This window comes from Allobranchiibius sp. CTAmp26 (assembly GCF_017565405.1).
GTDB lineage: Bacteria > Actinomycetota > Actinomycetes > Actinomycetales > Dermatophilaceae > Allobranchiibius.
Genome location: NZ_JAGEKR010000001.1, coordinates 1 through 113,707, shown reverse-complemented (window position 1 = coordinate 113,707; position 113,707 = coordinate 1). Strand labels below are relative to the sequence as shown.

Here is a 113,707-nt window from a genome sequence, read left to right as displayed (position 1 = left end):
ACGAGCTGACCACCGCGGTGCGCGGTGGGGCGCGATACCGTGCACCGCCCAGCCCACCGCCCATGCACAGGGAGTCCCCATGCCGTACGACCGGCTGCTCGCGCCGATCACGATCGGCGGCGTCACCCTGCCCAACCGGGTGGTGATGGGCTCCATGCACACCGGCATGGAGGACCGGTCCAAGCACTTCGGTGAGCTCGCGGAGTACTTCGCCGAACGCGCCCGCGGCGGGACCGCTCTGATGATCACCGGCGGGTTCGCGCCCGACGCCACGGGCTGGTTGTTGCCGGCCGGGTCGCAGCTGACCTCTTCGCGGGCGGCGGACAAGCACCAGGTCATCACCGATGCCGTTCACGAGGCGGGTGGGCGGATCGCGTTGCAGATCCTGCACGCCGGCCGGTACGGCTACCACCCGCTCGTGAAGTCGGCCAGCGCCGGTAAGTCCCCGATCAGCAAGTTCGCGGCACGCGCCATGTCGGGCAAAGACGTGGAGCGCACCATCGGGCACTACGCCCGCGCGGCCCGTCTGGCGATGCAGGCGGGGTACGACGGCGTGGAGATCATGGGGTCCGAGGGCTACCTGATCAACCAGTTCCTCACCGCCCGCACCAATCAGCGCACCGACCAGTGGGGCGGCAGCGCGAGCAACCGGATGCGCTTTCCCGAGCAGGTCGTACGCCGGGTGCGCGAGTCCGTGGGCGAGGGCTTCCTGCTGATCTACCGCCAGTCGCTGCTGGACCTGGTGCCGGACGGCCAGTCGTGGGAGGAGACGGTCGAGTTGGCCCAGCGCGTCGAGCAGGCAGGCGCCTCGGTCATCAACACCGGCATCGGCTGGCACGAGGCACGCATCCCCACGATCGTGACCTCCGTGCCGCGCGGGGCGTTCGCGTCGGTGACCGGGAAACTGCGTTCGCACGTTCAGGTGCCGGTGATGGCCTCCAACCGCATCAACACCCCCGAGGTGGCCGAACAGATCCTGGCCGACGGTCAGGCCGACCTCGTCTCGATGGCGCGGCCGCTGCTCGCCGACCCGGAGTTCGTGCGCAAGGCCGAGCAGGACCGCGCCGACGAGATCAACACCTGCATCGCGTGCAACCAGGCCTGCCTGGACCACACCTTCAAGAACCAGCGCGCCAGCTGCCTGGTCAACCCCCGCGCCGGTCGCGAGACGACGCTGCGCCTGGTGCCGGTGGGCCCGCACGCCGCCCGCAGCGTGGCGGTCGTCGGCGCCGGGCCGGCCGGTCTCGCCGCCGCCGTGGCCAGTGCCGAACGCGGACACCGGGTCACGCTCTTCGAGGAGCAGGACGAGATCGGCGGCCAGTTCCGCTACGCCATGCGGATCCCCGGCAAGGAGGAGTTCGCCGAGACGCTGCGCTACTACACGCGGCGGCTGCAGGTGCTCGGCGTCGAGGTGCGCACCGGCACCCGCCCGGCGGAGGCCGAGTTGGCGGCGTACGACCACACCGTCGTCGCGACCGGCGTCACCCCGCGGATCCCACCGATACCGGGCATCGAACACCCCAAAGTCGTGATGTACGACGACCTGCTGAGCGGTCGCGCCACCGCAGGTGCCCGGGTCGCCGTGATCGGCGCGGGTGGTATCGGTTTCGACGTCAGCGAATACCTGCTGCATGACGGCGACGAGACGCTGCAGCACTGGAAGGCGCGCTGGGGCGTGATGGATCCGGAGCAGACCCGTGCCGGTCTCGGGCCCAAGCACGACGAAGCCCCGAAGCGCACCGTGCACCTCCTGCAGCGCCGACCGGCGCCGCTCGGCAAGGGCCTGGGCAAGACGAGCGGCTGGGTGCACCGCCAGACCCTGAAGGACAGCGGTGTCGAGTTCATCGGCGGCGTCACCTACGACCTGATCGACGACGAGGGACTGCACATCACCGTCCGTACCGGCGACGGCAGGGACAGCAAGGAACCCGACGCCGAGGCAAGGTCCGACCAACGGCTGCTCGAGGTCGACACCATCGTGATCTGCGCGGGCCAGGAGTCCGTGCGCGAGATGGCCAGCCCCGACGACCCGTCCTGGCACCTGGTGGGCGGCGCCGACGTGGCCGCCGAGGTCGACGCCAAGCGGGCGATCCGGCAGGCAACGGAGCTCGCGGCGCGGCTGTGAACCTCAGGGCGTGAAGGTCGCCATCACCTCATGCTCGACCGCGGCGTACGCGCCGCTGGCCCGGCCGAGTGCCACGCTGATGTCCTCGAGGGTGGCGCGCACCCGCTCCTGCGCCACCTCCCACTCGTGGTGCAGCTGCACGTACTGGCCGGCCGCCGCGCCCTTCCAGGTGCCTTGCAGCGACTCGAGCTTGACGCGCATGGCGCCCATCGAGTCGTGGATCTGACCGGCGATCATCGCCACGTCCGCGCCGTGCTGCGACAACTGTCCGCTGTCGACGGCGAACGCCCCGCCGTCTCCCTGCTGATACATGGTCCCTCCCGGGTGTCCGGTGGTCCGCCCGTACGGCGGCCCGCTGCAGCGGACGCTACGCACGTCGGGCGGGTCGCCGCAGAAGTTGTGCACAGGGGCCCCGACACGACGCAGGAGGCTCCTACCGCATCGGCAGGAACCTCCCCGTCGGGCCCGGCCCCGTCACTGGCCGGGCCCACCCCGTCAGGGTCACCGCGTGGAGGAAGGGAGGCTCCACGCCGCGGCCCCGTCACGACACTCAGCTCGAGGAAGCCTCCCCGAGGGTGACCGTGACGTTCTGCTGCTTCCCACCGCGCACGATGGTCAGCACGACCTTCTGCCCCACGTTGCGAGCCCGCACGAAGCCGACCAGCGAGTCGCTGCTCGCGACCTGCTGCCCGTCGACGTCGATGATGTAGTCGCCCGCCTTCAGGCCGGCCCGGCCGGCGGCGCTGCCGCTGTTGACCGTCTTGACCTGAGCGGCGGCCTCGGTCGCGCCGTTCAGGGTGGCAGTGCCGTCAGCGGCCATCACCCCCAGCTGTGCGTGGGTGGCCTTGCCGCTCTTGAGCAGCTGCCCGGTGATGTTCTTCACGACATCCACGGGGATAGCGAACCCGATCCCGATGTTCCCCGACTGGGAGGAGCTGGAGGATTGCCCGAGAGTGGCGATCGAGGAGTTGATCCCGATCAGCTTGCCGCTGGCGCTGACCAGCGCGCCGCCGGAGTTGCCGGGGTTGATCGCCGCGCTGGTCTGGATCGCGTTGGTGACCACCGGGGGCGTGTTGGACTGCGCTGAGTCGGACTCGGAGGTGTTCACCGGCCGGTTGAGCGCGCTGACGATGCCGGTGGTGACCGTGCCCGCCAGGCCGAGGGGGTTGCCGACCGCCATCACCGGCTGGCCGACGACCAGCGCGCCGGCGCTGCCGAGCGGCATGGGCGTGAGGGTGTTCGGCGCGTTCTTGAGCCGGATGACGGCCAGGTCGGTGCTGGCGTCGGTGCCGACGATGCTGGCCGCGTACGTCTTGTTGTTGCTGAGCGTCACCTGCACCGTGCCCGAGGTCGCGGCGGCGGACACCACGTGGTTGTTCGTCACGATGTCACCGCTCTTGTCGAGCACCACGCCGGAGCCCTGGTCGCCGCCGCTGCCGGCGCGCACCGTGATGGACACGACGGACGGGCTCACCTTGCTGGCGGTGCTGGTCCAGTTCACGGCGTCGTTGTTCTGGTAGTCGGTCGGGTTCAGCTTCACCGTGGTCGTGCTGGTGCCGGACGCCGACGTGCTGGCGTTGTGGTCGGTCAGTGCGTACGTCGTCCCCGAAGCGAGCGCCGCGGCGAGGATCGCCGCGATCGGCACGGCGTACAGGGCAGACCGGGAGCGTCGCCGAGGGGTGGGGGCGACCGCACTCCCTCCCTGGCCTCCCTGGTATGCGTAGGGCGACCCCTGACCGGGTGCGGCGTACGGCGAACCCTGACCCGCCCGGTAGGGCTGAGCGGGCGCGCCGTACGGACCCTGCTGCGGGCCCTGACCCTGCGGATTCGGCTGCTGCCCGTAGGGCTGCTGCTGGTGGATCGGCTGGGTGTAGGAGGGGCCGCTCGCGGAACTGCCGCCCGACGGGGCGGAGTCGCCCCGTGCCGGGGTGCCGGGGTCGGTGCGATCCCGGTCATCGTGGGAGTTGTCGCTGTTTCCTGGGAACTGGTCCTGCGGCATGCGTGCTGCTCCTCAATCGGCGCGGATTCGATCTACACCGCAGTCTTCGGTGGTCGACTGGGCCGGACCTTCGTCGTCACTGTGTGCCTGCTGTGCGATCGACGGTATCTGGACAGTGAACGTCGCGCCGCCCCCCGATGTTTCCGACAGCTCGACCGTCCCCCGGTGAGCGGCGACGATGGCCGACACGATCGCCAGCCCGAGCCCGCTGCCACCGTGCGCGCTGTTGCGCGCGGCGTCGGCACGGAAGAAGCGCTCGAAGACCCGTTCTCGCAGTTCGGCGTCGACACCCGGTCCGTGATCGCGCACCACGACGTACGCCGCGCCGCCGCGCTGCCCCACGAGGACCTCGACGGCGGTGCCCGCGGGGGTGTAGCGCACCGCGTTGGCGAGCAGGTTCGTCAGTACCTGGCGCATGCCCGCCTCGTCTCCGGAGACCATCGTGCTGCGCAGCGGCCCGCGCAGGCCGGTCATCCGGACGGTGCGTTCTGGCTCACGGGCGCGGGTGTCCTGCACGGCGTCGGCGGCGAGCACCATCAGGTCGACCGGTGCGAAGGGACGCGGCGGATCGTCCGGGCCGATCGGGTGCTTGTCCAGCCGGGTGAGCAGCAGCAGCTCGTCGACCATCAGTCCGAGTCGGGTCGCCTCCTCCTCGATGCGGCGCATCGCCGAGGCCACGTCGTCCGGGCTGGTCACCGCGCCCATCCGGTAGAGCTCCGCGTAGCCGCGCACCGACGCCAACGGCGTGCGCAACTCGTGCGAGGCGTCGGCCACGAATCGGCGCATCCGCTCCTCCGAGGCGCGCCGGGCCGCGAACGACTCCTCGATCCGGGTCAGCATGCGGTTGAGCGATTGCGCCAGCCCGGCGACCTCGTCCCGGGTGTTCTGCAGCGGGATGCGCTGGGTCAGGTCGCCCGCGGCGATGTCGCGGGCGGTGTCCTGGATGCGACGTAGTGGGCGCAGGGCCCGTCGAACGGCGAACCAGCCGAGCACCGCGCAGGCCAGCAGCGCGATCAGCCCCGCCAGCGCGACGATCGCGGCGAGCCGGTCGACGGTGTCGTGCACCCGGTCCTGGGACAGCGCCACGGCGTACGGGACGGCGCGCCCCTGCACGGTGGTCGTCCCGGCCACCACACGCCACTGGGTGCCGGACTGCAGGGATCCCACGGTGAACGGTCGTCCGGTCCGCACCGCCGGAGACCCGACGGTCAGTACGGGAAATCGCGGGCGGTCGGTGCCGCTGCGGAAGTAGTCCTCCGACGTGGTCGGGGTCCACTGCAGACGTACGACGTATCCGTTGCGGGACGCGACCGTCGGGCGCACCGGAGCCGCCGACTGCTGGTGTCGGGCGACGGACGCGGCGACCAGGTTCTTGGCGGTGACCTGGAGCTCGGTGTCCTGTTGCTGTTGCAGGAACGAGCGCAGCTGGTAGGTGGCGGCCGCGCCCGTGACCAGCAGCGCCGCCATCAGGAGCCCGACCAGCAGCGCCGCGAGGCGCAGCCGCAGCGGCAGCTCGTGCAGCTCGCGCACCGCCCGTCGGGTCAGTGAAGGGTGGCCGGACGTCACGCGTCGCTCACCCCGTGACTCATTCGCGCGGGGCGCGCAGTACGTAGCCGATGCCGCGCTTGGTGTGGATCAGGGGCGCTGCGTCGACGTCGATCTTGCGACGCAGGTAGGAGATGTAGCTCTCCACGATGCCCGGTTCGCCGCGGAAGTCGTAGTCCCACACGTGATCGAGGATCTGAGCCTTGGACAACACCCGTCCATTGTTCAGCATCAGGTAGCGCAGCAGCTTGAACTCGGTGGGGGAGACGTCGATGATCCGCCCGGCCCGGTTGACCTCGTGGGAGTCGTCGTCCAGTTCGAGATCCGCCACGCGTAGGGCGGGGTTCTCCCGCTGCTCGACGCTGGTACGCCGCAGCACCGCGCGGATCCGCGCCACGACCTCCTCGAGGCTGAAGGGCTTGGTGACGTAGTCGTCGCCGCCGACCGTGAGCCCCTTGACCTTGTCCTCGGTCGCGTCCCGGGCCGTGAGGAAGACGATGGGCATCTGCTTGCCGTGGTCGCGCAGCTGGCGCGTGACGCTGAACCCGTCGAAGTCCGGCAGCATCACGTCGAGCACGGCCAGATCGACCTGCTGGGTGGTGGCCACCTCGATGGCCTCGGCGCCGTTCGCGGCGGGGAAGACCTCGAACCCGGCGAAACGCAGGCTCGTGCACAGCAACTCGCGGATGTTGAGCTCGTCCTCGGCAACGAGGAGGCGGGCTTCGGCAGTCGTCATATGCGCAGTATCAGGACCATCCCTGGACGTTACCTGAAAGTCGCTCGTGTGCGAGGTCCACGGCCGCTCACGACGAAATAGTTAGCACAAGTAATGAGTTAACCTAAGTACATGAAGCAACAGGACCGCCGCCGTCTGGCGGGCGAGTTGCGCTCCGTGTGCATGCGGATCAGCAGGCGTGCCCGTTTCGAGAATGTCGCAACCATCGCGCCCCACCAGTTCTCGGTCCTGGCCAAGCTGGACTCCGGCAGTTCGACACCGCGCACGCTCGCCGAGCTCGAATGCGTGAGCGCCCCGTCGATGACCCGCACGCTCACCGGACTGCAGGAGCGCGGAGCGCTCACCCGCGCGACCGACCCGCAGGACCGCCGGCGCGTCGTCGTGACGATCACCGACGCCGGGCGACGGATGCTGCGGGAGGGTCGTCGGTCCCGTGACGAGTGGATGTTCGAACGCATCAGAAGTCTGAGCGACGAGGAGTGTGCAGTGCTGCGCGAGGCTCAGCGGATCCTGGAAGGGGTGGTCGCTCGATGAGCCCCACCTTCGCCTCCCTGCGGATCCGCAACTACCGGGTGTACGCCGCAGGCGCCCTGGTCTCGAACATCGGCACCTGGATGGGCCGGGTCGCCCAGGACTGGCTCGTGCTGACCCAGCTCACCCCGCACGACTCCACGGATCTGGGCATCGTGACCGCCCTGCAGTTCGCGCCCGTGGTGCTGCTCGCGCCGTTCGCGGGAGCGGTGAGCGACCGCTTCCACAAGCGCAAGGTGCTGTTCGCGACCCAGACGGCGCTCGCGGTGACGTCGGCCCTGCTCGCGGCGCTGGTGCTCGGTAACGTCGTACAGCTTTGGCACGTCTACGTGTTGGCGCTCCTGCAGGGAGTGGCGACCGCGTTCGATAACCCGACGCGACAGGCGTTCGTCTCCGAGATGGTGCCGCGCGAGCGGCTGGCCAATGCGGTGGGCCTGAACAGTGCCTCGTTCAACGGCGCCCGGCTCATCGGCCCCGGTGTCGCGGGCCTGCTGATCGCGGCGGTCGGCACCGGCTACACCCTCGTCTTCAACACGGGGTCCTTCGTGGCGGTGCTGGTCGCCCTGGGGCTGCTGCGCACCAGCGAGCTGCGGCCCTCGCCACGCAGCTCCGGCAAGGGCCGGATCCGCGAGGGACTGGCCTACGTGCGGCACCGGCCCGACATCGTCCTGGTGATGGTCATGGTGTTCATGCTCGGCACCTTCGGGATGAACTTCCAGCTCACCATCGCGCTGATGTCGACCTCGGAATTCCACCAGGGGGCAGAGCAGTACGGACTGCTCGGGTCCGTCATGGCGATCGGGTCGCTGTCTGCGGCCCTGATGTCGGCCCGCCGTCCCCGTCCTCGGCTGCGGATCCTGCTCATCTCCCTGACGGGCTTCACGGTGGCGTCCACCGCGGCTGCGCTCGCGCCGTCGTTCTGGCTCTTCGGCCTCTTCCTGATCCCGACGGGCCTGTGCGCGCTGACCGTGCTCACGACCGCCAACGCCACAGTGCAGCTGGGCGTGAGCCCCGCGATGCGCGGACGGGTGATGGCGCTCTACATGGCCATCTTCATGGGTGGCACGCCGCTCGGTTCTCCGCTCATCGGCTGGATCGGGGGAGCGTGGGGCCCCCGCTGGACCATCCTGGTCGGCAGCATCGCCACCGGTCTGACAGTGGTCGGTGCGATGGTCTACCTCATGCGCAACCAACAGCTGCGACTGCGGATCGAGCGGCAGCCGCTGCCGCACCTGCCGTTGGTGCAGGTGACCCCGCGCGAGGTCGCCCGCGAGATCATCCCCGAACAGGTCGCCTGATGTCGCCGCGCTTCCGCCGGCTGATCGTCCTGGTGGCCCTCGTGATCTTCGTGGGCATCGCGGTCGTGGCCGCGCTCGTGCACTGAGGCGACCCGAGCCGGGCCAGGCCGCCGCGGGCCTGCTCAGTGCGCCGCGCGTACCCGCAGCGTGCGCTCGACATCGTCGAGTCCCTCGATCACGCCTCGGCGCAGCGCCGCGGGTGCGTCCTCGTGCCGGCGTAGCCAGTCACGCGCCATGATGACCACCGGTTCCTCGTCGGCCGCCACGCCCTCGCCACCGCGATGCGGTGCCGGGAACATGCCGCTGACGAACCGGGTGGCCATGGTCTGGGACTGCTCGGCCCACACGCTGGTGAGCACCTCGAAGTACGGCTCGGCGTACTCGTGGGTCAGATCGCCGCTGACCGGCTGGCCGAAGCCGACGATCAGGGCGCGTTGGCGGTCGTTGGTCAGACCCGAGCCGGCGGCGTCGGCGAGTGAGTGCCACGCCTCCGCCTTCGCCTCGGAGGTCGGAAGGCTCGCCAGCGCCAGGTCGTACGCGGTCTGCCCGCTCATCGTGAAGTCCCGCCGCAGGTCCTGCGCCAGCAACGGTCGGGGGCGTGCGCCGATGGCGCTCAGCGCGGTCACGAACGACCATCGCAACTCCGGGTCGACCTGGAGCCGGAGCGGCTGCTGGTCCTCGGTCACCAGCGGCTCGATCAGCGGCGCGGCATCCGGGGCGAGCGCACCGAACCAGGCCAGCGCACGCGCCCAGACCAGTTGGGTGTCGCCGCTGGTCTGGGTCATCCGGCTGTGGGCGAGACGAGCGAGATCGGTGGCCGTCCGCCGCTGGTCGTCGCCCACCAGGAAGTGGTGCACCGCCGAGCGCGCCATCGCGAGCACGGAGCGCAGCAGGACCGAGCTGCGCTCGTAGAGCAGTTGGCCCTGAACCGTCTCCAGGAAGCGCACCGGGCACAGCTGGGCGTCCCGCGTGTGATTCCACAACGCCGACCAGATGAGCGCCCGGGAGACCTCGGACGGCACCGTCGACAGGAGCCGCAGGGCCGTCTCCTGCGACCCCGGATCGAGGCGGCCGATGGCGTAGGTGGAGTCCTCGTCGTTCGGCAGGACCAGCGCGAGCGCCTCGCTCCCGCTCTCGGCAAGCGGCACCCGTGCGGACGGACCGTCGAGACCGACCGGGATCAGCTGAGTGCGCTCCAGCGCGGCGTCGCGCTCGGTGTAGATGCCGACCGAGAAGACATGGGGCCGCGGGTCCACGGTGAGCGTGGGTGAGGGCGGCGCCTGCTGCACGACCAGGCCGTCATCGGTCTCCGCGACGCTGATCTCGCAGGGGCCGGACGTGCGCAGCCAGGCATCGGCCCAGGCGTGCAGGTCGCGCCCGCTCGCCACGGACAGCGGCTCCAGGAAGTCCTCGAGTTCGGTCGAGCCGTAGGCGTGTTCGGCGAAGTAGCGACGTACGCCGTCGTCGAAACGGTCGCGTCCGACGTACGCCTGCAACTGCTTGAGCACGGCCGCACCCTTGGCGTAGGTGATGCCGTCGAAGTTCTGTGCCGCGGCCTCGACGTCGGGGATGTCGGCGGCGATCGGGTGCGTGGTCGGCAGCTGGTCCTGGGTGTAGGCCCACTGCTTGCGCCCGATCGCGAACGACGTCCAGCCGGAGGTGTAGCGGGTGGCCTCGACGCCGGCCTGGTAGCCCATCAGGTCGGCGAACGACTCCTTCAGCCACAGGCCGTCCCACCAGCGCATCGTGGCCAGGTTGCCGAACCACATGTGCGCCATCTCGTGCAGGATCACCTCGGCGCGGCTCGCGAGCTCCGGAAGGGTCGGCTGCCCGCGGTGCACGAAGCTCTCCACGAAGGTCACGAGGCCGGGGTTCTCCATCGCGCCGATGTTGTACTCGGGCACGAAGATCTGGTCGTACTTACCCCACGGGTAAGGGAATCCGAAGAGCTCGTCGAAGTAGTGCAGCCCCTGCTTGGTGACCTGCAGGATGTCGTCGGCATCCAGGTGCGCGGCCATCGACGCGCGGCACATCACCCCGAGCGGCACCTCCAGCCGGGTGCCGCCCTCCCGTTCGATCGACCACAGGTCGGTGACCAGGTGGTACGGGCCGGCCGCGACGGCCGTGACGTACGACGACTGCGGCGGGGTGGGTGCGAACCTCACCTCAGCGACGCCGTCGTACACCCGCCGCGACACCTCCGGCTGGCCGGAGCGGATCAGCCACTGCTCGTCGGCGACCACCTCGAAGGTGAAGCGGGTCTTCAGATCCGGCTGTTCGAAGACCGCGAACACCCTTCTGCTGTCGGTGGGTTCGAAGTGGGTGTAGAGGTACGTCGCACCGTCCGAGGGGTCGGTGAACCGGTGCAGCCCCTCTCCGGTGCGGCTGTAGCGGCAGTGCGCGTGGACGACCAGTTCGTTCTCCGCCGCGAGATCGGGCAGCGGCAACCGGGCACCGTCGTAGTCGCCCACGTCGAGGAGCACGCCGTTGAGGGTCGCCGAGACGATGTCCTGGGCCACGATGTCGACCCAGCTGGCAGCACCGGTCGCGGAGAACCGCAGCGTGGTGCGCGACTCGTAGGTCGTCTGCTCGGGATCGGCGGCATGGCGCAGGTCGAGCCGCACGTGGCACTCCTGCGGGCGCACCCGCTCGGCGCGCCGAGCGCACTCCTCCCGGGTGAGATTCAGGTCCGGCACGGTCGTCAACCCCGCTCGTTCCCGGCCGCGACGCACGCGGTGCCCACGCGTGTGTACCCGACCGATTCGTAGACGGACACCGCGGATTGCGTGGCGGCCGAGAGGAAGGGCGCGTGACCCTCTCGCAACGCAGTCCCGGTGAGGGCGCTGGTGATCGCCGTGCCGATGCCCCGGCCCCGGTGGGACGGCAACGTGCCGATCCCGGTCACCTCGCTGAGGTCGCCTCGGGGGTTGTGCATCCCGCCGCCGACGGGTCGCCCCAGGGTGTCGAAGGCACCCACGAGCACGAGCAGGCGGCTGCGCATCCGCGGCTTCTGCAGGCTGGAGTCCGGCGGGCCTATCTGATCGGAGTCGCGGAAACTCGCGTCGATCGCGGCGAGCACGGCACCGGTCTGCGGATCGTCAGCCTTCATCTCGTGCACGCGGTATCCGGTGGGCGCTGCTGCCGGTGCGTAGTCCGCGAGGCGCAGCAGCGCACACTCCTGCACGCCCATGCCCGCCTCCCGTGCGGACGACAGCAGGGTCGGGGTGGTCTCGTGCACCCACTCCAGTGCGCGCGGGACGCCGATCGCACGCTGGAAGTCGAGCATCCGGCGTACCTCGACGGTGGAGATGGGGTGCGCGTAGCCGAGGCGCGGTCGGGCGTAGAGAGGGTGCCCCCGAGGGTTGTCGCGCACGAAGACGGTGAACGGCCCGCACTCCCGGGACACCGCGACCGCCCGAGGCGCGACGTCGAGATAGCGCTCGAGCTTCTCCAGCACGCCGTCGTGGCTGCCCGTGTCCGTCATGGTCTCCCCTCGGCTCCGGTCAAACCTACCCACGACAGATACCCCCATGGGGTATAAACTGCGGGAGTGAGCAACGGACCCCTCCCGGCGGTCGTGGACGCCCTGCGCATGGCCGGGGTGATGACCTGGCAGATCCTGTGGTCGCTCATCCTCGGTTTCGCCATCTCCGCGGTGGTGCAGGCCGTGGTGCGGCGCGCGACGATCATCGCCGCCCTCGGCGACGACCGCCCGGTCACGCTGGCGCGTGCCGCCGGCTTCGGGATCGCCAGCTCGTCCTGCTCGTACGCGGCCGTCGCGCTGGCCCGCTCCCTCTTCCGCAAGGGTGCGAGCTTCACCGCCGCGATGGTCTTCGAGATCGCCAGCACCAACCTCGTCGTCGAGCTCGGGGTGATCCTTGCGCTGCTGCTCGGCTGGCAGTTCACCCTGGCCGAGTTCGTCGGCGGCCCATTGATGATCGTGGTCGTCGCGGTGTGCTTCCGGCTCTTCCTGCGATCGCGCGTGGTGCAGGCCGCGAGGGAGCAGGCCGATCGGGGTGCCGCGGGCTCCATGGAGGGGCACGCGGCCATGGACATGACGGTCGGCGGGGAAGGGTCGTTCGCCCGACGGCTGCTCTCGCCGGCCGGCGCGACCAGCGTGAGCCACATCTTCGTGATGGAGTGGCTGGCCGTCCTGCGCGACATCGTGATCGGTCTCCTGATCGCGGGCGCGGTGGCCGCGTGGGTGCCCGACAGCTTCTGGGGGCACCTGTTCCTCGCCGGCGACGGCGGGTGGTCGAAGGTCTGGGGGCCCCTGATCGGACCCGTCATCGCGGTGGCCAGTTTCGTGTGCTCGATCGGCAACGTCCCGCTCGCGGCGGTCCTGTGGAACGGGGGCATCAGTTTCGGCGGGGTCGTGTCGTTCATGTTCGCCGACCTGCTGATCGTGCCGATCCTCATCATCTACCGCAAGTACTACGGCACTCGGATGACGCTCCTCATCGCCGGTGTCTTCTACCTGGCGATGGTCGTCGCGGGGTACGTCGTGGAGCTGGTCTTCGGCGTCCTGCACCTGGTACCCGCGGCTGGTCACGCCTTCACCGGCGACGGTGGGATCAGCTGGAACTACACGACCTGGCTCAACCTGGTCTTCCTCGTGGTGGCGGCTGCGCTCGTCGTGCGGTTCGTGCGCACCGGCGGGGTGGGGATGCTGGCGCACATGAACGGCGACCCGGTCGACGAACCGGCCCACGCCCACCACCACTGAGGATCGAGGCCTCCCACACTGACGGCGTTTGCGTTCGTTGACGGCGTCCGAACGCCGTCAACGAACGGGAACACTGTCAACGTACGGGTGAAAGGGTCAGGCGATACGCGGCACGACGTACTCGATGCACGCGATGAGGGCGCTCACGTCGTCCGGATCGACGGAGGGGTACATGCCGATCCGCAGCTGGTTGCGCTTCAGAGCGCGGTACGGCTCGGTGTCGACCACCCCGTTCTCGCGCAGTGTGCGGGCGAGGACGGCGGCGTCGATCTTCTCGTCGAAGTCGATGGTTGCCACCACCCGCGAGCGCGCGGCCGGGTCGGTGACGAACGGGCTCGCGTACGACGTCCGCTCGACCCACTCGTAGAGCCGCCGGCTGCTCTCGGCGCTGCGCGCGACGGCGAAGTCGAGTCCGCCGCCGGCCTGCAGCCAACGCAGCTGGCTCACCATGAGCGCGAGCGTCACCACAGCCGGAGTGTTGTAGGTCTGCTCGAGGCGCGAATTATCCACTGCCGTCTGCAGATTCAGACTCGGCGGGATCCACCTGTCACTCCCGGCGATCGCAGCCGTGCGGTCCAGCGCGGCCGGGGACATCGCCGCCAGCCATAGTCCGCCGTCGGACGCGAAGGACTTCTGCGGGGCGAAGTAGTACACGTCGGCCTCACCCAGGTCGACCGGCAGACCACCGGCACCGGAGGTGGCGTCGACCAGCATCAGCGCTCCCGGGTCGGCGCCCGCGACCCGGCGTACCGGTTGCATCGCGCCCGTCGAGGTCTCGTTCTGCGCGTACGCGTAGGTGTCCGCACCGGGCAGCGCGACGAGTGGGTCGACCTCACCGGGCGTGGACCGGGTGACGATGGGCTCGGCGAGGAAGGGGGCCTTCGCGACCGCCGCCGCGAACTTCGAGCTGAATTCGCCGCACACGCCGTGCGCGGACCGCTCCTGGATGAGGGAGAACGTCGCCACGTCCCAGAAGAGGGTCGACCCGCCGTTGCCCAGCACGATCTCGTACCCGTCCGGCGCACCGAGGAAATCGTGCAGGGACGTGCGGATCTCGCGTACGAGCGCACGTACCGGTTCCTGCCGGTGGGACGTGCCGAGGACGTCGGTGCCGAGCTCGGTCAGGAGGTCCAGCTGCTCGGGTCGCACCTTGCTCGGCCCGGAGCCGAACCGCCCGTCGGCCGGTCGCAGTTCCTGCGGGATGACGATGCTCACGGGCGAAAGTGTGCCAGCGCCTACCCTGGCCCGATGAGCGAGATCACCCGGTGGGACTACGACGGCCGCGGCCTCGAGGAGGGCGAGGTGCCGGACGCGCCGTGGCCGATCATCGAGGAGTGGGTGCGTCAGGCGCGTGAGGCCGCAGCGGACGACGACCAGCCGGGCGTGCACGAGCCGGACGCGATCAGCGTCGCCACCGTCGACGCCTCGGGTGCGCCCACGGTGCGCACCGTGCTGATGCGCTACCTCACCCCTGCCGGTCCCGGTTTCTACACCAATCTGGAGTCCCGCAAGGGCGCCGACCTGGCCGCCGATCCGCGGATCGCCGCGTCGTTGACCTGGCCCGCGCTCTACCACGCGATCCGCTTCACGGGCCGCGCCGAGCAGCTCCCGCGGGACGTGGTCACGGAGTACTTCGACTCCCGGCCGTGGGGCTCTCGGATCAGCGCGTGGGCCTCGGACCAGAGCCGCCCGGTCGCCGAGCGCGCCGACCTCGAGGCCGCCGAACGACGGTACGCCGAGCAGTATCCCGACCGCGGTCGCGCCGACGACGTGCCCGTCCCGCCGTTCTGGGGCGGATACCTGATCCACGTCGACGAGGTGGAGTTCTGGGTGGGCCAGCGCAGCCGCCTGCACGACCGGGTGCGCTTCACGCGTACCGGCGAGGGCGCCCTGGACGACCCGTCGGTCTGGACCCGGGAGCGCCTGCAGCCCTGACCTGCCGAGTGGCATAGAAACCGCTCGAGTGCACCGCCTAGGAGTGCGCCACTCGATACATAGGTATGCCACTCGGGGAAGGTGGGCGTGAAACAGCCCGCGGGGCCCGGCCGGACGGCCGGTGCGCGATGGACGGGTCGCGCCCCCACGGGCTGCGGTGGTGCGTGGTCTTCACCAACGCCGTCCGTTGACTGGTCGGTCACCGAGACGGAGGCCGACGAACGGGTGCGCTAGCGCGCAACCACCTCACGCGTCCTAGATGAATGCACTCTCGGACCACCTCCTCTCTCGTGTACCCAGCACGGTAGACACGCGCCGGCACGCCCGCAACGGGGTTTCGGCAGAGATGTGGACGATGAAGAGGGCGACCGCCATACAGGGGGGAGATGGCGGCCGCCCGAGCCGGGCTCGGCGGCCCGCTCGCCCCGGACGCGGTCCGGGACCTTCGGTGACAGCGGACGAGGGGACGTCCGTGCTGCCACACCCATCGAACGAGGACGCCCTCCGGATGATTCCCCGTGGGCGTCACGCGGCCGAAGGGTGCCGCTGCCCTCTCAGGATGGGAAGATCGTCCCTGTGACCGACCTGATCGACACCACTGAGATGTACCTGCGCACCATCTTCGACCTGGAGGAGGAGGGCATCCTCCCGCTGCGCGCCCGGATCGCCGAGCGCCTCGGCCACTCCGGGCCGACGGTGTCGCAGACCGTCGCGAGGATGGAACGGGACGGACTGCTCACCCTCGCCGGGGACCGGCACCTGGAGTTCACCGAACTCGGTCGCACCCTCGCGACCCGGGTCATGCGCAAGCACCGGCTGGCCGAGCGGCTGCTCGTCGACGTCATCGGGCTGGAGCTGGAGTACGTGCACGACGAGGCGTGCCGGTGGGAGCACGTGATGAGCGAGCGCGTGGAGCGCAAGATCCTCGCGATGCTGAAGGAGCATGCTCTCTCGCCCTACGGCAACCCCATCCCCGGACTCGCCGAGCTGGGGGAGACCGGCCCGATCGAGAAGTTCCGCGACGGTGTCGCGTCCCTCACCGAGGTGGTGTCGTCCGAGCCGTCGCTGCTCGTCGTACGCCGCATCGGCGAGCCCGCCCAGGCCGACCACGCCACCCTGGAGGTGCTCACCGCCGCCGGCATCTCGCCGGGCGCCGTGGTGCGCGCGCGACTGGAGGACGGCCGGGTGCTGGCCCGGGTGGAGGACGGCCCGGAGGGCGTCTCGCTGCCGCCGGAGATCGCCGCGCACGTCTTCGTGCAGCTGCCCTCCACAGCTGCCGTGGCAGCGGGTGCGGTAGCCGTCTCCTGAGGCGCCGAGCCGCCACCTGACGGGCCGTCCACAGGTCCCGTGACCCGATTGTGATGCAGGTGTGCAGCCCATGTATCTTTGGCGGCGGTTCTCAGCCTGAGGGCCCCCGAGCGGCACCGCCGAGTCCTGCCAAGCAGCCCGGGAATGCAACGATCCGCAAGGCAGGAGCGGGGGACCCACCTTCGGCCGTCCGCACGTCCGGGACGGCCTCGGGGCTAAGTCACGGGCAGCCATCGGGGAATTGGCTGCCACGGACCGGGTAATACCTCCACCCGAGCCCGACAGCTCACCTCGTAGGCGCCGAGAGGTCTTCATCCGTGTCTGTCATGCAGCCCCGGGGGCGTCATCGCGCCCCGAGCAAGTTGTCCACGTCCTTCAACACCACCGCTCGCGTCTCCGCCGCGGTCGCTGTCGGTGGGGGCCTCGTCGCCTCCGCCGTGTTCTCCCAGTCCGCGCAGGCCGCCGACACCACGCACCACGAGGCTGCGGCTCCGGCCCAGGCGTCGATGACCCTGGTGCAGGTCGCCGGCAAGCACGCCGCCGTGGCCTCGGCCCCGCGGGTCGCCCCGGCCGTCAACGCCCACACCCGGTTGGTGTCCGTCCGCGCGCACAGCTACTTCGCGCCGGTCGTCAAGAAGGCGGCGGCTCCCGTACGCCAGGCCGGCGCTCCCGTACGCCAGGCCGCGGCTCCCGTGCGCCACGCCGTCGCGACGGTGCGCCACACCGCGCCGAAGCACACGACGCCGGTCCAGGGCCAGGTCGGCTCGGGCAACGGCGGTGGCAGCAGCACGCAGGCTCCCGCCTCGTCCAACAGCGCGATCGCGATCGCGAAGCGCTACATCGGCGTTCCCTACGTGTACGGCGGCACGACCCCGAGCGGTTTCGACTGCTCCGGGTTCACCAGCTACGTCTTCCGTCAGCTCGGCATCAACCTGCCGCGCACCGCGGCGGCCCAGCAGGCGTCCGTGACCCCGGTGAGCACGCCGCAGCCGGGTGACCTGGTCTTCTTCGGCAGCCCCGCGTACCACATCGGCATCTACCTGGGCAACGGCATGATGATCGCCGCTCCCAAGCCCGGTGACCACGTCAAGATCGAGGCCATCTACGGCACCCCCTCGGGGTACGGCCGCCCCTGATCGACCACGCACACCGACGATGCCCCCTCACCGATGGTGAGGGGGCATCGTCGTCTCGTGGAGGAGTGAGCGGGGTCAGTCGCGAGCGGCAGGCCCGTCGCCGGGGCGTTTCTCCTCCTCCTGCTGGGAGAAGCTCTTGTCGTCACCGGCCACGGTGCCACTGCCGCCGCTGGCCTCGGAGTCCGCGACGAGCCCGGTGTCGCCTGCCTCCCCTTCGTCGGGGGTGAGCTGCTCGGCCGGTTCCTGCGGGGTCGGGTGGTTCGCGTCGTCGCTCATCCAGCCAGTATGCGAGCTTGTCGCAGCATGTCCCACCTAGGCTGACGCCGTGACCTCGTCCCCACCCGGCAGCATCGCGCACGTGCTCGGCGGTCGGCGTCCGGTCGAGATCGTCGACGTCGGCGCCAATCCCATCGACGGCGAACCGCCGTACACCCCCCTGCTGGAGCAGGGATTCGCCCGGGTCACCGGGTTCGAGCCGCAGGAGTCGGCGTACGCCGAGTTGGCCGCGCGGGGTGAGGGGCCGCACCGGTATCTGCCGTACGCGGTGGGTGACGGTGGCGAGCACGTGCTGCGGCTCTGCACCGAGAGCGGCTTCGCGAGCATGCTCGAGCCGGACCGTGGCCAGTTGGAGCTGCTGACCGACTTCCCCCGGATGGCGGCCGTGACCGCGCGGGTGCCGATGGCCACCCGGCGATTGGACGACATCGTCGAGATCGAGCACCTGGACTACCTCAAGATCGACATCCAGGGCGGTGAACTCGACGTCTTCCGCCATGGTCGGCGGCTGCTCGCGAGCGCAGTCGCGGTGCAGACCGAGGTGGGGTTCACCCGACTGTACGAGGACCAGCCGACCTTCGCCGATCTCGACCTGGAGCTGCGGGCGCAAGGATTCGTGCCGCACTGCTTCGTCACCACCAAGACCTGGCCGCTCGCACCCGTGCAATGGGCCGATCCGCTGCAGGAGCGGGCTCGACAGCTGGTGGAGGCCGATGTGCTCTACGTGCGCGACCTGGCCCGCGTCGACGAGCTGAGCGAGGACCAGCTGCACCACCTGGGGCTCGTCTGCGACCTGGCGTACGGCTCCTACGGCGTGACGCTGCTGTGTGTGGGCGAGCTGGTGCGTCGCGGCGTGCTCGCGCCCGACAGCATGCAGCGGTATCGCGAGCACGTGACGGCCCGGGGGCCCGCGCCCCGTTGATCAGCCGGCAGGTCGCGACCCCGGTTCACTGCGAGACCGGTCCGTCGCGGTCGGGGGGCGGCGGGTAGATGCCGGTGTGCTGCGCAGCGGCGATGCTGACGTCCTCGGCCTGGACGTTGCTCAGTTGCACGACCCGCGTGGGCAGGATCGAGGCGTAGAGCCAATCGGTCCCCACGCGTACCTTGGCGGCCGTGCTGGGGAGGGCGAAGAGGTGGTAGCCGCGGGCGGTGACCTTCGCGATCGGGCCGGTGAGCGGCACGCCCAGTGCCTTGGCCACGCCCTGCGTCCCGCCGAGGTCGGCGACGAGACCGAGATCGCGGTGGCGGTATCGGCGGGCCTGCCCGACGCCCAGGCTGGCGGCGACGTTCCTCGCCGCCGTGTGCCCCTGCCGTTGGGCGTGCTGCGCTGTCGGCGCGGTGACCGGGCGGGTGCCGTCGGCCCCCAGGGACATGGCCAGATCGGGCACCGCGGCCGAGTCGCCGAGCGCCCAGACATGCGTGAGCCCGGGGACGCTCAGGTCGTCGTTCACCACGAGCCGGCCCTTCGTGGTGGGCAGCCCGAGGGTGGCGATCAACGGGCTGGGGGCCACGCCTGCGCTCCACACCAGGGTGCGGGTGCTGATGACATCGCCGTCGGTGAGGGTCACGGAGGTGGCGGTCGCCGACGCCACGCTGACGGTGAGCCGAACCTCGACGCCCCGGCGGTGCAGCACCTTCATGGCCTCGGCACCGAGGCGCGGGCCGAGCTCCGGGAGGACGTGCGGTGCCAGATCGATGAGTAACCAGCGCACGTCGTCGGGGCCGAAACTGCTCCACCGGTCGGCGATGCGGTACATCCAGTTCTGCATCTGTGCGACAAACTCTGTCCCGGTGTAACCGGCGCCCACGGCGACGACGGTGAGAAGCTCCTGCCGCTGCTGCCGGCCCATGGGGGTGTCGGGAAGGGCGTCCGCGAGGTCGAGCTGACCGAGCACATGGTTACGCAGGAACGTCGCCTCCTCCAACGTCTTGAGACCGCGGGCGTGCTCGGCGACGCCCGGGATGTCGAACTCTCGTGTCACGGATCCGGGGGTCAGGACGAGCCGGTCCCATCGCTGTTCCCCGGAGGTCCCATCGCGGCCGAGGACGGTGAGCGTCCGGGAGTCGAAGTCGACGTCGGTGACGTGACCGAAGACCGGCGTGGTGCGCCGGAGGGTCTGGCGCAGCGACACGGCGATGTCACGCGGATCGAGGACGCCGGTCGCGACCTCGGGCAGCAGCGGGCTGTAGAGCAGGTAGTCCGACGGGGCCACGAGCACCAGGTTCGCCTGCTCGGGGGAGAGCGTGCGCTCCAGGCGGCGCAGGGTGTGGAACCCGGCGAACCCGGCACCCACCACGACGACCGTGGGTCGGTCGCCTGACGTGGCCTCTCGCTCGCCGCGTCGTCGTCGCGCGCGCATGTCGGCTCCCGGTGCTCTCGATCCGTCCCGGCCCGACGAGGCGCCGAACCGGTCAGCGGCGTTCCGATCGATGATCCTCGCAACGCGGGCCCTTCACCAGGGCTCACTTCGAGGCGACGTCGTCCTCGGCGCCCCGCCGCCGCACGGATCGACGGGCGGCGGGTGGCACGATCCGCTGTCCGGTCTGGATCCAGGTGCGGGGAGTCCAGTCGATTCCGGGTCGCACGTTCCACGCGGCGGTGGCCTGCTCGGGGTGTTCCAGGTCGAGCTGCCGCACGATCTGATCGATGGCGGCGAGCATCGAACCCTGCATCATCCAGGAGTCGGTGTCGGTCATCGGATCGATCATCACGAGTTCGGTGTGCCGGGCGCGGGTCTCCAGGACGACCTCGCGGATCCGGTCCAGCGCCTGCTGGGCCTCGTCCACCCGGTCGGCGGCCACGAGGTCGCCGAACTCGTGTACGCCGGACGCGAGCGAGTCGAGCAGCACCGAGAACACGACCCGCAGATTCGGGTCCCACGCTTCCGGTTCGCCGGGGACGGCGGCCCGGCGTTCGGCCAGGACCGCGAGGGCGCGTTCTGCCGCGCAGCATCGGTCGAGCCGCTGCAGGGCGACCCGGAGTTCGGGGTGGATGCGCAGCGCCACGAGGGCGCGTGGGTTGAGTTTGCGGCTCTCCTCGAGAGCTTCGACCGCCGCTGCGGCCGCCCCCAGGTCGCGGCCGATGGACTCCGCGGACTCGATCCAGGACTGCGCCTCGTGCACCTCGGGAGCCCGGGCGGAGAGTGTGCGCGCGATCTGGCCCAGCAACGCGGCCTGGGAGCGAGCGACCCCTCGGACGGCGTCCCGGGCGTGGGTGTTGGGGATCGCGACGGGCACCAGGACGCTGAATGCCACACCGACGACGGTGCCGATGAGGGTGTTCGCGATCCGGGTCTCCGCCGCCAGTCCGGGCGAGCTCACAGCGAGGATCAACATGGCGCTGATCGGTGTCTCGAGGGACTGCGCACCCAGCCGCAGCATCTTGGCCAGCACCAGCGACGCGCTGATGACTGCGGCGAGGCTCCACCACGACAGGCCGAAGTAGTTCGAGAACGCGGTGGCCACCAGCACCCCGGTGAGGACCGCTCCCACCCTGACCATCGCCATCCGCAGCGTGCCGACGGTGGAGGCCTGCACGACCAGCAGCGCCGTCAATGGCGCGGTGAGGTCGACCACGTGCGTGAACAGCAGCGTCGACCCCAGGTAGGCGAGGACGGCCGCCCCCGTCAGACGGCCGATCTGCGCCGCCGCCGGTCGCACGCGGCGGGACGCTTCCGCCCAGGTGGTGGGAAAGGTCGGCCAGGTCCGCCGGAACCCCCGCACGAGAAGACGCGGTGCCCGCAATTCCCGACGCATCCATCACCGCCTCTCCTGCGGTCAAGCCTGGCACGTGCGGCCGATCGTCGGCGGCCGGGAGCCGGACGGAGCTTCGTCGGATCACGCGACACCAGACCCCTTGATGTGAGAAATGGGCTGGATCAGACCTTTCGTTGTGATGTTCGCTCCGTCGTCGACGTGACATCTTCGGCGCGACGCGGGGCGTCGGCCCGATCGATCGGCCGAGACTCGCGCGTGAGCAAAAAGTGTTCTCAAGACTAGTGATTCGACCGCAAGATCGACGTTCGAGGATTGCGTACCGCCCTGCCCGCGCGGCAGGGTCCGGCCTGATCCCCAGCGTCTGGCAGGATCACGAAGACGTAACGATCGGGTCGCAAATACTATAGATTTAACAGATTGTGTGAGTAATGTGGCCTGAGTCACATGATCCGACGTTGACGGAGGAGGGCACGATGAGCGCGACCGACGCCACCTGCGGCATCGACGTCGGCACGCAGGGAGTGCGCGCCTCGCTCGTCGACGCCGACGGGCGCACTCTCGGTTCCGGCGCCGCGCCCATCACCAGCGACCGACGCGACGGGCGGCGCCACGAGCAGGATCCGGAGCAGTGGTGGACCGCCTTGTGCGGCGCTGTTCGTGAGGCGTTGGAGCACGCCGGTGACGTGCGGGTGACGGCGGTGGCGATCGATGCCACGTCCGGGACCGTGCTCGTCGAGCACGCCGACGGCCGTCCGGCGGGGCCGGCACTGATGTACGACGACACCCGAGCCCACGAATTCGCCGATCGCGCGCAGCAGGCGGGTGCGTCGCTGTGGTCCTCGCTCGGCTACCGCATCCAGCCGGCCTGGGCGCTGGCGAAGGTGCTATGGCTGCGCAGCGAGGACGTCCTCGGCTCCGGTGACCGGGTCGTGCACCAGTCCGACCACCTCGTACGCCGACTGGTGGGCTCCGCCGTCCCGACCGACACCTCGCACGCGCTGAAGACGGGTGTCGACCTGCGGACGGCCGCCTGGCCGGCCGATGTCTTCGCCGAGTTGGGCATCCCGGGGGGCCTGCTTCCGGAGGTCGCTCTCCCGACCACCGCGGCGGGGGTGGTCAGCAGATCGGCCGCTTCGGCCACCGGGCTGACGCACGGGGCCGTCGTACGCCTGGGCATGACCGACGGATGTGCGGCCCAGATCGCCGCGGGCGCACTCGACACCGGTCACTGGAGCAGTGCTCTCGGCACCACCCTCGTGGTGAAGGGATCCACCGAGGACCTGGTGCTGGACCCCACCGGCGCCGTCTACTGCCACCGGCACCCGGACGGCGGCTGGCTGCCGGGTGGAGCCTCCAGCTCCGGCGCCGGTGCGCTGCGCGACGCGTTCACCGACGGTCAGGACCTCGACCGGATGACCGAAGGAGCACGCGGCCTCGGGGTGATCCCCGGAGCGACGTACCCGCTGATCGGGCGGGGGGAACGGTTCCCGTTCGTCGCTCAGGACGCCGTCGGTTTCATCAGCGACCACGCGGACACCGACGCCGCGCGCTTCGCCGCGCTGTGTCAGGGCGTCGCGTACGTCGAGCGGCTCAGCTACGACGTGCTGGCCTCCCTGGGTGCCGACACCACGGGTCCGGTGTCGTTCACCGGCGGGCCGACGGCGAACGAGTGGTGGAACCAGTTGCGGTGCGACCTGCTCGGGCGCCCGGTGCAGATCCCGCGCGAACCGCACCCCTCCACCGGGATGGCCATGCTGGCGGCTGCCGAGCCGGGCCGGCTGACGGAGACCGTCGCTGCCATGGTCGGGCTCGGCCGCTCCTACACCCCCGACGAGGACCGTGGAAGCGAGTTGCGGGAGGGGTACGCCGAGCTGGTCACCGTGCTGCGCGAACGCGGCTGGCTCGGGCAGGAGGCCGCGTCGTACGCGCTAGCCGAGGGTGTGGCCCGATGACCGATCGCGTGAGTCTGTGGGTGGCGCGGCACGGGGAGACCGTCTGGCACTCCGAGAACAGGTACGCCGGCGGCGACAGTGACATCGACCTGACCGCCGTGGGTCACGACCAGGCGTCCGACCTCGGCCGCTGGTCGCTGCAGCACGGGGTCGAGGTGGTCGTCAGCTCACCGGTGCGGCGTGCCCAGGAGACCGCACTGCCGTCCGCGCGGGCGGTCGGGGTGGACCTGGTGGTGTGCCCGGGCCTGAAGGAGGTCGCCTTCGGTGTGGCCGAGGGACGCACAGCCGCCGAGATCGAATCGGCGGATGCGGAGGTGATGGCGGCCTTCCGCGCCGACCCGGTGGCCCACCCCTTCCCGGGTGCCGAGTCGGCGGCCGACGCCGCGGCGCGGGGTGCCCGGACGCTGCGCGAGATCGCCGCCGACCACGCCGGCCGCAAGATCCTGGTCGTCGCCCACAACACCCTGCTGCGGTTGGCGCTGTGTGAGCTGCTCGGCATCCCTCCCGCCCAGTACCGGCGCGTCTTCCCCCGGCTGGAGAACACCGCGGTCGCCGAGATCGTCGTCCCGCTCGACGGTCACGGCCTCGCCGCGCTGCGTTCGCTCAACGTCCCGACGAGGGCGGCTCCGACGTGACGCCCGGCCGATTCCGCACCCGCCCCTCCATCCGTTCGTCCGCCCGCTCAACCCACTCCCCGAAGGAATCGAACATCATGACCGCTCGCAGGATCACGCAGATCTCCGTCGCTGTTGCCGTGGCTGCCACGCTGCCCATCCTGGGTGCGTGCAGTTCCGGCAAGAACGCCTCCACCAAGTCGGCTGCATCCGGCTCCTCCGGCGTGGCCGGCGGTGACAAGGGCGCCAAGATCGCCTTCCTGATGCCGGACGAGGCGTCGACCCGCTACGAGCAGCACGACAAGCCCGGGTTCGTGGCGGAGTTGAAGAAGGTGTGCCCCACCTGCACGCCCCTCTACAACAACGCCACCGGTGACGCCAGCAAGCAGCAGCAGCAGTTCAACGCGGCGCTCACCCAGGGCGCGAAGGTCATCGTGCTCGACCCGGTGGACTCCACCGCCGCGTCGAGCCTGGTGTCGGCCGCCCACGCCAAGGGCGTGAAGGTCATCGCCTACGACCGGCCGATCCCGCAGGCCAAGCCGGACTTCTACGTCTCCTTCAACAACGAGGAGATCGGCAAGTCGATCGCGCAGTCCCTGGTCAAGGAACTGAAGGCCAAGGGCGTCTCGACGGGTGGCGGCAACGGGATCCTCGAGGTCAACGGATCCCCGACCGATGCCGCGGCCGGTCTGATCAAGAAGGGTGTGCACGAGGGCCTGGCGAACAGCGGCTACAAGACGCTGTCGGAGTACGACACCCCCGAATGGGACCCGAGCAAGGCGCAGTCCTGGGTCAGCGGGCAGGTCTCGCGATTCCGCACCAAGATCGTCGGCATCGTTGCCGCGAACGACGGCACCGGCGGTGGTGCGATCGCCGCCCTCAAGGCGGCCAGCGTCAATCCGTTGCCCCCGGTGACCGGCAACGACGCCACGACCGCCGGCCTGCAGTTGATCATCGCCGGCGACCAGTACAACACCATCTCCAAGCCGAGCGAGATCGTCGCCGGCGCGGCGGCCGACGTCGCCGTCGACCTGCTCAACGGCAAGACGGTCGCGGCGGTCGGTGGAGGCAGTCTGACGACGGTCTTCGGCACCAAGACGATGTTGTTCGTACCGAAGGTGATCACGCAGAGCAACCTCAAGAGCGACATCATCTCCACCAAGATCGCCACCGCCTCCCAGCTGTGCACCGGTAGCTACAAGACCGGCTGCACCAAGCTCGGCATCTCCTGATCGTGGGTGTCGTGATGCGAGACGTACCGAGAAAGGGCGGCGCGGCATGACTGCGACTGCAACGGAGACGACGCAGGCTCCGTCGGGGACACCCGTCCTGCGCCTGCGCGGGGTGGGCAAGACCTTCGGGGCGGTGTCGGCCCTCACCGACATCGACCTCGAGGTGCATGCCGGGCAGGTCGTCGCGCTCGTGGGCGACAACGGAGCCGGCAAGTCCACCCTGGTGAAGGTCCTGTCCGGGGTGCACGCACCGACGTCGGGCGAGGTCTTCTTCGACGGGAAGCAGGTGACGATCGACAGCCCGTCCAAGGCGATGGAGCTTGGCATCGCGACCGTCTTCCAGGATTTGGCACTGTGCGAGAACCTCGATGTGGTCGCCAATCTCTTCCTCGGGCGTGAGCTCAAGGGCGGCCACCTGGACGAGGTCACGATGGAGACCAGGTCGTGGGAACTGCTCGGGGAGCTGTCGGCCCGGATCCCGAGCGTGCGGGTGCCCATCGCCTCGTTGTCCGGTGGTCAACGGCAGACCGTCGCGATCGCGCGGTCTCTTCTGGTCAACCCGCGGCTGATCATGCTCGACGAGCCCACCGCGGCGCTGGGCGTGGCCCAGACCGCCGAGGTGCTCAATCTGATCGAGCGGGTCAAGGCGCGTGGGCTGGCGGTCGTGATGATCAGCCACAACATGGAGGACGTACGCGCTGTCGCCGACAACGTCGTCGTCCTGCGGCTCGGGCGCAACAACGGCGAGTTCGGACCCGACGCGAGCAACCACGATCTGGTGGCCGCGATCACCGGGGCCACGGACAACGTCGTGACGCGCCGGTCGGCACGCCGCTCCGGTGGCGCCGACGCCGGCGACACCACCGACGCCACGGCGGACGACGCCGCGGCGCCCACCGCGGGGGCGCACGCCGCCCCCACTTCGTCGAAGGAGGACTCCTGATGGCACAGACGGCAACTCCGCCCCCGAAGGCGCTCGACCAGCAGGACGCCAGGGTCAAGGTCGGCAGCGGGAGCCCGAGGGACATGCTGACCAATTTCGGCTACCGGGTCCGTTCCGGTGACCTCGGCCCGTTGCCGGTCGTGGTCGGGCTGATCGTCATCGCCGTGGTCTTCCAGGCGTTGAACTCGCTCTTCCTGTCCTCCGGCAACCTCGTCAACCTGATCTACGACAGCTCGGCCGTGGGCATGATCGCGCTCGGCATCGTCTTCGTGCTGGTCCTGGGCGAGATCGACCTGTCGGTGGGCTCGCTGAGCGGCCTGTCCTCGGCGCTGCTCGGTGTCCTCTACGTCAACAAGGGCTGGAACCCGATCCTGGCGATCCTCGTAGCGGCGTTGTCGGGAGCGGTGATCGGCTTCGCCTACGCGCAGGTCCGCAACAGGTTCGGCATGCCGAGCTTCGTGATCACCCTGGCCGGGTTGCTCGCGTTCCTCGGAGTGCAGCTGCAGCTGTTGGGCTCCCAGGGCTCGATCAACCTGCCGTACGGATCGGGACTGGTCACCTTCGGCCAGCAGCAGTTCCTGACGCCGATCCTCGCGTACATCGTCGCGGTGCTCGCAGCCGTCGCCGTCTTCGTCGCCGGGATCCTCAACATCCGACGCCGCAGGGCCGCGAACCTGTCCGCCAGCTCTCCGGCGAACGTCGTCATCCGGGCCGTCGCGCTGCTGGTGGTCCTGCTCCTCGCCGCGTGGTATCTCAACCGGGACAACGGCGTGCCGTGGATGTTCGCGATCTTCGTGCTGATGATCGTGGCGGCGAACTATGCGCTGACCAAGACGAACTGGGGCCGGCACATGTTCGCGGTCGGCGGCAACGAGGAGGCCGCGCGTCGCGCCGGCATCAACGTGAACATGATCTACACCTCGGCGTTCGTGCTGACGGGTCTGTTCGCGGCGGTCGGCGGCGTGCTCAGTGCCGCCCGGCTGGCGTCGTCCAGCCAGAGCGCCGGCACCGGAGACGTCAACCTGAACGCGATCGCCGCCGCCGTCATCGGCGGGACGAGCCTGTTCGGTGGTCGCGGCAGCGCGTACTCGGCCCTGCTGGGGATCCTGGTCATCCAATCCATCTCCAACGGGTTGACACTGCTCAACCTCTCATCGGCGTACCGCTACATGATCACCGGCGCCGTCCTGGCACTCGCCGTGCTGATCGACTCCCTGGCCCGGCGCTCCCGCGTCCAGCACGGGACGGCCTGATCCGTGCGGGTGGTCTGCATCGGCGACCAGTTCATCTCGGCCGCCTCCTTCGCCGCTGCGGCGAAGGAGGCGTTCGGGCCGGACACCGACACCGTCGAGTACGCCACGCGCTGGCCCGACGAGGCGTACGGCGCGGTCGAAGGGGTCAAGGAGTCCTCCGGATCGGTGGATGAGATCGCCGAACTCATGCCCGGCGCGGACGTCCTGCTCACCCACCTCGGTCCGGTCACCGCCACCGTGCTGGGGCGTGCGGACCGGCTGAAGGTGGTGGGGATAACTCGCGGTGGCCCGGTCAACGTCGACCTGGCCGCGGCCACCGCGCACCACGTCCCGGTGGTCTACCTGCCGGGGCGCAATCTCGGCGCGGTCGCCGAGTTCGTGATCGGGGTGATGATCACGATGCCGCGCGGCGTCGTGCGCGGGTCGGCGGAGCTTGCCGACGGGCGCTGGAGTCCCCGTGCGTTCCGCTTCGATACGGCGGGTCCGGAGTTGCGGGCCTGCACGGTCGGGCTGATCGGCGTCGGCGCCGTCGGTCGGCGGGTCGCGCAACTGCTGGACGCGTTCGGCGCGCGGGTCGTCGCGTACGACCCGCACGTGGACACCGCTGGGGGGATCGAGTTGTTCGACTCGATGCGGGCGGTGCTGGCGGTGAGCGACATCGTCAGCGTGCACTCACGGCTCACCGACGAGACACGGAAGTCGTTCGACAGCAGGGCCTTCGGCGCCATGAAGCGGGGCGCATACTTCGTCAACACGGCCCGTGGGGAGATCGTGGACGAGGCGGCCCTGTTGGATGCGTTGGAGTCCGGGCAGCTGAGCGGCGCGGCGCTCGACGTGTTCGACCCCGAGCCCCCGGGGCCGGACAACCCGCTCGTCCGTCGTCCCGATGTCGTCGGAACGCCGCACCTCGCGGGTGCCTCCCGACAGGTCAGCTCGGAGTCGGTGCAGCGCGTGGTGCGCGATGTCGCGAGCTACCTGCACGGCGGCCGACTCGATCACTGCGCGAATCCGGATGTGCTGAAGGAGAGGTCATGAGCGTGATCGGGGTCGATCTGGGCACCTCCCGGATCAAGGCCGTCCGGTACGACGCGGACTGGACGGAGGCCGACAGCTGCGCCGAGGACGCCGTCGTCAGCCGCCCGGCAGCTGGGCACTCCGAGCAGGACATGGGCGACGTGTGGGCCGGCCTGGTCCGCGTGGTGCGCACGGTCGTCGACCGGTCGCCGGACGGCATCGAGCTGGTCGCCGTCACTGCACAGGGCGACGGCTGCTGGCTGGTCGATGCCGACGGCAACCCCGCCGGCCAGGCCCTGCTGTGGAACGACGCCCGCGCCACCTCCCTCGTGGACGCCTGGGAGGCGGACGGCACCCTGCAGCGGGCCTTCGACATCAACGGGTGCTTCGGATTCGCCGGTGTCGCGTCGTCGCAGTTGCGCTGGTTGCAGGAGAACTCACCGGAGGTCATCGAACGGGCCGCGACGTTGCTCAGCTGCGGCGGGTGGGCCTACTTCAAGCTCACGGGTCGACGGGCGGTCGACGACAGCGAAGCCGCGAACCCGTTCTTCGACACCAGGAGACGTCGGTACGACGACCGCATCCTCGACCTGTACGGAATCTCCGAGCTGCGCCGCCTCCTCCCGGAGGCCGTCCGCGGAAAGGACCGGGTGGCGCCGCTGCTTGGCGACGTCGCCCGGGAGATCGGGCTGGCGGAGGGCACCCCGGTGGTCGTCGCGCCGTACGACGTCGCGTCGATGGCCACCGGCAGCGGAGCGCACCGCCCGGGCGACGCGTTCGCGATCCTCGGCACCACCCTGTGCAACGGGCTCGTCTCGGACGACCCCCGGCTGGACCGTCCTGGAAACGGCATGTCGCTGCCCGCGGCAGAGGAGGGCGGCTGGCTGCTGACCTATCCCACGATGGTCGGCACCGAGGTGATCGGTTGGTGTCAGAGGCTGTTCGGGCTGGAACAACCGGGCGACGTGATCCGGCTCGCGGACCGCTCGGACCGCAGTCGCGCGCCGATGGTGCTGCCGTACTTCTCCACGGCGGGGGAGCGCAGCCCCTTCCTGGACCCCCGCGCACGCGGGGCGATCCTGGGCCTGGATGTGAGCCACACCCGCGAGGAGGTCGCCGCCGGGATCGTCGACGGGCTGAGCATGGCGGTGAAGGACTGTGTCGCCAGCGCGGGATCGGCCACCATGGTCGCGATCTCGGGCGGCGGGGCGCGCAGCGTGAGTTGGTGCCAGGTCATCGCGGACGCCGTCGGGGTGCCGGTGACGCTGCCGGACGTGGAGGAGATCGGCGCGCGCGGAGCGGCACTCGTGGGCGCGTACGAGATCGGGATGTTCGACTCGTTGCACGACGCCGTGTCCACGGCCGTGCGACCGCGCCAGGTGCTCGAACCGGACCCTGAGCGCAGCAAGGTGCTGGCCGACCGCTACGAAGAGTTCCTGCAGGTGCGCAGCAGGCTCTTCGGCTGAGCGTTCTCCGCGAACGCCCCTGCGGTCAGGTCGAATCCACGTCTGTGGAAGCCACTCGCACATCCGCGCAGCGGTCCCGCAGCAACTGCAGATCCTCGGCCGCGACCCGGTCGTCGGTGATGATCGTGTCGAACGCCTCGATGCCGCAGAGCACGTGGGTGGCCGGCCGACCGAACTTGGCGTGATCGACCAGCAGCACCTTGCGCAGGCTGCGCGCCAGGAGCGCACGCCGGACCATGACCGTCGCCTCGGAGCGGTGCACGCAGCGGCCGCCGGTGATCCCCGTCGGGGACATGAACAGCAGGTCGGCCTGCAGGGCGTCGATCGCATCGATCGTCTGCAGACCGGAACACGACTGCAGACGCGGGTCGTACGCGCCACCGAGCAGCTTGGCCTCGACACCGGCCGACGGACTGAGCATCGCCATCGCGGGCACAAAGTTGGTCGCAAGGGTGATGGGCACATGCGCGGTGAGCAGCGGGACCAGTCCGACGGCCGTGGTGCTGTCGTCCAGGAAGATGGTCTGCCCCCGACCGAGCAGCCGGCCGGCCTCGCGCACGATGGCGGCCTTCTCGGCGCTCATCGACAGGCTGCGCTCGGTCACGCCCGCGTCGCGCAGGGCCGTGGGGTTGGCGGTGGCGGCGCCGCGGATCTTGGTGATCCACCCCTCTTCCTGCAGTTGGTCCAGATCGCGGTGCATCGTCATCAGGCTGACGCCGTGGGTCTGAGCGAGATCCTCGACCCGCACGTAACCGGCCCGCAGCACCTCTTCGCGCACCTGGTCGCGTCGCTGCGACAACCCTTGTGTCGTCACGGTTCTCGCCACCCTCGCAGATCGGTCGCCACCGACGGTCGTGTGGCATCAGCGTTAATTCTCACACCGCCGGGCACGAGAGGTCAGCAGTGGTCGCCGCCCGGATCCTCAGAGCACGCTGAGGGGCACGTCGAGCCGCTCGCGCAATCCGTCGACGGTGATCCCGAAGGTGTCCCGGACGACGGCGCCGCCCGGCCCCACGTCGAAGACCGCGAGCTCGGTGTAGACCCGGCTGACGCAGGCGAGACCGGTCAGCGGTTGCGTGCACTCGGGCACGAGCTTGGGGCGACCCTGCTTGTCGAAGAGCGACATGAGCACGAAGACCTGACGGGCGCCGATGGCGAGGTCCATGGCCCCGCCGACGGCGGGGATGGCGTCCGCCTCGCCGGTGTGCCAGTTGGCCAGGTCGCCGTTGGCGGCGACCTGGAACGCCCCGAGCACGCAGACGTCCAGGTGGCCTCCGCGCATCATCATGAACGAGTCCGCGTGGTGAAAGTACGACGCTCCGGGCAACTCGGTCACTGGCTGCTTGCCGGCGTTGGTCAGGTCGGTGTCGACCTGCTCGCCGGTGGCGGCCGGGCCCATGTTGAGCATGCCGTTCTCGGTGTGCAGCACGACCCCCGATCCCGGCGTCAGGTGGTCGGCCACCCGCGTCGGCCGGCCGATGCCGAGGTTGACGTAGGAGTACGGCGGGATGTCGCCGGCGATGATGGCGGCGAGCTCGTCGGGGTTCAGTGCCATCAGCGGGCTCCCTGCACGGTGTAGTGGCGGGGCGCGACGCGGACGACGCGGTCCACGAAGATGCCGGGGGTCACGACGGCCTCCGGGTCGAGTTCCCCGGTGGGTACGACCTCGTGCACCTGCACGATGGTCGTCTCGGCCGCAGTGGCCATGACCGGGCCGAAATTGCGGGCGGTCTTGCGGTAGACCAGGTTGCCCATCCGATCGGCGCGGTGCGCGCTGACGAGTGCCACGTCGCCCCGGATCGGCAACTCCAGCAGATAGTCGCGCCCGTCGATCGTGCGGGTCTCCTTGCCCTCAGCGAGCATCGTGCCGACAGCGGTGGGGGAGTAGAACCCGCCGATGCCGGCACCGGCGGCCCGCATCCGCTCGGCGAGGTTGCCCTGGGGGACGACCTCGAGTTCGACGCGGCCGGCGCGGTAGAGCGCGTCGAAGACGTAGGAGTCGGACTGCCGGGGGAAGGAGCAGATCACCTTCCGGACACGACCGGCCTGCAGCAGCGCCGCCAGACCGACCTCGCCGTTGCCCGCGTTGTTGCAGACGATGGTCAGGTCGGTGGCGCCTTGCCGGATCAGACCGTCGATCAGGTCGAACGGCATTCCGGCCAGGCCGAATCCGCCGACCAGCACGGTGCTGCCGTCCTCGATGCCGGCGACCGCCTCGTCGACGCTGTCGAGGTGCTGGACCTGGCTCATCCGGCCACCTCGAGGTTCTCCAGCACCACGGCCAGGCCCTGCCCGACGCCGATGCAGACCGCGGCGACGCCGTAGCGCTCCCCACGCTCGCGCAGCACCTTGGACAGGGTCGCGAGGACCCGGCCCCCGCTGGCGCCGAGAGGGTGGCCGATCGCGATCGCTCCACCGCGGGTGTTGACCAGCGACGGGTCCTTCAGACCCTGGGCGAGCCAGGCGTCCACGCAGACCAGCGACTGCACCGCGAAGGCCTCGTTCAGCTCGACGGCGCCGACCCGGTCCCACCCGATGCCCGCGCGCTGCAGTGCCCGGTTCGCGGCCTCGACGGGCGCGTACCCGAACGCCTGCGGGTCGAGTGCGAACGTCCCGCGCCCCGCGATCCGCGCGATCGGCTGGAGCCCGATGTGCTCGGCGGCGGCACCGGACCCGAGGAGCGCGGCCGACGCACCGTCGGACAGGGGCGAGGCGTTGCCCGCGGTGATGGTGCCGTCCGGGCGGAAGGCAGGGGTGAGCCCGGCGAGCTTGTCCACGGTGGAGTCGGCGCGGATGCCCTCGTCGCGGCTGAGCCCGTCGACCGGTGCGACCAGGTCGTCGTAGAACCCGTCGTCCCAGGCGGCCGCCGCCAGTTGGTGTGAGCGCACGGCGAATTCGTCCTGGCGCTCGCGGCTCACGCCGTGCTTCTCCTGCAGCTGCTCGTTGCACTCGCCCAGGGACGCCGTCCACTCCTTCGGCATCTTCGGGTTGGTCAGTCGCCAGCCGAGCGTGGTGGACACCGCTGTGACATCGCGTGCCGGGAAGCCCTTGGCGGGTTTCGGCAGGACCCACGGCGCACGTGTCATCGACTCCACCCCGCCGACCACCACGACGTCCGCGTCACCCGTCTCGATGGCGCGCGAGCCGCCCATCGCGGCATCCAGGCTCGATCCGCACAGCCGGTTGACCGTGGTGCCGGGCACCGAGGTCGGCAGCCCGGCCAGCAGGGCTGCCATCCGACCCACGTTGCGGTTCTCCTCGCCCGCGCCGTTGGCGTTGCCCCAGATGACCTCGTCGACCGCGGCCCCGTCCAGGCCCGGTGCCTTCGCGAGCAGCGCCTCGATGACGCGGGCGGATAGGTCGTCGGGTCGTGCCCCGGCGAGGGCTCCGTTGAAGCGACCGAACGGCGTACGGACGGCGGAGTAGAGGAAGGCATCCATGAGGGCCACCGTAAGCCGTGACGTTGATAGTGTGAAATATCTGTATCTACCTGTATTGATATCTGCGAGGTCTTGACGATGGAGTTGCGGCAACTGCGCTACTTCGTCGCCGTGGCCGAGGAGCGCCACTTCGGCCGCGCGGCCGTCCGGCTGCACATGGCACAGCCGCCGTTGTCCCAGGCGATCCGGCGGCTCGAGGACGAGCTCGGCGTCGAACTGCTGCACCGGACCACACGTCGCGTCGAGCTGTCCGATGCCGGCGCCGCCTACCTGACACAGGCCCGTGCCATCCTCGCCGGGATCGAGGACGCCGGGCACCTGGCGCGCCGCGTCGCCGCCGGTGCCGTCGGTCACCTGACCATCGGCTGCGTGGGATCGGTGACCTACAGCCTGCTCCCCGCGCTGTCGCGCCGGCTCGCGGTGGAGTTGCCCGGAGTCGACTTCTCGTTCCGCGGGGAGATGCTGGTGCCGGACCAGGTACGCGCACTGCGCGCCGGGGACATCGATATCGCTCTGCTGCGCCCGCCCGTGAGCGACCCGGCCCTGGCGGTGACGTCACTGCGACGCGACCGACTGGTCGTCGCGGTGCCTGCCGAGAGCCCGCTGGCGCAGCGAGCGCAGGTCCGGGTGGGCGACCTGCAGGACGCCCCGCTCATCGTGCACTCCGCCGGCCGGCGCTCGGTGATGTACGACGTGGTCCTGCGGCTCTTCCGCGACGCGCACGTCGAGCCGCACATCCGCCACGAGGTGGGCGAGACCTCCACGTTGATCACCCTCGTCGCGGGTGGGCTCGGGGTCGCCGTCGTCCCCGAGCCCGTCACCGCGCTGGCGCTCGAGGGTGTCGTCTACCGCCGGCTCGTGCGTCCCGTCGCGACCGTCGACCTCGCCCTGGCGCATCGGGCCGAGCGCGGTGAGCCGCATCTGGTCCGGACGGTGGAGGTCATTCGCGGACTCACGTGACCGAAGGTGACGATTGGGTGACGGGGCCGCCGCAGCCGCCGACGACGCTCAGGATCTGCTTAGGATCCGTTCAGCGCGCCAACAGGGGGCCGCGCCTCTCATAGAAAGAGCTGAACTCTTTATGTCTCGACGTCTCACCGCCATTGCCGCCGTACCGCTCATCGCCGCCGTCGGAGTGGCCGTCGCCGCTCCCGCCGGCGCATCGCCCGTCCGACAGGCCAACCAGCGCACCTGGTTGCGCGCCGCGGCCCACATGCAGCCCACCGACGCCGTCGCGCCGTCCGGCAGCTGCAACCTGGTCGTGCCCACCACGGCCCGTATCGGCAAGTTCGAGACGGACATCCCGGTGAAGGCCACCGGCGACTGTGCGTCGAAGGACGGCCTCAAGGCCCTTTGGTACACCGGGCCGGATCTGAACGACTCCGACGACGGCATCACCTTCGAGGGTTCCCCGTCCGGCACGTGGTACCTGTACTCCTTTTCCAGCCTCGGCACGCGGACCTGGAACGGCTGGGTGGCCATCGACGGCGACAACCACGTCTACACCCAGAGCGCGCCGAAGACCACGGTCAAGGTGGTGTCCTACGCGGGCCTCAACACCTCCCGCGCCAGCGGCAAGACGACGCTGAACACCCGCGTCATCCGCTACGCCACGAGCCTGGACGAGAACATCCCGTACGTCGGTGAGACCGGTGTCATCCAGTACCGCCCCGTCGGCGGGACGACCTGGACGGGCCTGAAGAACGTGGTCGCCAACTCGACCGGCACCTACAGCTACACGTACACGACCTCGCAGACGCGCGAGTACCGCGTCGTCTACAAGGAGAGCGCAACCATCTGGGGGAGCACGAGCCCGACCTCGACCCGCTGACACAGCACACGCCGAACGGCCGCCCTTCCGTACCGGAGGGCGGCCGTTCCGGCGTTCACGGCCGGTGGTGAGCGGTAGGACGAGCCGGGACGGGTGGGTGGTGTCGCGGTAGATCTTGTGGGTCACCGGGCGACCCACCGGCAGGTGGAACGCGTCCGGTGGCAGCAGCGCGTTGTGTGCGTCCGCCAACGGCTCATCGTTCGACAGTTCGACCACGAGGCGGTGGCCGGGCCGGAACGTCGTCGCGAACGGGTAGAGCCGCAGGACGTACTCCTCCACGCTGCCGGGTTCGACCGGTACCGCACGGGTGTGCGGGTGATACGGATTGCCATCCGTTGTCCGATCGTCTAGCTCGCGATGCGATGCCTTGAGGAAACCGGTCGTCACGAGCTGGCGCGCGCCGCCGGGTGCCTCGTCCCACAGCCGCATGATGAAATTCGTGTCCGGCTGGACCTGCGCGCCCTGGAGGAGCGCTACGGCTTCCCGTACATGGTGATCCACCGCAGCGACCTGCACGGGATGTTCCTGCGGGCCTGCGAACGCGCGGGTGTCGAGCTGGTGCACTCGCAGAAGGTGGTCGGGTAGAACACCGCGTCGGGTGCCCGTGTCTCGTTCGACGACGAGCCGGTCTCCTCGGCGTACGTCGCCTACCGCGGCACGGTGCCGGCCACCGAGGCGCGGGTCGCGAACGTCGACCTGAGCGAGGTCGTCGTCTATGTCGGCCCCGGCTGCCACTTCGTGCACTACGGGTTGCGCGGCGGTGAGCTGCTCAACCAGGTCGCAGTCTTCGAGTCGCCGAAAGCCCTTGCGGGGGAGTCGGACTGGGGCACACCTGACGAGCTGGACGCGGCGTTCGCGCGTACCTGCGACTTCGTGCGGGACGGGCTGCCGTTCATGTGGCGCGACAAGTGGTGGCGGATGTACGACCGCGACCCGATCATGCACTGGGTCCATGGCAACATCGCGCTGCTCGGCGACTCGGCGCATCCGCCACTGCAGTACATCGCGCAGGGCGCGATCATGGCGATCGAGGACGGCTGGGTGCTCGGCGAGCAGGTCGCCCGTCACCGCGCTCGCGACGAATCGGTCGACTGGGCAGGTGCGTTCGCGGCGTACGAGGCGGTGCGCCCCGAGCACTGCCGCCGGGTGGTCTCCACGTCGCGCGCGTGGGGCCGACTGTGGCACCTGGACGGGTTGGCGCGCGAGCAACGCAACGCACTGCTGCGTGGGCGGGACACCCGTGACTGGTCCTTCATCGACTGGCTCTACGGTCCGACCGCGCTGGAGCCGCAGCATGAGCCGGAGATGTTCGCCCCGGTCCCGCTCGCCTCGGCAGATCACCTCGCGGATGACTCCGACTCGCCGGTGGGGCAACGCACGCCGTCGTTGCGGTGACGGCCGGGCGCGGGTAGGACTGCACGTAGGCGGGCGCCCCCGCCATTCACCGAGACGACGTCAGGAGAGTGGATGGGCACCGCGCGGATCGCCGTTACAGGAGTGACCGGTTACGTGGGTGGGGCGGTCGCTGCCCTGCTGGCGGACGCCGGAGTGGCCCAGGTCCTCCTGGCCCGTGACGTCGGTCGGGCTCCCCGGCTGCCGAACGCGCAGAGCCGTCCCGTCGACTACGCCGACGGCGAGGGTGCCCGTCGCGCGATGGACGGCGTCGAGGTCCTCCTGATGGTGTCGGCGGCTGAGAGCGCGGGCCGCTTGGAGCAGCACCGGACCTTCGTCGACGCTGCGGCTGCCGCCGGGGTGCGGCACATCGTCTACACCTCGTTCCAGGGCGCCGCGCCGGATGCCGTCTTCACTCTGTCGCGGACCCACGCGGCGACCGAGCAGCACATCGAGGGCTCGGGGATGAGTTGGACCTTCCTGCGGGACAGCTTCTACATCGACTTCCTGTCCAGCCTGCCCGGCGACGACGGGGTGATCCGCGGGCCGGCCGGCGACGGCAGGGTGGCGGCGGTCACCCGTGCCGATGTCGCGCGGGTGGCCGCGCGCGTCCTGCAGGCTCCCGAGAAACATGCTCGGCGCACCTACGACCTCACCGGTCCGGAGGCGCTGACGCTCGCGGAGGTCGCGGACATCGTCGGCCGGGCAACGGGGCGCACCGTTCGGTTCCACGACGAGACGATCGACGAGGCGTACGCGTCCCGCAGGAAATGGCCGGCGCCGCAATGGCAGTACGACGCCTGGGTCAGCACCTACACCGCCATCGCGTCCGGCGAGCTGGCCGCGCTGAGTACGGCGGTGCGCGACGTCACCGGCACCGCGCCGACCTCGCTGCGTGACTACCTCGCGGCGCAGTCTCAGGCCTGACGCCGAAGTCCGGGGCCGCCTGAACGGTCAGGGCAGGTCGGGCCAGGCCGCGATGTCGACGAGATTGCCGTCCGGGTCGGCCAGGGTGGTCCACTGCGGGGCGAACCGGTCATCGACCACTCGGCCGCCCGCCTCCAACGCAGCCGCGATGCGCCGTGGTGCCTCCGCCTTCGAGACGGAGATGTCGATGTGCAGCCGCGCCGGTGCCTCGCGATCGTCGTTGACGGCCTGGTTCCACACACCCGGGGCACGCCGGAGCGGGTCGATGAGGTCGGCGTCCTCCGGGCGCTCGTACCCCGTCACCGCCTGCCAGAACGGCACCGCGCCGGACCCACCGTCGACCGCGATCTGAATCGTCTGAAGATGGGATGGATCGGCACGCAGACCAAGCTCTTTCGCGACGGCCGAGATGCGTGGCGCCACATCGGCTGCGGGGTCCGGGAGACCACCCGCTTCGAACGTGGCTGCCAGCCGGACGGTCACGCCGCCGCCGCGCAGCTCCAGATCCGGAGACAACTCGTCGCCGGCCGCCGCTACCACCTGCCGGGCGAACTCGACCCGGGCTATCGGGTCGGGACAGGCGAAGTGGGCGAGCGCCCCCTCGAACGTGAGCACCCACTCCGTCCGCGGCGCGGCCTCGTAGAAGCGACTCGCATCGATGGCCATGGCGCACCCCTCGCTCGGCGGTTTCGCCTCAACCTAACGAGATCCGCCCGTGATGATGCGGCAACTCCCGATAAGTGGGCGATGCCTTACCAGGGGACGACCTCACGGTCCTCCCACAGCACGCCCGTCACCGCGCCGTCGGCGGACCGACCGGCCAACCACACGGCGGTCGCGGCTCCCTGCTCCGCGGAGCGCGGCGCGTCGGGTCCGCCCATGTCGGTGCTGCAGTGGCCGGGGCAGGTCGCGTCCACGAGCACGCCTCGCATCCCCATGCCCTGTTCGTGGGCGAGATTGCGCACCAGGGCGTTCACGCCGGCCTTCGCCACGCGGTACGGCGCCAGACCACCGGCGTTGCCCGGGCCGCTCATCCGACCCAGGCAGGCGCTCACCGCGATGACCCGGCCGTGCCGTCGTTCGACCATGCCCGGGACGAACGCCGCGAACGTCCGCCATACCCCGTCGAGGTCGACCGACATCACACGGCGCCACTCGGTCTCGCTGGTCCGCAGCGTCTTGGCAGTGCGCTCGCTCATCACCCCGGCCGCGCACACGAGGATGTCGACCGCGGCGAGGGGGCCCAGCCGCCCCGGCAGCGCGCGCACCGCATCGGCGTCACCGACGTCGCAGCCGACCCCGAGTGCGTCGATTCCGTCCGCCACCAGCGTCGCGGCCGCTGCATCGGCAGAGTCCTCACTGCGGCCGACAATGACCACGGTCGCGGCGCCCATCCCCAGCCCGCGGGCGGCGGCGAACCCGATGCCCCGGCTGCCTCCCGTCACCAGAGCCACCTGACCGTCGAGCCGTTCCTCGCGTTGTGGTCGCTGGGAAGTCATGTCCCCACTATGCGACTCGGCACGCCCGGTCGCTGATGGCACACGACGTACGGCACCAGGCCCAGAGATCGGCAGGACTAGCGGTGCGACTGCGACAAGGCGATGCTGTGCCCATGAACGCAGAGGATCTACGAGAGCTCCAGTCGCCGTTGAAGAAGAAGTACCGTGACGACCCCGCCGCGGCGGTGACACCGGTGCACGCGGAGGGCGATTTCTCCGACGGGGGCATCACGGCGAGCGTGAGCGGCTGGGCCGGTCCCGTGCGGGCCGGTCTGCACGAGGCGACCGGCGGTGACGGGTCTGACGCGTGCTCCGGCGACATGCTGCTGCAAGCGGTGCTCGCCTGCGCCGGGGTGACCCTGCGCAGCGTCGCGACCGCCCTCGGCATCGAGGTGCGGCGGGCCCAGCTCAGCGCGATCGCGAGCTTCGACGCGCGGGGCACCCTCGGTGTGTCTCGCGAGGCCCCGGTCGGCATCCAGGGGTTGGTGATCACCGCCCGCCTCGACACCGACGCCGACGACGAGGCACTGAAGAAGCTGGGCGAGCTCGCCGAGCGCTACTGCGTCGTCGGACAGAGCCTGGCCGAGCCTCCGACGATCACGGTCACCCGAGCCGGCTGACCAGGACTCCGCTCTGCATCGGCTCAGACGCACCGAGCCCACGCGCCGTACAGCGGATCGGACCCCCATTGCGGCTCGGTCCGCAACGCTGTCGAGACGGCGTCGAAACCGGCCTGCTGCAGGTACTAGCGGACGATCTCCACGCGTCCGTCCTCGTCGGTGGCAAGCCACCCGTGGACCGCTTTGGTCGGGAAGCACCGGTTACTGAAGGTGAGCACCACTACTCCACCGGGCCGCAACACCCGAGACGCTTCGCGCAGCACCTCGACCGGATGAACGAGGTAGTCGATGGAGACGCAGCAGATCACCGCGTCGAAGGACGCGTCCCCGAACGGTAACTGCGGATCGAGGTTGAGGTCCTGAACAACGACCTGGTCCGCGAGCGGGTTCGCCCGCAACTCAACGGCATTCATCCCCAGCGCGACCAGCCCACCGCTGGGCTTCTTGGACAGGTGGGACACCCAGGACGACATCAGGTCCAGGACCCGGCCGTCCGGCACCCCCAGCTCGTCGTACAGCTCGGTGACTGCTGCGATCGCGCCGTCGTCGATATGGGTGACCAGGCGCGGCGGTCCGTAGAAGTCGGCGTCGTCGCCGCGGTCCTGGCGATCGAAGAAGCCGGCGGGCCAGTCGTCTGCCATCGCTCCATCCTGTCCTGCGCACCACTGCGTCGAGATGTCGATTGGTGAGGGTGTTTCGTCGGTCGGACCGTCCGGAAATGACATCTCGTCCCACGAGAAGCGGGTCAGACGAAGGCGCTCTCGCCGGTGATGGCTCGGCCCACGATCAACGTGTTGATCTCACGAGTGCCCTCGTAGGAGTAGATGGCCTCGGCGTCGGCGACGAACCGCCCGACGTGATGTTCGAGCAGGATGCCGTTGCCGCCGAGCACCTCGCGCGCCCAACCGACGGCCTCGCGCATCCGCACCGTCGCGTGGGCCTTGCAGAGTGATGCGTGTTCGTCCTTCAACAGACCCAGGTCCTGCAGCTGCGACGCGCGCACGTTCATGGCCGTAGAGGCAGTGACGTTGCTCAGCATCTTCACCAGCAGGTCCTGCACCATCTGGAACGAGGAGATCGGCCGGCCGAACTGCTCGCGGGCGGTGGTGTAGCGCAGCGCATGCTCGAACGCGCCGCGGGCACAACCCGCCGCTTGCCACGCCACGCTCATCCGGGTCACCCGCAGCACATCGGCGGTGGAGCGGAAGCTCGTCGCGTTCTGCAGTCGGTCGGCCTCGGGGACGCGGACGTCGTGCAGGTGGATCGCGGCGTTCTGCACCACGCGCAGAGCGATCTTGTCCTCCTGCTTGTCGAAGGTCATCCCGTCGGCACCCTTCTCGACGACAAAGCCCTTGACCTGCTCGTCAGCTTCGTCGCGCGCCCAGATCACGACCAGGTCGGCGAACGCCGCGTTGCCGATCCATTTCTTCTCGCCGTTCAGGACCCACTCGTCCCCGTCGCGCCGAGCGCTCGTGGCGAGACCTGCCGAGATCGCCGAGCCGACGTCCGGCTCGGTCAGCCCGAACGCGCCGATCAGCTCCAGCCTGGCCATCGCCGGCAACCAGCGCTCGCGCTGCTCCTGCGAGCCGCACAGCTGGATCGACCCCATGGCCAGCCCGCCGTGTACGCCCATGAACGTCGCGATCGAGGGGTCCACCCGGCCGAGTTCCATGGCGACCATCCCGTCGACCAGGGCTCCGCGGTTCGGGCAGCCGGGCCCGTCGTACGCCAGACCGGCGATGCCAAGTCTGGCGATACCGGGGAGCAGGTCATGCGGGAACGCCGCGCGCGTCCAGTAGTCGTTGATGACGGGCTCGACCTCGCGGGTCATGAACGCGTGCACGCGGGTGAGCAGGTCGCGGTCCTCGTCATCGAGCAGCAGCTCGAAGCCGAGGAAGTCCGAGAACGGGGAGTCCTCGAGCGCCAGGTCCTCCTCCTCGTCACTCATCCGGGGTACTCCCGCCGTCCAGGTCGCGGCCGTCGAGGAACGTGTCGATGACGGGAGCGAGGGCGTCGGCCTCGGTCAGGATGCCGAGGTGTCCGCCGTGGTAGATGTGCAGCTGCGAATGGGGGATCAGCGCGGCCTGCATCTTGGGGTTGGCGACCGGGATGATCGGATCGTCGTCGCCGCCCATCACCAGGGTGGGCTGCCGCAGCAGACGCAGGAACGGAAGGCTCGTCCAGCCGGTCATCGCCGCCAGTTGGTAGTAGTAGCCGAGCTTGGAGCCCGACCGGGTGGCGCCGTGCAGCAGCGCGGCCCCGCGGGCGGGATGGGTGCGCATCGATCCGCCGTAGATCTGCGGCGCGACCTTCGCGGCGTACGCGGGATCGCGGTGGCGCTGCGGCGTCGACATGATCCGCAGCACGCGCGGATGGGCCGGCACCATCAGCGTCCCGGTGCCGGTGGCGACCAGGACCACCCGGCGTACCCGGCGCGGACCCTGCACCGCCAGCTGCTGGGCGAGACCGCCGCCCCAGGAGAGGCCCAGCACGTCGAACCGGCGATGGCCCAGCTTCGCCATGAGCGCGGTCACCCAGGACGCCAACCCGGCGATCGTGTACGGGAACGGCGGCAGCTGCGAGCCGCCGACACCGGGCACGTCGAACCGCACGAGCCCGCGGTCGGGGTGCAGCTCGTCGACCAGCGGCTGCAGTGCCTCGAGGCTCGTGCCGATGCCGTTGCAGAGCAACAAGGGCGTTTGGTCCGTGTAGGCGCCGACGCCGGGCCGGACCGATACCCGGCCGGTGACGCCTCGTACGGTGACGTTGCGCACCCGGTCCTCGGCGCGCGGGCGGGCCCGCTCAGCGGTCATGGACGTAGGTGCCGGGGGCCTTGTCCTGCGGCGGGTACGCGGCGTTGCCGAGCGTGCGCGGCGCGGTCCGTTCCTCGCCGGTGCGGCTCGCGAGCCAGGTGGTCCAGTCCTCCCACCAGCTGCCCTTGACCTTGACCGCCCGGTCCAGCCACTTCACGGTGTCCTTCGGATTGTCGCTGCCCTGCTTGCCGCCCCCCGAAGGCGCGGTCTGGAAGCTGGCCTTGGGGTTGCCGGGCGGATTGACCATGGCGGCGATGTGACCGCTGGTGGAGAGCACGAACTTGGTGTCGCCGCCGAAGAGCTGAGTGGTCTGGTAGCAGGACTCCCACTTGCACAGGTGGTCGGCGATCCCGGCCACCACATAGGAGTCGGTCGTGATCTTGCCCAGGTCGACCTTGGTGCCCAGCATCGTCGACGCGCCGGGCTTCACCAGCGCGTTCCGCATCGCGAGGTCCATGAAGTCGCGGTGCATCGCGGCGCTCATCCGCACCGGATCGGCGTTCCAGTAGAGGATGTCGAATGCCTTCGGGGCGTGACCCATCAGGTAGTTGTTCACCCAGTAGTTCCAGATCAGGTCGTTCGGCCGCAGCCACGCGAAGACCTCGGCGAGCGTGCGCCCGTCGAGATACCCCTTCTCCTTCGAGGCCAGGGTCGAGGCGGCCGCCGCCTCCTCCGAGAGCAGCGCACTGGTCACGCCGGCCCGTTCCTGGTCGAGCACCGTCACGGCCAGGCTGTACGCCGCGACGCGGTCCGCTTCGCCGATCTCGGCGAGGTGGGCCAGCACCATCGAGGCGATCAGACCGCCGGAGCAGATGCCGAAGATCGAGGTCTGCTTCTGCCGCGTGATCTTCTCGCAGGCCGTCACGGCCTCCAGGATCGCTTGGCCGTAGGTGTCGAGGCCCCAATCGGCGTGCCGCACATCCGGATTGCGCCACGAGATGCAGAAGACCTGCTGGCCGTTCTGCACGAGGTGCTCGACCAGCGAGCGCTCCTTCGCCAGGTCGATCACGTAGTACTTGTTAATGGTCGGCGGCACGATCAGCATGGGCACCGCGCGGACCTTCGGCGTCTGCGGGGTGTACTGGATCAGCTCGAAGACGTCGGTGCGCAGCACGACGGCGCCGGGCGTCACAGCGATGTCGCGACCCACCTCGAACGCGTCGGCCTCCACCATCGATGGCACGCGGGGTGCGGTGGCGAAGTCCTTCACGAACCGTCGACTACCGGCGACCAGGTTGCCCCCGCCGGTGTCGAGCGTCCGCTTGAGCACCGCGGGGTTGAGGAACGGGTTGTTGCTGGGCGCCGCCGCCTCGACCACGTTCTCGACGATGAAGCGCATCCGCTGGTCGTCACCCCAGTCCAGCCCCGCGTCGTCCACCAGGCCGCGCGCCGCCTCACCGAGTGCGAGATAGCTCTGCAGGGTGCGCTTCAAGGCGGGGTTCTTCGCCCAGCCCTCCTCGGCGAAGCGGCGGTCCTTCTCGCCCGGCGCCAGCTGCGATCGGCCGAGACCGACCCTCGTCAGCTCGTACGCGAGCCCGGCCGTGCGCTTGGCGACCACCCGGGGATGACGGGCGAACCCGGCAGCCAACCGCACACCCGACATCCCCGGGACGAACTGCCGCAGCGGGCCGCCCTTGCCCGCCTTCGACAGCAGCAGATCGAGCGGTGTCGCCAGCGCGGTGTCGGCCGATCGTTCGGCGGCCTCCTGCGACTCGTCGACCTCATGCATCCGGCGCTCGGCCTGCGCGGTCGCCTCAGCGGAGGCCCCGTTCGTGGAGGCTGCCCGCTTGGCGGCGGGAGGTGCCTTCTTCTTCGCGACGGCCGGCTTCTTCGCGGTGCTCTTGCGGGGACGCCGCGTCCCGGCTTCGGTGGTTGTCACTTCGACTCTCCGTCCGGTGCGCTGACCTCGCGTCGCAGGATCTTGCCGGTCGGCCCCTTCGGCAGTTCGCTCACGATCCACACGGTCCGCGGATACTTGTACGCCGCCAACCGGTCCTTCGCGAACGCCTTGAGGTCCTCCTCGCTGACCTCCTCGCCGCGTTTCAACGCGACGGCGGCACCCACCTCCTCACCGAGGTTGTCGTCCGGGATGCCGATGACGGCCACCTCAGCGACGGACTCGTGCTCGTAGAGTGCTTCCTCGACCTCGCGGGGATAGACGTTGTAACCGCCGCGGATGATGAGGTCCTTCTTGCGGTCGACGATGAAGAAGTAACCGTCCTCGTCGACCTTGGCCAAGTCGCCGGAGTGGAACCAGCCGTCCTTGATGGCCTCGGCCGTGTCCTTCTCGCGCCCCCAGTAGCCCTTCATCACGTTCTCGCCCTTGATGACGATCTCGCCGACATCACCCTGTGCGACATCGTCGTCATCGTCCCCGACCAACTTCATCTCCACCCCGCGCACCTCGGTGCCGATGGAGCCGGGCTTGCGCTCCTGACCGGGCTTGTTGAACGACGCGACGGGGGAGGTCTCGGACAGGCCGTAGCCCTCCAGGACGATGCAGTCGAACTGCTCCTCGAACTTTTTCATCACCTCCACCGGCATCGCCGACCCGCCGGAAATGCAGGCGCGCAGGCTGGACATGTCGGCCTCGTCGGCGCTCTCGGCGTTGAGCATGGCGGCGTACATCGTGGGGACGCCCTCGAAGGCGGTGACGTGGTCGCGGCCGACGATCTGCAGCGCCTTGTCGGGGTCGAAGCGGGGGATGAGCGTCAGACACGCCCCCTTCAGAATGGAGGCGTTGAGTCCGCAGGTGAGGCCGAAGACGTGGAAGAGCGGCAGGCACCCCATGACGACGTCCTTCTCGGTGAGCTCCAGCAGCGTCTCGGCGCTGGTCGCCGCGTTGCTGCTCATGCTGTGGTGGGTCAGCTCCGCGCCCTTCGGCGCACCGGTGGTGCCGGACGTGTAAAGCAGGACGACGGTGTCGTCGTCCTCGCGGTCCACGACGTCCTCGTCGGGCTCGTGCTGCCCGAGCAGCTCGGCGAAGTCGGTGCCGACCTCGACGCACTCGATCCCGACCTCCGAGGCGCCCTTGCCGGCCTCGTCCGCCATGTCCTTCCAGGCGAAGACGATGGAGGCGCCGGAGTCCTCGAGGTAGTACTTCACCTCGCGGCCCTTGAGCAGCGGGTTCATCGGTACGACGACCGCGCCGACGGCCAGCGCGCCGTAGAACAGGACGGGGAACGGCGGCACGTTGGGCAGCACCAGACCGACCCGGTCACCGGGCCCCACGCCCTTGGACTTCAGGAGCGTCGCGACGCGCCGGGCGCCGTCCTGCAGCTCGGAGTACGTCAGCACCAGGTCGTCGAGCTTGATCGCGGGACGGTCCCCGTGCTGCTCGGCGGTACGGGTGAGGTTGTCGGCCAGGTTGGTCACGGTCTGCCTCCGGCGTGCGTCGTCAGGTGGGTGGTGCCACGCAGGAGAGCCCGCCAGGCGACACGGCGACCTCACCGAGACAGCACGGCCACTGGTGCACTGTCTACCCGTTCGGAGCGCGACAAGCCAGAGAAGAGTCGCTATGGGGTCGCGCGGCTACAGTGCGTGAGATGTCAGGAGGGCGGGACCAGGACGTGGTCGCGGTCGAGGTGCTCGGCCCGACCCATCGTGAGACGACGGCCGACCTGCTTGCCCATCAGATCATCACGGCCATCGCGCTGGGTGAATTCCAGCCGCACCAACGACTGCCGGCGGAACGGGATCTCGCGGAGTCTCTGGGGGTGAGTCGGTCGACGGTGCGCGAGGCGATCGCTCGGGTGGTCGATGCCGGCCTGGTGGAGGTTCGGCGAGGGCGTTCGGGTGGATCGTTCGTGTGCGACTCGTGGGGCGAGGCGACCGCGGATTCGGTCGAGCGTGCGGTGGGGGAGCGCTGGGTCGAGCTCGAGCAGCTGATGGATCTGCGGCACCTGGTGGAGGCGACGGTGGCGCGTACGGCCGCAGAACGGCGCGACTCCGCGGATTCGCGGGCCGTTCGCGAAGCGCTCGAAAGCTACCAGCAGGCACCGGATCTACGGGCCGCCCAGATCGCGGATCTGCGGTTGCACCGCGCTGTCACGGCGGCCACTCACAATCCCAAGTTGCTGGAGCTGCGGGAGAGCTTGCTGGCCCAGGCGAGCCTCGGTTTCTCGTTGGAGCCCTTCACGACATCGATCTACGACAAGGCGTTGCCGGAACACATCGAGTTGGCCCAAGCGGTGGTGGAGGGTGACCCCGACAGGGCCTGGGCGATCGGTCGGCGCCATTTCGCCATCACCACCGACGAGGTTCGCGCCACCCTGAAGCGTGCGACCAGACATCGGAGAGCTTCCAGCTGACCCCTTGCGCCGTCGTAGGAGCGCCTTTATGGTCTGGTCACCAAACCATTTCGGTGTTCGATATAGGCGGTGCGCGCTGTGGCTTCAACGACATCCTCCAGTGAACTGGAGCATGGTGCGATCGGGTTGCGGGATGTGTTGTTCCAGAGCATCACCGCCATGGCACCGGGTGCCGCGATCGCCGCATCGATTCCGGCAGGCGCGGCATTCGCCGGCGGTGCGCTGCCATTGGCAGTCATCGTGGCGATGGTCGCGTGTCTGTTCGCGGCGTCCTCCATCGGTGAATTGGCCAGTCACCTGCCCGCAGCGGGGGGCGTCGCGACCTATTCCAGTCGTGGACTGCACCCGATGGTGGGTTTCCTGGTGGCGTGGGGCTACGTGTTCGTCGAAGCATTGGTGCCGACCCTCCTCTTGCTGCAGTTGGGGTTCACCACGGCGTCGACCGTGCACTCGGAGTGGTCCGGCTACCCGGCGGACCTGTGGTGGCCGTGGGCGGTCCTGGGGGCGATCCTGATCGCGACGGTCGCGTTCTTCGGGGCCAAGGCATCTGCGAAGTTCGGCACGATCCTCGGTGCTTTCGAGATCATCGTGTTCGTCATCCTGGCGATCTTGTTCATCGGCAAAGCCGGCTCGCACAACACGCTGAGTGTCTTCGGCACGTCGCACACCCCCAAGGCGTATGCCGGGATCTCAGGGGTGATCGCCGGCTCGGTGTACACGATCCTGGCGTTCTCCGGGTTCGAAGCAGCCGCGCCGCTCGCGGAAGAAGCAAAGGATCCCCGGCGCACCATCCGCCGAGCCATCGTCGGGGCCACGTTGGCCATCGGCGTGATCTACATCTTCACGACCTACGCAGCCGACGTGCTCGTGGGCCCGGACAAGTTCGCCAGTTTCGGCACGGAGGGCGCCAACAGCTGGGAGGGGATCGCCCGAGCGTCGTTCGGCCTGTACTGGGTACTCGTCTTCTTCGCGATCATCAATTCAACGGTTGCGAATGCGAACGCCGGTCTTGCCGTGTCTACGCGTATGGCGTTCGCGCTGGGGCGTATCGGGGTGCTCCCGACCAGCTTCGCTCGTCTGCATCCCAAGCACCGATCGCCGGTAGTGGGCATCGCAGTGCAGTTCGCGATCGCAATCATCGCGACGCTCGTACTCGGATTCGCGTACAACCCCGTCACTGCGTTCGTGCTGGTGGCCACCATCATCGTCATCGTCGTGGTGATCGTGTACATCGTCGTCAACGCGGCGTGTATCGGCTTCTTCCTGCGGTTCGAGCGGGGTCACTTCCATTGGCTGCGACACGGGGTCGTTCCGACCCTGGGCATCATCGCCTTCATCCCCGCGCTGCTGACTTCCGCCGGTATCCCGGTCTTCTCCTTCGTGACCCCGTTGAGCGCACCCATCTCGTACGCCGGACCGATCGTCGCCGGGTGGATGGTCATCGGCGTGGCCTACCTGGTGTACCTGTGGACCCGGCACCGTAGCCGCGTGGTGGCCACCGGACTGGTACATCTTGATGCAGAGCCCGACCAGCTAGCGGAGGCAGTAGAACGATGACCGACCTCGACGTTCGCGCGTTCCGACCCACTCCCGAGCAGTTCGCCTGGACCTTCGGGGGAGTCGCTCCGATCGCCCGGATCCCGTCCGGGGCCGTCCTGGAGGTCTTCACCGAGGACTGCTACGCCGGAAAGGTACGGGGACCGGGCGACCTCGTCAGTGAGGTGTGCGACTTTCCATTCCTGAACCCGCAGACCGGACCCTTCTACGTGCAGGGCGCTGAAGTGGGCGACACGGTCGCTGTCCACTTCATCGACCTGCAGCCCGCACGGGATTGGGGTGCCTCGACCACCGTGCCGCTGTTCGGGGCACTGACCTCCACCCACACGACCGCCACGTTGCAACCAGCGCTGCCCGAGCGTGTCTGGATCTGGGATGTGGACGCAGCCACGAACACCTGCACCTTCCACGCCATCGACACCGACCACACGATGGACCTGCCCATGGACCCCATGCATGGCACCGTCGGCGTCGCACCGGCCAATCTGGAGGTGCGATCCGCGCTGGTGCCCGACGCGCACGGTGGCAATCTCGACACCCCTGAAATGCGCGCCGGGGCGACCTGTTACCTCGGGGTCAACGTCGAGGGCGCGCTCTTGAGCATCGGCGACGGGCACGCACGCCAAGGCGAGGGCGAGACCTGCGGCACGGCGATCGAGATCGCGATGAACACGGTCATCGCTGTCGAACTCATCAAGGGTGTCCCGACACCGTGGCCGCGCATCGAGACCGACACCCATCTGATGTCCACCGGCTCGGCGAAGCCCTTGGAGGACGCCTTCAGGATCGCCCAGCTCGATCTCATCCATTGGGCCTCCGCTGCGACAGGCATGAGCCACCTGGATGCCTACCAATTGCTGTCGCAGGCCGTCGAGTCGCCCCTCGCCAACGTGTGCGACGTCAACTACACCTCGGTCGCGAAGGTCGCCAAGGCCCACCTCCCGTCCGGCGTCAGCCCCTACGGCGATGCACATTCCCGACTCCGCGAGACGGCACGCGCCTACCGTGCGCACCGCTGACCCGTCGAACGCGAGGACGGGGAGGGGTTCTTCTCCGGTCACTGCGCCTCGTTCGCCCGCGAGGCTCTGACCTGCGCGTTCAGTGCCCCCGGCATGATTCGAACATGCGACACCCGCTTTAGGAGAGCGGTGCTCTATCCCCTGAGCTACGAGGGCGGGGATGGTCGAGTCACGACGTACGCCGCATCGACCGGCGCTCGCGACCTGCGGAGCGACGCGCTGCAGGCTGGAGCGTGCTCGATCGTAGCCGAGCCGGCACGTCGGCTCGCAGCTCCGGCGGGCCGCAGACACGGGGCACGCCGGCGGCGCTCCGTGCGACGCTGGAGCATGCGCTGCGCCGCCGCCGTCCGAAGGTCGTGATCGTGCCGTGCCCGAGATCACCGACGAGATGCTGCTGCAGCTAACCGCTGCCGAACGCGCTCTGCTGACCGCCCGCCTGCAGGAGCTCGCTGCCGCCGACTACCACCCCCCGACCCGGGTGGTCCGGGCGTCCCGCTGGTTCCCGAGGGTCCTCGCCACCTGCTGCGCGCTGCTCGTGCCCTGGATCGCCACGCTGGCCGCTCGGCTTCCGCGGCACTATGTCGCCGGGCACTGGCAGGTGGTGTGGATCGGTTTCGACGTGGCGCTGCTCGGCGCCCTCGCCTGGGCGGCCTGGTCGCTGTGGCGCCGGCAGGTGATCGCCATCGCGGCCACGATCGTGGCGGCCACGCTGCTGCTCTGCGACGCGTGGTTCGACGTCACCACGTCGGCACCCGGGTCGGATCTGGCGGTCAGCCTCGCGACCGCGTGCCTGGTCGAGATCCCTCTCGCCGCGTCCCTGGTGTTCGTGTCCTACCGGGTGCGCACCGTCACCATCAGCCTGAGTCGGGGTCGCGCGCCGACCTTCCGTCGCTAACGGCGTCGGCATGCAATCCCTCCCCGCCGGGTAAACGAACCACGAAGCGAAGGACACCCCTCGACACAGGAGTACCCACTGCAATGACGACCGTGACCGCAAGCTCCGGAATCCTCGGCAAGACCAACCTGTACGTCGAGGACTCCGGTGGCGACGGTCGCCCCGTCGTCCTGATCCACGGCTGGCCGCTGTCCGGGGAGTCCTGGTCCGGCCAGGTGCCCGCGCTGCAGGAGGCCGGCTACCGCACGATCGTCTACGACCGCCGCGGTTTCGGCCGTAGCGACAAGCCCAAGACCGGCTACGGCTACGACACGCTGGCCGAGGACCTGGACGCCGTCCTCACCGAGCTCGACGTGATGGACGCGACCCTCGTCGGGTTCTCGATGGGCGGCGGCGAGGTCGCCCGCTATGTCTCGAAGTACGGCGAGAGCCGGCTGCGCAGTGTGGTCTTCGCCTCCGCCGTACCGCCGTTCATGCTGCAGGGCGGTGACAACCCCGACGGTCCGCTCACCAAGGCCGCCGCCGCGCAGATGGCCGCGCAGCTGACCAAGGACCAGGACGCGTTCTACGACGAGTTCACCACCGCGTTCTTCTCGGCCAACGGCGAGCTGAAGGTGACCGAGGCCCAGCGGCAGGACGCGCTGCGGATGGCCGGGCAGTCCAGCAAGATCGCGTCGCTGGCGTGCATGACGTCGTTCGGCACGACCGACTTCCGCGACGACCTGCCGAAGGTCACCGTGCCCACACTCGTCATCCACGGCGATGCCGACGGCACCGTGCCGTTCGAGGGGTCCGGCAAGCGCACCCACGAGGCCATCCAACAGAGCCGGCTGCACCTCATCGAGGGTGCCCCGCACGGAGCCAACGTCAGCCACGAGGCCGAGTTCAACAAGGCGCTGCTCGACTTCCTGACCTGAGCGTCGGTCGGGACGGCACGGGCCACAATGGCCCGATGACCGACTCCGACCAGCCCATCGACCCGCCCGCACTCGTCACGTACGACGTGTCCGGGCGGGTCGCCCGCGTCACCCTCGATTCGCCGCGCAACCGCAACGCGCTCAGCACCCGCCTGCTCGACGAGCTGCTGCGGGCGCTGGAGAGCGCGGCGCAGGACGAGTCGGTGCGGGTCGTCGTCCTCGGCCACACCGGCGGCACCTTCTGTGCGGGAGTGGACCTCAATGAGGTCACCGGCGAGGACGACCCGAACACCGCACGCGGGATTCGCCTGACGGCCGTGATGCGCGCGATCGCCGCGCACCGCTGCCCGGTGGTCGGGCAGATCGACGGGCACGTACGCGCGGGTGGGGTCGGCCTCGTCGCCGCCTGCGACCTGGTGATCGCGGGTCCGAAGTCGACGTTCGCCCTGACCGAATCGCGGCTGGGGCTCGCCGCGTTCGCCATCTCCCTGACGGTGCTGCCGCGCCTCACCAGCCGGGCGGCCGCGCGCTACTTCCTCACCGGCGAGACGTTCGACGCGGCGACGGCGCGCGACATCGGCCTGGCCACCGATGCGGCGGAGGACGCCGAGACCGGGGCTGGCGAGCTGGTCGACCGTCTCGTGCGGGCGTCGCCGCAGGGGCTCGCGGAGTCCAAGGCACTGGTGAATCGCGAGCTCCTCGCCCGTTTCGACCACGATCGCGAATGGGCCATCGAACAGTCCGCCCGGCTCTTCGCCTCATCCGAAGCGCGGGAGGGGATGGCGGCGTTCCTCGCGAAGCGGCCCCCGAGCTGGCTGGCCTGAACCTACGATCGCCCAGCACGTTCGGGCCGAGCGGGCCGAAACGGTCGTGGGCAGCGGTGGCGGGCGCGCGTTGGGGGCCGAGCGGGCCGAAACGGTCGTGGGCAGCGGTGGCGGGCAGGCGTTTGGGGCCGAGCGGGCCGAAACGGTCGTAGGCGCGGGTGGCGGGCGCGCGTTCGGGGCCGAGCGGGCCTTAACGATGCCGCGCGGTCCGTTACACGACCGTGCGAGGCGTGCGTGCGCTGACACCGGCGCCGCACGGTCTCTCGTGCGGCGCCGGAGTCGCGCGAGCTACTCGTCCTTCCAGCCGTCAGCCGCGTCGGACCCCTTTGTCTCCATCGGACCGTCGGGCTTCGAGCGGCGCACCCGCCCCAGGAGGCCGCTCACGCGCCCCTGTGGTTCGTCGTCGGTGCCGGGGCGCCGTGCCCGCCATCGCGTGGCCAGCACAGCGCCGTGCTTCTCCCCGGCTTCGGCGGCCATCACCCCTTCGGGCGTGATGGGTTCCAGCTGGTCGGCGTGCACGTCGCCGGTCCGCAGGTCGATCTGCTCGTTCATGTAGCGGAAGAGGACGGTGACGGTCGCGGCCACGGGGACGGCCAGGAACGCGCCGGTGATCCCGAACTCGTCACCGCCGAACGCCACCGACAGCAGCACGACGCCGGGGTGCAGCTCCATCGACCGGCTCTGGAAGATCGGGGACAGGATGTGCCCTTCGAGCTGCTGCACGAGCACGATGACCCCCAGCAGGATCAAGGCCTTGGTCAGTCCGACCGTCACCAGCGCGACCAACACGGCGATGGCGCCCGCCACGAACGCCCCGACGATCGGGATGAAGCCGCCGAAGAACGTCAGGACGACCAGCGGAAGCGCCAGCGGCACCTGCAGGACCCACAAGCCGATGCCGATGCAGATCGAGTCGATGGCGCTGACGATCGCCTGGGCCCGGATAAACCCCCCGAGGGTGCTGTAGGACCGAGAGAGCGCCTCGGTCAGGTGGGAGCCGGCGCCGCGGCCGGCGATCCGGCGTACGAAGGGCAGGAAACGCGGCCCGTCCTTGATGAAGAAGAAGGTCAACACGAGGGCGACCAGGAGCGAGACCAGCACCTGCGTGGCGACGGTGGCACCGGAGAGGACGCCGTTCGCGATCTTGTCCCCGCTGGTCTGCAGCTTGCCGGTCAATTGCTTCACGGCGCTGTTGAGCTGGGTGGAGGAGATGTTGAACGGCGCCTGGCTCAACCGGCTCTGCAGGTCGTGGACCCCGGCGACGGCCTTGTCGGTCAGATCGCTCCACTGCGAGCTGACGGTGGTGCCGATGAGGGTGAACACCCCGCCCAGGACGGCGAACATCCCGATCATCGTGGTCGCGGCGGCAAGCGCCGGTGGGAAGCCCTTGCTGCGCAACCATCGGGCCGGCGGCCACAGGACCGTCGACAGGATGAGCGCCAGGATCACCGGCAGCAGCGCGCTCCAGAAGATCCCGATGACCTTGAACAACACCCACACGCCCGCGGCGATGACCACGACCCGCAGCGACCAGCTGGCGGTCCATCGCAGTCCGGTGCTGATGACCTGTGAACGGTCCACCCCGACGTTCGGCGAGCGGTCGACGGCGTCCTGCCGAGTGGTGTCGGTGCGCTCCTCGACGTTCGGCTTCGCCAAAGACGCCGGACCCGGCCTCTGCGTCATGATGTGCTCCTTCGTCGAGGTCGTGTCCGGTCGCGCATCGCTGGGGCCCACCCAACCAGGTCCACCCCCGGCTGGTTGCACTCGAGGCTTCGGCCGAACCGCCGGTGCGCGCAACTACGCCCGGGTAACCTCGATCCATCATGGCAAGTGACAACGATCCTGAGCGACCCGCAGGCCCTCGCGGGCCACGTCGAGGTCCGCGTTCCTCGGGGCGGGGACCGGCCGACGAGCCGCAGGACCCCACCGAGGCCGGACCGGATCGCACGGACGCCGCATCGGATCGACCCCGCGGCGCGCAGGGGCGCCCGGCCGCCCGTAAGGCACCCTCGCCCTCGGGCAGCACCTCGGCTCGGCCCGCGCGCCCGCCGTCGGGCAGCACCTCGGCTCGCCCGGCGCCCGCGCCTTCGGGCAGCACCTCGGCGCCGAAGGCAGCCCCGCGTACGCCCCCTCGCACGTCCGTAGGAGGCCCGCCGGTGGGGGGCGCAGCCGCGAAGCAGGCACGTCCGGTGCCCTCGAGCGCGCCGCCCGACCGCTCGGCCCGCCCGGTCGGTGCCGGAGGCCCGAGGCCCTCCACCGCGTCGACGGGTGCGGCACGGACGGCCGCGCCGATGGCCGCCGGGGCGTCCGCAGGTGCATCGGCCGGCGGTGGGGGCCGCCGCCCGCGGCCCATCGGCAACCTCGCCCGGCTGGGCGCGCTCGCGTTGGCACTGGTGGTCGTGATCGTCGGGGCTCTGGTCTGGCAGGGCGGCCACTCCGGTGGCGGCGTCGCCGCGAGCGCCTGCCCCACGAAGACCCAGGTGAAGGTCGCCGTACCCGACGAGTTGTACGGCGTCGTCGTCCAGCAAGCACGCGCCGCCGAGGCAGCGGGTGTGTGCGCCTCGTACCTCGTGGTGGACGAACCCGCCGGCCAGGTCGCCAAAGACAGCGCCTCCGGTGGCAACGCGATCCCGGACGTGTGGATCCCCGACAGCCCGATCTGGGTCGACGACGTCTCCAGCAGGCTGGGTGCCGGGTGGGTCACCCAGGGCGGCACGATCGCCACCAGCCCCGTCGTGTTCGCCGTGCCCAAGAGCCTGCAGGGCAACCCCGCGTTCGACAAGAAGACCGATTGGCGCACGATCTTCGAGTCGGGTCTGCCGATCTCGGTCAGCGACCCCACGACCTCCTCCACCACGATCTCGGCAGCGGCCACGGCCGAGCAGCTGACCACCGACACGCTGCAGCGCACCGGCTTCTTCAAGAGTCTGGTCACGCTCAGCAGAAGCGCGGAGAGCCAGCGGACCCTGCAGGGCAAGGCGACCAAGGGTGCGTCGGTCGCCCGGATGTACCCCTCGACCGAGCAGCAGGTGCTCGCGTTCAACCGGGCGCATCCCACGCAGCGACTGCTCACCTTCACCCCGAAGCAGGGTGCGCCGCAGCTGAGCTACCAATGGGTCGTGCCCGTGAAGGCGAACGCACCGGACAGCAAGGTGCTCTCCGCCCTCTACCAGCGGTTGACCTCACCGGCCGTGAAGGGTCAGCTGGTCGCCGCCGGGTTCCGGGTCGCTGGCAGTGCCCCACCCAGCCCCTCGGCGCTTCCGAGCTACGCCAAGCTGATCCCGCAGCCCAGCCGCGCCGAATCGGTGCTGGCGGTGAAGGACTACAACGACCTGGCCAAGGACGCGCGGATGCTCGTCATGCTCGACGTGTCCGGGTCGATGAGCACGCCGATCGACCAGGGAGAGAGCCGGATCCAGCTGCTCGAGCAATTCTCGATCGGTGCGGTCAACACGCTGCCGCCGACCACGAAGATCGGCGTGTGGGCGTTCTCCACGAACCTGGTCGGCACCCAGCCGTGGCTGGACGAGTCCGGCGGGATCCAATCCATCGCGCACACCCCGACCGGCACGGCGTACAAAGCCAGGCTCGTCGCGGCCGTCAAGACCCTGCCCGGGCTGGTCGTGCGGAACGGTGACACCGCCCTCTACGACAGCACGTGGGCGGCGTACCAGCGGGTGAGTGCCGGTTACGACGCCCGATACGTCAACTCCGTGGTGATCCTGACCGACGGCGCCAACGACAATCCGGCCGGCGGCCTGCGCCTGCAGCAGCTGCTCACCAGGCTGCGCAACGCCTACAACCCCGACAAGCCGGTCAAGATCGTCGCCATCGGGATCGGCAACCAGATCGACAAGTCGGCGCTGGACGCCATCGCGTCCGCGACCAACGGACTGTCCTACCAGGCGCTCACCGCCAGCGACGTCACCAACGTGTTCCTGGACGCCTTCCTCAAACGCAGCTAGTGCGCAGCGGCGGCGGGTCGCACCGTTAGCCTGTCGTCGTGACAGACCTCGAGACCGGCGCGGACGAATCAACCCGGACCGCACTGGTTTCAACAGCTGCCAAGAAGTGGCAGGAGCAGCTGTCCGCCCTCGGCGGGCCCAACTCCCTGCTCTGGGATGCCGGCAGCGCCGCCGATCAGCGGCTCGACCTGACCACGGCGCACCCTGCGGGGATGGCCCGGCTGCTGTCCTCAGGAGCCGTTCGCTTCTCGGAGCTGTTCCGCGAACCGGCCGCGCGTGAGCGCGTACTCGAGCAGGGGCGCGCCGTCGCCCACCTCGCCGCTCGCCTCTACGACGACTTCGGCCTCACGTCCTGCCATCTGGCGGCGGGCACCGCGAGCTGGTCCTGGGCAGGTGCCGACCGGACGCCCCACGCTCCGGTGCTGCTGCGTGCGTGCACCCTGCGTCCGGTCGCCGACGACCTGCACCTGGTGGTGTCCGATCGGGTCGAGGTCAACCCGGTCCTGGTCGCGACCCTGACCGCTCTCGGCGTGGATCTCGATACCCGCGCCGTGCTCGACGCGGTGGCGCTCGGCAGCAACTTCGACCCGCGGGCGGCGTACGACGTCATGCGGGGCGCGTGCGCCGGGCTGCTGGACTTTCGGATCGAGCCGCGCCTGACGGTGGGCGTCTTCAGCCGCTTCAAGTTGCCGTTGATGCGGGACCTGCCCGACCAGGCGGCGACGCTGGCTCAGGGTCACGTCGTGCCCGCGCTCGCCGGCGACCCCGAGGAGATGGACGAGGTCGCGGCGGTGCCGCCGGACTACAGCGAGCACGACCCCCGGGACGAGTGGCTGGCGGTCGACCTGGACTCCACGCAGCAGGAGGTCGTCGACGCCGTCGTCGCCGGTGCGAACCTGTGTGTGCTCGGCGCCGCCGGCACCGGCAAGACGCACACCGCCTCCGCGCTGATCGCCTCGATGGCGGCGCAGGGGCGGCGAGTGCTCTTCGTCGCACACGCCCGCGCGACCATCGACGACGTCCAGCAGCACCTGGCGGCGGCCGGCCTCACGGACGTGATGCTCGACCTGGGCCTGCCGGACCGCACCTCCGCCCAGGTGCTCGACCACCTGCACGAGGTCCTGCGGGCCTCGTCGAGCTCCGCGGAGCAGGCGCCGGCACTCGACGTGGACGTCGCCGCACTGCGAGCGCGCGTGCAGCAGCACTACGCCCTCATGCACGAGCCCCTCGACCCGTGGGGCGTGACCCTCGACGAGGCTCAGGACCAGCTCACCCGGCTCAGCCGCCGCACGCCGCCGCCGCGATCGAGGGTCCGGCTGACCGGCGACACACTGACCGGGATCGGCGGCACCCGCCGGCGCCAGGACCTGCAGCAACAGCTCTCGTCGGTCGTCGCGAACGGCGCGTGGTCCACGACGGGGGAGACCGACGCGTGGTACGGCGCGCGGCTGGTGGGGCCGAGTCAGACCGAGCGTGCGAAGGAGCTCGTCGAGCGGCTCGCGGGCGACGAACTGGCGACCCACCGGTCACGATGGACGCAGCTGTGCACCGACCTCGGTCTGCTCGCACCGAGCAGCCTGCTCACCGAGGAGGAGATGCTCGAGCTGCTGCGGCAAGTACATCAGACGCTGGAGATCTTCCAGCCGGAGATCTTCGACGCCCCCCTGGACGACATGGTCGTCGCCACCGCCGGACGGCGCGACCGGGCCGGTGTCGAGCACCGCGTGGGCGCGCTCGAACGTCGCAGGCTCGAGCGGCAGGCCCGTGCACTGCTGCGTCCAGGTGCCCCTCCGCGCGATCTGCACGCGGTGCTCGCGCGGGCCCGTGACCAGCGACAGCAATGGCGTGCGGCCGCCGGACCGGGTGCCCGCCCGTCGACCCGCACCAGCCTGCCCGAGCTCGCCCGGCACACCGAGGCGCTGCGCGGCGATCTGGAATGGCTGGGTGAGCGGCTGGCCGACACCCCCGACGGTGGCGACCTGATCGGGGCGGACTACGACGCTCTCCAGGAACGACTGGAACTTCTCGCGGCCCAGCCCGCGCGCCTGCAGGCCGCTGCGGCATCCCTGCCGACCCTGGACCGGTTGCGCGACTTCGGGCTCGGGGATCTCCTCATCGACCTCGCGTCCCGGCACGTGCAGGCGACGGAAGCCGCACAGGAGCTGGAGTTCGTCTGGTGGGCCTCGATCGTCGACCACGTTGCCCGGACGGTCCCGGCGTACGAAGAGTCCACCGGGGATCAAGTGCGTGGCACCGCGCAGGCGTACGCCGCCGCCGACAGCCGGCATCGCAGCCTCGGCGCCACCCGACTGCGTGCGACGATCGGCGGGCAGCGAGTCGCCGCCGAACGCGATCTGCCCGACCAGGTGGGATCGCTCGAACGCCATCGCGGACGGGTCGGTGAGTTGCTCGGGGTGGCACCGGAGCTCGCGACCGCCCTCGCGCCCTGCTGGGCCATGTCGCCCCTCGCGGTGCCCTCGCACCTGCCCTCCGGCCTCTGGTTCGACGCCGTCATCGTCGACGACGCGTCGGCGGTGTGGACCGCGCATGCCATCCCGGCGATCGCCCGGGGCGCGCAGCTCGTCGTCTTCGGCGACCCGGCCGGTGCGGCGCCTGCTCCCTTCCCCACCGGTCCCGCCGCGCGGGGAGGCGACGTCCTGCTCGACCGGGCCCGCGAGCTGTTCCCGGTGCGCACCCTCGGCACCCACTACCGCTCGTTCGATGAGCGGATCTTCGGTTTTGCGGCGTCGCGGGTCTACGACGAGGAGATCGTCACCTTCCCGGCGGCCGACCAATCGGGCGGCCTGCGCCTGGACGTGGTGGGAGAGGCCCGCTACGACGCGGGCACGTCGCCGGACGAGGTCGAACGCGTCGTCCAGGTGCTCCTGGACCAGGTGCGCACGCGGCCTGAGGAGAGCGTGGCGGTGCTGGCGTTCGACACCCGGCACGCCGACCGGATCCGTGCGGCGCTGCGCACGGCCGCGGACGACACCGGGACGGCCGCGTTGCTGAACGCTTCGTCGGTGACCACCCCGGACCGTGCCCAGGGCCTGGTCCGAGACGCTGTCATCGTGGCCGTCGGGATCGGTCGCGATGCCCGCGGACGAGTGCCGCAGCGACTCGGCGCGGTGAGCGAGGCGGGGGGCGAACGCCTGGTGACCACGGCGATGACTCGGGCGCGGCGCCGGGTCGTGGTCGTGTCCGGCGTCTCGGGCGAGGACCTCGATCCGTCGGCACTGCGCTCGCGGGGTGCGTTGCTGCTGCGCGATTACCTGCTCTACGCCGCATCCGGCGGGTCGGGCCGACGGATCACCCGAGGCGACGATGCGTCCTCGTCAAGTGCGTCAGCACGTCGGCGGCGTACGGCGTCCACGGGGAGCGTGCTCGATGCGCCGGTCGCGCCGCAGAGCTCGCCGTCCGATCTGTCCGTGGCGGTCGCCGACCTCGCGCGCCGGCTCACCGCCGAAGGTCTGACGGTGCACACCGGGCACGGTCTGGGCGACCCGCGGATCGACCTGGCGGTCGAGGACCCCAAGCGTCGCGGTGAACTCCTGGTTGCCATCGAGACCGACGGGGCGGCCTACGCCTCGCTGCCCTACGCCCGCGACCGTGAGCGGATCCGGCCCGCGCAGCTGCGGGCCCGCGGTTGGAGCCACGAACGGGTGCTCACCCGTGATCTCTTCCGCGACCCCGCCAAGGAGGTCGCCCGGCTGATGCGGGCGGTGCACGCCGCGTCCTCCCGGCGCAACGCGGTGCCAGGACTGTCGCCACAGCGTCACGATGACTGAGAGTCGCCGTCGTCCGCGCCGCGCCGTGCGGCCGCCGACGGGCACGCCGCGCGACGAACCGGCGGAGCCGACCGACGACCTGTCGGTGTCGGCGGACGATACGGACGAGGGCTGGTCCGGTGCGGGCGAGACAGCGGCGGGCGCACGCTCGAGCGATCAGGGTGAGCACGGCGGGCGTGGTGACCGCGACGAGCGATGGTGGCGCGAGCAGCGCCCACCGCACTGGGAATGACGCGGCTCAGGCCGCGGGGCGCAGCACCACGGACAGCTGGGTGCCGGCCGTGCGCGACATCGCGGTCTCGGCGGCGATGCGCGAGGCGACGGAGCTGGGCGCGCTGACCCATACCGCACCCGCGGTGTCGTCGGTGCGTGAGCTGGTGGGCGCGGTGACCAGGAGCACCGGGAGGTCCGCACCCACCGGCCCGGTCGCACCCAGGACGTCGATGTGGTCGCCCGTCCGCAGCAGCCCGGTCAGCGTCGGGTCGGCGATCGGCACGGACACGACCACGTCTCCGGCGCGCACCCCGGGCCAGTGGCGGCTCGTGCGCACCCGGGAGGCGGTCACCGGTTCGCCCGCGGCGATCACCCCCGTGGTGACCGATCCCTGGGCGGCCGCGCTGGGGAGCGCCCCCGCGAGGGAGGCACCGGAGGGCCACCGACGCTCCCGCAGGTCGCCGGGCAGCATCACGTGGCCGGCCGGAAGGTCGCGGGCCGCCACGACGATGGTCCGGGACGCGGCAGCCCGGCCCTGCAGAGCTCCCCAGCCGAGCAGCCCGGCGATCAGGAGCAGACCGGCACTCGCCACGCGGCGACCGCGGGCGCGGCGCCACGCGGCCGCCCGGCTGGTCCCGCGCCAGGCGGGCGGCAGCAGGGCGTGCGCCCGGCTCACGGCAGGGTGAAGGGCAGCGACAGTCCGTCGAGCGCGCGCCGGCAGCCGCACGTGGCGTCGGCGTCGGAGACGGGCGCCGGCATCCGGGCGATGGTGTCCATCAGCAGCGACTTCAGTCCTTCGATGTTGCGCTCGAAGACGCGCAGCACCTCGGTGTGGCTGACGGCCTCACCGGAGTCGACCCCGGCGTCCAGGTCGGTGACCAGGCACACCGAGGTGAAGCACATGGCCAACTCACGCGCGATCGCCGCCTCGGGCATCCCCGTCATACCCACCACGCTCCAGCCCGCAGACTGGTGCCACAGCGACTCCGCGCGGGTGGAGAACCGCGGGCCGTTGATGACCACCATCGTGCCCCCGTCGACCAGGTCGAGTCCGGGCGCAGCGGAGTCGGACGAGCCCAACACGGCTGAACGCCCGTGCGGGCAGTACGGATCCGCGAGACTGACGTGCACCACGGTGCCGGGCTCGTCGTAGACGGTCTGGTCCCTGCCGTAGGTGCGGTCGACGACCTGGTCGGGCACGACGACGGTGCCGGGCCCCTGCTCACGGATCAACGAGCCCACGGCGCAGGGCGCCAGCACCTGGCGCACCCCCACGGAGCGCAGAGCCCACAGATTGGCGCGGTAGTTGAGCCGGTGCGGGGGGTAACGGTGACCCTGTCCGTGGCGGGCGAGGAACGCGACGCGCCGCCCGGCGACGTCGCCGATGACGATGTCGTCGGTCGGGTCCCCGAACGGGGTGGTCACCTTGACGTGCTCGGTGTCCTCCAGGAAGGAGTAGAAGCCCGATCCGCCGATGACGCCGAGGTCGGCAGGTGCTGCAGCTGTAGTCATGGCCGCACGCTATCCATCGGACGCGAGCGGCCCACCGGTCGGGCGGTGCGGTGTGGGCAGCCGCCCGCCGGCGGCAGGGATGTGGAAAAGCGCTCGGACGGCGGTCAGGAGGCGGGCTTGGAGCCTGCGGTACTGCCGGAGGAGGACGACCCCGTGGAGCCGGTGGAGCCCGACGCGCCCGACGCCGGCTTCGGCGACGAGGACGAGGACGAGGAGGACGACGAGTCGGAGGATCCCGAGGACGAGGAGTCCTTGGACGGAGCGGGCGACGCCTCGGAGGACGTGCTGCTGTCGGAGGAACTGCTCGAGGTGTTCGAGCTGGTCGACTTCTTCTTGTCCGCGTCACGGCTGTCGTTGCGGTAGAAGCCCGACCCCTTGAAGACGACGCCCACCGAACCCCACACCTTGCGCAGGTTTCCGCCGCAGTTGGGACAGATGCTCAGGGAGTCGTCGGTGAAGGCCTGCGAGATGTCGAACGCGTGGCCGCAGTCCTTGCACGCGTATGAGTAGGTGGGCACGGCCGCCAAGTCTAGGAGAGGGCTAGGTCGTGCCGGACCCGCGGGCCCGCCAGTCGGCCAGGCGCCCGCCCTGGCTCACCGCGCGTACCCGGCGGATGGTGGCGCTCCGGGTGGACGCTGTGGTCACCAACAGCAGCTGGTCACTGTGCCGCAGGACCGTGCGACGGTCGGGGACGAAACTGGCGCCCTCGCGCACCACCATCGTCACGTTCGCGCCCGGCGGCAGCCGCAACTCGTGCAGCTCCACTCCGTGCAGCCGCGAGCGCGGGCCGACGCTCACCTGCAGCATCTCGGCGTGCAGGTCCTCCAGCGGCGTGGATTCCACCTGCATGTCCAACGCCTGGGAGTCGTCGATCAGCCCGAGGCGCCGTGCGAGCGCGGGCAGGGTCGGTGCCTGGAGCAGGGTGAAGATCACCACGAGCACGAAGACCAGGTCGAAGATCCACTCCGTACGCGGTGTGCCGAGGGTCAGCGGGACGGTCGCGAGGACGACGGGAACAGCACCGCGCAGCCCCGCCCAGGACAGGAACATCTGCTCGCGCCACCGGAAGCCGAACCAGGACATGCTGGCGACGATCGAGGCCGGCCGGGCGAGCAGCAGGAGCACCAGTCCGATCACCAGGGCGGGCACCAACTGCGCCTCCAGGCGGGAGGGGGAGGCCAGCAGCCCGAGCAGCACGAAGAGCCCGATCTGGGCGAGCCACCCGAGGGCCTGCCCGAAGCCGAGCACCGCCTGTCGGTGCGGCAGGTGCAGGTTGCCCAGCACCAGCGCGGTCAGATAGCACGCGATGAACCCGCTGGTGTGCGCGAGCGTCGCCCCGGCGTACGAGAGCACGCAGATGGCCATGATGCCGATGGAGAAGAGGCCGGAGGAGCCGACACCGGCACGCCGGATCAGCCGGCCGAGCCCCCAGCCGAGCAGCAGCCCGATCACGGCACCGCCGGCGAGTTCGAAGACCGCCATCAGCACCACGACCCACCAGGGGCTGCCCGCGTGGCCCGGTGTGGCGGCCTCGGCGAGGGCGATGACGATGAGGACGACGGGGGCGTCGTTGAAGCCCGACTCGGCCTCCAGGACGCCGGTCAGCCGGTGCGGCAGGGGCACGTTGCGCAGCACGGAGAACACGGCGGCGGCGTCGGTGGAGGACACGATTGCGCCGAGCAGGAAGCTGATCTGCCAGGACAGGTCGAGCAGGAAGTGCGAGGCGACCCCCACGACGGAGATCGAGACCACCACCCCGAGGGTGGAGAGCAGCGCGGCGGGTGCCACGGAGGATCGGATCGTCGACCACCGGGTCGTGAGCCCGCCCTCGGTGAGGATCAGCACCAGGGCGGTGTACCCGAGGACCTGCGTCAGCGTCGGGTCGTCGAAGCGGATGCCGAAGCCCGCCTCGCCGATGGCCACCCCGATCGCGAGGTAGAGCAACAGCGTCGGCAGGCCGGAGCGGTTCGCGAGCCGCACGGCCGCGACCGAGACCAGCAGCACCAGGGAGCCCACGAGCAGGGCGACGGCCAGCTGGTGCGGCCCGAAGGAGTCGATCGCCGCGGAGCCCCCCGACGTCGGCATGGAGGTCTCCTTCCGCAGCAAGTCGTCATTCTGTCAGGTGTCGCACCCCGGCACGCGGCGTGAGGACGGCGTCCACGGCGAGGTCGTGCGGTTCGCTCGGCACGACGTCCGCCAGCTCGTCGTCGTACACCACGGCGAGCACCAGTGCCCCGGGCGAACGCCGGTGCAGCGCCCGGTCGTAGCTGCCCCCACCCTGTCCGAGTCGCATGCCGCGACGGTCGACCGCCAGCGCCGGGACGATCAACAGGCTCGCCCCGGAAACGTACGACGGGTCGTGCGAGTTCCCGTCATCCCAGCCGAGATCGTTGTCCGGCAACAGGATCGGCATCATGACACGCCATCCGGTGTGTCCGAGCAGCTCCACCATCGCACGGGTGGGCGGCTCGGTCGGCAGCGCGTCGTACGCCGCGACGTGACCGGGCGGCGTACCTCCCAGCAGGTCCCGTAGGTGCCCGGCGAGCGCCAAATCGTCCCCGGCACGCTCATGTGGGGGGCGTGCGCGACGGCCCGCCCGGATGAGCGCCCGGGCAGCGGGCTTGTCGTGCGGGAGCTCGCGCCACATGGCCCCAGTGTGCCGACAGACGTCCCGCGGAGGGGGGTCCGGGGAAGGCGTCACCCGCATCACCGGTCAACGGTTAGCCTTCGGGCATGACGGCACCCCACAACACCGACGTGCACAAGGCCGTGATCCCCGCGGCGGGCCTGGGCACCCGGTTCCTGCCCGCCACCAAGGCGATCCCCAAGGAAATGCTCCCGGTCGTGGACAAGCCCGCGATCCAGTACGTCGTCGAAGAGGCCATCCGCGCCGGATGCGACAACATCCTGACGATCACCGGCCGCAACAAGGTCGCGATGGAGAACCACTTCGACCGGCACTGGGAGCTGGAGCAGGCCCTGGAGAAGAAGGGCGATGACCTGCGCCTGGACAGGGTGCGCAAGTCGGCCAACCTCGGCAACGTGCACTTCATCCGCCAGGGCGAGCCGCTCGGCCTCGGCCACGCTGTGCTGTGCGCGAAGCCGCACGTCGGCGACGAGCCGTTCGCGGTGCTGCTGGGCGACGACCTCATCGACGAGACCGAGGACCTGCTGGAGCGGATGATCGCGGCTCGCGGCGCGCACGGCGGCTCGGTCGTGGCGCTCATGGAGGTGCCGGACGACCAGGTGCATCTCTACGGGTGTGCCGACGTCGAACTGATCGAGGGGGAGCGCGACCTCGTTCGCGTGAAGTCCCTGGTGGAGAAGCCGGAACCCGAGGAGGCGCCGAGCAATTTGGCGATCATCGGCCGCTATGTGCTCGACCCGGCGATCTTCGACGCGCTGGAGAAGACGCAGCCCGGTCGCGGCGGGGAGATCCAGCTGACCGACGCCATGCTCCAGCTGACCGACCCGGAGCTGCCCGGCGGCGGGGTCACCGGCGTCATCTTCCGCGGCAACCGCTACGACACCGGTGACCGGCTGGACTACCTGAAGGCCGTGGTGCGGCTCGCTGCCCGGCACCGCGACTTCGGCGATTCGTTCCGCGACTGGATCCGTGACTGGGCTGCCTCGGACGAGGCGGAGGGCAAGGCCGAGCACCGCGTCATGGAGCACTGAGCGCCCCCGGGCGCAGAACATGCGTAGCGTCGAGGACCACCGCCAGCAGCTGATCGACCGGGTGCGGCCGCTCGCGGCCCGCCGGATCCCGGTGCTCGCACCAGAGTTGCTCGGGTCGGTGCTGGCCGCCGACGTCGTCTCCGGTGCGGCGTTGCCCGGTTTCGACAACTCCGCGATGGACGGGTACGCCGTCCGCGCGGCCGACGTCGCTGCGGCACCGGTGACGTTGCCGGTCGACGGCGACATCCCGGCCGGTGACACCCGCCGGTCGACGTTGGCGCCGGGCACCGCCTGGCGGATCATGACCGGGGCGCCCATGCCCGCCGGCGCGGACAGCGTGGTGCAGGTCGAGATCACCGACGGCGGCACGCGAACGGTGCGCATCGAACGGTCCGTGGCCGTCGGCACCGCCGTACGCCGGCTCGGCGGGGATGTCGAGAAGGGCGACGTGGTGGCCCTGGCCGGCACCCAGGTCGCGCCGTGGCACATCCCGGCCATCGTCTCGGCGGGGCACGTCGACGTCGACATCTTTCCCAGGCCCCGCGTCGGGATCGTGACCACGGGTGACGAACTGCGTTCCGCCGGAAGCGATCTGGCATACGGCCAGGTCATCGACTGCAACGGACCGATGCTGGCGTCGCTGGTGGCGGCGCACGGCTTCACCGTCGGACCGGTCCGCACGGTCGGCGACGAGGGCCCGCAGACCCGTGCGGCGCTCACCGCGCTCGCGGAGGAGGTCGACGCGATCGTGACGTCCGGCGGGGTGAGCGCGGGCGCGTTCGAGCCCCTGAAGCTGGCTTTCGCCGACGACTTCGAATTCACCCAGGTCGCGATGCAACCCGGCAAACCCCAGGGATTCGGGATGCTCGGTGATGTGCCGGTGTTCTGTCTGCCGGGCAACCCGGTCAGCTCCCTGGTCTCGTTCGAGGTGTTCGTGGCGCCGGCCCTGCGCAGGATGGCGGGGAGGCCGGTGGACGCGCTCAGCGTTCGCGCGACGGTGCAGACCGGCTGGACCTCGCCGCCCGGACGTGCACAGTTCGCCCGCGTCGTGCTCGATCGCGAACGGCGGATCGTCTCCTCCGGCGGTCAGGCCTCGCACATCATGGGTGGGCTGGCGGCCGCGAACGCCCTGGCCTTCGTGCCGGCCGAGGTCACCCGGGTGAGCGAGGGTGATGTGCTGGAGGTCTTCCCACTGATCGGTGGCCCCTGACATGGACCGACTGACCCATCTCGACGACGCCGGTGACGCCCGGATGGTCGATGTCTCGCAGAAGCCGGTGACCGCACGGGAGGCGCAGGCACGCGGGCGGGTGCTGTTGTCGGCGCGGGCGATCGCCGCGCTCCGCGAGCGGACGGTGCCGAAGGGCGATGCGCTGGCCGTGGCGCGGATCGCGGGCATCCAGGCCGCGAAACGCACCCCCGAGCTCGTACCGCTGGCCCACCCGGTCGCCGTACACGCGGTCTCAGTGAGCCTGACGGTGCGCGACGACGGCGTCGACATCCAGGCCGAGGTGCGCACCGCCGACCGCACCGGCATCGAGATGGAGGCCCTCACCAGCGTCTCGGTCGCGGCCCTGGCCCTGGTCGACATGATCAAGGCCGTCGACAAGCACGCCCGGATCACCGACATCCGGGTGACGGCGAAATCCGGTGGTCGCTCAGGGGATTGGAGCGAGGGCGATGCCTAGGGCCCTCATCATCACCTGCTCGGACCGCGCCTTCATGGGCGAGTACGACGACCGGTCCGGTCCGCTGCTCGTGGCGGCAGTGCGGGAGTGGGGGTTCGACGCGGACGAGGCGCAGATCGTCCCCGACGGCCCGCCGGTCGGTGATGCCTTGCGCGCCGCCGTGGCGGACGGGGTCGACCTGGTCCTCACGACAGGGGGCACCGGCCTCTCGCCGTCGGACCACACCCCGGAGGAGACCGCCGCATTGCTCTACCGCCGGGTGGCCGGCATCCCGGAGGCACTACGGGCCGCGGGCGTGCGCAAGGGCGTGCCATCCGCCGTCCTGTCGCGGGGGCTGGCCGGAGTGGCCGGCCGCACGCTCATCGTCAACCTGCCCGGTTCCACGGGCGGAGTGCGGGATGCCATCGAGGTGCTGCGTGACGTGGTGCCGCACGCCGTCGCTCAGGTGCACGGTGGGGGCGACCATTGAGCGAACGGCTGTGGCCGGTCGCGATCGCGGGTGATTGGCGCGGGATGCGCGTCATGCTGCGCCCGTTGCGTGCCCGGGCCGACCGGGCCGAGTTCGTGCGGTTGCGCGCGCAGAATGCCGCGTGGACCCGAGAGTGGGACTCGACCTCGCCGACCCAGCAGGCGCCCGTGTCCTTCGCGCAGATGGTGCGCCAGCAGGACCGCCAGGCGGCGCGCGGCGAGCTGCTGCCCTTCGCGGTCGCGGTCGACGGCGAACTGGTCGGGCAGATGCACCTGTTCAACATCGTGCGCGGCGCCCTGCGGTCCGCGGGGGTCGGCTACTGGATCTCCCAGCGGTACGCCGGCCGCGGCATCACGCCGTTCGCCCTGGCGACAGCGATCGACCATGCTTTCGAGACGGTCGGACTGCACCGCGTCGAAGTCAACATCCGACCCGACAACCACTCCAGCCTGGCCGTCGTGCGCAAGCTCGACCTGCGCGACGAGGGCCTGCGCCGGGCGTATCTGCACATCAACGGGCAGTGGCGCGATCACCGCTCGTTCGCGGTCGTCAGGGAGGACCTCGCGGCCGGCGAGACGATGGTGGGGAGACTGCGGACCACCTATCCGGAACCGGTCTGACGACACACCGACGCCGCTGCGGTGCAAGGCTTTCCGTACGCCGTAGCGTCACCCTCGTGGACAACCCGAGCAGCCTCATCTTCGTTGCGATCGTGGTCGTCTGGGCCGGTTGGCTTCTGCAACACCAGATTCGTCGCCGGCAGGTGCTGCTGACCGCCCGCACGGTCGAGACGTTCTCCGACGCGATGCGGGTGCTGGAGCGCCGCGCACCGGTCACCGCCGCCGCGTCCCACGAGACCGGCGCGGCTCGCACCTCCCTGCGTGCCGGCACCATGATCCACGGGGAACACCCCCTGCCCGATGAGCCGCAACTTCCTGCACACCACTCGAACGAGGTTGCCATGCCTGCGGATTCGCCCACGACGAACAAGCTGCACGAGGTGCTCGACCGGGCGCGAACGGTGGCGGCAGCCCGCCGCACCCGCGGCATCGCCCTCCTGGTCGCGACGGGTCTCTTCCCGTTGACGCTGCTCCTCGTGGTCGTCGGGGCGCTGTCCTGGGTCGCGCTGATCGCCTCCCTGATGCTGTTCGCGGCCGTCGTGCTGTGGCTGCGCGCGGAGACCGTGGCCGAGCACCGTCGTTCGGGCCAGGTGGCCCCGGCGATGCGTCGAGCGCCGCAGGCCTCCCGCCCGCAGCAGTCACGCCAGACCGCTCCTTCCGCGCAGCCCGTTGCCCGCCGGCGGGCCATCGCGGAGCGTCACGACGACGAGACGCACGTGGAGCTGATCCGCTGGGACGACGTGCCGTTCGACGCTCAGCCGGCGCCGGTCCGGGCGCAGCAGGCCCCTGCCGCGCAGGTCGGCGAGGAGACGAGTCCCGAGGCTTCGACGCCTCCCGCTGCCTCACAGGTCGCCGCCGACGGCACCTGGTCGCCCGTGCAGGTGCCGAAACCGACCTACACGATGAAGGCCAAGGCGCCCGACCGCGCCCCTGCCGCGCCGGCGTCCTACGAGAACGTGCCGGTCCAGGAACTGCCCTTCGACGGGATGGCGCTCGACCCCGAGGTCGAGGAGTTGCCCTCAGCTTTCCGGGCCGGCTGACCACGTACCTGGAATTTCTCTGGGAACGGCGCATACGGGCCCAGGACCGTTGTCTTTACTCTAGGTTCGCGTCATGCACTGGTTCTTCATCCCCTTCTTCATCCTGTTCTTCGGCATCTCGCTGTGCAACGTGCTCGCGCCCGAGGCGACCTGGCGGCGCACCCGCGCGTGGCAGTACAGGAACCCCTCAGCGGCCGAGCCCAGCGCCGCCGCCTTCAAGATGCAACGCATCGGCGGGGCGGTCGGAATAGTGATCGGGCTCGTGCTGCTGATCGTGACGCTCAGCAAGTGAGCCGGTTCGGCGTACGCACCGTCCGGTGTTAGAGTTTCGCTTGCTTTTGGGGCTGTGGCGCAGTTGGTAGCGCGTCTCGTTCGCAATGAGAAGGCCAGGGGTTCGAATCCCCTCAGCTCCACCGATGGCAGACCCCGTCTGACCGGCGCGACAAGCGTCGGGAGACGGGGTCTGATCCGTTTCCGGGCCGGTGATCAGCCCTGCGACGTGGGCCGGATCGTCAGGTCACCGATCTCGACGTCGTCGGGCTGCTCGATGGCGAACGCAATGGCTCGGGCCACCGCGGCGGGGTCGATGCCCAGCTCGGCCATCCGTCGCTGCATCTCCTCACGACTCGCGGGATCCTCGACGGCATCGACCAGTTCGGTGCGCACGAACCCGGGCGAGATCGACGTGGTGCGCAGCGCCCCGTCGGTCGACTCCTGGCGCAGCGCCTCCATGAGAGTGCGGACCGCGTTCTTGGTGCCCGCGTAGACGGCCTGGGTCGGCACGATCTTCAGACCCGAGGTCGACACCGTCGTCACGAAGTGGCCGCGCCCCTGTCGACGGAACACCGGGAGTGCGGCAGCGATGCCGTGCAGGACGCCGCGGACGTTGACGTCGATCATCGCGTCCCACGAGTCGACATCGAGGTCCGAGACGGACGCGGTCCGGGCGATGCCCGCGTTGCTGACCAGGACGTCGAGTCGTCCGAACTCCTCGACGGCCACCTCGACGAGACGCGTCAGATCGGCGCGCCGGGTGACGTCGGTGCTGACGATCTGCGCCCGTCCACCGTCGGCTCGGATCCGCTCGGCCAGCGCTGTGAGGCGGTCGGTACGTCGGGCGCCCAGCACCACCGCCGCACCGCGACCGGCGAGCTCCAGCGCCGTTGCCTCACCGATCCCGCTGCTCGCGCCGGTGACGGCCACGACCTTGCCTGCGATCCCACTCATGCGTGCCTCCCGCTCTAAGCTGACAACTGTCCGGTTGGGAGACCAGCGTAACGGACATTCGTCCGCTTAACTGGATTCCCGAACGGGGAGGACATGCCGACACGCGCACCTCGTGCGGATGCCGTCGTCAACAGGGCCCGCATCGTCAGTTCCGCTCGCGCCGCCCTGGTCGAATCGGGCGGATCCGTCGAGGGTCTGCGGCTGCAGGCCGTCGCCAAGGACGCGCAGGTAGGGCAGGGCACGCTCTACCGCCACTTCCCGACCCGGGAGCACCTGGTGGCCGAGGTGTATCGGCAGGAGATGACCGAGCTGGTGCAGACGGTGCCTGCGCTGCTCGCCGAACACCCGCCGTTGCAGGCGCTGGAGCTGTGGCTGGACCGTCTCCTGGAGTACGCGCGCGTCAAACGCGGTGTCGTCGCGGCGATCGAGGCGTCGGCGTGGCAGGACCTGTACGCCGACAACGAGCACCGACTGGACCATGCGCTGCAGACCCTGCTCGACGAGGGTGCAGCGGCCGGCGCCGTGCGCGAAGGCGTCGACGCGACCGACGTCATCCTGCTGCTCGGTGCATTGTCACGCGTGCCCGAGGGGCAGTGGGACGCCCGCGCTCACACCCTGGTGACCGTCATCCTCGACGGCCTGCGCCGCTATCGGTAGTCCTCGAGTGGGACCGGCTCGTCCCCGGCGGCCACGCAACGGGCCATGTACCCCCAGCAGTCGGGACGCGAGCCGTCGGTATCGGTCAGGTCGTAGGCGTCGGCGAGCTGTCGGGCGGTGACGATCTCACCGGCCCATCGGGCGAACCCCGGATCGGCGGCCGCCGCGGCGACTCCGCGAGCGACGTACGTCGGAGACTCCGAGATCGCGAAACCCGGCTCCTTCGCCACGGCTCGATGCCACGTCTCCTCGCTGACCCCGAACCCCTCGAGCATCGCCTCCGAGCGCAGCCAGCCCGGCGTGACGCCGATGGCGGTGACCGGTTCCTCCCGTAGCTCGTAGGTGAGGCCTATGACGATGCGGCCGACGTTGGCCTTGACCAGGTCGTAGTAGAGGCCGACGCCCTCACGGAACGTGCTGTTGAACTGCGCGGTGCCGTCGGTCATCTCCACCAGCAGCCCGCGTACGCCGGTCTCCCCAGCCGTGCGCAGCATCAGCGGCAGCGCGTGGTGGCTGGTGATCAGGTGGGTGTCGACGCCCATCCGCAGCATCCGCAGACCGCCTGCGAGGTCGTGCTCCCACAGCGGGCGGTCCCATTGTGCGTAGTGATCGCCGCCGAAGATGTCGTTGACGAGCACGTCGAGCCGGCCGTGCTCCTGCTCGATCTCGGTGACCAGCGCCTGCACCGCGTCCGGATCCTCGTGGTCGACCACGAGAGCACACCCCGCAGCGTCCGCGGACCGGATCGCCTCGGCGGTGCCCTCGATGGTCTCCGGACGGTCGATCTCCGAGCGCCCCGCGGCGCGGCTGCTGCGCCCGGTCGCGTAGACGAAGGCACCGGCCCGCGCCAGCTCGACGGCGATCGCGCGTCCCGCTCCCCGGGTTGCCCCGGCGACCAACGCGACGCGGCCCGTCAACGGTGCTGCGTTCATGGAGTGCTCCTGCCGCGCGAGGTCGGTCCACCTTGCTACCGCAGGCAGCTCGACCGCCGCAACGGCGTCCCATCATGGGCCGAATCGGCGATTTCCGGACCTCGGAGCGCAACGATGGCTCGTACGGGCCGATCCCCGGTGTCCGGATCCAGGACCACGACCACCTCGAGAGAGTCGCAGACTTGCCGATCTTCAACGACGGAATGACCGAAACGCCGACGCCGCAAGGAACGGTCATCGAGACCGACGTCCTCATCGTCGGCTCCGGACCGGCGGGTGCCTCCGCCGCTCTCTTCCTGGCCGAGCTCGGCGTCCCGCACATCATGATCACCAAGTACCGCTGGACGGCGAACACGCCGCGCGCCCACATCACCAATCAGCGGGCGATGGAGATCTTCCGCGATCTGGGGATCGAGGAGCAGGTGCTGGCCGACGCCACCCCGCATGAGCTGGTCGGCGACACGGTCTTCTGTACGAGCATCGCGGGGGAGGAGATCGGCCGCATCCACACGTGGGGCACCCGCCCCGACCGGGAGGCCGACTACCGGCTCGCCTCGCCGTGCCTCACGGTCGACATCCCGCAGACGTACCTGGAACCGATCCTGGTGCGCAACGCGACCCGGCGCGGCACCGAGAGCCGGTTCTCCACCGAGTACCGCGCGCACACTCAGGATGAGGACGGCGTGACCGTCGACGTCTTCGACAGGCTGACCGGTCAGGGCTATCAGATCCGCGCCACGTACCTGATCGGTGCCGACGGTGCGCGGTCGCAGGTCGCGGCGGACATCGGGTTGCCCTACGAGGGCCGGATGGACATCGCCGGCTCGATGAACATCACGTTCCGGGCCGACATCTCGGCCCTGGTCGACCACCGTCCCTCGGTCCTCTACTGGGTGATCCAGCCCGGGTCTCACGTCGGTGGCATCGGCACCGGTCTGGTGCGCATGGTGCGTCCGTGGGACGAGTGGCTGATCGTCTGGGGGTACGACATCGACGGACCGGCCCCGGAGCTCGACGAGGAGATGGCCAGGAGCATCGTCCGGGACCTGTTGGGCATGCCGGACCTGGAACCCGAGATCACCGGCTACAGCCTGTGGGGCGTCAACGAGATGTACGCGACGACGCTGCAGAAGGGGCGGGTGTTCTGCGTCGGCGACGCCGTCCACCGCCACCCGCCGTCCAACGGACTGGGCTCCAACACCTCCGTGCAGGACTCCTACAACCTGGCCTGGAAGATCGCCGCCGTCCTGAACGGGCAGGCCGACCCGACGCTGCTGGACTCCTACACCGCCGAGCGCGCCCCCGTGGCGCAGCGGATCGTCACGCGGGCCAACACGTCGGCCAGGGAGTTCGGCGACATCTTCGATGCGCTCGGTGTCGTGGGGCTGGAAGGGGCGCAGATGGCCGCGGCGATGGAGGAGCGCAAGGCCAACACCCCCGCGGGCGCGGCGAAGCGAGCCGCTCTGGTGACGGCGATGGAGACCAAGAACTACGAGTTCAACGCCCACGGTGTCGAGCTCGGACAGTTCTACGAGTCCGGTGCGATCGTCTCCGACGGGACGCGCCCGGTCCGTCCGGCCGGCCGCGAGGACGAGGACCTCTTCCACGTCATGTCGACCTCGCCGGGCGCGCACCTGCCGCACGCGTGGGTGGGCAACAGCGTGGACAAGTACGCGCTGATGGATCTGGCTCCCTACACCCGGTGGACGCTGCTCACCGGTATCGCGGGCGAGGCCTGGGCGGATGCGGCAGCCGAGGTCGCCGCGCAGCGCGGTCTGCCGCTCGAAGCCGTGGTGATCGGTCCGGGCCGGGAGATCACCGACCTCTACTACGACTGGGCCAAGCTGCGGGAGGTGCAGGAGTCGGGCGCGATCCTCGTGCGCCCGGACAAGCACGTGGCGTGGCGCGCGATGCGATTGGCGGACGACCCGACAGCGGCGCTCGATGCGGCACTCACGACCCTGCTCGGGCCCGCGTGATGCGGGAGCAGGAGGCCGTGGAGGCCACGCTGGTCGAGACGGTCGTCGCCTCGTTCGACGACTGCCAGGACCCGCGGCTCCAGGAGCTGATGACCTCGCTGGTGCGCCACCTGCACTCCTTCGTCCGGGAGGTGCGGCTGACCGAGGAGGAGTGGGCAGCCGCGATCCGGTTCCTGACCGAGGCGGGGCACATCACCGACGCCGTGCGTCAGGAGTTCATCCTGCTCTCGGACACGCTCGGAGTCTCGATGCAGACGATCAACATCAACAACGCGGCATACGAGAATGCCACGGAGGCAACGGTGTTCGGACCCTTCTTCGTCGAGGACTCCGCGGCCATCGCGCTGGGTGGGGACCTGGCGTTCGGCGCGGCGGGCGAGCCGTGCTGGGTCGAGGGCCGGGTGACCGCCACGGACGGGAGCCCGCTCGCGGGGGCTCGGATCGAGGTGTGGGAGGCCGACGAGGACGGGCTGTACGACGTCCAACGCGACGGTGCGCAGCGTGCGGCGCGCGGTCACCTCTTCAGCGACGCTGCGGGCAACTACCGGTTCTGGGCGCTCACGCCGACGCCGTACCCCATCCCCGACGACGGCCCGGTCGGGAGGATGCTCACCGCGGTCGGCCGCTCGCCGCTGCGCGCGTCGCACCTGCACTTCATGGTGAGTGCGCCGGGCACGCGGACCCTGGTGACCCACATCTTCCCCGAGGGCGACCCGATCCTGTGGGACGACTCCGTCTTCGGGGTCAAGCAGTCCCTCATCAAGAAGTTCGAGCGGCAGCCTGCAGCGAAGCCCACACCCGACGGCCGCGTCATCGACGGCACGTGGAGCACCGTGCGGTTCGACATCGTGCTGGCACCGGCGGGCAGCTGAACCGCCTCGAGGCCGGGCGTCAGTAGCGCTGGGGCGCCCTGCCCGCTGCGCCCCGCAGGTACTCCAGCTCGCGCTCCGTCGGTGCCTTCTTGAACGCGAAGACGAAGAACATGATCACGTTGAGGATCGGCACGAGGCCGACGAGGATCCACCAGCCGGAGTAGCCCGAACGGTGGATGATGCGCACGACCGCCCAGATGTAGAGCACGAGGAGGATCAGGTACACCACGCCGGCGCCGATGAACACGCCGTTCGCCACATGGAGGTTGCTCGTGCCGTTGTCGAAGTACATGACATCCCCTTGGTGAGCCCCTACGCACGTTGTGTTGTGGCCGAAGGTAACCCGTGCACGCCCTCGGCGGTGGGGGAAGATCTGCAGGTGTCGACATCCCGCCCCGAAGCCGTCCTCTTCGATCGCGACGACACCCTGATCGAGAACGTGCCCTACAACGGCGACCCCGCGCTCGTCCTACCCGTCGCGGGTGCGCGGGAGGCCCTCGACGCCGTACGTGCGGCCGGCCTGCGCACCGGCGTGGTCACCAATCAGTCGGCCATCGGCCGCGGGTACATCACCGAGGCCGACATGCAGGCCGTGAACGCCCGGGTGGAGGAGCTGCTGGGGCCGTTCGACACGTGGCAGTTCTGCCCGCACACGCCGCAGGACGACTGCGCGTGTCGCAAGCCGCTGCCCGGCATGGTGCTCGCCGCCGCGGCAGCACTCGGGGTCGACCCCGGTGCGTGCGTGCTGATCGGGGACACCGCGGGGGACATGGCGGCCGCACACGCAGCCGGCGCCCGCGGGATCCTGGTGCCCGGTCCCGCCACGACCGAGCAGGCCCGCCGGGAGGCGCCGGCGATCAGCCCCGATCTCGGCGCGGCCGTGCGGATGGCGCTGCACGTCGCGGCGACGCACGGCGCCGCGACCGAGGCGCCGTGAGATGGTGCCTCGTGTGGATCAGCTGAGGGAGCCGCGACACCTGGTGGCGCCCCGCGCGAAGGCCATGTGGGCGACGGAGTACGGGGTCGCGGGCGTCGTGGTGCTCGCCGTGGTGGTGGTCCTGGTCTGGACCGGCACCATCACGGGGGCGTGGCGGTTCGCGGCCTGCGCGGTGGGGGGCCTGCTCGTCGTAGCGGGGGCCTGCGTCGTCCCGTTCTGGCGCTACGCCGTGCACCGCTGGGAGATCACCGACACCGCCGTCTACACCCAACGCGGCTGGCTGGTGCGCGAACGCCGTATCGCCCCGGTCTCCCGGGTGCAGACCGTCGACACCGAGCGCGGCCCGCTCGCCCAGCTCTTCGGTCTGACGACCGTGACGATCACCACCGCGTCGGCCAAGGGCGAACTGCGCATCGAGGGCCTGACGCGCAACGATGCCGAGCAGGTGGTCCGGGACCTCACGACCACGACCGCGGCGAATCCCGGCGACGCGACGTGACCTCGGCGGGCCCCGACGTCCGGCGCATCGCGGACATCCCCGAGGACGGTGTCTGGCGCCGATTGAGCCCGCGGATGCTGTTGATCCACCCCGTCCGGGAGGTCGTCCGCTTCCTGCCCGCACTACTCGCCGTGGTCTTCGCCGGCAACACCGGCGGACAGCACTGGTGGGGGTTGATCGTCACCGCGGTGGCCGTCGGAGCGGGCGTGGCCCGATGGCTCACGACCCGATACCGATTCACCGACCGGCAGGTGCAGCTGCGGGCCGGGCTGATCCGGCGTACGACGGTCTCCGCACCGGCCGACCGGGTGCGCTCGGTCGACGTCACGGCGTCGATCCTGCACCGTGCGCTCGGCCTGGCGGAGGTCAAGATCGGCACGGCCGCCGGCGAGAAGGAGATGCGGCTCAACGGGTTGACGACCCGCGAGGCGGCGGCGCTCCGCACCGACCTCCTGCACCGCAGCCAGGGCACGTCGGCGCCGGTCGCCCTCGACAAGAACGCGCCCGAGGTGTCCGGAGGCGAGCTGCGCAGCGAGCACGATCGTCGCGCGGAGCGACCCGGGCCCGGCGACGAGGAGCTCTACCGCCTCGACCCGTCCTGGGTGCGGTATGCGCCGTTCGGGCCGAGCGGCCTGGTCGCGGCGCTCGCGATCTTCGGTCTGGCCAGCCAGGTCGTCCAGGACACCGGGCTCGATCCCACCCGATCGGGCGCGCTGCGCGATGTGAGCGACGCGGTGCTGCGGGCCGGCACGGTGATCGCCGTCGTCGTCGGTGTGCTCGTCCTGCTGGTCGTGGTGGTGCTGCTGTCCCTGCTGGCGTACGCGCTCGCGTTCTTCGGCTTCCGCCTCACCCGCAGTCGCGGCGGGGAGACCCTGCAGGTCACCCGCGGACTGCTCACCACCCGCGCCGTGTCGCTCGAGACGCGTCGGCTGCGGGGGGTCGAGGTGAAGGAACCGATCCCGTTGCGCTGGGTCGGCGGTGCCCGGTTGCGTGCGGTGACCACCGGCCTCAAGGGCGACGACCGGGGCATGAGCGCGATGCTGGCGCCGCCCTCGCCGGTCGCCGTGGTCGAGAGCACCGCGGGGAGCGTGCTCGGGTCACCCGGCTCCCTGCGAACGCCGTTGCGGCAGCACGGTGTCGCCGCCCGCCGCCGACGGTGGGCCCGCGCGTTCGGGTCGTCCGCGCTGGTCGCGGCCGCGCTGCTCGCGCTCGCGTGGTGGATGTCGTCCTGGTGGCTCGCGGTGCTGGCGGTGCTCGCCCTGGTGCTGGCATGGCCCCTCGCGGCCAGCCGGGCGGCCGCGCTCGGGCATCAGGTCACCGGGCGGTTCGTGGTCGGCCGGTCCGGCGCCCTGCGCCGTTCGACGTTCGTGCTGGAGCGGGGCGGAGTGGTCGCCGTGACCACGCGGCAGTCGCTCTTCCAGCGGCGAGCGGGTGTCTGCTCGGTCGACCTCGCCACCGCTGCCGGCACCGGCTCCTACCGGATCATCGACGTGAGCGCCGACCGGGCCGACGAGCTGGTCGACGAGGTCAGCGGCGGGCTGTCGCGGCAGTTCACCGCGCAGCACGCCCACTGAGCTCCTGACCGCGGTCACCTTCGTGCGCGAGCGTCCGTTCTCAGGCGGCCTGGACGAGGAGCGATGCGGCCACCTCGCGCTGCGGGTGTCACCTGCGTGGGTTATCGGCCGTGCGGTCACTTTCCTGCACGTGCTGCATGCGCCCAGGTGGGTTGTGGGTGGTGCGGTCACTTTCCTGCACGTGGTGCATGCGCACAGGTGGGTTGTGGGTGGTGCGGTCACTTTCCTCTGCATGGCGTGGCGCCGCGGCTGCTCAGACCCAGCTGGGGAACCACATCCGCCACTGCCAGTGCGTCTGCGGGATGACCTGGCCGGTCCAGACCGGCCAGAAGAAGACGAAGAGGCCCGTCACCAGGAGCACGTAGCCGCCGACCGCCGCCTTGCCGAAGAGCACCCGGCGCGCATCAGCCGTGACCGGTCCCAGCATCAGCCCCAGCACGAAGACGCACGCGAGCACGACGTACGGGGAGAAGACGACGCTGTAGAAGGTGAAGATGGTGCGCTGCTGGTACTGGAACCACGGGAACCACCCGGCCGCGACACCGCCCCAGATCGCTCCCGCGCGCCAGTCGCGGCGCAGCAGCCAGCAGAAGAGCAGCACTGCGAGGGCGACCGTGCCGAACCACCAGATGCCGGGGTTGCCGAGCGAGGTGATGGCCTTGCTGCACTGGGCGGCGCCGCACTCGTGCGCGGGCGGGCTCTCGTAGAAGAACGACGTGGGTCGGGTCTGCAGCATCCACGACCAGGGGTTCGACTCGTACGGGTGCGTCGACGTGATCGAGACCGCCGCGTGGTACATCTCGATGTTGTACTGCCACAACGAGCGCAGCGGATCCGGCAGCCACGCGAAGAGATGGCTGTCGGGCGAGATGCCGGTGTTCTTGGTGGCGGGGTTGTCGACCGCCCACTGCCGGTCGTACGCGCCCGGATGCGTGAACCACCCGATCCAGGTGATCAGGTAGGTGCCGACGGCCACGGTCACCATGTAGACCGCCGCGGGCAGCGCGTCCTTGAGGAACGTCGCGCTCACCCAGCGGCGTACGCCGACGCTGCGCCGGGCGCCGACGTCCCACAGCACCGACATCACGCAGAAGATCGCCAGGTACCAGCCGCCGGACCACTTGGTGGCGACGTCCAGCCCGAGGCAGACGGCGGCGACCCAGCGCCACGGCCGCCAGCCGAGCCAGGGCCCTGCCTTGTCGTGGGCCTCCCAGGTGCCGGCGTCCTTCATGGCGGCGACCTTGCGGGCGAGGATCCCGCGGGTGCGCGCGCGGTCGGCGAGCAGGGCGACGAACCCGGCGAGCGCCCAGAACATCACCATGATGTCGAGGATCCCCGTGCGCGACATCACGAACTCCTCGCCCTCGAAGCACAGCAGGAGCGAGGCGACGGTGGCCAGCAGCGGCGAGCGGAAGAGGTGCCACGCAGCGCGGCCGACCAGGTAGATGCCGAGGGTGCCGGTCGTGGCGACGGCGAAGCGCCACCCGAACGAGCTGTTGATGCCGAAGAGGGACTCCCCGAGGCCGATCAGCCACTTGCCCATCGGCGGGTGCACCACGAAGTCCGGATTCGACCCGAAAACGTGCGCGTTGCCCATCGTGAAGAGGCTGTCGGGGTTGTTGGAGATGCCGGTGGACTTGTCCTGCTTGCGCTCGTACCCGAAGCGCATGAGGGACCAGCCCTCTTTGACGTAGTACGTCTCGTCGAAGATCAGCTGGTGGGGACGCCCGACGTTCCAGAAACGCAGGATGCCGCCGACGACGGTCAAGATGGCCGGGCCGAGCCAGCCCCATAGCTTCTCCTGCGCCGTGCGCGGCCGCCCGAGCAGGCGTCTGCGCAGCTGCTCGGTGGTGCTGAGGGCACGGGTCGGCGTCAGGCGGGTACGCCGCGGCGGACGCACGAGCGTCTGGATCACGGGTGACCTCCCTGCCACGTCGCTGCACCGCACGGGTCCCTGCCGGTTGGCAGGGCCGCCGCAGGGAGGTTAACCGACGGGGCTGCGCCACGGCCCGTCGTGCCGGTGCCCGCCCGCCGTGCCAGGGTGGCGTGCGTGACTGGAGTTCTGGTGCTGGCCGCCACCCCGATCGGCGATCCGCGGGACGCCGCGCCACGGCTCGGCGCCGAGCTGACCACCGCCGATGTCGTCGCGGCCGAGGACACCCGCCGGCTCCGACGACTCACCGACGACCTCGGCGTCGCCGTCGGCGGGTCGATCGTGAGCTACCACGAACACAACGAGGCACGACGTACGCCGGAGCTGGTCGAGCGGATCGCCGACGGAGCGCGCGTCGTGCTGGTGACCGACGCCGGGATGCCGTCGGTGTCCGATCCCGGTTACCGCCTGGTGGTCGCCTGCGCCGAGCGGGGACTGGCGGTCACCTGCGTGCCCGGCCCGTCCGCGGTGCTGATGGCGCTCGCGGTGTCAGGGCTGCCGGTCGACCGGTTCTGCTTCGAGGGCTTCTGCTCCCGCAAGGCCGGTGAACGCGCCCGCCAGCTGGCCGCGTTGTCCGTCGAGCGCCGCACGATGGTGTTCTTCGAGGCGCCGCACCGGCTGTCCGAGACGCTCACCGCGATGGCCGACGCGTTCGGCGCCGACCGGCGCGGAGCCGTGTGCCGCGAGCTGACCAAGACCTACGAGGAGGTACGCCGCGGCGGGCTCGGTGAGTTGGCCCACTGGGCCGCGGACGGCGTCCGCGGGGAGATCACGGTGGTCGTCGACGGTGCGCCGCCCGTGCAGATCACTCTCGAGGACGCCCTGCCGCAGGTGCTGGAGCTGGTCGCGGACGGCGTACGGCTCAAGGACGCGTGCGCGAGCGTGGCCGAGCAGACCGGGCTGTCGAAGAAGGCGCTGTACGACGCGGCGGTCGCGGACAGGGGACAGAAGGCGCCGCCGTCGGTGCCTGAGATGCCCGAGCCGCGCTGACCCCGGCGAGCCCGCACTCGGCCTGGGCAAAACCGGTGGCCGCGTCTCCCTAGACTTGCCCGGTCATGAAGATCCTGTCTGCAGTCGCCTGGCCGTACTCGAACGGTCCCCGCCACATCGGTCACATCGCCGGTTTCGGGGTGCCCTCCGACGTCTTCAGCCGGTACATGCGGATGGCGGGGCACGACGTGCTCATGGTCAGCGGCACCGACGAGCACGGCACGCCGATCCTGGTGCTCGCCGAGCGCGAGGGCGTCACCGTGCGGGAGATCGCCGACAAGTACAACGCGATGATCGCCCAGGACCTGACCGACCTCGGGCTGTCCTACGACCTGTTCACCCGTACGACCACGGTCAACCACTACACCGTGGTCCAGCGGCTCTTCGAGTCCATCGACGCCAACGGGTACTTCGTGGAGCAGACGGCGCGGGGCGCGATCAGCCCGAGCACCGGGCGCACCCTGCCGGACCGCTACATCGAGGGCACCTGCCCGATTTGCGGGTACCCGGACGCGCGTGGCGACCAGTGCGACAACTGCGGCAACCAGCTGGACGCCACCGACCTGATCGACCCGCGCAGCAAGATCAACGGCGAGACCCCGGAGTTCATCGAGACCCAGCACTACTTCCTGGATCTGCCGGCGCTCGCGGACGCGCTCGGGGAGTGGCTGAACGAGCGCGAGGCGAGCGGCGAATGGCGGCCGAACGTCATCAAGTTCAGCCAGAACATCCTGGCCGAAATCCGGCCGCGAGCGATGACCCGCGACATCGACTGGGGCATCCCGATCCCGCGAGAGGGCTGGGAGACCAAGCGCTTCTACGTGTGGTTCGACGCGGTCATCGGCTACCTGTCCGCCTCCATCGAGTGGGCGCGCCGGCTGGGGGAGCCCGACCGGTGGCGCGAATGGTGGAACGACCCTGCCGCGCGGTCGTACTACTTCATGGGCAAGGACAACATCGTCTTCCACTCCCAGATCTGGCCCGCGGAGCTGCTCGCCAACGATGGCAAGGGGATTCGCGGCGGTCAGCCGGGGGAGTACGGCGAGCTCAACCTGCCCACGCAGGTCGTGTCGTCGGAGTACCTGACGATGGAGGGCACGCAGTTCTCCACGTCCCGCGGGCACGTGATCTACGTGCAGGACATGGTGGCCCGCTACGGGCCGGACGCGTTGCGCTACTTCATCAGCGCCGCCGGTCCGGAGACGCAGGACTCCGACTTCACCTGGGCCGAGTTCGTGCAGCGCAACAACTCCGAGCTGGTCGCGGGCTGGGGCAACCTGGTCAACCGCACCGCGTCGATGATCGCCAAGAACTTCGGTGAGATCCCGACCCCCGCGGCGACCGAGCCCATCGACGAGGCCCTGCTGGACGGCGTACGCGGTGGGTTCACCGAGGTCGGGCGGCTGATCGAGGCGCACCGGCAGAAGGCCGCACTGCAGGAGGCCATGCGGTGGGTGCGGGAGGCGAACAAGTACGTCACCGACACCGAGCCCTTCAAGCTCAAGGGCGATGACCAGCGCGACCGGCTCGCGACGGTGCTGCACACCCTGGCGCAGGTGGTGAGCGACCTCAACACCATGCTGGCGCCCTTCCTGCCGCACAGCGCGAACGTCATCCACCGGGTGCTGGGCGGCACGGGCGAGTTCGTGCCGATGCCCCGGCTGGAGCAGGTGCGCGACCTCGACGACCCGGAGCGCAGTTATCCGGTCATCACCGGCGACTACTCCGCCACGCCCCGTTGGGAGCGTCGCCCGATCACGCCGGGCGTGCCGGTGCCGAAGCCGGCGCCCGTCTTCACCAAGCTCGACCCGAGTGTCGTCGACGACGAATTGGCCCGGCTGCAGGGCGAGCTCGCGTGATCGGTCGTACGCCGTGAGCCGGGGTCACGAGGCCGGCTCACACGGCGGCCGCCCGCCCGCGCCCGATCGGCTCCCCGTGGCCGTGGTCGACAACCACACGCACTGGGACATGGCCCGCGACGGCGAGGCCCCTCCCGACATCCCGGCCGCGATCGCCGCCGCCCGGGCCGTCGGAGTCGACCGCTTCGTGCAGGTCGGCTGCGACGTGGAGGGTGCCCGGTTCACGGCCCGCGTGGTCGAGCAGTACCCCGAGCTGGTCGGCGCGGTCGCGCTGCACCCGAATGAAGCGCCGCGACTGGCCGCGGACGGGACTCTGGACGACGCGCTCGCCGAGATCGCCGCCATCGCCGAGCAGCCGCGGATCCGGGCGGTCGGCGAGACCGGACTGGATTACTACCGCACGGACGAGGTGGGTCGCCCGGCGCAGCAGGCGTCGTTCCGGGAGCACATCGAGCTCGCCAAGCGCCTCGACAAGGCACTGCAGATCCACGACCGCGACGCGCACGCCGACGTGCTGGCGATCCTCGCCGAGCAGGGCGCGCCCGATCACACGGTGCTGCACTGCTTCTCCGGCGACGTGGCGATGGCGCGCGAGTGCGTCGAGCGGGGATACTTCCTGAGCTTCGCCGGCACCGTGACCTTCAAGAACGCGCGCGACCTGCGGAACGCGCTCGCCGTGACACCGCTGGAGAACCTGCTGGTGGAGACGGACGCGCCGTATCTCACGCCGTCGCCGCACCGGGGCGCGAGCAACGCGTCGTACCTCGTGCCGCTCACCGTCCGGGCGATGGCGGGCGTGCTCAACGTCGACGTCCCGACGTTGGCGAAGGCGCTGTCGGACAACAGCGAACGGATCTACGGGCCTTGGTGATCCGGCTGTCAGCGTCCTCCTGGCATGGGCGCCACGAAACAGCTGACAATCGTCGTACGACGCTGGTGCCTAGGGTGGCGCCGTGACGACGCCCGCCGGTGACGGCCTCCTCGGAGCGACCCAGGTGCGGGCGCTGGCGGCCGAGTTGGGTCTGCGACCCACGAAGCAGTGGGGCCAGAACTTCGTCATCGACGCCAACACGGTGCGCAAGATCGCGCGCCTGTCCGGCGTCGGTCCGGGCGATCAGGTCGTTGAGGTCGGTCCGGGTCTGGGTTCGCTGACCCTGGCCCTGCTGGAGTGCGCCGGCGGGGTGACCGCCGTGGAGATCGACCCGGCCCTCGCCCGGCGGTTGCCGCAGACCGTGCGGGAGGTGGCGCCCAGCCGCGCCGACCGGCTCCAGGTGGTCCAGTCGGACGCACTGCGCACCCCGCACCTGCCGGACCCGCAGCCGGTCGCCCTGGTGGCCAACCTGCCGTACAACGTGTCGGTGCCCGTGGTGCTGTCCTACCTGGAGTGGTTCCCGAGCATCGCCCGGGTGCTCGTGATGGTGCAGTGGGAGGTGGCCGCCCGGCTCGCGGCACCTCCGGGAAGCCGGGTCTACGGCGCCCCGAGCGCGAAGGCGGCCTGGTACGCCGAGGTGCGTCTCGCCGATCGTGTCGGCCGCAACGTCTTCTGGCCGGCGCCGAACGTCGATTCCGGACTGGTCGAGATGACCCGCCGCGCCGCTCCCGTCTCCGCGGCTCCCCGCGAGGCGGTCTTCACCTGCATCGACGCGGCCTTCGCGCAGCGTCGCAAGACGCTGCGGTCGGCACTCGCCGGCTGGGCCGGCGGGCCCGACCGCGCCGAGCACGCGGTCCGCGCCGCCGGTGTGGACCCCGGACTGCGTGGCGAACGTCTGTCCATCGAACAGTTCGCGGCGATCGCTGCGGAACGTCCGGCATAGTGGGCGACATGCGGCCCGTTCCCTCCTCGCCTGGCGTCCAGGTGAGGGTGCCCGCGAAGGTCAATCTCGAGCTGCAGGTCGGTCCTCGGCGGGATGACGGGTATCACTCCCTCGCAACGGTCTTCCACGCCGTCAACCTCACCGACGACGTACGCGTGACGCCCGCGCCCCAGTGGGGGTGCACGGTGCGCGGCCCGTACGCCGCTGCCGTCCCGACCGACACCGACAACCTGGCGGTCCGCGCGGTGCAGCTCCTGGGGGAGCGCTTCGGCATCGAGGAGATGCTCCAGGTCGACATCGACAAACACATCCCGGTCGCCGGGGGCATGGCCGGCGGGTCCGCCGACGCCGCCGCGGCCCTCGTCGCGGCCGACGCGCTGTGGTCGCTCGGTCTCACTCGCGCGGACCTGATGGCGATCGGCGCCGAGATCGGCTCCGACGTGCCCTTCGCGATCGCCGGGGGCACCGCGCTGGGTTCCGGGCGCGGTGAGGTGCTGGCCCCGGTGCTCACCCAGGCCGACTTCCACTGGGTGTTCGCGCTGCAGCACGAGGGCCTGTCGACGCCGCGGGTGTACGCCGAGTGCGACCGGCTGCGCGGCAAGGAACCGGTCCCCGCGCCCGAGCCGTCCGGTGCCCTGATGGCTGCGCTGCGCTCCGGCGACGTCGACGAACTCGCGCCACACCTGCGCAACGACCTGGAGGACGCGGCCTTGTCCCTGATGCCGCGGCTGCGCGACGTCATCGACACCGGCATGGACGCGGGGGCGTGCGGCGCGGTCGTCTGCGGGTCCGGTCCGACGGTGGCCTTCCTCTGCGCGAGCCATCACCTGGCGCTCGATCTGATGGTCACATTGAGCGCGAGCAAGGTCGCCGACGACGTCGTACGCGCCGTCGGACCCGCGCCCGGTGCGCATGTGGTGACCGACCTGCACTCGGTGGGTCCCGCCTGACGTCATCCAGCGCCGTTGCCGGTCGGTCGCGGAGCGACTGGTAAGGAACGTGCACGCACCGCATTAGCCTTACCCCATGCCGAATCTGCTCGCCGGCGAGCGCATCTCGCTCGCGCTCGGCACCCGTCAACTCCTCGACGACGTCTCCCTCGGCATCGGCACCGGCGACCGGATCGGCGTCGTCGGGCGCAACGGTGGGGGCAAGTCGACCCTGCTGCGGGTCCTCTCCGGCGACCAGGGCGTGGATGACGGGCGGGTGACCCGGGTCGGCGGCCTGCAGGTCGGGATGCTCGCCCAGGACGACCGGCTCGACCCCGCGTCGACCGTGCACGCCGCCGTCGTCGGTGACCGCGCCGAGCACGAGTGGGCCGCTGACGCGCGGGTGCGCGACATCCTGGACGGGCTGCTGGGCGGCGTCGGTTTCGAGACCGTCGGTGGTCCCGACGCCCTGGTCGGGCCCCTCTCCGGTGGCGAACGCCGGCGCGTCGCCCTCGCGCGCCTGCTCATTGACGACCCGGCGCTGCTGCTGTTGGACGAGCCGACCAACCACCTCGACGTCGAGGGGGTGCAGTGGCTCGCCGCGCACCTGGTGCGGCACCGCGCGGGTGCATCGGGCGCGTTCGCGACCATCACCCACGACCGGTGGTTCCTGGACGAGATCGCCACCCGCACGTGGGAGGTCGTCGACGGCCGGGTCGAGCAGTACGACGGCGGCTACGCGGCGTACGTGCTGGCGAAGAACGAGCGCGAACGCTCGGCCGCGGTCACCGAGGAGCGCCGCGCCAACCTGCTGCGCAAGGAGCTGGCCTGGCTCCGTCGCGGGCCGCCGGCCCGCACGAGCAAGCCGCGCTTCCGCATCGACGCGGCCAACGAGTTGATCGCCGGTGAGCCGGAGCCGCGCAACGGCGTCGAGCTCGTCCGCTTCGCGACCACCCGGCTGGGCAAGGACGTCGTCGACCTCATCGACGCGACCGTCACCGTCGACGAGCGGCCGCTCATCGACCGCCAGACCTGGCGGCTGGCTCCCGGTGAGCGCACCGGGATCGTCGGGGCGAACGGCGCCGGCAAGTCGACCCTGCTGCGGGCGATCGAGGGCACTCAGCCGCTCTCTGCGGGAAAACGCAAGCAGGGCAAGACGGTTCAGCTTGCGATGCTGACCCAGGAGGTCCGCGAGCTGGAGCGGTTCGATGGGCTGCGGGTGATCGACGCGATCACCGATGTGAAGTCGCACATCATGTTGGAGGGCAAGGAGGTCAGTGCCAGCAGCCTGGCCAAGCGGCTCGGTTTCGACGGCGGCCGCCAGCAGGTGCGGGTGTCCCAGCTGTCCGGTGGCGAGCGTCGCCGACTGCAGTTCCTGCGACTGCTGATGCACGAACCCAACGTGCTGCTGCTCGACGAGCCCACCAACGACCTCGACATCGAGACGCTGACCTCGATGGAGGACGTGCTCGACGGGTGGGCCGGGACGCTGGTCGTGGTCTCCCACGACCGCTATCTGCTGGAGCGGATGTGCGACCGGCAGGTGGCGTTGCTCGGCGACGGCGAGATCCGCGAGCTGCCCGGTGGGGTGCACCAGTTCCTCGAGCTGCGCGCCGAGCGACGTGCCCGCTCGGGCGGCGGCCCCGCGTCCCGTGCGGTGACGCCGCAGGCGACGCGGACGGACCCGGCGCAGCAGCGCGAGGCCCGTAAGGACATGGCCCGCCTCGAGCGCTCGATGTCGAAGCTGGCCGACCGCGAACAGGCGCTGCACGATGCGCTGGTGACCGCCGCGTCCGACCACGCCCGCGCCGGTGAGCTCGACGCGCAGCTGCGCGCGTTGCACGCCGAGCGCGAGGAGATGGAGTTGTCCTGGTTGAAAGTCGCCGAAACCGTCGAAGACTGAGGGGTTCTCAGGTCTCGACGGCGGTGAGCAGGGTACGCAGCGTGCCCGCCAGCCGCTCCTGCTCGCGGGGCGGCAGGTGTGCGAGCAGGGCCTGCTCGTGCTCGAGCAGATCGGCCATGGCGGCGTCGACGACGGCCAGCCCGGACGCGGTGAGCTGCACCAGGACGCCGCGGCGGTCGTGCGGCGCCGGGCCGCGGCGTACGAAACCGCGCAGCTCGAGACGGTCGACGCGGTTGGTCATGGTGCCGCTGGTGACGAGCGTCTGCTGCATGAGGGCGCCCGGTGAGAGGCGGTAGGGCTTGCCGACCCTCCGCAGCGCGGAGAGCACGTCGAACTCCCAGCCGTCCAGGTCGTGCTTGCTGAAGGCCGTGCCGCGGGCCTGGTCGAGCAGCCGAGCCAGGCGGGTGATGCGCGAGAGCACCTGCAAAGGGCGCACGTTCAGGTCGGGGCGTTCACGCGACCAGGCGTCGACGATCGCATCGACGTCGTCGGGCGAGGCTGGCCGATCGGGCATGGATCGACTATAGCCAGCATCAAGCTTCTTGACATCAAGAGACCGAGAGGTATCTTGATGTCAAGATACTTCGAGGCGGGGAGACGACTCATGGCCACCTGGGATCCGACGCAGTACGAGCGGTACGCCGACCTGCGCACCCGGCCGTTCCTCGACCTGCTGGCGCGCATTCCGCACCCCGACCCGCGCGTCGTGCTCGACCTGGGCTGCGGCAACGGGATCGCCACCCTCGTTGCCGCCGATCGCTGGCCGGACGCGACGCTGGTCGGCATCGACTCCTCGGCCAACATGCTGCGCAAGGCGGCCTACCGGGACACCGCGGGCCGGGTGCGGTGGGTCGAGGGCGACGTCGCGACCGTCGACGTGGGCGCGTACGGCACGCCGGACGTGATCCTCACCAACGCGACGTTGCAGTGGGTGCCCGGTCACCTCGACCTCATCCCGCGCTGGCTCGAGTCCCTCGCGGGCTCAGGTGTCTTCGCCATGCAGGTGCCGGGCAACTTCGACGCGCCGTCGCACCGGATCATCCGGGAGACCGCACGCGAGCAGCCTCGAGGAGCGGAGTTGGCGGGATTGCTCCGGGCCGATCCGGTGGCCGAGCCGCGGGGGTATGCCGACGTGCTCGCGGCTGCCGGTGCGCGCCCCGACGTGTGGGAGACGACCTATCTGCAACTGCTCGACGCCGCCCGCGAGCAGGAGCACCCGGTGCTGGAGTGGGTGAAGGGTACGGCGCTGCGGCCGCTGCTCGACGTCCTGGATCCGGACGAGGCGCACGCTTTCCTGGCCGACCTCGCGGGCCGGTTGGACCTGGCCTACCCCCGCGCGGCGTACGGCGTCCCGTTCCCGTTCCGGCGCATCTTCGCGGTCGGCGTCGTGGGAGAGCGACCGTGACTGCGCTCGGTCTGAATCACGTGCAGCTTGCATGCCCGGCCGGGTCCGAGGATGCGCTGCGTCGCTTCTACTCCGGTGTCCTCGGGCTGGTGGAGATCGAGAAGCCGCCGAGGTTGCGCGCGCGGGGAGGGTGCTGGTTCCGGGTGGGTCCGCACGAGTTGCACCTCGGCGTCCAGGAGCAGTTCGCCCCGGCGGTCAAGGCACACCCGTGCCTGCTCGTAGACGCTCCGTGCGCTTCGTTGTGGCCCGCTCGGTCCGAAACGGGCGGAAGGGCGGCCCTGTAGCCGTCGTTGTGGCCCGCTCGGTCCGAAGTGGGCGGGAGCCGCCCGGTCAGTCGGCGGGTGTCGCGGGCGCCGAGCGGGACGGCAGGACCGGGTTCTTCTCCAGACCGTGCAGGCCGTTCCACATGAGGTTGATGATGTGCGCGGCGACGAACTCCTTGTCGGGCCGGTCCTCGTGGTGGATCCACCACACCCCGGTCAGCGCGATGCTCCCGATCAGGGTCTGCGCGTAGACCGGTGCGGGGCTGGGCTCGAAACCGTGCTCCTCGAACGTGGCCTCGAACAGCTCCTCGACCCGTACGGCGATCGCCGACATCAGGCTCGCGGCCGACCCATCGCCGTGCCAGGAGGGCGAACTGCGCACCAGCACCTCGAACGAGGAAGGCGAGGCCTCCATGAAGTCCAGGAGCGCCAGGACGGCCCGCTCGAGCAGGGTGCGGATCCCGGCCGGCTGGCTCAGGGCGTCGGTGATGGCGGCGAGGATGTCCTGGATCGCTCGGTCGACGACGACCGCGTAGAGCCCTTCCTTGCCACCGAAGTGCTCGTAGACCACGGGCTTGGTGACGCCGGCGCGGGTCGCGATCTCTTCGACGGTGGCGCCCTGGACGCCGTCGGAGGCGAAGATGTCCCGCCCGACGGCGATCAGTTGCTCGCGTCGTTGGGTGGCGGTCATCCGGGTGCGTGGCTGAGGTGGTGCCATCCGCCCATTGTGGGGCAGGCCCGCCTCGTTGAGGTCCAACCACGCGCGCGGCGTCCTCTACCCTTGTCGGCGTTCGGCGTCTCCCGACTGAGACTGCCGCGCCTTCCCCGGTTGCTCTGCTGGTAGGGGCCGCCTGACTTTGAATCAGGATTAGCGACGTTGGTTCGATTCCAACCCGGGGAGCCGCCGGCCCGGAGCTCCGTCCGGGTCCGACCGGTAACATCGCGTCCGAACCGGCCGCCTAACTGCGCTGTCCGCAGCCTCGAGGAGCCCTACGAGTGAGCCCCACCCCCGCCGCCGTGATCGTCCTGTCTGCCGGCGACGGCACCCGGATGCGATCGTCGATCAACAAGGCCCTGCATCGGATCGGCGGCCGTCCGCTCGTCGCCCACGCGGTGTACGCCGCCCGCGGCACCGGCGCCGAGCACGTCTCCGTGGTCGTACGCGCGCAGCGTGACGCGGTCGCGGAAGCCGCTCGGGCGGTCGCTCCGGAGGTGCTGATCGCCGACCAGGACGAGGTCTACGGCACCGGCCGCGCCGTCGAGTGCGCGCTCGCCGTGCTGCCCGGTGAGTTGCAGGGCACCGTGCTCGTCATCACCGGCGACACCCCGTTGCTCACCGCGCAGACCCTCTCGGACCTGACCCGTCACCACGAGGCCACCGACGCCGTCGCCACCGTCGTCACCGGGATCGTGGCGGACGCGACCGGTTACGGCCGCATCGTCCGCGCCGCCGACGGCACGGTGCGCGAGATCGTCGAGCACAAGCACGCCAGCGAGGAGCAGCGCGCGATCGGAGAGTTCAACTCCGGTCTCTTCGCGTTCGACGCCGCGCGACTGCGGGACGCGATCGGGCAGATCGAGGTGCACGGCGAAGGTGGTGAGAAGTACCTCACCGACGTGGTCGGCACGGTCGTCGGGCAGGGTCACACCGTCTCGGCGTACGTGCTGGACGACCTGTGGCAGACCGAGGGCGTCAACGACAAGGCTCAGCTGGCGCGGCTCGGCAAGGAGCTCAACCGGCGCACCGTGGACCGGCTGATGACGCAGAGCGGCGCCATCGTCGTGGACCCCGACACCACCTGGGTCGACATGGACGTCAGCGTCGGTCGTGACACGGTGATCGAGCCCGGCACCCAGCTGCGCGGCGCCACGACCATCGGCGCCGACTGCACGATCGGACCCGACACGACGCTGACCGACATGGAGGTCGGCGACGGCGCGAAGGTCGTGCGCACCCACGCCGAGCTGTCCGTCGTCGGACCCGGCGCCTCCGTCGGCCCGTTCGCCTACCTGCGGCCGGGCACCGAGTTGGGCGCCGAGTCCAAGATCGGCACCTTCGTGGAGGCCAAGAACTCCACCATCGGCAAGGGCAGCAAGGTCCCCCACCTGTCGTACGTCGGTGATGCCACCATCGGCGAGCGGAGCAACATCGGCGCTGCCAGTGTCTTCGTCAACTACGACGGCGTGGCCAAGCACCGCTCGTACGTCGGCAACGACTGCCGGATGGGCAGCGACAACATGTACGTCGCCCCGGTCACCGTCGGCGACGGTGCGGGCTCGGGCGCCGGTGCGGTGATCCGCAAGGACGTGCCGCCGGGCGCACTGGCGATCTCGGTCGCCGCCCAGCGCAACATCGAGGGCTGGGCGCTGCAGAAACGACCGGGCACCGCGCAGGCCAAGGCCGCGGAAGCGGCGCTGCGAGACCGCGGCGACGCCGCACCTGCGACTGAAAGCGACACCCCGTGAGCGGCCTGAAGAAGACCACCGAGAAGAACCTCATCATCATCAGCGGGCGGGCCCACCCCGAGCTCGCCGAGCAGGTCGCCGCGGGCATCGGCACCACCCTCGTGCCGACGGCGGCGTACGACTTCGCCAACAGCGAGATCTACGTGCGCTACGAGGAGTCGGTGCGAGGCTGCGACGCCTTCGTGATCCAGAGCCACACCGCATCGGTCAACAACTGGATCATGGAGCAGCTCATCATGGTGGACGCCTTGAAGCGGGCGTCGGCCAAGCGCATCACGGTCGTCACCCCGTTCTACGGGTACGCCCGGCAGGACAAGAAGTCCCGCGGTCGCGAGCCGATCAGCGCCCGTCTGATGGCCGACCTGTTCAAGACGGCCGGCGCCGACCGGCTGATGGCGCTGGACCTGCACACCGACCAGATCCAGGGGTTCTTCGACGGCCCCGTCGATCACCTGCAGGCGCTGCCGATCCTGGCCGACTACGTGGCGGGCAAGTACGGCGACCGCGAGCTCGCCGTCGTGTCGCCGGACGCCGGTCGGATCAAGGTCGCGGAGTCCTGGTCCAAACGCCTCGGCGGGGTGCCGCTGGCCTTCATTCACAAGACCCGCGACGTCACCCAGCCGAACAAGAGCGTCGCGAACCGCGTCATCGGTCAGGTGCGCGGACGGTGGTGCATCCTCGTGGACGACATGATCGACAGCGGCGGGACGATCTGCAACGCCGCCGATGCGCTGATGAACGACGGGGCCGCAGGTGTGGTGATCGCGGCGACGCACCCGATCTTCTCCGGGCCGGCGATCCAGCGGATGCGCGACTCGGTCGCCTCCGAGGTGATCGTCACCGACACCCTGCCTGTGCCCGCCGACAAGCAGTTCGACAAGCTCACGGTGCTCTCCATCGCACCGCTGCTGAGCCAGGCGATCCGCGAGGTGTTCGAGGACGGCTCGGTCACCAGCATGTTCGACGGGCAGTCCTGACCCGAGCAGCGAGTCCGGGTCGCTGCGCGCTCCATAGGGCGCGCCGCGACTCCATCCGAGCGCGACGCTCGATTTGGGCGTCGGCGCGCGCTCGGCATACGATCATCGACGTTGCCTCGGCGAGGGACGGTGCGCGAACGCGCCGGTGATCCGTGATCGACGAAGCTCCGCCCGCGAGGCGTTCCCTCGCGGCGGTGCGCGTCGAGCATGTGCTCCGTGCGATCGGATGCCTCTCACGCCCCGTCCCGCGTCGAGGCCCATTCATCAAATACGTTGCTGATCAAAGGATTTCGTCATGGCCTCGACCGAGAACAAGCTGCACGCCGAGTCGCGCACCGAGTTCGGCAAGGGTGCAGCGCGCCGCATCCGCCGCGCGCACAAGATCCCCGCTGTGCTCTACGGGCACGGCAGCGAACCGGTCCACATGACCCTGCCGGGCCACGAGACCATGCTGCTGCTGAAGAACGCCAACGCGATCCTCACCATCGACCTCGAGGGCACCGAGCACCTGGCCCTGGCCAAGGACGTGCAGCGCGACGCGATCAAGCCGGTCATCGAGCACATCGACCTGGTCATCGTGCGCCGCGGCGAGAAGGTCGTCGTCGACGTCCCCGTCCACATCGAGGGCGAGGCGGGCGTCGAGACCGTCGTCACCGTCGAGAACAGCACGCTGGCCGTGCTGGCCGACGCGTTCAAGATCCCCGAGTCGGTCACCGTCTCCGTCGAGGGCCTGGAGGCCGGCAGCCAGATCCTGGCCAAGGACGTCACGCTGCCCGCCGGCGCCGAGCTGGACGCCGACGAGGAGCTGCTCATCGTCAACATCGTGCAGCAGCAGTCGGTCGAGGAGCTCGAGAGCGAGCTCGCCGAGGCCGAGGCCGAGGCCGGCATCGAGCGCGAGGAGTCCGACGAGGACGAGGCCGCCGAGGGCGAAGCTTCCGAGGGCGAGTCCGACGACGCCGAGAAGGCCGACGGCTCCGAGTAATCACCAGTACGACGTCGAGTGCGCGTTTCGCCCCCGGAATCTGTTCTTCCGGGTGTGCGAAACGCGCACTCGACGTTGGTGGGGGTGGTCGGCCTTCGCGCGGCGGCGCTGTCCGTCCAGGCATACTGACTGCCCGTGGACCCATGGCTGATCGTCGGACTCGGCAACCCGGGCACGACGTATGCCGGCAACCGGCACAACGTGGGCGCGATGGTGGCCGAACTGCTGGCCGACCGCGCCGGTGCGACCCTCAAGGCGCACAAGGCACGCGCCCGCGGCGCGCAGATCCGTCTCGGCTCTTCCGGGGGTGGGCTGCCGGGGCCGGCCGCCGTGGTCGCGGTGCCGAGTACCTACATGAACGAGTCGGGCGGCCCGGTCGCCGCGCTGCTGCAGTTCTTCAAGATCCCGCCCGAGCGGTTGATCGTGGTGCACGACGAGCTCGACATCGACTTCGGCGCGGTGCGGCTCAAACGCGGCGGCGGCGAGGGCGGCCACAACGGCCTGCGCTCCATCACCAAGTCGCTCGGCACGAAGGACTACCTGCGGGTGCGGGTGGGGATCGGTCGGCCGCCGGGCCGGATGGACGCAGCGTCGTACGTCCTGAAGGACTTCAACGCGACCGAGCGAAAAGAGCTGGACTTGCTGCTGCCCTCAGCGGTGGACGCGATCGACCTGCTGGTGGAGAAGGGGCTCCCCGAGGCGCAGAACGTCGTCCACGCCTGGTAACGGGCGCGCGGTTGTCAGCGTTTTTGTGACGCGGATGCCATAGAACCGCTGACAACCACGTCGGGGTATGCGCGGTTGTCAGCGTGTTCGTGACGCGGGTGCCACAGAACCGCTGACAACCGGCTATCCCTCGAGCGTCAGGCCGAGGTGCGCTCGAGATCCTTCTTGAGGTTGGCGAGGGTGCGGGCGATGTTGCCGCGCTGCCAGTCGGCGAACGTCGACCCGCGGGTCACCACTTTGTCGAACCCTCTCGCCGCGAACGCCGGCCAACCGCTGCGACCGTCGGTCCACACCTCGGTGACCTGCGTGCCGTCGGGCACCTCCGCGAGGCGGTACTCCCAGGTGGCGATGCGCGCCTTGAGACCGGGCTTGCGCAGGCCGATCGCCTTGACGTCGAACGCGAACCGGCTGCCCGGATCGGACGCGGTCACGACGCATCGGGTGTGCCACTTCGCGCCGAACCTGCTGTTCGCGCCCACGAACGACGTGCCGACCGGGGCCGGGCGGCCAGCGGTCTCGATGACGGCACCGGTGTTCTCCGGGCTCCACCGCCCCATCCGGCTCGGGTCGCTGATGGCCTCGAACACCTGCTGCGGGCTGACACCGGCGATCGTGACGGTGTCCTGAACGCTCATCTCACGGGGCATCACCCGATCGTAGGTGGCCGCCCGCCTGGGATTCTGTGCCGTGCGCGGCGGACCGTCAGGGGCCCGAAGGGCTGTCGGCGCCCGCACCTACACTGGAAGCTCCACCCCGCGATCTCGTGATCCGGGGCTTTCGTGCTGCCGAACCGGAAGAATCCCGTGCGCCTCGACCCGCTGCTCGATCTGCTGTCCGGCGACCCCGCCGTACGCCGTGTCCTCGATTTCCGCGGCTCCGCGGACGTCGTCGACGTGGCCGCCTCACCCGGTGCGAGGGCGCCCCTGCTGTCCCTGCTGACGCGGCGGGGCGACGAGGCGCGGGTGCCGATCCTGGCCGTCACGGCCACCGGCCGCGAGGCGGGCGACCTGTCCGAGGCGCTGCGCAGTCTGCTGCCCGAGCACGCGGTCGCGGAGTTCCCCAGCTGGGAGACGCTGCCGCACGAGCGGCTGAGCCCGCGCAGCGACACCGTAGGCCGACGTCTCGCCCTGCTGCGCCGGCTGGTCCACCCGGACCACGCCGAGCATGCCGAACACGGCCCGATCGACATCGTCGTGGCGAGCGTCCGCGCCGTCCTGCAGCCCATCGCGCACGGGCTCGGTGACCTCGCACCGGTCGAGCTGCGGCCCGGCACCGACGCGCGGCTGGAGGACGTCGTCGAAGCGCTGGCCGACGCGGCGTACGCCCGGGTCGACATGGTCGAGCGCCGTGGCGAGTTCGCCGTCCGCGGAGGGATCCTCGACGTCTTCCCGCCGACCGAGGAGCACCCCCAGCGGGTCGAGTTCTGGGGCGACACGGTCGAGGAGGTGCGCTGGTTCAAGGTCGCCGACCAGCGCTCGCTGGAGATCGCCGAGGGGGGTCTGTGGGCCCCGCCGTGCCGCGAGCTGCTGCTCACCGCGCAGGTCCGCGACCGCGCCAAGGAGCTCGCGCCGCAGCTCGCGGGCGTGAGCGACATGCTGGAGAAGGTCGCCGAGGGCATCGCCGTCGAGGGCATGGAGTCCCTGTCGCCGATCCTGCTGGGCGACGCGATGCAGCCCCTGCTCGACGTGCTGCTGCCCGGCACCCACGTCGTGCTGTGCGACCCCGAACGGGTGCGCACCCGCGCCGCCGACCTGGTCACGACCAGCGAGGAGTTCCTCGACGCGAGCTGGGCCAACGCCGCAGCGGGCAACGTCGTCCCGGTCGACCTGCGGGGAGTGCTGGGCACCGCGTCGTACTGGAGCCTGTCCCAGCTGCGCGACCACGCGCTCGCCACCGGCCGGCCATGGTGGTCGATGTCGTCGTTCTCCTCCGACGAGGAGCTGGTCGAGTTCGCCGAGGACGAGCTGCCGGGGGAGCGGATCACCTTGCACACGCAGGAGATCCCGGCCTACCGCAGCAACACCGAGCACGCCGTCGACGACCTGCGCAAGTGGGCCACCGAAGGGCAGCGGGTGCTCGTGGTCACCGAGGGCCCCGGCCTCGCCAAGCGGGTCACCGAAGTGCTGTCGGAGAACGACGTCACGACCCGAGCGCTCGGCCCGCTCGACCCCGGCATGGTCGAGGTGAGCACCGGCTGCCTGGGGCGCGGGTTCGCGCTCCCGTCCAGCGATCTGGTGGTCGTGACCGAGGCCGACCTGACCGGCAGCCGCGGCACGAGCGGCAGCACCAAGGACATGCGCAGGATGCCGGCACGTCGGCGCAATGTCGTCGACCCGCTGCAGCTGCGCCCGGGCGACTACGTCGTGCACGAGCAGCACGGGGTCGGCCGGTTCGTGGAGATGATGCAGCGTTCCGTGGGAGGCGCGACCCGCGAGTACCTGGTCCTGGAGTACGCCGCGTCCAAGCGCGGGCAGCCCGGCGACCGGCTCTTCGTGCCGACCGACCAACTCGACCAGATCACCCGCTACGTCGGCGGCGAGATGCCCACGCTCAACAAGATGGGCGGCTCGGACTGGCAGACCACCAAGTCCCGCGCCAAGCGGCACGTGCGCCAGATCGCCGGCGAGCTCATCCGGCTCTACTCCGCGCGGATGGCCACCGAGGGGCACGCGTTCGCGCCCGACAGCCCCTGGCAGCACGAGCTGGAGGACGCGTTCGCCTACGTCGAGACGCCCGACCAGCTCTCCAGCATCGACGAGGTCAAGGCCGACATGGAGAAGTCGGTCCCGATGGACCGCCTCATCTGCGGCGACGTCGGCTACGGCAAGACCGAGATCGCGGTGCGGGCGGCGTTCAAGGCCATCCAGGACGGCAAGCAGGTGGCGGTCCTCTGCCCGACCACCCTGCTGGTGAAGCAGCATGTGCAGACCTTCACCGAGCGGTACGCCGGCTTCCCCGTCGTGGTGAAGGCGCTGTCCCGCTTCCAGACCGACCGCGAGGCGCGCGAGGTGATCGAAGGCCTGAAGAGCGGTGGCGTCGATCTGGTCATCGGCACCCACCGGCTGCTGTCCAAGGAGATCCAGTACAAGGACCTCGGGCTGGTGGTGGTCGACGAGGAGCAGCGCTTCGGTGTCGAGCACAAGGAGCAGCTGAAGCAGATGCGCACCGCGGTCGACGTGCTGGCGATGTCCGCGACGCCGATCCCGCGCACCCTGGAGATGGCGGTCACCGGTATCCGCGAGATGTCCACTCTCGCAACGCCGCCCGAGGAACGCCACCCGGTCCTCACGTTCGTCGGAGGCTGGGACGAGAAGCAGATCGGCGCGGCCGTACGCCGCGAGCTCATGCGCGAGGGCCAGGTCTTCTTCATCCACAACAAGGTGGCGACGATCGAGAAGGCGGCCTCCCGGCTGCGCGAGCTCGTGCCCGAGGCCAGGGTGGTGACGGCGCACGGCAAGATGCCCGAGCACCGCCTCGAGGACGTCGTCGTCGACTTCTGGGAGCGACGCGCCGACGTGCTGATGTGCACCACGATCGTCGAGACGGGTCTGGACATCTCCAACGCCAACACCCTGATCGTGGAGCGGTCCGACCTGATGGGTCTCTCGCAGCTGCACCAGCTGCGCGGCCGGGTCGGTCGCGGGCGCGAACGCGCCTACGCCTACTTCCTGTTCCCGCCCGAGAAGCCGCTCACCGAGACCGCTCACGACCGGTTGCAGACCATCGCCAGCCACACCGACCTCGGCGCCGGCATGCAGGTCGCCATGAAGGACCTGGAGATCCGTGGCGCCGGCAACCTGCTCGGGGGCGAGCAGTCCGGGCACATCGCCGGGGTGGGCTTCGACCTGTACGTGCGGATGGTCGGTGAGGCCGTCGCCGACTTCCGCGGCGAGAAGGACACCACGCCGAACGAGGTCAAGATCGAGCTGCCGGTCGACGCGCACCTGCCGCACGAGTACGTGCCGGGGGAGCGGCTGCGCCTCGAGGCGTACAAGAAGCTCGCGGTCGTCGAGGACGAGAGCGGCCTGACGGAGATCGAGGCGGAGCTGCAGGACCGGTACGGCACGCCGCCACAACCGGTCCGCAACCTCTTCGAGGTGGCCCGGCTGCGGATCATCGCCCGGCAGGGCGGCGTGGGCGACATCAGCGCCCAGGGCCGCTACATCCGGTTCGGCCCCCTCGAACTACGCGAGAGCCAATCGCTGCGCCTGCAGCGGCTCTTCCCCGGCACGCTGGTGAAGGCCGGTCACGCGCTGGTGCCGACGCCGAAGACCGCACCGGTGGCCGGTCAGCCGCTGCGGGACCTGGAGGTGCTGCGGTGGGCCGCGGCCCTGGTGAAGGCGGTGCTGCTCGACGACATCGCGGCGGCAGCCGGAGCCGCGGGCGCGTGAGCCGGTGCGTGCTGGCATGATGACCGCTGTCATCCGAGGAGGTCCACACGTGAGTACGTCGCGCCGCGCCGTCGGCATCGCCGCCCTGGCCGTCATCGCCACCGGGGTGAGCGGATGCGGTAGCAGCCAGTTGTTCCACGACAGCAACACCGCTGCGTCCTACCAGGGCACCAGTGTCAGCGTGCAGCAGGTGCAGGACGCCGTCACCCAGATCAAGCAGGCGTTCGGCTCCGGCGCCGCGGACTTCAACTCCCGCACCGCGATCACCTACCTCGTCCTCGGCAAGGACCTGCAGCGCATCGCGGCCGAGAACGGCGCCCCGTTCTCCGCCGACCAGGCGCGCCAGGAATTCGCCCGGCGCAAGGTGGCCAACCCCTCCTCCGCCGCGATCGACGCGCTGCGCAGCAACGTCGCGCTGACCAATCTCAGCAACTCCCAGGCCGGGATCGCCGAGGTCAGCAAGGTCGTCAACGCCGCGAAGGTCGACGTCAACCCGCGGTTCGGCCGATGGGGCGGCGCCAACGGAGTGCTCGCGACGGCGGAGCCGTGGATCGCCGGCAAGAGCACGAGCAAGAGCTGAGCGCCACGAACACGGGCGAGGCGTCGCTCGCGATCCTCGTCACGTCGCCGCGGGTGCCGGCGGGTCTGCTCAGCAGGTCCGCCTGGCAGGTGCTCGAAGCAGCCGATGTCGTCTACGCCGCGGATCTCGACGAGCCGGTGCCGGATGCCGTCGCCACCAGCGGCGTGCAGGTGCGCGCAGCGGCGTACGGCGACCGGCGGCAACTGGCGCGGGCACTCGCCCAGCACGACGGCAGGGTGGTCTGGATCGGCTCGGCCGACGGCGACCCCGGCCTGACGGATGCGCTCGCCGGGGAGTTGACCCGGCTGGAGACGCCGCCCGCCGTGGAGATTGTGGTCGGTTCGTGGGATCTGCCCGGCGCCCGGCTGCTGGACGCAGTCGCCGTGATGGACACGCTGCGTTCGCCCGGAGGGTGTCCCTGGGATGCCGAGCAGACCCACGACAGCCTGGCCAAGTACCTGGTCGAGGAGGCCTACGAGACGCTCGAGGCCATCGAACTGCGCGATCGCGGCCACCTCGCCGAAGAGCTGGGCGACGTGCTGCTGCAGGTGCTCTTCCACGCGCGCCTCGCGGCCGAGGACCAGCAGGAGCCGTTCGACATCGACGATGTCGCGGGCGGGCTGGTCGCCAAGCTGATCCGGCGCCACCCGCACGTCTTCAGCGACGGCGACGCCACCACCCCGGGGGAGGTCGAAGCGTCCTGGGAGCAGATCAAGGCTGCCGAGAAGCCCGACCGGGACGCGGACGACCTGCTGGCCGGCGTACCCAAGGGCCTGCCCACGCTGCTCGTCGCGGAGAAACTGCTCTCCCGCGCTGCCCGTCGCGGCGTCGACCTCGCGTACGACGATTCGACCGGCTCGCAGTTGCTGCGCCAGGTCGCCGCGGCGCGCGAGCGTGGGGAATCGGCCGAGACGGTGCTCGGCCGGGAGCTGCGGGCGGTGGCCGCGCGATCGCGGAAGCCGTCCGCTCCCGAGCAGTGACGGTGGCGCAGGAAGGCCCGAGAGGCGCACGCCGGCCCGAGGCTCTCGGACCTACCTGAGCCACCCTGGCTCTGCGCGCCGCACGCGCCCGCCCCGCCGACCCCGTTAGGCTCGTGGATCAGTACGCCGTCCACCCACCTTGGGAGCTTGAAGTGGCCAGCATCGATGCAATCCTCGCCCGCGAGATCCTGGACTCGCGCGGCAACCCGACGGTCGAGGTCGAAGTCGCCCTGGACGACGGTGTCGTCGGTCGCGCGGCCGTTCCCTCCGGTGCCTCGACGGGCCAGTTCGAGGCGGTCGAGCGTCGCGATGGCGACAAGAAGCGCTACCTCGGCAAGGGCGTGCAGGACGCGGTCGATGCGATCGGCGAGGAGCTGGCCCCGCACCTGCTCGGGTTCGACGCCAGCGAGCAGCGCCTGGTCGACGCCGAGATGATCGGCATCGACGGCACCCACAACAAGGGCAAGATCGGCGCGAACGCCATCCTCGGTGTCTCCCTGGCCGTCGCGAAGGCTGCCGCCGAGTCGGCCGACCTGCCGCTCTTCCGCTACGTCGGCGGTCCGAACGCGCACGTGCTGCCGGTGCCGATGATGAACATCCTGAACGGCGGGTCGCACGCCGACTCCAACGTCGACATCCAGGAGTTCATGATCGCCCCGATCGGCGCGGAGTCCTTCCGCGAGGCGCTGCGCTGGGGCGCGGAGATCTACCACAGCCTCAAGGCGGTGCTGAAGAAGCAGGGCCTGTCCACCGGCCTCGGCGACGAGGGCGGTTTCGCTCCGAACCTGGAGAGCAACCGCGCCGCGCTCGACCTGATCCTGACCGCGATCGAGAAGGCCGGCTACACCCCGGGCAAGGAGATCGGTCTCGCGCTCGACGTCGCGGCCAGCGAGTTCTTCGACAAGGGCAGCTACCGGTTCGAGGGTGCCAAGAAGTCGGCCGAGGAGATGTCCTCCTACTACGCCCAGCTGGTCGCGGACTACCCGCTCGTCTCGATCGAGGACCCGCTGCACGAGGACGACTGGGACGGCTGGAAGACCCTGACCGACCAGATCGGTCACCAGGTGCAGATCGTCGGCGACGACCTCTTCGTGACCAACCCCGAGCGGCTGCAGCGCGGCATCGACACCGGCACGGCCAATGCGCTGCTGGTGAAGGTCAACCAGATCGGTTCGCTCACCGAGACCCTCGACGCGGTCACCCTGGCTCAGAGCAACGGCTTCCGCTGCATGATGAGCCACCGTTCGGGTGAGACCGAGGACACCACGATCGCCGACCTCGCGGTCGCGACGAACTGCGGGCAGATCAAGACCGGTGCGCCGGCCCGTTCGGACCGGGTGGCCAAGTACAACCAGCTGCTGCGCATCGAGGAGGAGCTGGACGACGCGTCGACCTACGCCGGCGCCTCGGCGTTCCCGCGTTTCACCGCCTGAGCAGGGGGAGACACCGTCATGCCGCGCGACACGCGCTCGACCCGGCCCGCGCAACCGCGCGGGAGCAGTTCGCGACCCTCCGCGAGTCGTCCCGCGGGGTCACGGGCGGCCCGTACGCCGCGCGCGTCGTCGACGTCGGCGGGCACGGCCCGTGCTGCGCGTCACCGTCGTACACCGCGATCGATGCGCCGGCTCACCGTGCTCGGTGCGCTCGTGGTCTTCCTCGCGGTGCTCATCACCCCGACGCTGCGCAGCTACCTGCGCGCCCAGGGCGACATCAACGGCCTCCGTGGCCAGGTCGCCTCTCAGCAGGCCGACATCCGGTCCCTGCAGGCGCAGCAGAAGCAGTGGAACGACCCGGCCTACGTCAAGGCGCAGGCCGCCAAGCGGCTCGGTTTCGCCGCACCGGGCGCGACCCTGACGGTGGTCGTGGACCAGCAGGGCACCGTGCACAAGGTGACGAAGTCCGGTGTCGTGGCAGCGACCACGGCGTCCAGTACCCACCCGTGGTACGGGCAGCTGTGGCAGTCGCTGGTGCGCACCCCGCCCCGATGACCGATCCTTCTCCCTCGACCGGTTCCATCGGCGAAGCCGACCTGCACGCCATCGAGCAGCAGCTCGGCAGGGTGCCGCGTGGAGCCATCGACGTCGCGGCACGCTGTCCCTGCGGGTGCCCGGCCGTCGTCCGGACGCTGCCCCGGCTGCCCGACGGCACGCCGTTCCCGACGACGTACTACGCGACCTGCCCGCGGCTGACCGGCGCGATCAGCACGCTGGAATCCCTGGGCATGATGCGCGAGATGACCGACCGGCTGCAGCAGGACGCCGACCTGGCCGCGCACTACCGCGCGGCGCACGAGAAATATCTTCGCCACCGCGCCGAGCTCGGGGACGTGCCCGAGATTGACGGGATCTCCGCCGGCGGGATGCCGAACCGCGTCAAGTGCCTGCACGTCCTCGTCGCCCACTCCCTGGCCGTCGGCCCGGGGGTCAATCCGCTCGGGGACGAGGCGCTGGCGGCGCTGCCGCAGTGGTGGACCGGTGGGTGCTGCGCCCCGGAGGCCGTGTGACCCGGGTCGCCGCGGTCGACTGCGGCACCAACACGATCCGGCTGCTGGTCGCTGACAGCGCGCCGTCCGGCGCGAGTGGCGGCCGGCTTGTCGACGTGGTGCGCCGGATGGAGTTCGTCCGGCTGGGTCAGGGCATCGACGCCACGGGACGGATCGCGCCCGAGGCGATGGCCCGCACCCTGGCCGCCGCTCGCGAGTACGCCACACAGTGCACCGAACTCGAGGTTGCCGCAGTGCGATTCGTCGCAACCTCGGCATCCCGGGATGCCTCGAACGCCGACGAGTTCGTGGCCGGCGTACGAGAGGCGTTCGCTGCGTACGACGTGTCGCCCGAGGTCGTCACGGGCGACGAGGAGGCGCAGCTCAGCTTCCGGGGAGCCACCGGCGATCTCGTCGCGACCGGGGTGCCGGGACCGTATCTGGTCGTCGATCTGGGCGGCGGTTCGACCGAGTTCGTACGCGGCGGGCGCACCGTGGAGTCCGCACTGTCCACCGACATCGGCTGCGTGCGGATGACCGAGCGGCACCTGCATTCCGACCCGCCGACCGCGGCGCAGATCGACGCGGCCACCCGCGATGTCGACGCTGCCGTTGACCGGGCCCAGGCACACGTCGGGTTCGACGATGTCGCCACGCTCGTCGGCCTGGCGGGATCGGTCACCACCATCACCGCGCACGCACTGCACCTGCCGGCGTACGACCCGGCCGTGATCCACGGCAGCACGGTCCCCGTCGAGCAGATCCTCGCGTCGTGTCGGGCGATCCTGGCGGCCGGCCGCGCCGAGCGCGCCGCCATGCCGTTCATGCACGAGGGGCGCGTCGACGTCATCGGAGCGGGGGCGCTCATCTGGAGCCGCATCGTCACCCGACTGTCAGAGGCTGCCGGGATCGAGCAGGTGCGCGCCAGCGAGGCCGACATCCTCGACGGCATCGCGCTCTCGCTCCTCGACGCCGGCTGACGATCGCATCGGCACGCCCCAGCCCGTTTAGTCTGTGCGTGCCCTCGTAGCCCAATCGGCAGAGGCAGGCGACTTAAAATCGCCCGAGTGCGGGTTCGAGTCCCGTCGGGGGCACCGGTCACGACACCTCTCCGTCGAGATGTCAGTTCCGGAGAGTGCGCGGGCCTCAGCACCCTCCGGAAGTGACAACTCGAGGCAGCCCCAGGTAACGACAGCCCGGCCCGGCGGGTCCCCTGATCTCCCACCGGGCCGCGCGGCCCTCACCGCGGTACGACGGCGGTCACTTGACCTCGCTGCGCCGCAATCGGACGACGCCCGCGATGAGCGGCAGGACCACCCAGACGAGCGCCGCCACACCCAGCTCCGCCCAGTTCTCCGCCGTCATGGAGGCATCGAGCAGCGGTGTCGTCGCCGCGTTCAGGTCGAGCCAGGGCTGCACCCCGTGCAGGCCGTGGACCAGGGTGCCGACGATGCTCCAGGCCTGAGGAAGCACCAGGTAGGACACGATCGCCGCCGGAGTGTTCTGCAGGACGAGGCCGAACGAGACTCCCTGGACCACGGCCAGCAGCTGAGCGAGCACCACCCCACCGAGGGTCGCGGCGTCCAGCGACCACACGGGATGACCGCCGCGCAGTGCCTGGCACAAACCGGTGGCCACCACGGCGAGGACGACGGCGATCGCGAGGACGAGCAGGCCGAGGAGGATCGCGGAGACCAGCTTGGATCGGCCCACCCTCGTGCGGTCCGGCTCCAGCGCGAACGTCACCAGGCCGGTCCGTTGGGTCCACTCGGACGTCACCGTGATGATCCCCAGCAGCGGCAGCAGGATCGACTGCGGGATGACGGTGGCGGCCAGGAAGTCGCTCAGATCCTTGTGGGAGCCGGCGGATCCGGTGAAGATCACGATGCCGACGACGAGAGCGGTGACCCCCGCGATGCCGATCAGCAGCCACCGACCGGCGCGGGTGTCGAGGATCTTGCGCAGTTCGACGTGCACCAGCCGGGCGAAGGGCACGGCTCGGCCGTCGGGCTCCGGCAACCGGGCCGGCAGTTTCGGTGCGGTGATCTGTGGGGATTCGATGGTCGTCATGCCGGGACTGCCTCTCGCGCGTCGGCGGCCGTGAGCCGCAGGAACATGTCTTCCAGACCCGTGGATCCCGCGGGCGCCAGGTGGGTCAGTACGACGCCGTGCCGGGCGGCGAGGGCGCCGATCTGCGCCGGCGTCGCGCTCACCTGCAGACCGTCGCCGGCGGCCCTGGTCTGCACGCCCGCGTCCGCGAGGACGCGTTCGAACGCGATGTCGTCGGTCGAGCGCACCGCGGTGCCGGTGGCCTGCATGAGTTCGGTCTTGGGACCCTGGGCGACGATCTTTCCGCGACCGATGACGAGCAGCTCGTCGGCGACGACCTCGATCTCGTGCAGCAGATGGGACGAGAGCAGCACGGTGCCGCCCTGGTCGGCGTAACCGCGCAGCAGCGTCCGCATCCATCGGATGCCGGCAGGGTCCAGGCCGTTGGCGGGCTCGTCCAGGATCAGTACCTCGGGGTCGCCGAGTAGCGCATGGGCGATCCCGAGCCGCTGCCGCATGCCGAGCGAGTAGTTGCCGACCCGGCGTCCGGCCTCCGCCTCGCTCAGCCCCACCAGCTCGAGCAGTTCCCCGACCCGGCTGCGTGCGAGCCCCATCGTGAGCGCGCCGAGCGTGAGCACCTCACGCCCGGTGCGTCCCGCGTGCTGCGCGGACGCGTCGAGCAGCACTCCGACGTGACGTCCGGGGTTCGGCAGGGCGGCGTACGACCGGCCGAGCACGGTGGCTCGACCGGTGGACGCGGGGGTGAGCCCGCAGAGGATCCGCAGGCAGGTGGACTTGCCCGCACCGTTCGGTCCGAGGAAGCCGGTGACAGCTCCTGGGCGGACGGTGAAGGACACGTCATCGACGGCGGTGTACCCGCCATAGCGTTTGGTCAGAGTCTCGACGGTGATCATGGCGACCACGCTGCCGAACGTCGTGCTGACCGCACATCGGCCGTCCGCATGCGGTGACTGCGACCTTGGTAGGGGGTCGGTCGGTCCATCGGGATGCCATGCCGCGTCTCCGATCGTCCCGGTCGCCGATCCGCCCTAGGGTCGGCAAGGTGAGGAGCGACGTTCGGCACCGGATGCCCCGGTGGTGGGGCGGGACCTGGCGACTGCTCGCATCGGCCCTGCTCGGCCTGGTGATCTGGCTCGCCGTGGTCGGCGACGGCACCACGGCCCACTACCGCTTCGACGAGTGGTGGCCCTACGTCGACCTCGCCTGCGGTGCAGCTCTTCTGCCGTTGTTGTTGCTGCGACGCCGCCGGCCGTTGTTCGTCGCGCTGGTGCTCATCGGGTCCACCGCGTTCGTGGCGAGCACGGTCGCCGCGGCGGGGATCGCCACCATCTCCCTCTGCACGCACCGCGTACGACGCGACATCGTGCTCGCCGGGGTGGGCTGGATCGTCACCGGCGTGGTGTTCAGCGTGGTGCACCATCAGGGATCTGGGTTCGGCGACCGGGTCGCGAACCTGACCACGAGCGTGCTGGCGCTCGCGTTCGTCGTCGCGGTCGGGCTGTTCATCGGAGCCCGGCGGGAGCTCGTGACCCAGTTGCACGAGCGCGCCGAGACCGCAGAACGCGAACGCGATCTGCGCGTCGCGCAGGCGCGGGCCGGCGAACGCGCGCGGATCGCCCGCGAGATGCACGACGTCCTCGCCCACCGGATCTCCCTCGTCGCGATGCATTCGGGCGCGCTCGCCTACCGCGCAGACCTGCCCGCTGAGCAGGTCCGCGAGACCGCGACGCTGATCCAGGAGAACTCCCACCTGGCGTTGACCGAGCTCCGCGAGGTGCTGGGGGTGCTGCGCGACCCCGACGTCGACCAGGCTCAGGTAGCGGCCCCGCTTCCCACGCTGGCTCAGCTGCCCGCCCTCGTCCAGCACGAGCGCGACGCAGGCGCATCGGTCGATCTGGAGACCGATGGCGACCTCGAAGGGGTACCGGAGCCGTTGTCCCGTAACGCCTTCCGCATCATCCAGGAGTGTCTGACGAACGCTCGCAAACACGCGCCCGCGTCGCCGGTCGCTGTTCGGATCGAGGTGCGTGCGGGCAAGGACGTCCAGGTCGAAGTCAGCAATCCGGTCGTGGCGCCGTCAGCAGCGTCGGGAGGGACGGCCTCGGTCGCACCGACCCGCTCGGGCCTGGGTCTCATCGGCCTCACCGAGCGCGCGGTCCTTGCCGGTGGCGAGCTCTCCTACGGCGTCGACCGGGCGCGCCGCTTCCTGGTCCGTGCCTCCCTGCCGTGGGATCGTGCCGGCCATGACTGAGCAGCGTGACACCGTCGGGGTGGTCCTCGTCGACGACGAGGCACTGGTCCGGGCAGGGCTGCGGATGATCCTGGGCGGCGCTGAGGACGTGAGCGTCCTCGCCGAATCCGGCGACGGCCTCGACGCGCTCGACGTGGTTGCCCGGCATCGCCCCGACGTCGTCCTCATGGACATCCGGATGCCGCGACTGGACGGGATCAGCGCGTGCGAACGGATGGTGGCCCGGTACGGCGACGACGTCCGGGTCATCGTCCTCACCACCTTCGACACCGACGACCTCGTCCTACGCGCGCTGCGGGTGGGAGCCAGCGGGTTCCTGCTGAAGGACACGCCGCCGGACCGCCTGGTACAGGCAGTGCGCGCCGTGGCGGACGGTGAGCCGATGCTGTCGCCGACCATTACGGCCAGCCTGATGACCAGGGTGGCGGCAGGGGGTGGGGACGACCGTCGTGCCGGGGCCCGCGAACGCCTGGGGCGGCTGACCGAGCGCGAACGCGAGGTGGCGCTCGGCGTGGGGGAGGGACTGTCCAACGCGCAGATCGGGCGTCGCCTCTACCTGAGCGTGCCGACGGTCAAGGCGCACGTCTCGCGGGTGCTCACCAAGTTGGAGGCGGCCAACCGCGTCCAGGTCGCGATCACCGTCCACGATGCGGGTCAGGGCGGCTGAAACCGCGCGATTCCGGTGCTGAACGGTGATTGGCGGGGAACCGGTGAGCCCCCTCGCTCGTCATAAGATGTGACGCAGGTGTGCGCCGATGGGGCGCACCGTCTCGGCTTCGGAGGAAGCAATGCCCACGAACCCCGTCTTCTCGCGTTTCAACCGCGAGCTGTCGCAGGGGAAGTACGCCGGGATCGGCCAGCCGCAGTTCGGTCAGCGCGGCCAGGCGACTCCTTACAACCCGCCGCCCCGCGATCCGTACGGCCAGCCGCCCGGTGGCTACGGACAGCAGGCGCCGCAGGGGTACGCATCGCAGCAGCCGTACGACAAGGTGCAGCAGGGGTACGGCGTCCCACCCGTGACGACGGGCGACGGTCGCGCGATGACCCTCGACGACGTCTTCGTCAAGACGCTGACGCTCTTCGGTCTCCTGGTCGTCTCCGCTGCGGTCTCCTGGTTCGTCGCGCGCGGCGACCAGTCGGTCGGGCTCGCGATCTGGATCGGCGGCATGTTCGTCGGGCTCGGGATCGGTTTCGCCATCGCCTTCATGAAGAAGGTGTCGGTGCCGCTGATCCTCACCTACGCCGTGGTCGAGGGGCTCTTCGTCGGCGCGGCCAGCCAGTACTTCAACACCGTCTGGCCAGGAGTCGTCGCCCAGGCGGTGCTCGGCACGGCCTGCGTCTTCGTCGCGATGTTCGCCGGCTGGAAGTTCGGTCTCATCAGGGTCACCGAGCGCAGCCGGAAGATCTTCTTCATGGCCGTGATCGGCTACATGCTCTTCGGCCTGATCAACATCGTGCTGCAGTTCACCGGCGTGCTCGGCGGCTTCGGCTTCTTCGGGATGGGCGGCATCGGGATCGCGCTGTGCCTGATCGGCATCGCGCTCGCCGCCTACTCCCTGGCGATCGACTTCGACTCGATCACCCGCGCGGTGCAGGCCGGCCTGCCCGAGAAGTACTCCTGGCTGATGGCGCACGGTCTGATCGTCACCATCGTCTGGCTCTACCTGGAGCTGCTGCGGCTGCTCGCGCGCATGCGCAACTGATCGCACCCGCACCACCCAGGGCCGGCATCGGGGACTCCCCGGTGCCGGCCCTGCGTCGTACGGCGGTGCGTGCCGCCTGAGACCGGCACCCGCTGCTGCAGCAAAGTGACCGCCGCTCCGATTACCCACCTGCGCGCGTACGCCGGGCGCAGGGAAGTGACCGCCGTGCCGATTACCCCCCTGCGCGCGTACGCCGAGCGCAGGGAAGTGACCGCCGCGCCGATTACCCACCTGCGCGCGTACGCCGGGCGCAGGGAAGTGACCGCCGCGCCGACAACCCGCTTGCGCCGCCGTACACCGGGCGGTGACCCGTCCGTAGGCTCGCGCCCATGGACTCCCGCACCGCACTGCAACTGTCGGACTGGCGCCGTGAGGTCGCCCAGCTCTACGCACAGGTCCGCAGCATCGGTGACCCGGCCGAAGGCCACGCACGCTGGCGCGCCGGGCGGGAGAAGTTGTTCCTGGACCACCCGCAGAGCCCGTTGGCGGCCGCAGATCCGTTGCGCCGCAGCGGGATCCCGGTGTGGCCCTACGACCCGGCGTTGCGCTGGGTGCTGCCGCTCGAGCCGGCTCCCCAGCCGGACGACCTCGCGATCGACTCCGGTGCCGACGGCTCGACCCGGCTGAGCCAGGCCGGGTGGATCACCCTGCCGGACCCGTTCGGGGCGCGGGTCGCCGTCTGGTGGCTCGATCAGTACGCCGGCGGGATGTTCCTCCCGCTGCGGGACGGCACTGCCGGCACGTCGTCGTACGGCGGCGGCCGCTACCTGCTCGACACCGCGAAGGGGGCCGACCTGGGCGGCGACGGACAGGAGATGGTGGTGGACCTGAACTTCCTCTACCACCCCTCCTGCCGCTACGACATCCGCTGGGTGTGCCCGCTGGCGCCGCCGCAGAACATCATCGAGCAGCCCGTCGAGGCCGGCGAGCGGCTGCCCTGAACCGGGCCCGGTGGCGTCAGCTCAGCTGCGCGAGCAGGTCGGTCAGCCACCGGGTGAGGTGCTCGTGGTGCCCGTCGACGCACGCGTCGAACACCGCGACCGCGAGCTGGTCCGCCGCCGCCGCGGGGCCCAGGTCGGGGATGCTCGCCGGGTCGAGCGCCGCACAGCGCGCGGCGCACCCCCGTACGGCGGCCGCGTGCTCACCTGCCCGGTCGACGGGCAGCTGACGCCACCGGAGCACCACACGATCCAGTGCCCGGCGTACGTCATCCGGCCGTGGATCCTGCAGCAGGGCGACGCTGCCCGCGCCGGTCATCGAGACGACGGATGCGCCCGAGATCAGGACAGACGCTCGTAGATGACGGCCATGCCCTGGCCACCGCCGACGCACATCGTCTCCAGGCCATAGGTGCCGTCGACCTCCCGCAGCCCGTTGAGCAGCGTCGTGGTGATCCGGGCGCCGGTCGACCCGAACGGGTGCCCCAGGGCGATCGCGCCGCCGTGCACGTTGAGCTTGTCGAAGTCCATCTTGAGGTCGTCCGCCGACGGGAGCACCTGAGCGGCGAACGCCTCGTTGATCTCGTAGAGGTCCATGTCGGCGATGGTCAGTCCGGCGCGGCTCAGTGCCTGCCGCGACGCCTCGACCGGGCCCAGACCCATCACCTCGGGCGACAGCGCCGAGACGCCGGTCGACACGACGCGGGCCAGAGGGGTCAGGCCGAGTTCCTTGGCCTTGACGTCGCTCATCACGACGACCGCCGCGGCGCCGTCGTTCAGCGGGCAGCAGTTGCCGGCGGTGACGGTGCCGTTCTCGCGGAAGACAGGCTGCAGCGCCTCGACCTTCTCCAACGTGACGCCCGCGCGGGGGCCGTCGTCGCGGGAGACGACGGTGCCGTCCGGAAGCGTGACAGGGGTGATCTCGCGCTCGAAGAAGCCCGACGCGATCGCGGCCTCGGCGCGGTTCTGGCTGCTCACGCCCCACTCGTCCTGGCGGCGGCGGCTGACGCCGCGGGAGCTGGCGACGTTCTCGGCGGTCTGGCCCATCGCGATGTAGACGTCCGGCAGCTGCCCGTCCTGGCGCGGGTCGTGCCAGGGCGTGCCGTTCTTGGCGGTCTGCTCGGTGCGCGCGATCGCGTCGGCGAACTTGGGGTTCTGCCAGTCGGCGGACGTGCCGCCGGCACCGGAGAAGGACGCGTAGCGCGACACACACTCCACGCCACCGGAGATGAAGACGTCTCCCTCACCGGCGCGGATGGCGTGCGCGGCCATCCGGGTCGTCTGCACGGACGAGGCGCAGAAGCGGTTGACCGTCGAGGCGGGCACGTGGTCCATGCCGGCGAGGACGGCGACCACGCGGGCCATGTTGGAGCCGTGCTCGCCCCAGGGCTCGGCGCACCCGAGGTAGAGGTCCTCCACCAGGGCGCGGTCCAGGCCCGGCACCTTGTCGAGCGCAGCCAGGACGGCCTGGGTCGCCAGGTCGTCCGGGCGGATGTCCTTCAGCGATCCCTTGAACGCACGGCCGATCGGCGTACGGGCGGTGGAGACGATGACGGCCTCGGGCATTGCGGCACTCCTGGGTTGCTGGGGACTTGCTTGCGATGGCGTGGAATCACGCCCGATCGTCCGGCGTGACGTCCCGCCGGACCGACCGCGATCCTATGCGAGAGGCAGGACGGGAGCGCCGGGCCTCAGACGTCGGCGGTGTCGACGCTCGACTCGTCGCGCAGATCGCCCTCGGAGGATCGCGTCGGTCGTTCGTCGGCATCCGACCGCGGCTCGTCCTGCGCATCGGGCAGCGGGGTCCGGTGCCGCCGCAGCAGGACCGCCCAGCGGCCCTGCCGGCTGCGGGCGTCGCCGCTGACCTCGGTGCCCGCGACCTCCGTGCCAGGGTCGCGCACGGCATAGGTGGCGGCCACGGAGACCGGGCTGATGCCCTCCCCGCGGCGTACGTCGGGGGTGCGGTTCGTGTCCGCCGAGGCGAATCCGAGCGAATCCAGGACACTGGGCAGCAGCGCCGACGCCGCCCGGGCGTATCCCGCGGCCGACGGGTGGAAGCGGTCCTTGCTGAACATGACCTGAGGGGTGCTGCGGAACTCGTGCCCGAGCAGGTCGCCGAGGGAGACGGTGCGGCCGCCGTGTTCGACGACGCCCACGGTCTGGGCCGCGGCGAGGTCCCGGGACCACCGCTGGGCCAGCAGTCGCAGCGGCTGGGGCACCGGTTCGATGACTCCCAGGTCGGGACAGGTGCCCACCACGACCTGGCAACCGGCCTCGCGCAACGCGACGACGGTCGAGGACAGGTGCCGCACCGAGGTGGAGCGGGCCATCCGCTGCGTCACGTCGTTGGCGCCGACCATGATGATGCAGACGTCGGGGTGCGGCAGCAGGGCCAGCGCCTGCTCGACCTGACGGTCCAGATCGGTCGAGACCGCGCCGACGACGGCGAAGTTGGTCAGTCGCACGGGTCGGCCGGCGATGGCCGCGAGCGCGGTTGCGTTGATGGCGCCGACGGTCTGGTGCGGCAGATCGGCCCCGAGCCCCTTGGCGGTGGAGTCGCCGAGCACGAGCAGGTCCAAGGGCTCGCCGGGCGCAGAGCCGTAGGTGCCCTGGTCGTCCGGTGCGCCGTCGAACGGGTGCCCGACGATGCGGCGGGCCATGGCCGCCTCGCCCTTCAGCACGGCCCATCCCGTGACGCCGACGACCCCCGCGCCGACGGCTCCGATGCCCCCGCCGTACGCCGCGCGCGCCGCGATCTTGCGTGCCCGTCGTGCTCTACCCATGTCGGTGCCGACCTCCTCACGCGCGAACCGGAAACAGTTGCCCCTGCCCGTCCTGATCGTCTCATCCGGGACGGGGACGGGGACGCCGTGGTCGGGATCCTCCTGCGACGATGGGGACATGAAATACGCAGAGCACATCGCCGACCTCGTAGGGGAGACCCCCCTGGTCAAGTTGAACCGCGTCACCGAAGGCATCGCCGCAACGGTGCTCGCCAAGGTGGAGTACCTCAACCCGGGGGGATCGGTGAAGGACCGGATCGCTCTGCGCATGATCGAGGCGGCGGAGGCGTCGGGCGCGCTGCTCCCAGGGGGCACCATCGTGGAGCCGACGTCGGGGAACACCGGGGTCGGACTGGCGCTGATCGCACAGCGCAAGGGGTACCAGTGCATCTTCGTCTGCCCGGACAAGGTCGGCGAGGACAAGCGAGCGGTGTTGCGTGCGTACGGCGCGAAGGTCGTGGTGACGCCCACCTCCGTCCCGCCGGATCACGCGGACAGCTACTACTCGGTCTCGGACCGGATCGCCGCCGAGACGCCGGGCGGCTGGAAGCCGGACCAGTACTCCAACCCCGAGGGACCCAACTCGCACTACCGGTCCACCGGACCGGAGATCTGGAAGGACACCGACGGTGAGCTGACCTCGTTCGTCACCGGTATCGGGACCGGGGGGACCATCACCGGGACCGGCCGCTACCTGCGTGAGGTGTCGGCGGACCGGGACGGCGGTCGCGTGCGCATCATCGGGGCGGACCCCGAGGGCTCGGTGTACTCGGGGGGCACCGGACGCCCCTACCTGGTCGAGGGCGTCGGCGAGGACATGTGGCCCGCGGCGTACGACCCGAGCGTGGTCGACGAGGTCATCCCGGTCTCCGACGCGGAGTCCTTCGCGATGACCCGCCGGCTGGCGCGGGAGGAGGGCCTCCTCGTCGGCGGTTCCTGCGGCATGGCCGTCGTCGCGGCCCTGCGCCACGCGGCGACCTTGCCGGCGGAGGCGACGGTCGTGGTGCTGCTCCCGGACTCCGGGCGCGGCTACATGGGCAAGATCTTCGACGACGAATGGATGGCGTCCTACGGCTTCCTGCGCGAGCACACGGAGCGGACGGCGGGGGAGCTGCTGCAGCGCAAGGCCGGGGACATGCCGGCCCTGGTGCACACCCACCCCAGTGAGACCGTGCGCGACGCAATCTCGATCCTGCAGGAGTTCGGCGTCTCGCAGATGCCCGTGGTGAACGCCGAGCCGCCGATCATGGCGGGCGAGGTGGCGGGATCGGTGAGCGAACGGTCGCTGCTCGACGCCCTCTACGCGGGCAAGGCGAGCCTCACGGACTCGGTGGGCAGTCACATGGACGAGCCGCTGCCGTTGATCGGCTCCGGAGAGCCCGTTTCGGAGGTGCGTGCGGCACTCAGCGGCACCGATGCGGTGATGATCGTCCGCAACGGCAAACCGACGGGCGTCCTGACGCGGGCGGACCTACTCGGCGAGTTCGCTGAATGAGGCCAATTCCCTGTGTTCGCAGGGAATCTGGGCCCCCGGGCCGCTCGATTTGCACGCGGCGCCGAACGTGCCGTACTGTTCCACATGTCAGCGCGAAACGGGCTGGCAGATCCGGTTGGACGGAGCCGCGAAGGCCCTGCTAATGTGGATCTTGTTCGGAGCCAAGTGCGCGAGGACCTCGGTCTGACGCCCAAGAGCCGAACACAACAAGTAGAAGACAGTTCCGGTCGACCATCATCGTATTTCGGTGGTTTCTCGGATGCCTGATCGTTTCTTGATAACTCAAC

At 70.4% G+C, this 113,707-nt stretch carries 107 protein-coding genes, 4 tRNA genes, 2 pseudogenes and 1 riboswitch (1 of these 114 cut by a window edge); of the genes and pseudogenes, 72 read left to right on the top strand and 41 right to left on the bottom strand.

The annotated features are described in order from the left end of the window. Nucleotides 1–9, top strand: the 3' end of a protein-coding gene (locus J4030_RS00560; RefSeq protein WP_208047238.1) for a DUF1028 domain-containing protein. 807 nt of this gene lie to the left of the window's left edge; only the last 9 of its 816 coding nucleotides appear in the window; its start codon lies off the left edge, out of view; the stop codon is at nt 7–9. 70 nt (nt 10–79) lie between these two features. Next, nucleotides 80–2,125 (top strand): NADPH-dependent 2,4-dienoyl-CoA reductase, encoded by a 2,046-nt coding sequence (locus J4030_RS00555; RefSeq protein ID WP_208047237.1) that lies wholly within the window; start codon nt 80–82, stop codon nt 2,123–2,125. Between the two features lie 3 nt (nt 2,126–2,128). On the opposite strand, the gene J4030_RS00550 is transcribed toward J4030_RS00555, so the two are convergent. From J4030_RS00550 to J4030_RS00535, 4 genes are all read right to left on the bottom strand, one after another. Then, complete coding sequence (locus tag J4030_RS00550; RefSeq protein ID WP_208047236.1) at nt 2,129–2,437, bottom strand: WXG100 family type VII secretion target; 309 nt, start codon at nt 2,435–2,437, stop codon at nt 2,129–2,131. A gap of 238 nt (nt 2,438–2,675) precedes the next feature. Then, complete coding sequence (locus J4030_RS00545; RefSeq protein ID WP_208047235.1) at nt 2,676–4,124, bottom strand: S1C family serine protease; 1,449 nt, start codon at nt 4,122–4,124, stop codon at nt 2,676–2,678. 12 nt (nt 4,125–4,136) lie between these two features. Next, a complete protein-coding gene (locus J4030_RS00540) occupies nt 4,137–5,690 on the bottom strand; it encodes a HAMP domain-containing sensor histidine kinase (RefSeq protein ID WP_307864490.1) in 1,554 nt (517 codons plus the stop codon). A 19-nt stretch (nt 5,691–5,709) separates the two neighbouring features. Beyond that, nucleotides 5,710–6,405: a response regulator transcription factor gene (locus J4030_RS00535; protein WP_208047234.1), complete on the bottom strand. Its 696-nt coding sequence runs from the start codon at nt 6,403–6,405 to the stop codon at nt 5,710–5,712. Nucleotides 6,406–6,516: 111 nt separating this feature from the next. Between J4030_RS00535 and J4030_RS00530 the strand changes: the two genes are divergently transcribed. Together J4030_RS00530 and J4030_RS00525 are read left to right on the top strand one after the other, a co-directional pair. Next, entirely contained in the window at nt 6,517–6,939 is a 423-nt protein-coding gene (locus J4030_RS00530; protein ID WP_208047233.1) for a MarR family winged helix-turn-helix transcriptional regulator, read from the top strand. Beyond that, entirely contained in the window at nt 6,936–8,234 is a 1,299-nt protein-coding gene (locus tag J4030_RS00525) for an MFS transporter (RefSeq protein WP_208047232.1), read from the top strand. The genes J4030_RS00530 and J4030_RS00525 overlap by 4 nt, the downstream gene beginning before the upstream one ends. A gap of 122 nt (nt 8,235–8,356) precedes the next feature. Here J4030_RS00525 and pepN read toward each other — a convergent pair whose 3' ends face one another. Both pepN and J4030_RS00515 read right to left on the bottom strand, forming a co-directional pair. Beyond that, a complete protein-coding gene (gene pepN, locus J4030_RS00520) occupies nt 8,357–10,930 on the bottom strand; it encodes an aminopeptidase N (protein ID WP_307864506.1) in 2,574 nt (857 codons plus the stop codon). 5 nt (nt 10,931–10,935) lie between these two features. Continuing rightward, nucleotides 10,936–11,718: a GNAT family N-acetyltransferase gene (locus J4030_RS00515; protein ID WP_208047230.1), complete on the bottom strand. Its 783-nt coding sequence runs from the start codon at nt 11,716–11,718 to the stop codon at nt 10,936–10,938. Nucleotides 11,719–11,784: 66 nt separating this feature from the next. Here J4030_RS00515 and J4030_RS00510 point away from each other — a divergent pair, with 66 nt between their 5' ends. Beyond that, the gene (locus J4030_RS00510) at nt 11,785–12,960 is read left to right on the top strand and encodes a permease (RefSeq protein ID WP_208047229.1); all 1,176 of its coding nucleotides are present in this window, start codon (nt 11,785–11,787) and stop codon (nt 12,958–12,960) included. A gap of 96 nt (nt 12,961–13,056) precedes the next feature. Here J4030_RS00510 and serC read toward each other — a convergent pair whose 3' ends face one another. After that, the gene (serC, locus tag J4030_RS00505; protein WP_208047228.1) at nt 13,057–14,175 is read right to left on the bottom strand and encodes a phosphoserine transaminase; all 1,119 of its coding nucleotides are present in this window, start codon (nt 14,173–14,175) and stop codon (nt 13,057–13,059) included. 33 nt (nt 14,176–14,208) lie between these two features. On the opposite strand from serC, the gene pdxH reads away from it, so the two are divergent. The 3 genes from pdxH to J4030_RS00490 all read left to right on the top strand — a co-directional run bounded on the left by pdxH (nt 14,209) and on the right by J4030_RS00490 (nt 17,339). Beyond that, nucleotides 14,209–14,895, top strand: a complete 687-nt coding sequence (pdxH, locus tag J4030_RS00500; RefSeq protein WP_208047227.1) for a pyridoxamine 5'-phosphate oxidase — start codon at nt 14,209–14,211, stop codon at nt 14,893–14,895. A gap of 576 nt (nt 14,896–15,471) precedes the next feature. After that, a complete protein-coding gene (locus J4030_RS00495; RefSeq protein WP_208047226.1) occupies nt 15,472–16,203 on the top strand; it encodes a metal-dependent transcriptional regulator in 732 nt (243 codons plus the stop codon). Nucleotides 16,204–16,310: 107 nt separating this feature from the next. Then, nucleotides 16,311–16,515, top strand: a riboswitch (cyclic di-AMP (ydaO/yuaA leader). A gap of 14 nt (nt 16,516–16,529) precedes the next feature. After that, nucleotides 16,530–17,339, top strand: a complete 810-nt coding sequence (locus J4030_RS00490) for a C40 family peptidase (RefSeq protein WP_243762684.1) — start codon at nt 16,530–16,532, stop codon at nt 17,337–17,339. Between the two features lie 75 nt (nt 17,340–17,414). On the opposite strand, the gene J4030_RS00485 is transcribed toward J4030_RS00490, so the two are convergent. After that, nucleotides 17,415–17,615 (bottom strand): hypothetical protein, encoded by a 201-nt coding sequence (locus tag J4030_RS00485; RefSeq protein WP_208047225.1) that lies wholly within the window; start codon nt 17,613–17,615, stop codon nt 17,415–17,417. Nucleotides 17,616–17,664: 49 nt separating this feature from the next. On the opposite strand from J4030_RS00485, the gene J4030_RS00480 reads away from it, so the two are divergent. Continuing rightward, nucleotides 17,665–18,537 (top strand): FkbM family methyltransferase, encoded by an 873-nt coding sequence (locus tag J4030_RS00480; RefSeq protein WP_307864489.1) that lies wholly within the window; start codon nt 17,665–17,667, stop codon nt 18,535–18,537. A gap of 25 nt (nt 18,538–18,562) precedes the next feature. Here J4030_RS00480 and J4030_RS00475 read toward each other — a convergent pair whose 3' ends face one another. Next, a complete protein-coding gene (locus J4030_RS00475) occupies nt 18,563–19,975 on the bottom strand; it encodes an NAD(P)/FAD-dependent oxidoreductase (protein ID WP_208047224.1) in 1,413 nt (470 codons plus the stop codon). Nucleotides 19,976–20,078: 103 nt separating this feature from the next. Next, nucleotides 20,079–21,275, bottom strand: coding sequence for an aromatic acid exporter family protein (locus J4030_RS00470; RefSeq protein WP_208047223.1), 1,197 nt, complete (start codon nt 21,273–21,275; stop codon nt 20,079–20,081). 530 nt (nt 21,276–21,805) lie between these two features. On the opposite strand from J4030_RS00470, the gene J4030_RS00465 reads away from it, so the two are divergent. The 7 genes from J4030_RS00465 to J4030_RS00435 all read left to right on the top strand — a co-directional run bounded on the left by J4030_RS00465 (nt 21,806) and on the right by J4030_RS00435 (nt 29,806). After that, nucleotides 21,806–23,284 carry an FGGY-family carbohydrate kinase gene (locus J4030_RS00465; RefSeq protein WP_208047222.1) on the top strand — a complete coding sequence of 493 codons (1,479 nt, stop codon included), beginning with the start codon at nt 21,806–21,808 and terminating at the stop codon, nt 23,282–23,284. Next, nucleotides 23,281–23,919 carry a histidine phosphatase family protein gene (locus tag J4030_RS00460; protein WP_208047221.1) on the top strand — a complete coding sequence of 213 codons (639 nt, stop codon included), beginning with the start codon at nt 23,281–23,283 and terminating at the stop codon, nt 23,917–23,919. The genes J4030_RS00465 and J4030_RS00460 overlap by 4 nt, the downstream gene beginning before the upstream one ends. 77 nt (nt 23,920–23,996) lie before the next feature. Then, on the top strand, nt 23,997–25,130 hold the full coding sequence (locus J4030_RS00455; protein ID WP_208047220.1) for a sugar ABC transporter substrate-binding protein: 1,134 nt from the start codon (nt 23,997–23,999) through the stop codon (nt 25,128–25,130). A 46-nt stretch (nt 25,131–25,176) separates the two neighbouring features. After that, nucleotides 25,177–26,073: an ATP-binding cassette domain-containing protein gene (locus J4030_RS00450; RefSeq protein ID WP_208047219.1), complete on the top strand. Its 897-nt coding sequence runs from the start codon at nt 25,177–25,179 to the stop codon at nt 26,071–26,073. After that, nucleotides 26,073–27,326 (top strand): sugar ABC transporter permease, encoded by a 1,254-nt coding sequence (locus tag J4030_RS00445; protein WP_243762648.1) that lies wholly within the window; start codon nt 26,073–26,075, stop codon nt 27,324–27,326. The genes J4030_RS00450 and J4030_RS00445 overlap by 1 nt, the downstream gene beginning before the upstream one ends. A 3-nt stretch (nt 27,327–27,329) precedes the next feature. Continuing rightward, entirely contained in the window at nt 27,330–28,361 is a 1,032-nt protein-coding gene (locus J4030_RS00440; protein ID WP_208047218.1) for an NAD(P)-dependent oxidoreductase, read from the top strand. Next, on the top strand, nt 28,358–29,806 hold the full coding sequence (locus J4030_RS00435; protein WP_208047217.1) for an FGGY family carbohydrate kinase: 1,449 nt from the start codon (nt 28,358–28,360) through the stop codon (nt 29,804–29,806). Before J4030_RS00440 ends, J4030_RS00435 begins: the two co-directional genes overlap by 4 nt. Before the next feature lie 25 nt (nt 29,807–29,831). Here J4030_RS00435 and J4030_RS00430 read toward each other — a convergent pair whose 3' ends face one another. From J4030_RS00430 to J4030_RS00415, 4 genes are all read right to left on the bottom strand, one after another. Then, nucleotides 29,832–30,620 carry a DeoR/GlpR family DNA-binding transcription regulator gene (locus tag J4030_RS00430; RefSeq protein WP_208047216.1) on the bottom strand — a complete coding sequence of 263 codons (789 nt, stop codon included), beginning with the start codon at nt 30,618–30,620 and terminating at the stop codon, nt 29,832–29,834. Nucleotides 30,621–30,728: 108 nt separating this feature from the next. Continuing rightward, nucleotides 30,729–31,361 carry a 3-oxoacid CoA-transferase subunit B gene (locus J4030_RS00425; RefSeq protein WP_208047215.1) on the bottom strand — a complete coding sequence of 211 codons (633 nt, stop codon included), beginning with the start codon at nt 31,359–31,361 and terminating at the stop codon, nt 30,729–30,731. Further along, complete coding sequence (locus J4030_RS00420; protein ID WP_208047214.1) at nt 31,361–32,056, bottom strand: 3-oxoacid CoA-transferase subunit A; 696 nt, start codon at nt 32,054–32,056, stop codon at nt 31,361–31,363. The genes J4030_RS00425 and J4030_RS00420 overlap by 1 nt, the downstream gene beginning before the upstream one ends. Further along, a complete protein-coding gene (locus J4030_RS00415) occupies nt 32,053–33,246 on the bottom strand; it encodes a thiolase family protein (RefSeq protein ID WP_208047213.1) in 1,194 nt (397 codons plus the stop codon). Before J4030_RS00415 ends, J4030_RS00420 begins: the two co-directional genes overlap by 4 nt. Nucleotides 33,247–33,324: 78 nt before the next feature. On the opposite strand from J4030_RS00415, the gene J4030_RS00410 reads away from it, so the two are divergent. Further along, nucleotides 33,325–34,206, top strand: a complete 882-nt coding sequence (locus J4030_RS00410; RefSeq protein ID WP_208047212.1) for a LysR substrate-binding domain-containing protein — start codon at nt 33,325–33,327, stop codon at nt 34,204–34,206. Between the two features lie 121 nt (nt 34,207–34,327). Continuing rightward, nucleotides 34,328–35,077 carry a hypothetical protein gene (locus tag J4030_RS00405; protein WP_208047428.1) on the top strand — a complete coding sequence of 250 codons (750 nt, stop codon included), beginning with the start codon at nt 34,328–34,330 and terminating at the stop codon, nt 35,075–35,077. A gap of 141 nt (nt 35,078–35,218) precedes the next feature. Here the strand turns inward: J4030_RS00405 and J4030_RS00400 are convergent. Next, nucleotides 35,219–35,506: pseudogene (locus J4030_RS00400) on the bottom strand (CocE/NonD family hydrolase C-terminal non-catalytic domain-containing protein); the annotation flags it as partial. On the opposite strand from J4030_RS00400, the gene J4030_RS00395 reads away from it, so the two are divergent. The 3 genes from J4030_RS00395 to J4030_RS00385 all read left to right on the top strand — a co-directional run bounded on the left by J4030_RS00395 (nt 35,435) and on the right by J4030_RS00385 (nt 37,396). Then, nucleotides 35,435–35,662, top strand: a complete 228-nt coding sequence (locus J4030_RS00395; RefSeq protein ID WP_208047427.1) for a hypothetical protein — start codon at nt 35,435–35,437, stop codon at nt 35,660–35,662. The pseudogene J4030_RS00400 and the gene J4030_RS00395 sit on opposite strands and share 72 nt — an antisense overlap. A gap of 75 nt (nt 35,663–35,737) precedes the next feature. Continuing rightward, entirely contained in the window at nt 35,738–36,472 is a 735-nt protein-coding gene (locus tag J4030_RS00390; protein WP_208047211.1) for a hypothetical protein, read from the top strand. A gap of 72 nt (nt 36,473–36,544) precedes the next feature. Next, nucleotides 36,545–37,396, top strand: a complete 852-nt coding sequence (locus tag J4030_RS00385) for an SDR family oxidoreductase (protein ID WP_208047210.1) — start codon at nt 36,545–36,547, stop codon at nt 37,394–37,396. A 27-nt stretch (nt 37,397–37,423) separates the two neighbouring features. Here J4030_RS00385 and J4030_RS00380 read toward each other — a convergent pair whose 3' ends face one another. Beyond that, nucleotides 37,424–38,062: a VOC family protein gene (locus tag J4030_RS00380; RefSeq protein ID WP_208047209.1), complete on the bottom strand. Its 639-nt coding sequence runs from the start codon at nt 38,060–38,062 to the stop codon at nt 37,424–37,426. An 86-nt stretch (nt 38,063–38,148) separates the two neighbouring features. Further along, nucleotides 38,149–38,895: an SDR family NAD(P)-dependent oxidoreductase gene (locus tag J4030_RS00375; RefSeq protein ID WP_208047208.1), complete on the bottom strand. Its 747-nt coding sequence runs from the start codon at nt 38,893–38,895 to the stop codon at nt 38,149–38,151. A 113-nt stretch (nt 38,896–39,008) separates the two neighbouring features. Between J4030_RS00375 and J4030_RS00370 the strand changes: the two genes are divergently transcribed. Further along, complete coding sequence (locus J4030_RS00370) at nt 39,009–39,515, top strand: OsmC family protein (RefSeq protein ID WP_208047207.1); 507 nt, start codon at nt 39,009–39,011, stop codon at nt 39,513–39,515. 125 nt (nt 39,516–39,640) lie between these two features. Here the strand turns inward: J4030_RS00370 and J4030_RS00365 are convergent, their stop codons facing one another. The 5 genes from J4030_RS00365 to J4030_RS00345 form a co-directional block, all read right to left on the bottom strand. Further along, nucleotides 39,641–40,156 (bottom strand): class I SAM-dependent methyltransferase, encoded by a 516-nt coding sequence (locus tag J4030_RS00365; RefSeq protein ID WP_208047206.1) that lies wholly within the window; start codon nt 40,154–40,156, stop codon nt 39,641–39,643. Between the two features lie 104 nt (nt 40,157–40,260). Beyond that, entirely contained in the window at nt 40,261–41,463 is a 1,203-nt protein-coding gene (locus J4030_RS00360; RefSeq protein WP_208047205.1) for an acyl-CoA dehydrogenase family protein, read from the bottom strand. Beyond that, complete coding sequence (gene phaZ, locus J4030_RS00355; RefSeq protein ID WP_208047204.1) at nt 41,456–42,328, bottom strand: poly(3-hydroxyalkanoate) depolymerase; 873 nt, start codon at nt 42,326–42,328, stop codon at nt 41,456–41,458. Before phaZ ends, J4030_RS00360 begins: the two co-directional genes overlap by 8 nt. Beyond that, nucleotides 42,318–44,207, bottom strand: a complete 1,890-nt coding sequence (locus J4030_RS00350) for an alpha/beta fold hydrolase (RefSeq protein WP_307864488.1) — start codon at nt 44,205–44,207, stop codon at nt 42,318–42,320. Before J4030_RS00350 ends, phaZ begins: the two co-directional genes overlap by 11 nt. Next, complete coding sequence (locus J4030_RS00345; protein WP_208047203.1) at nt 44,204–45,703, bottom strand: long-chain fatty acid--CoA ligase; 1,500 nt, start codon at nt 45,701–45,703, stop codon at nt 44,204–44,206. The genes J4030_RS00350 and J4030_RS00345 overlap by 4 nt, the downstream gene beginning before the upstream one ends. Nucleotides 45,704–45,873: 170 nt before the next feature. Between J4030_RS00345 and J4030_RS00340 the strand changes: the two genes are divergently transcribed. The 3 genes from J4030_RS00340 to J4030_RS00330 all read left to right on the top strand — a co-directional run bounded on the left by J4030_RS00340 (nt 45,874) and on the right by J4030_RS00330 (nt 49,214). Next, on the top strand, nt 45,874–46,638 hold the full coding sequence (locus J4030_RS00340) for a FadR/GntR family transcriptional regulator (protein ID WP_208047202.1): 765 nt from the start codon (nt 45,874–45,876) through the stop codon (nt 46,636–46,638). Nucleotides 46,639–46,716: 78 nt separating this feature from the next. After that, a complete protein-coding gene (locus J4030_RS00335) occupies nt 46,717–48,195 on the top strand; it encodes an APC family permease (RefSeq protein WP_208047201.1) in 1,479 nt (492 codons plus the stop codon). Then, complete coding sequence (locus J4030_RS00330) at nt 48,192–49,214, top strand: acetamidase/formamidase family protein (RefSeq protein WP_208047200.1); 1,023 nt, start codon at nt 48,192–48,194, stop codon at nt 49,212–49,214. The genes J4030_RS00335 and J4030_RS00330 overlap by 4 nt, the downstream gene beginning before the upstream one ends. A gap of 83 nt (nt 49,215–49,297) precedes the next feature. Here J4030_RS00330 and J4030_RS00325 read toward each other — a convergent pair. Then, nucleotides 49,298–49,370, bottom strand: a tRNA-Arg gene (locus J4030_RS00325). Nucleotides 49,371–49,581: 211 nt separating this feature from the next. On the opposite strand from J4030_RS00325, the gene J4030_RS00320 reads away from it, so the two are divergent. The 3 genes from J4030_RS00320 to J4030_RS00310 all read left to right on the top strand — a co-directional run bounded on the left by J4030_RS00320 (nt 49,582) and on the right by J4030_RS00310 (nt 51,850). Continuing rightward, entirely contained in the window at nt 49,582–50,109 is a 528-nt protein-coding gene (locus J4030_RS00320; protein WP_208047199.1) for a hypothetical protein, read from the top strand. An 83-nt stretch (nt 50,110–50,192) separates the two neighbouring features. After that, nucleotides 50,193–51,026: an alpha/beta fold hydrolase gene (locus tag J4030_RS00315; RefSeq protein WP_208047198.1), complete on the top strand. Its 834-nt coding sequence runs from the start codon at nt 50,193–50,195 to the stop codon at nt 51,024–51,026. Between the two features lie 35 nt (nt 51,027–51,061). Beyond that, entirely contained in the window at nt 51,062–51,850 is a 789-nt protein-coding gene (locus tag J4030_RS00310) for an enoyl-CoA hydratase family protein (RefSeq protein ID WP_208047197.1), read from the top strand. 288 nt (nt 51,851–52,138) lie between these two features. Here J4030_RS00310 and J4030_RS00305 read toward each other — a convergent pair whose 3' ends face one another. After that, nucleotides 52,139–53,533 (bottom strand): AI-2E family transporter, encoded by a 1,395-nt coding sequence (locus J4030_RS00305; RefSeq protein WP_208047196.1) that lies wholly within the window; start codon nt 53,531–53,533, stop codon nt 52,139–52,141. A gap of 473 nt (nt 53,534–54,006) precedes the next feature. On the opposite strand from J4030_RS00305, the gene J4030_RS18395 reads away from it, so the two are divergent. Genes J4030_RS18395 through J4030_RS00290 form a run of 3 tightly spaced genes read left to right on the top strand, consistent with a single transcriptional unit; the run spans nt 54,007 to nt 59,835 of the window. Further along, on the top strand, nt 54,007–55,815 hold the full coding sequence (locus J4030_RS18395) for a substrate-binding domain-containing protein (protein WP_208047195.1): 1,809 nt from the start codon (nt 54,007–54,009) through the stop codon (nt 55,813–55,815). A 38-nt stretch (nt 55,816–55,853) separates the two neighbouring features. After that, nucleotides 55,854–59,603 carry a DEAD/DEAH box helicase family protein gene (locus J4030_RS00295; protein WP_208047194.1) on the top strand — a complete coding sequence of 1,250 codons (3,750 nt, stop codon included), beginning with the start codon at nt 55,854–55,856 and terminating at the stop codon, nt 59,601–59,603. Continuing rightward, nucleotides 59,596–59,835 (top strand): hypothetical protein, encoded by a 240-nt coding sequence (locus tag J4030_RS00290; protein ID WP_208047193.1) that lies wholly within the window; start codon nt 59,596–59,598, stop codon nt 59,833–59,835. Before J4030_RS00295 ends, J4030_RS00290 begins: the two co-directional genes overlap by 8 nt. A gap of 6 nt (nt 59,836–59,841) precedes the next feature. Here J4030_RS00290 and J4030_RS00285 read toward each other — a convergent pair whose 3' ends face one another. Together J4030_RS00285 and J4030_RS00280 are read right to left on the bottom strand one after the other, a co-directional pair. Next, nucleotides 59,842–60,492 carry an SAF domain-containing protein gene (locus J4030_RS00285; RefSeq protein WP_208047192.1) on the bottom strand — a complete coding sequence of 217 codons (651 nt, stop codon included), beginning with the start codon at nt 60,490–60,492 and terminating at the stop codon, nt 59,842–59,844. Continuing rightward, nucleotides 60,489–61,328: an S-methyl-5'-thioadenosine phosphorylase gene (locus J4030_RS00280; protein ID WP_208047191.1), complete on the bottom strand. Its 840-nt coding sequence runs from the start codon at nt 61,326–61,328 to the stop codon at nt 60,489–60,491. Before J4030_RS00280 ends, J4030_RS00285 begins: the two co-directional genes overlap by 4 nt. 117 nt (nt 61,329–61,445) lie before the next feature. On the opposite strand from J4030_RS00280, the gene J4030_RS18390 reads away from it, so the two are divergent. Next, on the top strand, nt 61,446–61,691 hold the full coding sequence (locus J4030_RS18390) for a hypothetical protein (protein WP_307864508.1): 246 nt from the start codon (nt 61,446–61,448) through the stop codon (nt 61,689–61,691). 14 nt (nt 61,692–61,705) lie between these two features. On the opposite strand, the pseudogene J4030_RS18385 reads toward J4030_RS18390, so the two are convergent. The 3 genes and pseudogenes from J4030_RS18385 to J4030_RS00265 all read right to left on the bottom strand — a co-directional run. Beyond that, nucleotides 61,706–61,846 (bottom strand): annotated as a pseudogene (locus tag J4030_RS18385) (FmdB family zinc ribbon protein); the annotation flags it as partial. A 22-nt stretch (nt 61,847–61,868) separates the two neighbouring features. Then, nucleotides 61,869–63,413, bottom strand: a complete 1,545-nt coding sequence (locus J4030_RS00270) for a potassium/proton antiporter (RefSeq protein WP_208047189.1) — start codon at nt 63,411–63,413, stop codon at nt 61,869–61,871. 25 nt (nt 63,414–63,438) lie between these two features. After that, complete coding sequence (locus tag J4030_RS00265) at nt 63,439–63,975, bottom strand: 5-formyltetrahydrofolate cyclo-ligase (RefSeq protein ID WP_208047188.1); 537 nt, start codon at nt 63,973–63,975, stop codon at nt 63,439–63,441. An 86-nt stretch (nt 63,976–64,061) separates the two neighbouring features. Between J4030_RS00265 and galU the strand changes: the two genes are divergently transcribed. The 8 genes from galU to J4030_RS00225 all read left to right on the top strand — a co-directional run bounded on the left by galU (nt 64,062) and on the right by J4030_RS00225 (nt 69,236). After that, nucleotides 64,062–65,006 (top strand): UTP--glucose-1-phosphate uridylyltransferase GalU, encoded by a 945-nt coding sequence (galU, locus tag J4030_RS00260; RefSeq protein ID WP_208047187.1) that lies wholly within the window; start codon nt 64,062–64,064, stop codon nt 65,004–65,006. 19 nt (nt 65,007–65,025) lie between these two features. Then, on the top strand, nt 65,026–66,216 hold the full coding sequence (glp, locus tag J4030_RS00255) for a gephyrin-like molybdotransferase Glp (RefSeq protein WP_208047186.1): 1,191 nt from the start codon (nt 65,026–65,028) through the stop codon (nt 66,214–66,216). A 1-nt stretch (nt 66,217) separates the two neighbouring features. Next, nucleotides 66,218–66,694 (top strand): cyclic pyranopterin monophosphate synthase MoaC, encoded by a 477-nt coding sequence (moaC, locus tag J4030_RS00250; RefSeq protein WP_208047185.1) that lies wholly within the window; start codon nt 66,218–66,220, stop codon nt 66,692–66,694. Further along, the gene (locus J4030_RS00245; protein WP_208047184.1) at nt 66,687–67,163 is read left to right on the top strand and encodes a molybdenum cofactor biosynthesis protein B; all 477 of its coding nucleotides are present in this window, start codon (nt 66,687–66,689) and stop codon (nt 67,161–67,163) included. Before moaC ends, J4030_RS00245 begins: the two co-directional genes overlap by 8 nt. Beyond that, nucleotides 67,160–67,783: a GNAT family N-acetyltransferase gene (locus J4030_RS00240; RefSeq protein ID WP_243762646.1), complete on the top strand. Its 624-nt coding sequence runs from the start codon at nt 67,160–67,162 to the stop codon at nt 67,781–67,783. Before J4030_RS00245 ends, J4030_RS00240 begins: the two co-directional genes overlap by 4 nt. 56 nt (nt 67,784–67,839) lie before the next feature. Next, the gene (locus J4030_RS00235) at nt 67,840–68,823 is read left to right on the top strand and encodes a hypothetical protein (protein ID WP_208047183.1); all 984 of its coding nucleotides are present in this window, start codon (nt 67,840–67,842) and stop codon (nt 68,821–68,823) included. 73 nt (nt 68,824–68,896) lie between these two features. Further along, nucleotides 68,897–69,115: a DUF6199 family natural product biosynthesis protein gene (locus J4030_RS00230; protein ID WP_208047182.1), complete on the top strand. Its 219-nt coding sequence runs from the start codon at nt 68,897–68,899 to the stop codon at nt 69,113–69,115. A gap of 48 nt (nt 69,116–69,163) precedes the next feature. Next, nucleotides 69,164–69,236 (top strand) — tRNA-Ala (locus tag J4030_RS00225). Nucleotides 69,237–69,309: 73 nt separating this feature from the next. On the opposite strand, the gene J4030_RS00220 is transcribed toward J4030_RS00225, so the two are convergent. Then, a complete protein-coding gene (locus tag J4030_RS00220) occupies nt 69,310–70,050 on the bottom strand; it encodes an SDR family oxidoreductase (protein ID WP_208047181.1) in 741 nt (246 codons plus the stop codon). A gap of 93 nt (nt 70,051–70,143) precedes the next feature. Between J4030_RS00220 and J4030_RS00215 the strand changes: the two genes are divergently transcribed. Beyond that, nucleotides 70,144–70,707 carry a TetR/AcrR family transcriptional regulator gene (locus J4030_RS00215; RefSeq protein ID WP_208047180.1) on the top strand — a complete coding sequence of 188 codons (564 nt, stop codon included), beginning with the start codon at nt 70,144–70,146 and terminating at the stop codon, nt 70,705–70,707. Here the strand turns inward: J4030_RS00215 and J4030_RS00210 are convergent. Next, nucleotides 70,698–71,639 carry an SDR family oxidoreductase gene (locus tag J4030_RS00210; protein ID WP_208047179.1) on the bottom strand — a complete coding sequence of 314 codons (942 nt, stop codon included), beginning with the start codon at nt 71,637–71,639 and terminating at the stop codon, nt 70,698–70,700. The genes J4030_RS00215 and J4030_RS00210 overlap by 10 nt on opposite strands. 182 nt (nt 71,640–71,821) lie before the next feature. Here J4030_RS00210 and J4030_RS00205 point away from each other — a divergent pair, with 182 nt between their 5' ends. Together J4030_RS00205 and J4030_RS00200 are read left to right on the top strand one after the other, a co-directional pair. Beyond that, entirely contained in the window at nt 71,822–73,618 is a 1,797-nt protein-coding gene (locus J4030_RS00205; protein ID WP_208047178.1) for an FAD-dependent monooxygenase, read from the top strand. After that, nucleotides 73,618–74,490, top strand: coding sequence for a dioxygenase (locus tag J4030_RS00200; protein ID WP_208047177.1), 873 nt, complete (start codon nt 73,618–73,620; stop codon nt 74,488–74,490). The genes J4030_RS00205 and J4030_RS00200 overlap by 1 nt, the downstream gene beginning before the upstream one ends. A gap of 19 nt (nt 74,491–74,509) precedes the next feature. Here the strand turns inward: J4030_RS00200 and J4030_RS00195 are convergent, their stop codons facing one another. Then, nucleotides 74,510–74,782 carry a DUF805 domain-containing protein gene (locus J4030_RS00195; protein WP_208047176.1) on the bottom strand — a complete coding sequence of 91 codons (273 nt, stop codon included), beginning with the start codon at nt 74,780–74,782 and terminating at the stop codon, nt 74,510–74,512. A gap of 87 nt (nt 74,783–74,869) precedes the next feature. Here J4030_RS00195 and J4030_RS00190 point away from each other — a divergent pair, with 87 nt between their 5' ends. The 3 genes from J4030_RS00190 to J4030_RS00180 are packed head-to-tail and all read left to right on the top strand — an operon-like array spanning nt 74,870 to nt 77,500. Next, a complete protein-coding gene (locus J4030_RS00190) occupies nt 74,870–75,427 on the top strand; it encodes an HAD-IIIA family hydrolase (RefSeq protein ID WP_307864487.1) in 558 nt (185 codons plus the stop codon). Nucleotides 75,428–75,440: 13 nt separating this feature from the next. Next, on the top strand, nt 75,441–75,926 hold the full coding sequence (locus J4030_RS00185) for a PH domain-containing protein (RefSeq protein WP_307864486.1): 486 nt from the start codon (nt 75,441–75,443) through the stop codon (nt 75,924–75,926). After that, nucleotides 75,923–77,500, top strand: coding sequence for a PH domain-containing protein (locus J4030_RS00180; protein WP_208047173.1), 1,578 nt, complete (start codon nt 75,923–75,925; stop codon nt 77,498–77,500). Before J4030_RS00185 ends, J4030_RS00180 begins: the two co-directional genes overlap by 4 nt. A 253-nt stretch (nt 77,501–77,753) precedes the next feature. On the opposite strand, the gene J4030_RS00175 is transcribed toward J4030_RS00180, so the two are convergent. Continuing rightward, nucleotides 77,754–79,415 carry a phospholipid carrier-dependent glycosyltransferase gene (locus tag J4030_RS00175; protein ID WP_307864485.1) on the bottom strand — a complete coding sequence of 554 codons (1,662 nt, stop codon included), beginning with the start codon at nt 79,413–79,415 and terminating at the stop codon, nt 77,754–77,756. A 135-nt stretch (nt 79,416–79,550) separates the two neighbouring features. Here J4030_RS00175 and rsmI point away from each other — a divergent pair, with 135 nt between their 5' ends. From rsmI to J4030_RS00145, 6 genes are all read left to right on the top strand, one after another. Next, on the top strand, nt 79,551–80,423 hold the full coding sequence (gene rsmI / locus J4030_RS00170; protein WP_307864484.1) for a 16S rRNA (cytidine(1402)-2'-O)-methyltransferase: 873 nt from the start codon (nt 79,551–79,553) through the stop codon (nt 80,421–80,423). A 65-nt stretch (nt 80,424–80,488) separates the two neighbouring features. Then, nucleotides 80,489–82,282 (top strand): methionine--tRNA ligase, encoded by a 1,794-nt coding sequence (gene metG / locus J4030_RS00165; RefSeq protein ID WP_208047171.1) that lies wholly within the window; start codon nt 80,489–80,491, stop codon nt 82,280–82,282. Nucleotides 82,283–82,295: 13 nt separating this feature from the next. Next, on the top strand, nt 82,296–83,153 hold the full coding sequence (locus J4030_RS00160) for a TatD family hydrolase (RefSeq protein ID WP_307864483.1): 858 nt from the start codon (nt 82,296–82,298) through the stop codon (nt 83,151–83,153). Nucleotides 83,154–83,235: 82 nt separating this feature from the next. Beyond that, complete coding sequence (rsmA, locus tag J4030_RS00155) at nt 83,236–84,096, top strand: 16S rRNA (adenine(1518)-N(6)/adenine(1519)-N(6))-dimethyltransferase RsmA (RefSeq protein ID WP_208047170.1); 861 nt, start codon at nt 83,236–83,238, stop codon at nt 84,094–84,096. 8 nt (nt 84,097–84,104) lie between these two features. Next, nucleotides 84,105–85,046: a 4-(cytidine 5'-diphospho)-2-C-methyl-D-erythritol kinase gene (locus J4030_RS00150; protein WP_208047169.1), complete on the top strand. Its 942-nt coding sequence runs from the start codon at nt 84,105–84,107 to the stop codon at nt 85,044–85,046. A 76-nt stretch (nt 85,047–85,122) separates the two neighbouring features. Continuing rightward, on the top strand, nt 85,123–86,928 hold the full coding sequence (locus J4030_RS00145) for an ABC-F family ATP-binding cassette domain-containing protein (protein WP_208047168.1): 1,806 nt from the start codon (nt 85,123–85,125) through the stop codon (nt 86,926–86,928). 7 nt (nt 86,929–86,935) lie between these two features. Here J4030_RS00145 and J4030_RS00140 read toward each other — a convergent pair whose 3' ends face one another. Next, nucleotides 86,936–87,442, bottom strand: coding sequence for a MarR family winged helix-turn-helix transcriptional regulator (locus J4030_RS00140; RefSeq protein ID WP_208047167.1), 507 nt, complete (start codon nt 87,440–87,442; stop codon nt 86,936–86,938). Between the two features lie 90 nt (nt 87,443–87,532). On the opposite strand from J4030_RS00140, the gene J4030_RS00135 reads away from it, so the two are divergent. Together J4030_RS00135 and J4030_RS00130 are read left to right on the top strand one after the other, a co-directional pair. Continuing rightward, a complete protein-coding gene (locus J4030_RS00135; protein WP_208047166.1) occupies nt 87,533–88,333 on the top strand; it encodes a methyltransferase domain-containing protein in 801 nt (266 codons plus the stop codon). Continuing rightward, the gene (locus J4030_RS00130) at nt 88,330–88,617 is read left to right on the top strand and encodes a glyoxalase (RefSeq protein ID WP_208047165.1); all 288 of its coding nucleotides are present in this window, start codon (nt 88,330–88,332) and stop codon (nt 88,615–88,617) included. Before J4030_RS00135 ends, J4030_RS00130 begins: the two co-directional genes overlap by 4 nt. 46 nt (nt 88,618–88,663) lie before the next feature. On the opposite strand, the gene J4030_RS00125 is transcribed toward J4030_RS00130, so the two are convergent. After that, on the bottom strand, nt 88,664–89,314 hold the full coding sequence (locus J4030_RS00125; RefSeq protein WP_243762645.1) for a TetR/AcrR family transcriptional regulator: 651 nt from the start codon (nt 89,312–89,314) through the stop codon (nt 88,664–88,666). Nucleotides 89,315–89,418: 104 nt separating this feature from the next. Between J4030_RS00125 and J4030_RS00120 the strand changes: the two genes are divergently transcribed. The 5 genes from J4030_RS00120 to pth all read left to right on the top strand — a co-directional run bounded on the left by J4030_RS00120 (nt 89,419) and on the right by pth (nt 93,747). Next, nucleotides 89,419–89,497, top strand: a tRNA-Gln gene (locus tag J4030_RS00120). A 95-nt stretch (nt 89,498–89,592) separates the two neighbouring features. Further along, entirely contained in the window at nt 89,593–91,062 is a 1,470-nt protein-coding gene (gene glmU / locus J4030_RS00115) for a bifunctional UDP-N-acetylglucosamine diphosphorylase/glucosamine-1-phosphate N-acetyltransferase GlmU (RefSeq protein WP_208047164.1), read from the top strand. Continuing rightward, nucleotides 91,059–92,039, top strand: coding sequence for a ribose-phosphate diphosphokinase (locus tag J4030_RS00110; RefSeq protein ID WP_208047163.1), 981 nt, complete (start codon nt 91,059–91,061; stop codon nt 92,037–92,039). Before glmU ends, J4030_RS00110 begins: the two co-directional genes overlap by 4 nt. 295 nt (nt 92,040–92,334) lie before the next feature. Continuing rightward, nucleotides 92,335–93,021: a 50S ribosomal protein L25/general stress protein Ctc gene (locus J4030_RS00105; protein WP_208047162.1), complete on the top strand. Its 687-nt coding sequence runs from the start codon at nt 92,335–92,337 to the stop codon at nt 93,019–93,021. A 135-nt stretch (nt 93,022–93,156) separates the two neighbouring features. Then, a complete protein-coding gene (gene pth / locus J4030_RS00100; RefSeq protein WP_374221972.1) occupies nt 93,157–93,747 on the top strand; it encodes an aminoacyl-tRNA hydrolase in 591 nt (196 codons plus the stop codon). Between the two features lie 137 nt (nt 93,748–93,884). Here pth and J4030_RS00095 read toward each other — a convergent pair whose 3' ends face one another. Further along, a complete protein-coding gene (locus tag J4030_RS00095; RefSeq protein ID WP_208047161.1) occupies nt 93,885–94,394 on the bottom strand; it encodes an SRPBCC family protein in 510 nt (169 codons plus the stop codon). A 156-nt stretch (nt 94,395–94,550) separates the two neighbouring features. Between J4030_RS00095 and mfd the strand changes: the two genes are divergently transcribed. The 8 genes from mfd to J4030_RS00055 all read left to right on the top strand — a co-directional run bounded on the left by mfd (nt 94,551) and on the right by J4030_RS00055 (nt 103,274). After that, nucleotides 94,551–98,138: a transcription-repair coupling factor gene (gene mfd, locus J4030_RS00090; protein ID WP_307864482.1), complete on the top strand. Its 3,588-nt coding sequence runs from the start codon at nt 94,551–94,553 to the stop codon at nt 98,136–98,138. 49 nt (nt 98,139–98,187) lie between these two features. After that, nucleotides 98,188–98,718 carry a hypothetical protein gene (locus J4030_RS00085; protein ID WP_208047160.1) on the top strand — a complete coding sequence of 177 codons (531 nt, stop codon included), beginning with the start codon at nt 98,188–98,190 and terminating at the stop codon, nt 98,716–98,718. After that, a complete protein-coding gene (locus J4030_RS00080) occupies nt 98,685–99,698 on the top strand; it encodes a MazG family protein (protein ID WP_307864481.1) in 1,014 nt (337 codons plus the stop codon). The genes J4030_RS00085 and J4030_RS00080 overlap by 34 nt, the downstream gene beginning before the upstream one ends. A 152-nt stretch (nt 99,699–99,850) precedes the next feature. Continuing rightward, nucleotides 99,851–101,131, top strand: coding sequence for a phosphopyruvate hydratase (gene eno / locus J4030_RS00075; protein WP_208047158.1), 1,281 nt, complete (start codon nt 99,851–99,853; stop codon nt 101,129–101,131). Nucleotides 101,132–101,314: 183 nt separating this feature from the next. Beyond that, nucleotides 101,315–101,686 carry a septum formation initiator family protein gene (locus J4030_RS00070; protein WP_208047157.1) on the top strand — a complete coding sequence of 124 codons (372 nt, stop codon included), beginning with the start codon at nt 101,315–101,317 and terminating at the stop codon, nt 101,684–101,686. Then, nucleotides 101,683–102,201, top strand: a complete 519-nt coding sequence (locus J4030_RS00065) for a DUF501 domain-containing protein (RefSeq protein WP_208047156.1) — start codon at nt 101,683–101,685, stop codon at nt 102,199–102,201. The genes J4030_RS00070 and J4030_RS00065 overlap by 4 nt, the downstream gene beginning before the upstream one ends. After that, complete coding sequence (locus tag J4030_RS00060) at nt 102,198–103,160, top strand: Ppx/GppA phosphatase family protein (protein WP_208047155.1); 963 nt, start codon at nt 102,198–102,200, stop codon at nt 103,158–103,160. The genes J4030_RS00065 and J4030_RS00060 overlap by 4 nt, the downstream gene beginning before the upstream one ends. 40 nt (nt 103,161–103,200) lie before the next feature. Further along, a tRNA-Leu gene (locus J4030_RS00055) sits at nt 103,201–103,274 on the top strand. Between the two features lie 166 nt (nt 103,275–103,440). Here the strand turns inward: J4030_RS00055 and J4030_RS00050 are convergent. Continuing rightward, a complete protein-coding gene (locus J4030_RS00050; RefSeq protein ID WP_208047154.1) occupies nt 103,441–104,250 on the bottom strand; it encodes an ABC transporter permease in 810 nt (269 codons plus the stop codon). Then, entirely contained in the window at nt 104,247–105,143 is an 897-nt protein-coding gene (locus tag J4030_RS00045; protein ID WP_208047153.1) for an ATP-binding cassette domain-containing protein, read from the bottom strand. Before J4030_RS00045 ends, J4030_RS00050 begins: the two co-directional genes overlap by 4 nt. 149 nt (nt 105,144–105,292) lie before the next feature. On the opposite strand from J4030_RS00045, the gene J4030_RS18190 reads away from it, so the two are divergent. The 4 genes from J4030_RS18190 (at nt 105,293) to J4030_RS00025 (ending at nt 109,145) form a co-directional block, all read left to right on the top strand. Beyond that, on the top strand, nt 105,293–106,501 hold the full coding sequence (locus tag J4030_RS18190; protein ID WP_208047152.1) for a sensor histidine kinase: 1,209 nt from the start codon (nt 105,293–105,295) through the stop codon (nt 106,499–106,501). Beyond that, a complete protein-coding gene (locus tag J4030_RS00035) occupies nt 106,494–107,168 on the top strand; it encodes a response regulator transcription factor (RefSeq protein WP_208047151.1) in 675 nt (224 codons plus the stop codon). The genes J4030_RS18190 and J4030_RS00035 overlap by 8 nt, the downstream gene beginning before the upstream one ends. 121 nt (nt 107,169–107,289) lie before the next feature. Further along, on the top strand, nt 107,290–108,204 hold the full coding sequence (locus tag J4030_RS00030) for a Bax inhibitor-1/YccA family protein (protein WP_208047150.1): 915 nt from the start codon (nt 107,290–107,292) through the stop codon (nt 108,202–108,204). A 329-nt stretch (nt 108,205–108,533) separates the two neighbouring features. Further along, nucleotides 108,534–109,145: a DUF1684 domain-containing protein gene (locus J4030_RS00025; protein ID WP_208047149.1), complete on the top strand. Its 612-nt coding sequence runs from the start codon at nt 108,534–108,536 to the stop codon at nt 109,143–109,145. Between the two features lie 16 nt (nt 109,146–109,161). Here the strand turns inward: J4030_RS00025 and J4030_RS00020 are convergent, their stop codons facing one another. From J4030_RS00020 to J4030_RS00010, 3 genes are all read right to left on the bottom strand, one after another. Then, a complete protein-coding gene (locus tag J4030_RS00020; RefSeq protein WP_208047148.1) occupies nt 109,162–109,461 on the bottom strand; it encodes a hypothetical protein in 300 nt (99 codons plus the stop codon). A 23-nt stretch (nt 109,462–109,484) separates the two neighbouring features. After that, nucleotides 109,485–110,708, bottom strand: coding sequence for an acetyl-CoA C-acetyltransferase (locus J4030_RS00015; protein WP_208047147.1), 1,224 nt, complete (start codon nt 110,706–110,708; stop codon nt 109,485–109,487). A gap of 125 nt (nt 110,709–110,833) precedes the next feature. Continuing rightward, nucleotides 110,834–112,045, bottom strand: coding sequence for an SGNH/GDSL hydrolase family protein (locus tag J4030_RS00010; RefSeq protein ID WP_307864480.1), 1,212 nt, complete (start codon nt 112,043–112,045; stop codon nt 110,834–110,836). Between J4030_RS00010 and J4030_RS00005 the strand changes: the two genes are divergently transcribed. Further along, nucleotides 112,044–113,420, top strand: a complete 1,377-nt coding sequence (locus tag J4030_RS00005; RefSeq protein ID WP_208047146.1) for a cystathionine beta-synthase — start codon at nt 112,044–112,046, stop codon at nt 113,418–113,420. The genes J4030_RS00010 and J4030_RS00005 overlap by 2 nt on opposite strands. The last annotated feature ends 287 nt before the right edge of the window (nt 113,421–113,707 follow it).

Coding starts and splice junctions, on each gene's coding strand:
- J4030_RS00555 (WP_208047237.1), top strand. CDS start 80: ATGCCGTACGACCGGCTGCTCGCGCCGATCACGATCGGCGGCGTCACC.
- J4030_RS00550 (WP_208047236.1), bottom strand. CDS start 2,437: ATGTATCAGCAGGGAGACGGCGGGGCGTTCGCCGTCGACAGCGGACAG.
- J4030_RS00545 (WP_208047235.1), bottom strand. CDS start 4,124: ATGCCGCAGGACCAGTTCCCAGGAAACAGCGACAACTCCCACGATGAC.
- J4030_RS00535 (WP_208047234.1), bottom strand. CDS start 6,405: ATGACGACTGCCGAAGCCCGCCTCCTCGTTGCCGAGGACGAGCTCAAC.
- J4030_RS00530 (WP_208047233.1), top strand. CDS start 6,517: ATGAAGCAACAGGACCGCCGCCGTCTGGCGGGCGAGTTGCGCTCCGTG.
- J4030_RS00525 (WP_208047232.1), top strand. CDS start 6,936: ATGAGCCCCACCTTCGCCTCCCTGCGGATCCGCAACTACCGGGTGTAC.
- J4030_RS00515 (WP_208047230.1), bottom strand. CDS start 11,718: ATGACGGACACGGGCAGCCACGACGGCGTGCTGGAGAAGCTCGAGCGC.
- pdxH (WP_208047227.1), top strand. CDS start 14,209: ATGAGCGAGATCACCCGGTGGGACTACGACGGCCGCGGCCTCGAGGAG.
- J4030_RS00490 (WP_243762684.1), top strand. CDS start 16,530: ATGCAGCCCCGGGGGCGTCATCGCGCCCCGAGCAAGTTGTCCACGTCC.
- J4030_RS00485 (WP_208047225.1), bottom strand. CDS start 17,615: ATGAGCGACGACGCGAACCACCCGACCCCGCAGGAACCGGCCGAGCAG.
- J4030_RS00475 (WP_208047224.1), bottom strand. CDS start 19,975: ATGCGCGCGCGACGACGACGCGGCGAGCGAGAGGCCACGTCAGGCGAC.
- J4030_RS00465 (WP_208047222.1), top strand. CDS start 21,806: ATGAGCGCGACCGACGCCACCTGCGGCATCGACGTCGGCACGCAGGGA.
- J4030_RS00460 (WP_208047221.1), top strand. CDS start 23,281: ATGACCGATCGCGTGAGTCTGTGGGTGGCGCGGCACGGGGAGACCGTC.
- J4030_RS00455 (WP_208047220.1), top strand. CDS start 23,997: ATGACCGCTCGCAGGATCACGCAGATCTCCGTCGCTGTTGCCGTGGCT.
- J4030_RS00450 (WP_208047219.1), top strand. CDS start 25,177: ATGACTGCGACTGCAACGGAGACGACGCAGGCTCCGTCGGGGACACCC.
- J4030_RS00445 (WP_243762648.1), top strand. CDS start 26,073: ATGGCACAGACGGCAACTCCGCCCCCGAAGGCGCTCGACCAGCAGGAC.
- J4030_RS00435 (WP_208047217.1), top strand. CDS start 28,358: ATGAGCGTGATCGGGGTCGATCTGGGCACCTCCCGGATCAAGGCCGTC.
- J4030_RS00425 (WP_208047215.1), bottom strand. CDS start 31,361: ATGGCACTGAACCCCGACGAGCTCGCCGCCATCATCGCCGGCGACATC.
- J4030_RS00420 (WP_208047214.1), bottom strand. CDS start 32,056: ATGAGCCAGGTCCAGCACCTCGACAGCGTCGACGAGGCGGTCGCCGGC.
- J4030_RS00415 (WP_208047213.1), bottom strand. CDS start 33,246: ATGGATGCCTTCCTCTACTCCGCCGTCCGTACGCCGTTCGGTCGCTTC.
- J4030_RS00410 (WP_208047212.1), top strand. CDS start 33,325: ATGGAGTTGCGGCAACTGCGCTACTTCGTCGCCGTGGCCGAGGAGCGC.
- J4030_RS00405 (WP_208047428.1), top strand. CDS start 34,328: ATGTCTCGACGTCTCACCGCCATTGCCGCCGTACCGCTCATCGCCGCC.
- J4030_RS00395 (WP_208047427.1), top strand. CDS start 35,435: ATGCGATGCCTTGAGGAAACCGGTCGTCACGAGCTGGCGCGCGCCGCC.
- J4030_RS00385 (WP_208047210.1), top strand. CDS start 36,545: ATGGGCACCGCGCGGATCGCCGTTACAGGAGTGACCGGTTACGTGGGT.
- J4030_RS00380 (WP_208047209.1), bottom strand. CDS start 38,062: ATGGCCATCGATGCGAGTCGCTTCTACGAGGCCGCGCCGCGGACGGAG.
- J4030_RS00375 (WP_208047208.1), bottom strand. CDS start 38,895: ATGACTTCCCAGCGACCACAACGCGAGGAACGGCTCGACGGTCAGGTG.
- J4030_RS00370 (WP_208047207.1), top strand. CDS start 39,009: ATGAACGCAGAGGATCTACGAGAGCTCCAGTCGCCGTTGAAGAAGAAG.
- J4030_RS00365 (WP_208047206.1), bottom strand. CDS start 40,156: ATGGCAGACGACTGGCCCGCCGGCTTCTTCGATCGCCAGGACCGCGGC.
- J4030_RS00360 (WP_208047205.1), bottom strand. CDS start 41,463: ATGAGTGACGAGGAGGAGGACCTGGCGCTCGAGGACTCCCCGTTCTCG.
- phaZ (WP_208047204.1), bottom strand. CDS start 42,328: ATGACCGCTGAGCGGGCCCGCCCGCGCGCCGAGGACCGGGTGCGCAAC.
- J4030_RS00340 (WP_208047202.1), top strand. CDS start 45,874: ATGTCAGGAGGGCGGGACCAGGACGTGGTCGCGGTCGAGGTGCTCGGC.
- J4030_RS00330 (WP_208047200.1), top strand. CDS start 48,192: ATGACCGACCTCGACGTTCGCGCGTTCCGACCCACTCCCGAGCAGTTC.
- J4030_RS00315 (WP_208047198.1), top strand. CDS start 50,193: ATGACGACCGTGACCGCAAGCTCCGGAATCCTCGGCAAGACCAACCTG.
- J4030_RS00310 (WP_208047197.1), top strand. CDS start 51,062: ATGACCGACTCCGACCAGCCCATCGACCCGCCCGCACTCGTCACGTAC.
- J4030_RS00305 (WP_208047196.1), bottom strand. CDS start 53,533: ATGACGCAGAGGCCGGGTCCGGCGTCTTTGGCGAAGCCGAACGTCGAG.
- J4030_RS00290 (WP_208047193.1), top strand. CDS start 59,596: ATGACTGAGAGTCGCCGTCGTCCGCGCCGCGCCGTGCGGCCGCCGACG.
- J4030_RS00280 (WP_208047191.1), bottom strand. CDS start 61,328: ATGACTACAGCTGCAGCACCTGCCGACCTCGGCGTCATCGGCGGATCG.
- J4030_RS00270 (WP_208047189.1), bottom strand. CDS start 63,413: ATGCCGACGTCGGGGGGCTCCGCGGCGATCGACTCCTTCGGGCCGCAC.
- J4030_RS00265 (WP_208047188.1), bottom strand. CDS start 63,975: ATGTGGCGCGAGCTCCCGCACGACAAGCCCGCTGCCCGGGCGCTCATC.
- galU (WP_208047187.1), top strand. CDS start 64,062: ATGACGGCACCCCACAACACCGACGTGCACAAGGCCGTGATCCCCGCG.
- glp (WP_208047186.1), top strand. CDS start 65,026: ATGCGTAGCGTCGAGGACCACCGCCAGCAGCTGATCGACCGGGTGCGG.
- moaC (WP_208047185.1), top strand. CDS start 66,218: ATGGACCGACTGACCCATCTCGACGACGCCGGTGACGCCCGGATGGTC.
- J4030_RS00245 (WP_208047184.1), top strand. CDS start 66,687: ATGCCTAGGGCCCTCATCATCACCTGCTCGGACCGCGCCTTCATGGGC.
- J4030_RS00230 (WP_208047182.1), top strand. CDS start 68,897: ATGCACTGGTTCTTCATCCCCTTCTTCATCCTGTTCTTCGGCATCTCG.
- J4030_RS00220 (WP_208047181.1), bottom strand. CDS start 70,050: ATGAGTGGGATCGCAGGCAAGGTCGTGGCCGTCACCGGCGCGAGCAGC.
- J4030_RS00215 (WP_208047180.1), top strand. CDS start 70,144: ATGCCGACACGCGCACCTCGTGCGGATGCCGTCGTCAACAGGGCCCGC.
- J4030_RS00210 (WP_208047179.1), bottom strand. CDS start 71,639: ATGAACGCAGCACCGTTGACGGGCCGCGTCGCGTTGGTCGCCGGGGCA.
- J4030_RS00200 (WP_208047177.1), top strand. CDS start 73,618: ATGCGGGAGCAGGAGGCCGTGGAGGCCACGCTGGTCGAGACGGTCGTC.
- J4030_RS00195 (WP_208047176.1), bottom strand. CDS start 74,782: ATGTACTTCGACAACGGCACGAGCAACCTCCATGTGGCGAACGGCGTG.
- metG (WP_208047171.1), top strand. CDS start 80,489: ATGAAGATCCTGTCTGCAGTCGCCTGGCCGTACTCGAACGGTCCCCGC.
- J4030_RS00150 (WP_208047169.1), top strand. CDS start 84,105: ATGCGGCCCGTTCCCTCCTCGCCTGGCGTCCAGGTGAGGGTGCCCGCG.
- J4030_RS00145 (WP_208047168.1), top strand. CDS start 85,123: ATGCCGAATCTGCTCGCCGGCGAGCGCATCTCGCTCGCGCTCGGCACC.
- J4030_RS00140 (WP_208047167.1), bottom strand. CDS start 87,442: ATGCCCGATCGGCCAGCCTCGCCCGACGACGTCGATGCGATCGTCGAC.
- J4030_RS00135 (WP_208047166.1), top strand. CDS start 87,533: ATGGCCACCTGGGATCCGACGCAGTACGAGCGGTACGCCGACCTGCGC.
- J4030_RS00125 (WP_243762645.1), bottom strand. CDS start 89,314: ATGGCACCACCTCAGCCACGCACCCGGATGACCGCCACCCAACGACGC.
- J4030_RS00105 (WP_208047162.1), top strand. CDS start 92,335: ATGGCCTCGACCGAGAACAAGCTGCACGCCGAGTCGCGCACCGAGTTC.
- J4030_RS00095 (WP_208047161.1), bottom strand. CDS start 94,394: ATGCCCCGTGAGATGAGCGTTCAGGACACCGTCACGATCGCCGGTGTC.
- J4030_RS00070 (WP_208047157.1), top strand. CDS start 101,315: ATGCGCCGGCTCACCGTGCTCGGTGCGCTCGTGGTCTTCCTCGCGGTG.
- J4030_RS00065 (WP_208047156.1), top strand. CDS start 101,683: ATGACCGATCCTTCTCCCTCGACCGGTTCCATCGGCGAAGCCGACCTG.
- J4030_RS00050 (WP_208047154.1), bottom strand. CDS start 104,250: ATGACGACCATCGAATCCCCACAGATCACCGCACCGAAACTGCCGGCC.
- J4030_RS00045 (WP_208047153.1), bottom strand. CDS start 105,143: ATGATCACCGTCGAGACTCTGACCAAACGCTATGGCGGGTACACCGCC.
- J4030_RS00035 (WP_208047151.1), top strand. CDS start 106,494: ATGACTGAGCAGCGTGACACCGTCGGGGTGGTCCTCGTCGACGACGAG.
- J4030_RS00030 (WP_208047150.1), top strand. CDS start 107,290: ATGCCCACGAACCCCGTCTTCTCGCGTTTCAACCGCGAGCTGTCGCAG.
- J4030_RS00025 (WP_208047149.1), top strand. CDS start 108,534: ATGGACTCCCGCACCGCACTGCAACTGTCGGACTGGCGCCGTGAGGTC.
- J4030_RS00020 (WP_208047148.1), bottom strand. CDS start 109,461: ATGACCGGCGCGGGCAGCGTCGCCCTGCTGCAGGATCCACGGCCGGAT.
- J4030_RS00015 (WP_208047147.1), bottom strand. CDS start 110,708: ATGCCCGAGGCCGTCATCGTCTCCACCGCCCGTACGCCGATCGGCCGT.
- J4030_RS00005 (WP_208047146.1), top strand. CDS start 112,044: ATGAAATACGCAGAGCACATCGCCGACCTCGTAGGGGAGACCCCCCTG.
- J4030_RS00010 (WP_307864480.1), bottom strand. CDS start 112,045: ATGTCCCCATCGTCGCAGGAGGATCCCGACCACGGCGTCCCCGTCCCC.